Origin of the sequence: Halobacillus salinus, from assembly GCF_004684905.1 — a bacterium.
Classification (GTDB): Bacteria; Bacillota; Bacilli; order Bacillales; family Halobacillaceae; genus Halobacillus; species Halobacillus salinus.
In genome coordinates this window covers 111,821-227,163 of sequence record NZ_SRJC01000003.1, presented here as the reverse complement: position 1 = coordinate 227,163, position 115,343 = coordinate 111,821, and the positions used below count along the sequence as shown (strand labels likewise).

At 45.3% G+C, this 115,343-nt stretch carries 111 protein-coding genes, 1 tRNA gene and 1 other RNA gene (1 of these 113 cut by a window edge); 94 read left to right on the top strand and 19 right to left on the bottom strand.

All coding sequences use genetic code 11. From position 1 onward, the window contains the following. The 39 genes from E4663_RS13615 to E4663_RS13420 form a co-directional block, all read left to right on the top strand. Positions 1-1,097 carry the 3' portion of an ATP-dependent helicase ComFA gene (locus E4663_RS13615; protein WP_241657202.1) on the top strand. It extends 214 nt beyond the left edge of the window, so only the last 1,097 of its 1,311 coding nucleotides appear in the window; its start codon lies off the left edge, out of view; it ends in the stop codon at positions 1,095-1,097. Next, positions 1,097-1,741, top strand: a complete 645-nt coding sequence (locus tag E4663_RS13610) for a ComF family protein (RefSeq protein ID WP_135328015.1) — start codon at positions 1,097-1,099, stop codon at positions 1,739-1,741. The genes E4663_RS13615 and E4663_RS13610 overlap by 1 nt, the downstream gene beginning before the upstream one ends. A gap of 74 nt (positions 1,742-1,815) precedes the next feature. Beyond that, positions 1,816-2,241, top strand: coding sequence for a TIGR03826 family flagellar region protein (locus E4663_RS13605; RefSeq protein WP_135328014.1), 426 nt, complete (start codon positions 1,816-1,818; stop codon positions 2,239-2,241). Between the two features lie 75 nt (positions 2,242-2,316). Next, positions 2,317-2,577, top strand: coding sequence for a flagellar biosynthesis anti-sigma factor FlgM (gene flgM / locus E4663_RS13600; RefSeq protein ID WP_079478166.1), 261 nt, complete (start codon positions 2,317-2,319; stop codon positions 2,575-2,577). A gap of 126 nt (positions 2,578-2,703) precedes the next feature. Continuing rightward, positions 2,704-3,192, top strand: a complete 489-nt coding sequence (locus E4663_RS13595) for a flagellar protein FlgN (RefSeq protein ID WP_135328013.1) — start codon at positions 2,704-2,706, stop codon at positions 3,190-3,192. 18 nt (positions 3,193-3,210) lie between these two features. After that, positions 3,211-5,424, top strand: coding sequence for a flagellar hook-associated protein FlgK (gene flgK / locus E4663_RS20190; protein WP_241657201.1), 2,214 nt, complete (start codon positions 3,211-3,213; stop codon positions 5,422-5,424). Between the two features lie 10 nt (positions 5,425-5,434). Next, positions 5,435-6,328 carry a flagellar hook-associated protein FlgL gene (gene flgL / locus E4663_RS13575; protein ID WP_135328012.1) on the top strand — a complete coding sequence of 298 codons (894 nt, stop codon included), beginning with the start codon at positions 5,435-5,437 and terminating at the stop codon, positions 6,326-6,328. Between the two features lie 45 nt (positions 6,329-6,373). After that, complete coding sequence (locus E4663_RS13570; protein ID WP_135328011.1) at positions 6,374-6,925, top strand: DUF6470 family protein; 552 nt, start codon at positions 6,374-6,376, stop codon at positions 6,923-6,925. 17 nt (positions 6,926-6,942) lie between these two features. Then, positions 6,943-7,398, top strand: a complete 456-nt coding sequence (fliW, locus tag E4663_RS13565; RefSeq protein WP_135328010.1) for a flagellar assembly protein FliW — start codon at positions 6,943-6,945, stop codon at positions 7,396-7,398. Then, on the top strand, positions 7,385-7,612 hold the full coding sequence (gene csrA / locus E4663_RS13560; RefSeq protein WP_135328009.1) for a carbon storage regulator CsrA: 228 nt from the start codon (positions 7,385-7,387) through the stop codon (positions 7,610-7,612). Before fliW ends, csrA begins: the two co-directional genes overlap by 14 nt. Positions 7,613-7,743: 131 nt before the next feature. Further along, a complete protein-coding gene (locus E4663_RS13555) occupies positions 7,744-8,982 on the top strand; it encodes a flagellin N-terminal helical domain-containing protein (RefSeq protein WP_135328008.1) in 1,239 nt (412 codons plus the stop codon). A 367-nt stretch (positions 8,983-9,349) separates the two neighbouring features. Further along, on the top strand, positions 9,350-9,520 hold the full coding sequence (locus E4663_RS13550; RefSeq protein ID WP_135328007.1) for a carbon storage regulator: 171 nt from the start codon (positions 9,350-9,352) through the stop codon (positions 9,518-9,520). A gap of 203 nt (positions 9,521-9,723) precedes the next feature. Further along, the gene (locus tag E4663_RS13545; RefSeq protein ID WP_135328006.1) at positions 9,724-11,091 is read left to right on the top strand and encodes a flagellin N-terminal helical domain-containing protein; all 1,368 of its coding nucleotides are present in this window, start codon (positions 9,724-9,726) and stop codon (positions 11,089-11,091) included. A gap of 118 nt (positions 11,092-11,209) precedes the next feature. Continuing rightward, complete coding sequence (gene flaG / locus E4663_RS13540) at positions 11,210-11,566, top strand: flagellar protein FlaG (protein WP_241657200.1); 357 nt, start codon at positions 11,210-11,212, stop codon at positions 11,564-11,566. A gap of 17 nt (positions 11,567-11,583) precedes the next feature. Next, positions 11,584-13,125 (top strand): flagellar hook-associated protein 2, encoded by a 1,542-nt coding sequence (locus E4663_RS13535; protein WP_135328005.1) that lies wholly within the window; start codon positions 11,584-11,586, stop codon positions 13,123-13,125. Between the two features lie 14 nt (positions 13,126-13,139). Beyond that, positions 13,140-13,529 carry a flagellar export chaperone FliS gene (fliS, locus tag E4663_RS13530; protein ID WP_135328004.1) on the top strand — a complete coding sequence of 130 codons (390 nt, stop codon included), beginning with the start codon at positions 13,140-13,142 and terminating at the stop codon, positions 13,527-13,529. Next, positions 13,529-13,873 carry a flagellar protein FliT gene (gene fliT / locus E4663_RS13525; protein WP_135328003.1) on the top strand — a complete coding sequence of 115 codons (345 nt, stop codon included), beginning with the start codon at positions 13,529-13,531 and terminating at the stop codon, positions 13,871-13,873. Before fliS ends, fliT begins: the two co-directional genes overlap by 1 nt. 13 nt (positions 13,874-13,886) lie before the next feature. Further along, positions 13,887-14,270: a DUF8042 domain-containing protein gene (locus tag E4663_RS13520; RefSeq protein ID WP_135328002.1), complete on the top strand. Its 384-nt coding sequence runs from the start codon at positions 13,887-13,889 to the stop codon at positions 14,268-14,270. A gap of 245 nt (positions 14,271-14,515) precedes the next feature. Further along, positions 14,516-15,073, top strand: a complete 558-nt coding sequence (gene hpf, locus E4663_RS13515) for a ribosome hibernation-promoting factor, HPF/YfiA family (RefSeq protein ID WP_079478182.1) — start codon at positions 14,516-14,518, stop codon at positions 15,071-15,073. 202 nt (positions 15,074-15,275) lie between these two features. Next, a complete protein-coding gene (locus E4663_RS13510; RefSeq protein WP_135328001.1) occupies positions 15,276-15,464 on the top strand; it encodes a hypothetical protein in 189 nt (62 codons plus the stop codon). Positions 15,465-15,576: 112 nt separating this feature from the next. Then, a complete protein-coding gene (gene secA / locus E4663_RS13505) occupies positions 15,577-18,090 on the top strand; it encodes a preprotein translocase subunit SecA (RefSeq protein ID WP_135328000.1) in 2,514 nt (837 codons plus the stop codon). A gap of 69 nt (positions 18,091-18,159) precedes the next feature. Continuing rightward, positions 18,160-19,264 (top strand): peptide chain release factor 2 gene (prfB, locus tag E4663_RS13500; protein ID WP_135327999.1). Its coding sequence is split into 2 segments (ribosomal slippage): positions 18,160-18,231 and positions 18,233-19,264, totalling 1,104 coding nucleotides; the frame shifts between segments, so codons are not numbered across the junction. A gap of 229 nt (positions 19,265-19,493) precedes the next feature. Further along, on the top strand, positions 19,494-20,378 hold the full coding sequence (gene galU / locus E4663_RS13495; protein WP_135327998.1) for a UTP--glucose-1-phosphate uridylyltransferase GalU: 885 nt from the start codon (positions 19,494-19,496) through the stop codon (positions 20,376-20,378). A gap of 206 nt (positions 20,379-20,584) precedes the next feature. Continuing rightward, positions 20,585-21,424 (top strand): YitT family protein, encoded by an 840-nt coding sequence (locus tag E4663_RS13490; RefSeq protein ID WP_421803826.1) that lies wholly within the window; start codon positions 20,585-20,587, stop codon positions 21,422-21,424. A 42-nt stretch (positions 21,425-21,466) separates the two neighbouring features. Next, the gene (locus tag E4663_RS13485; protein WP_135327996.1) at positions 21,467-21,901 is read left to right on the top strand and encodes a c-type cytochrome; all 435 of its coding nucleotides are present in this window, start codon (positions 21,467-21,469) and stop codon (positions 21,899-21,901) included. A gap of 151 nt (positions 21,902-22,052) precedes the next feature. Continuing rightward, complete coding sequence (ftsE, locus tag E4663_RS13480) at positions 22,053-22,739, top strand: cell division ATP-binding protein FtsE (protein ID WP_135327995.1); 687 nt, start codon at positions 22,053-22,055, stop codon at positions 22,737-22,739. Positions 22,740-22,979: 240 nt separating this feature from the next. Then, a complete protein-coding gene (locus E4663_RS13475; protein WP_135327994.1) occupies positions 22,980-24,482 on the top strand; it encodes a S41 family peptidase in 1,503 nt (500 codons plus the stop codon). Positions 24,483-24,561: 79 nt separating this feature from the next. Beyond that, a complete protein-coding gene (locus E4663_RS13470; RefSeq protein ID WP_135327993.1) occupies positions 24,562-25,740 on the top strand; it encodes a PDZ domain-containing protein in 1,179 nt (392 codons plus the stop codon). A gap of 132 nt (positions 25,741-25,872) precedes the next feature. After that, on the top strand, positions 25,873-26,904 hold the full coding sequence (locus E4663_RS13465) for a GNAT family N-acetyltransferase (RefSeq protein ID WP_135327992.1): 1,032 nt from the start codon (positions 25,873-25,875) through the stop codon (positions 26,902-26,904). A 217-nt stretch (positions 26,905-27,121) separates the two neighbouring features. Continuing rightward, a complete protein-coding gene (locus tag E4663_RS13460; RefSeq protein WP_135327991.1) occupies positions 27,122-28,513 on the top strand; it encodes a DUF2254 domain-containing protein in 1,392 nt (463 codons plus the stop codon). A gap of 263 nt (positions 28,514-28,776) precedes the next feature. Then, positions 28,777-29,364, top strand: coding sequence for a hypothetical protein (locus E4663_RS13455; RefSeq protein WP_135327990.1), 588 nt, complete (start codon positions 28,777-28,779; stop codon positions 29,362-29,364). Positions 29,365-29,387: 23 nt separating this feature from the next. Further along, positions 29,388-29,729 (top strand): hypothetical protein, encoded by a 342-nt coding sequence (locus E4663_RS13450; protein ID WP_135327989.1) that lies wholly within the window; start codon positions 29,388-29,390, stop codon positions 29,727-29,729. Between the two features lie 13 nt (positions 29,730-29,742). Beyond that, positions 29,743-30,246, top strand: coding sequence for a GNAT family N-acetyltransferase (locus tag E4663_RS13445; RefSeq protein WP_135327988.1), 504 nt, complete (start codon positions 29,743-29,745; stop codon positions 30,244-30,246). 118 nt (positions 30,247-30,364) lie between these two features. Continuing rightward, entirely contained in the window at positions 30,365-30,766 is a 402-nt protein-coding gene (locus tag E4663_RS13440; RefSeq protein WP_135327987.1) for an ion channel, read from the top strand. A gap of 134 nt (positions 30,767-30,900) precedes the next feature. Further along, entirely contained in the window at positions 30,901-32,832 is a 1,932-nt protein-coding gene (fbp, locus tag E4663_RS13435; protein ID WP_135327986.1) for a fructose-1,6-bisphosphatase, read from the top strand. Positions 32,833-32,912: 80 nt separating this feature from the next. Beyond that, positions 32,913-33,566, top strand: a complete 654-nt coding sequence (locus tag E4663_RS13430; protein ID WP_193554850.1) for a methanogen output domain 1-containing protein — start codon at positions 32,913-32,915, stop codon at positions 33,564-33,566. A 75-nt stretch (positions 33,567-33,641) separates the two neighbouring features. Beyond that, positions 33,642-33,818, top strand: a complete 177-nt coding sequence (locus E4663_RS19810; protein ID WP_158290497.1) for a hypothetical protein — start codon at positions 33,642-33,644, stop codon at positions 33,816-33,818. A 262-nt stretch (positions 33,819-34,080) separates the two neighbouring features. Continuing rightward, positions 34,081-34,917 (top strand): ABC transporter ATP-binding protein, encoded by an 837-nt coding sequence (locus tag E4663_RS13425; RefSeq protein WP_079478196.1) that lies wholly within the window; start codon positions 34,081-34,083, stop codon positions 34,915-34,917. A 175-nt stretch (positions 34,918-35,092) separates the two neighbouring features. Continuing rightward, positions 35,093-37,186 carry a PAS domain S-box protein gene (locus E4663_RS13420; RefSeq protein ID WP_158290496.1) on the top strand — a complete coding sequence of 698 codons (2,094 nt, stop codon included), beginning with the start codon at positions 35,093-35,095 and terminating at the stop codon, positions 37,184-37,186. Between the two features lie 75 nt (positions 37,187-37,261). On the opposite strand, the gene E4663_RS13415 is transcribed toward E4663_RS13420, so the two are convergent. The 3 genes from E4663_RS13415 to E4663_RS13405 all read right to left on the bottom strand — a co-directional run bounded on the left by E4663_RS13415 (position 37,262) and on the right by E4663_RS13405 (position 40,203). Next, on the bottom strand, positions 37,262-38,833 hold the full coding sequence (locus E4663_RS13415; RefSeq protein WP_135327983.1) for an MFS transporter: 1,572 nt from the start codon (positions 38,831-38,833) through the stop codon (positions 37,262-37,264). Beyond that, on the bottom strand, positions 38,830-39,369 hold the full coding sequence (locus E4663_RS13410; RefSeq protein ID WP_135327982.1) for a PadR family transcriptional regulator: 540 nt from the start codon (positions 39,367-39,369) through the stop codon (positions 38,830-38,832). Before E4663_RS13410 ends, E4663_RS13415 begins: the two co-directional genes overlap by 4 nt. Positions 39,370-39,552: 183 nt before the next feature. Continuing rightward, a complete protein-coding gene (locus E4663_RS13405; RefSeq protein ID WP_158290495.1) occupies positions 39,553-40,203 on the bottom strand; it encodes a haloacid dehalogenase type II in 651 nt (216 codons plus the stop codon). Between the two features lie 79 nt (positions 40,204-40,282). On the opposite strand from E4663_RS13405, the gene E4663_RS13400 reads away from it, so the two are divergent. Further along, positions 40,283-40,849 (top strand): zinc dependent phospholipase C family protein, encoded by a 567-nt coding sequence (locus E4663_RS13400; RefSeq protein ID WP_176140557.1) that lies wholly within the window; start codon positions 40,283-40,285, stop codon positions 40,847-40,849. A 102-nt stretch (positions 40,850-40,951) separates the two neighbouring features. Then, complete coding sequence (locus tag E4663_RS13395) at positions 40,952-41,833, top strand: COX15/CtaA family protein (protein WP_079478200.1); 882 nt, start codon at positions 40,952-40,954, stop codon at positions 41,831-41,833. 575 nt (positions 41,834-42,408) lie between these two features. Here E4663_RS13395 and E4663_RS13390 read toward each other — a convergent pair. Continuing rightward, entirely contained in the window at positions 42,409-45,612 is a 3,204-nt protein-coding gene (locus E4663_RS13390) for a DEAD/DEAH box helicase (RefSeq protein WP_135327980.1), read from the bottom strand. 275 nt (positions 45,613-45,887) lie between these two features. Here E4663_RS13390 and E4663_RS13385 point away from each other — a divergent pair, with 275 nt between their 5' ends. From E4663_RS13385 to E4663_RS13210, 36 genes are all read left to right on the top strand, one after another. Next, on the top strand, positions 45,888-47,471 hold the full coding sequence (locus E4663_RS13385; protein WP_135327979.1) for a peptide chain release factor 3: 1,584 nt from the start codon (positions 45,888-45,890) through the stop codon (positions 47,469-47,471). 512 nt (positions 47,472-47,983) lie between these two features. Beyond that, positions 47,984-49,645 carry a diguanylate cyclase gene (locus tag E4663_RS13380; protein ID WP_079478203.1) on the top strand — a complete coding sequence of 554 codons (1,662 nt, stop codon included), beginning with the start codon at positions 47,984-47,986 and terminating at the stop codon, positions 49,643-49,645. After that, a complete protein-coding gene (locus tag E4663_RS13375; protein ID WP_135327978.1) occupies positions 49,623-49,982 on the top strand; it encodes a response regulator in 360 nt (119 codons plus the stop codon). The genes E4663_RS13380 and E4663_RS13375 overlap by 23 nt, the downstream gene beginning before the upstream one ends. Beyond that, entirely contained in the window at positions 49,979-53,209 is a 3,231-nt protein-coding gene (locus tag E4663_RS13370; protein ID WP_135327977.1) for an ATP-binding protein, read from the top strand. Before E4663_RS13375 ends, E4663_RS13370 begins: the two co-directional genes overlap by 4 nt. A gap of 163 nt (positions 53,210-53,372) precedes the next feature. Beyond that, positions 53,373-55,355: an excinuclease ABC subunit UvrB gene (gene uvrB / locus E4663_RS13365; protein ID WP_135327976.1), complete on the top strand. Its 1,983-nt coding sequence runs from the start codon at positions 53,373-53,375 to the stop codon at positions 55,353-55,355. A 7-nt stretch (positions 55,356-55,362) separates the two neighbouring features. After that, the gene (uvrA, locus tag E4663_RS13360; RefSeq protein WP_079478207.1) at positions 55,363-58,239 is read left to right on the top strand and encodes an excinuclease ABC subunit UvrA; all 2,877 of its coding nucleotides are present in this window, start codon (positions 55,363-55,365) and stop codon (positions 58,237-58,239) included. Positions 58,240-58,314: 75 nt separating this feature from the next. Beyond that, on the top strand, positions 58,315-58,686 hold the full coding sequence (locus E4663_RS13355) for a YojF family protein (protein WP_079478208.1): 372 nt from the start codon (positions 58,315-58,317) through the stop codon (positions 58,684-58,686). Further along, on the top strand, positions 58,679-59,335 hold the full coding sequence (gene bshB2 / locus E4663_RS13350; protein WP_079478209.1) for a bacillithiol biosynthesis deacetylase BshB2: 657 nt from the start codon (positions 58,679-58,681) through the stop codon (positions 59,333-59,335). The genes E4663_RS13355 and bshB2 overlap by 8 nt, the downstream gene beginning before the upstream one ends. Before the next feature lie 127 nt (positions 59,336-59,462). Then, complete coding sequence (locus E4663_RS13345; protein WP_135327975.1) at positions 59,463-60,491, top strand: DUF4097 family beta strand repeat-containing protein; 1,029 nt, start codon at positions 59,463-59,465, stop codon at positions 60,489-60,491. Between the two features lie 18 nt (positions 60,492-60,509). Beyond that, on the top strand, positions 60,510-60,854 hold the full coding sequence (locus E4663_RS13340; protein ID WP_079478211.1) for a phage holin family protein: 345 nt from the start codon (positions 60,510-60,512) through the stop codon (positions 60,852-60,854). Between the two features lie 352 nt (positions 60,855-61,206). Further along, positions 61,207-62,139: an HPr(Ser) kinase/phosphatase gene (gene hprK, locus E4663_RS13335; protein WP_079478213.1), complete on the top strand. Its 933-nt coding sequence runs from the start codon at positions 61,207-61,209 to the stop codon at positions 62,137-62,139. A gap of 15 nt (positions 62,140-62,154) precedes the next feature. Continuing rightward, positions 62,155-62,991: a prolipoprotein diacylglyceryl transferase gene (gene lgt, locus E4663_RS13330; protein ID WP_079478214.1), complete on the top strand. Its 837-nt coding sequence runs from the start codon at positions 62,155-62,157 to the stop codon at positions 62,989-62,991. A 14-nt stretch (positions 62,992-63,005) separates the two neighbouring features. After that, positions 63,006-63,959, top strand: a complete 954-nt coding sequence (locus tag E4663_RS13325) for a nucleoside recognition domain-containing protein (protein WP_135327974.1) — start codon at positions 63,006-63,008, stop codon at positions 63,957-63,959. Further along, complete coding sequence (gene ppaX / locus E4663_RS13320) at positions 63,934-64,572, top strand: pyrophosphatase PpaX (RefSeq protein ID WP_135327973.1); 639 nt, start codon at positions 63,934-63,936, stop codon at positions 64,570-64,572. Before E4663_RS13325 ends, ppaX begins: the two co-directional genes overlap by 26 nt. Positions 64,573-64,576: 4 nt before the next feature. Then, on the top strand, positions 64,577-65,107 hold the full coding sequence (locus E4663_RS13315; RefSeq protein ID WP_135327972.1) for an acyltransferase: 531 nt from the start codon (positions 64,577-64,579) through the stop codon (positions 65,105-65,107). Continuing rightward, positions 65,098-65,643: a glycerol-3-phosphate responsive antiterminator gene (locus tag E4663_RS13310; protein WP_135327971.1), complete on the top strand. Its 546-nt coding sequence runs from the start codon at positions 65,098-65,100 to the stop codon at positions 65,641-65,643. Before E4663_RS13315 ends, E4663_RS13310 begins: the two co-directional genes overlap by 10 nt. Positions 65,644-65,755: 112 nt before the next feature. Continuing rightward, on the top strand, positions 65,756-66,559 hold the full coding sequence (locus tag E4663_RS13305; RefSeq protein ID WP_135328123.1) for an MIP/aquaporin family protein: 804 nt from the start codon (positions 65,756-65,758) through the stop codon (positions 66,557-66,559). 10 nt (positions 66,560-66,569) lie between these two features. Then, positions 66,570-68,069, top strand: a complete 1,500-nt coding sequence (glpK, locus tag E4663_RS13300; RefSeq protein WP_079478220.1) for a glycerol kinase GlpK — start codon at positions 66,570-66,572, stop codon at positions 68,067-68,069. 215 nt (positions 68,070-68,284) lie between these two features. Continuing rightward, positions 68,285-69,952, top strand: a complete 1,668-nt coding sequence (locus E4663_RS13295; protein ID WP_135327970.1) for a glycerol-3-phosphate dehydrogenase/oxidase — start codon at positions 68,285-68,287, stop codon at positions 69,950-69,952. A 466-nt stretch (positions 69,953-70,418) separates the two neighbouring features. Beyond that, on the top strand, positions 70,419-71,240 hold the full coding sequence (locus E4663_RS13290; protein ID WP_135327969.1) for a hypothetical protein: 822 nt from the start codon (positions 70,419-70,421) through the stop codon (positions 71,238-71,240). Between the two features lie 74 nt (positions 71,241-71,314). Next, positions 71,315-72,970, top strand: a complete 1,656-nt coding sequence (locus E4663_RS13285) for an acyl-CoA dehydrogenase family protein (protein WP_135327968.1) — start codon at positions 71,315-71,317, stop codon at positions 72,968-72,970. A 162-nt stretch (positions 72,971-73,132) separates the two neighbouring features. Continuing rightward, positions 73,133-74,317 (top strand): ATP phosphoribosyltransferase regulatory subunit, encoded by a 1,185-nt coding sequence (locus E4663_RS13280; RefSeq protein WP_135327967.1) that lies wholly within the window; start codon positions 73,133-73,135, stop codon positions 74,315-74,317. Beyond that, positions 74,310-74,948: an ATP phosphoribosyltransferase gene (gene hisG, locus E4663_RS13275; RefSeq protein WP_135327966.1), complete on the top strand. Its 639-nt coding sequence runs from the start codon at positions 74,310-74,312 to the stop codon at positions 74,946-74,948. Before E4663_RS13280 ends, hisG begins: the two co-directional genes overlap by 8 nt. Next, the gene (gene hisD / locus E4663_RS13270; RefSeq protein WP_135327965.1) at positions 74,945-76,219 is read left to right on the top strand and encodes a histidinol dehydrogenase; all 1,275 of its coding nucleotides are present in this window, start codon (positions 74,945-74,947) and stop codon (positions 76,217-76,219) included. Before hisG ends, hisD begins: the two co-directional genes overlap by 4 nt. Beyond that, entirely contained in the window at positions 76,216-76,809 is a 594-nt protein-coding gene (hisB, locus tag E4663_RS13265) for an imidazoleglycerol-phosphate dehydratase HisB (protein ID WP_135327964.1), read from the top strand. The genes hisD and hisB overlap by 4 nt, the downstream gene beginning before the upstream one ends. Before the next feature lies 1 nt (position 76,810). After that, complete coding sequence (hisH, locus tag E4663_RS13260) at positions 76,811-77,440, top strand: imidazole glycerol phosphate synthase subunit HisH (RefSeq protein WP_135327963.1); 630 nt, start codon at positions 76,811-76,813, stop codon at positions 77,438-77,440. Between the two features lie 13 nt (positions 77,441-77,453). After that, the gene (hisA, locus tag E4663_RS13255) at positions 77,454-78,185 is read left to right on the top strand and encodes a 1-(5-phosphoribosyl)-5-[(5-phosphoribosylamino)methylideneamino]imidazole-4-carboxamide isomerase (protein ID WP_135327962.1); all 732 of its coding nucleotides are present in this window, start codon (positions 77,454-77,456) and stop codon (positions 78,183-78,185) included. After that, positions 78,185-78,943, top strand: coding sequence for an imidazole glycerol phosphate synthase subunit HisF (gene hisF, locus E4663_RS13250; RefSeq protein WP_135327961.1), 759 nt, complete (start codon positions 78,185-78,187; stop codon positions 78,941-78,943). The genes hisA and hisF overlap by 1 nt, the downstream gene beginning before the upstream one ends. Next, positions 78,940-79,563, top strand: a complete 624-nt coding sequence (gene hisIE / locus E4663_RS13245) for a bifunctional phosphoribosyl-AMP cyclohydrolase/phosphoribosyl-ATP diphosphatase HisIE (protein ID WP_135327960.1) — start codon at positions 78,940-78,942, stop codon at positions 79,561-79,563. The genes hisF and hisIE overlap by 4 nt, the downstream gene beginning before the upstream one ends. Before the next feature lie 245 nt (positions 79,564-79,808). Beyond that, positions 79,809-80,822 (top strand): tetratricopeptide repeat protein, encoded by a 1,014-nt coding sequence (locus E4663_RS13240; protein ID WP_079478232.1) that lies wholly within the window; start codon positions 79,809-79,811, stop codon positions 80,820-80,822. A 95-nt stretch (positions 80,823-80,917) separates the two neighbouring features. Continuing rightward, entirely contained in the window at positions 80,918-81,871 is a 954-nt protein-coding gene (gene trxB / locus E4663_RS13235; RefSeq protein ID WP_079478233.1) for a thioredoxin-disulfide reductase, read from the top strand. A 253-nt stretch (positions 81,872-82,124) separates the two neighbouring features. Next, positions 82,125-82,586: an 8-oxo-dGTP diphosphatase gene (locus tag E4663_RS13230; protein WP_079478234.1), complete on the top strand. Its 462-nt coding sequence runs from the start codon at positions 82,125-82,127 to the stop codon at positions 82,584-82,586. Between the two features lie 21 nt (positions 82,587-82,607). Continuing rightward, the gene (gene rapZ, locus E4663_RS13225) at positions 82,608-83,492 is read left to right on the top strand and encodes an RNase adapter RapZ (RefSeq protein ID WP_079478235.1); all 885 of its coding nucleotides are present in this window, start codon (positions 82,608-82,610) and stop codon (positions 83,490-83,492) included. Positions 83,493-83,495: 3 nt separating this feature from the next. Beyond that, a complete protein-coding gene (locus E4663_RS13220) occupies positions 83,496-84,449 on the top strand; it encodes a gluconeogenesis factor YvcK family protein (RefSeq protein ID WP_079478236.1) in 954 nt (317 codons plus the stop codon). A gap of 34 nt (positions 84,450-84,483) precedes the next feature. Then, positions 84,484-85,440, top strand: a complete 957-nt coding sequence (whiA, locus tag E4663_RS13215; protein WP_079478237.1) for a DNA-binding protein WhiA — start codon at positions 84,484-84,486, stop codon at positions 85,438-85,440. A gap of 129 nt (positions 85,441-85,569) precedes the next feature. Continuing rightward, entirely contained in the window at positions 85,570-85,821 is a 252-nt protein-coding gene (locus E4663_RS13210; protein ID WP_079478238.1) for an HPr family phosphocarrier protein, read from the top strand. Between the two features lie 144 nt (positions 85,822-85,965). On the opposite strand, the gene clpP is transcribed toward E4663_RS13210, so the two are convergent. Further along, complete coding sequence (clpP, locus tag E4663_RS13205) at positions 85,966-86,556, bottom strand: ATP-dependent Clp endopeptidase proteolytic subunit ClpP (protein ID WP_079478239.1); 591 nt, start codon at positions 86,554-86,556, stop codon at positions 85,966-85,968. 220 nt (positions 86,557-86,776) lie between these two features. Between clpP and E4663_RS13200 the strand changes: the two genes are divergently transcribed. The 11 genes from E4663_RS13200 (at position 86,777) to E4663_RS13150 (ending at position 96,059) form a co-directional block, all read left to right on the top strand. Further along, positions 86,777-86,852 (top strand) — tRNA-Arg (locus E4663_RS13200). Between the two features lie 254 nt (positions 86,853-87,106). After that, a complete protein-coding gene (locus E4663_RS13195) occupies positions 87,107-87,331 on the top strand; it encodes a hypothetical protein (protein ID WP_079478240.1) in 225 nt (74 codons plus the stop codon). Positions 87,332-87,386: 55 nt separating this feature from the next. After that, complete coding sequence (locus E4663_RS13190; RefSeq protein WP_079478241.1) at positions 87,387-87,620, top strand: glutaredoxin family protein; 234 nt, start codon at positions 87,387-87,389, stop codon at positions 87,618-87,620. A 150-nt stretch (positions 87,621-87,770) separates the two neighbouring features. Then, complete coding sequence (locus E4663_RS13185; protein WP_079478242.1) at positions 87,771-88,799, top strand: sugar-binding transcriptional regulator; 1,029 nt, start codon at positions 87,771-87,773, stop codon at positions 88,797-88,799. A 36-nt stretch (positions 88,800-88,835) separates the two neighbouring features. Continuing rightward, entirely contained in the window at positions 88,836-89,843 is a 1,008-nt protein-coding gene (gene gap / locus E4663_RS13180; RefSeq protein WP_079478243.1) for a type I glyceraldehyde-3-phosphate dehydrogenase, read from the top strand. Positions 89,844-90,003: 160 nt separating this feature from the next. Beyond that, positions 90,004-91,185, top strand: a complete 1,182-nt coding sequence (locus E4663_RS13175; protein WP_079478476.1) for a phosphoglycerate kinase — start codon at positions 90,004-90,006, stop codon at positions 91,183-91,185. 19 nt (positions 91,186-91,204) lie between these two features. Continuing rightward, entirely contained in the window at positions 91,205-91,966 is a 762-nt protein-coding gene (gene tpiA / locus E4663_RS13170) for a triose-phosphate isomerase (RefSeq protein ID WP_079478244.1), read from the top strand. Continuing rightward, positions 91,959-93,494 carry a 2,3-bisphosphoglycerate-independent phosphoglycerate mutase gene (gene gpmI, locus E4663_RS13165; protein WP_135327959.1) on the top strand — a complete coding sequence of 512 codons (1,536 nt, stop codon included), beginning with the start codon at positions 91,959-91,961 and terminating at the stop codon, positions 93,492-93,494. The genes tpiA and gpmI overlap by 8 nt, the downstream gene beginning before the upstream one ends. Before the next feature lie 13 nt (positions 93,495-93,507). Further along, the gene (gene eno / locus E4663_RS13160) at positions 93,508-94,794 is read left to right on the top strand and encodes a phosphopyruvate hydratase (RefSeq protein WP_079478246.1); all 1,287 of its coding nucleotides are present in this window, start codon (positions 93,508-93,510) and stop codon (positions 94,792-94,794) included. A 92-nt stretch (positions 94,795-94,886) separates the two neighbouring features. Next, positions 94,887-95,471, top strand: a complete 585-nt coding sequence (locus E4663_RS13155; RefSeq protein WP_135327958.1) for a YdcF family protein — start codon at positions 94,887-94,889, stop codon at positions 95,469-95,471. 9 nt (positions 95,472-95,480) lie between these two features. Beyond that, a complete protein-coding gene (locus E4663_RS13150; RefSeq protein WP_135327957.1) occupies positions 95,481-96,059 on the top strand; it encodes a nitroreductase family protein in 579 nt (192 codons plus the stop codon). Positions 96,060-96,114: 55 nt separating this feature from the next. On the opposite strand, the gene ytzI is transcribed toward E4663_RS13150, so the two are convergent. From ytzI to E4663_RS13115, 7 genes are all read right to left on the bottom strand, one after another. Next, on the bottom strand, positions 96,115-96,279 hold the full coding sequence (gene ytzI / locus E4663_RS13145; RefSeq protein ID WP_079478249.1) for a YtzI protein: 165 nt from the start codon (positions 96,277-96,279) through the stop codon (positions 96,115-96,117). 73 nt (positions 96,280-96,352) lie between these two features. Continuing rightward, positions 96,353-98,068: a phosphoenolpyruvate--protein phosphotransferase gene (gene ptsP, locus E4663_RS13140; protein ID WP_135327956.1), complete on the bottom strand. Its 1,716-nt coding sequence runs from the start codon at positions 98,066-98,068 to the stop codon at positions 96,353-96,355. A gap of 4 nt (positions 98,069-98,072) precedes the next feature. Further along, on the bottom strand, positions 98,073-98,339 hold the full coding sequence (locus tag E4663_RS13135) for a phosphocarrier protein HPr (RefSeq protein ID WP_079478251.1): 267 nt from the start codon (positions 98,337-98,339) through the stop codon (positions 98,073-98,075). Positions 98,340-98,395: 56 nt separating this feature from the next. Then, positions 98,396-100,297 (bottom strand): PTS fructose transporter subunit IIABC, encoded by a 1,902-nt coding sequence (locus E4663_RS13130; protein ID WP_135327955.1) that lies wholly within the window; start codon positions 100,295-100,297, stop codon positions 98,396-98,398. Further along, positions 100,294-101,220: a 1-phosphofructokinase gene (gene pfkB / locus E4663_RS13125; RefSeq protein WP_079478253.1), complete on the bottom strand. Its 927-nt coding sequence runs from the start codon at positions 101,218-101,220 to the stop codon at positions 100,294-100,296. Before pfkB ends, E4663_RS13130 begins: the two co-directional genes overlap by 4 nt. Continuing rightward, positions 101,217-101,966 (bottom strand): DeoR/GlpR family DNA-binding transcription regulator, encoded by a 750-nt coding sequence (locus E4663_RS13120; protein WP_079478254.1) that lies wholly within the window; start codon positions 101,964-101,966, stop codon positions 101,217-101,219. Before E4663_RS13120 ends, pfkB begins: the two co-directional genes overlap by 4 nt. Before the next feature lie 148 nt (positions 101,967-102,114). Further along, positions 102,115-102,609, bottom strand: a complete 495-nt coding sequence (locus E4663_RS13115) for a hypothetical protein (protein ID WP_135327954.1) — start codon at positions 102,607-102,609, stop codon at positions 102,115-102,117. 136 nt (positions 102,610-102,745) lie between these two features. Here E4663_RS13115 and secG point away from each other — a divergent pair, with 136 nt between their 5' ends. The 3 genes from secG (at position 102,746) to rnr (ending at position 106,237) form a co-directional block, all read left to right on the top strand. Next, positions 102,746-102,979, top strand: a complete 234-nt coding sequence (secG, locus tag E4663_RS13110) for a preprotein translocase subunit SecG (RefSeq protein WP_079478256.1) — start codon at positions 102,746-102,748, stop codon at positions 102,977-102,979. A gap of 182 nt (positions 102,980-103,161) precedes the next feature. Continuing rightward, the gene (locus E4663_RS13105; protein ID WP_135327953.1) at positions 103,162-103,905 is read left to right on the top strand and encodes an alpha/beta hydrolase; all 744 of its coding nucleotides are present in this window, start codon (positions 103,162-103,164) and stop codon (positions 103,903-103,905) included. Positions 103,906-103,939: 34 nt separating this feature from the next. Then, entirely contained in the window at positions 103,940-106,237 is a 2,298-nt protein-coding gene (gene rnr, locus E4663_RS13100; RefSeq protein ID WP_135327952.1) for a ribonuclease R, read from the top strand. A 49-nt stretch (positions 106,238-106,286) separates the two neighbouring features. Here rnr and E4663_RS13095 read toward each other — a convergent pair whose 3' ends face one another. Both E4663_RS13095 and E4663_RS13090 read right to left on the bottom strand, forming a co-directional pair. Next, positions 106,287-106,706 carry a Thoeris anti-defense Tad2 family protein gene (locus E4663_RS13095; RefSeq protein ID WP_158290494.1) on the bottom strand — a complete coding sequence of 140 codons (420 nt, stop codon included), beginning with the start codon at positions 106,704-106,706 and terminating at the stop codon, positions 106,287-106,289. Between the two features lie 190 nt (positions 106,707-106,896). Then, entirely contained in the window at positions 106,897-107,763 is an 867-nt protein-coding gene (locus E4663_RS13090) for a GNAT family N-acetyltransferase (protein WP_135327950.1), read from the bottom strand. 160 nt (positions 107,764-107,923) lie between these two features. Here E4663_RS13090 and smpB point away from each other — a divergent pair, with 160 nt between their 5' ends. Together smpB and ssrA are read left to right on the top strand one after the other, a co-directional pair. Beyond that, complete coding sequence (gene smpB / locus E4663_RS13085; RefSeq protein WP_079478261.1) at positions 107,924-108,388, top strand: SsrA-binding protein SmpB; 465 nt, start codon at positions 107,924-107,926, stop codon at positions 108,386-108,388. A gap of 90 nt (positions 108,389-108,478) precedes the next feature. Further along, positions 108,479-108,842, top strand: a transfer-messenger RNA (tmRNA) gene (gene ssrA, locus E4663_RS13080). Between the two features lie 83 nt (positions 108,843-108,925). On the opposite strand, the gene E4663_RS13075 is transcribed toward ssrA, so the two are convergent. Together E4663_RS13075 and E4663_RS13070 are read right to left on the bottom strand one after the other, a co-directional pair. After that, entirely contained in the window at positions 108,926-110,614 is a 1,689-nt protein-coding gene (locus E4663_RS13075) for an HD domain-containing phosphohydrolase (RefSeq protein ID WP_158290493.1), read from the bottom strand. A 107-nt stretch (positions 110,615-110,721) separates the two neighbouring features. Further along, positions 110,722-111,669 carry an arginine deiminase family protein gene (locus tag E4663_RS13070; RefSeq protein WP_135327948.1) on the bottom strand — a complete coding sequence of 316 codons (948 nt, stop codon included), beginning with the start codon at positions 111,667-111,669 and terminating at the stop codon, positions 110,722-110,724. Between the two features lie 92 nt (positions 111,670-111,761). Here E4663_RS13070 and E4663_RS13065 point away from each other — a divergent pair, with 92 nt between their 5' ends. Then, positions 111,762-113,051, top strand: a complete 1,290-nt coding sequence (locus tag E4663_RS13065) for an amino acid permease (protein ID WP_135327947.1) — start codon at positions 111,762-111,764, stop codon at positions 113,049-113,051. On the opposite strand, the gene E4663_RS13060 is transcribed toward E4663_RS13065, so the two are convergent. From E4663_RS13060 to E4663_RS13050, 3 genes are all read right to left on the bottom strand, one after another. Then, positions 113,045-113,788 carry a YqcI/YcgG family protein gene (locus tag E4663_RS13060; RefSeq protein WP_135327946.1) on the bottom strand — a complete coding sequence of 248 codons (744 nt, stop codon included), beginning with the start codon at positions 113,786-113,788 and terminating at the stop codon, positions 113,045-113,047. The two genes, E4663_RS13065 and E4663_RS13060, sit on opposite strands and share 7 nt — an antisense overlap. 65 nt (positions 113,789-113,853) lie before the next feature. Further along, entirely contained in the window at positions 113,854-114,483 is a 630-nt protein-coding gene (locus tag E4663_RS13055; protein WP_135327945.1) for a LysE family transporter, read from the bottom strand. Positions 114,484-114,615: 132 nt separating this feature from the next. After that, entirely contained in the window at positions 114,616-115,248 is a 633-nt protein-coding gene (locus E4663_RS13050; RefSeq protein ID WP_135327944.1) for a spore coat protein, read from the bottom strand. Positions 115,249-115,343 lie beyond the last annotated feature (95 nt).

Below are 115,343 nucleotides of genomic sequence, written 5' to 3'. Positions count from 1 at the left end.
TGGAATGCGAGCCTCTTTATCAAGGAAGTACTTCTTTCAAGTGGCCAAGCTTTGAGCAACCTTTGCAATGGAAAGGGGAGCTGACGCCTTGGCAGCAAACAGGCGCGGATGCGATAAAGGACGTAGTCATCAGCGGTGGGGAAGTGTTGATATGGGCCGTCTGCGGAGCTGGTAAGACGGAAATGTTGTTCCCAGGCATAGAAGCTGCTCTGCAACATGGGAAGCGGATTTGTCTCGCTACGCCTCGTGCCGATGTGGTCCGCGAGCTGTTGCCTCGTTTGCGGTCTGCCTTTCCTGACGTGCCGATCCAAGGCTTGTATGGAGGCAGTCCGGACCGCGAAGCCGACGCAAGCTTCATCATCGCTACCACTCACCAACTTCTTCGTTTTTCTAAAGCGTTCGATGTCATGATTATTGATGAAATCGATGCTTTTCCTTTTCACCATGATGACTCCTTGAAGTTTGCAGCACAGCGTGCCAAAAAAGACAATGCCTCGTCTATTTACTTAACAGCGACTCCGAGGAAGTGGGAGAAGTGGCGTGTCCGGACGAAGAAACTTCCCGCTGTATTTATACCGAAAAGGTTTCACGGTCATCCCCTTCCTGAGCCTAAACTTCAACTGATTCCTTCCCTTCCAAGAAACTTAAAACGAAAGCAACTGCCAGCCTCCGTCTTATCCAAAATACTCGATCAACAGAATTCGGAACGCCAGCTGATGGTCTTTCTGCCTTCGGTCGCGATGACGGAATGGGTATTAGAGCTGTTGAGAGAGGAGGGGTTAGCCGGACAGTGCGTTTTCGCCGAGGATTCAGATCGCGTTGATAAGGTACAGGCGTTCCGTGACAAGAAGTTCCGACTGATGTTGACGACGACGATTTTGGAACGAGGCGTAACGTTTCCGTCGGTTGATGTGTTTGTAATCGATGCGGGTCATGTGGTCTTCGATGAAGCGGCGCTCGTGCAGATTGCCGGTAGGGCTGGTCGCAGTCCGGATGATCCTGACGGTGATGTGCGGTTTTTCCACGGTGGGAAAACGAATGCGATGTTGGATGCGGTCGAAGCCATCTCTCGGATGAACAAGCTCGGGAAGCGCTGATGAGATGTTATATTTGCTTCAATGAAATCATCCCTACGATTACGTGGGTCAATGTGTTCAAACCACCTGAGCAGCAGAGGTGCTGTGCAGATTGTTTGGCACAATTCGAGCCTGTTACGCCGACTTGTCCGAAATGCGGACGCGGGGACAGTGACGGGATTTGTTTTGACTGCGAGCGTTGGGGTATGGGACAAGAAGACCCGCTTAAGAAGAATGTGGCTTCGTTCTCTTATAATGCTTTCGCGAAGGATTGGGTAGCGAAGTGGAAGTATCGGGGCGATTATGAACTGCTTTTTTCTCTGCAAGGCAAGCTGGATGTGCCGGTGGGCTATGCGATGGTACCTATTCCGCTGAGTGAAGAACGACTGAAGGAGCGAGGGTTCAATCAGTCCGAAGCGATTATTCACATGTTGGGTAAACAGCCGGTTTCTTTACTTGGGCGCCAGGGAACGACCAAGCAGTCGAAGAAGCAGCGTCAGGAACGGGTTGACTCGGAAAATCCCTTTCAGCTGTTAGATCCGATTAATCAGCCGGTTCTACTGGTAGATGATATTTACACAACGGGGACGACCCTCCGTCATGCCGCGTCTTTATTGAAAGAAGGCGGGTGTCCGGAAGTCTATTCGTACACACTTTTCCGATAAATTCTTCTGAAGGGCTTTGGCTTCTATTAGTTTAGCCGATATAATAGAAAAAGAGGTTTATAGGAGGCGACGACATGGGGGAAGTAGCGAATTGTCCGCGATGTAACGCAATCTTTATGAAAGGTGCCGCAACCGTTTGTCCGGAATGTCAGAAGCAAGAAGAGAAAGACTTCCAGACGGTGTATGTATTTTTGAGAAAGAAACAGAACCGCACAGCGAACGTGAAGGAGATCGAATACCACACAGGTGTCGAGGAGAAGCTGATCCGTAAGTTTGTGGCAGAGAAGCGGCTGCACCCGGCCCAATTCCCTAACTTGATGTACCACTGTGATCGCTGCGGAGCAGGGATTCAAGAAGGTAGATTGTGTGATAGTTGTACAGAAGAGATCGAAGGCGGTCTCGAGAAGGTCGAGCGCGATAAAGAGTTCGAAAAGAGGAAAGAAGACCTAGAGAGATTGAAGAGTAATAAAACCTATTACTCCGTACGAAATAATCGATAAGTTGCATTTAATATCTTCTGGTTACCACCGATATAAACGGTAAATCAGGAAACGTAAAGAAGCGAGGTGAACGCTGTGAGAATTCATGGACCTAATCAGACGAATTTCAACCCATATAATAAATCCATCAACAAGCAGACGGACATGAAGCAGCAGGGAAACCGACAAGATAAATTAGAAATTTCAGATGAGGCGAAGAAAATGCATGGAAGCGAACAACCGAATCCAGCTCGCCAAAAACGCATCAACCAGATCAAGCAGGATATCGAATCTGGTACCTATCAAGTAGATCCGAAAGTGACAGCGAAGAAAATGATCGATTTTTGGACGAAGTAATAAAGAAGCAAGGCCATACCCGTATGGCTTTGCTTTTGCATGTCGTAAGTCATTCGATGGAGTGGAATCCTCCACTGTAACGACTGACTTATGACAACCCAAGATTTTAACTAAAGGAGAATCGGTGTGACCGTTAAACCTATTGTACATACGATGACGCAAATGAAGCAGCTGCACGAAAGTCTTTTGGCCTTGTCACAAAAGAAAACCGACGCCTTGAAGTCTAATGATACGACCGGACTGCAGAAGTTGTTAACGACAGAAAGAAAGCACGTGCAGGCAATCGATAAGTTGGAAAAAGCTCGGATGGACGCTGTGAACCAGTGGTACGAAGCAAGAGGGTTATCCTATACGGAACCGACCATTTCGGAAATGCTCGAGCACATGGAAGGAAGCGAGCAAGAAGCACTCCAAGCCGCTTATAATGAATTGATTATCGTCCTTGCCGATTTGAAGCAGCAAGAACAACTGAACGCAGAGCTGACAAAGCAATCTCTTCAGTTCGTCAATTTGTCACTAGACATGCTCCAGCCTTCCTTGGACAACGTGAACTATGGAGGCAACGAAGAGCAATCAACGCAACCGAAGCGATCGGTATTTGATTCGAAAGCGTAATAGTAAAGGAGAGAAATCATGGTTTCTACTTTCAACGGATTAGAAATAGCCAAACGCGGACTGTTCACCCAACAATCCGCTCTCTATACAACCGGCCATAACATTTCCAATGCTAACACCGAAGGTTACACAAGGCAGCGGGTGAACTTTGAACAGACCGCTCCTTTCCCACCTGCATCAAGAAACCGTCCTGAGATTCCTGGGCAAGTTGGTAGTGGGGTGCAAGCGGGATCGGTCGAGCGTGTTAGGGAATCGTTCTTGGACATCCAGTTCCGGAATGAGAATAAAAAGACGGGGTACTACGAGTCGATGTCCAAAGCATTGACGAAGATGGAAGAAATCATGAACGAACCGTCAGACCAAGGGTTGTCTAAGACGATGGACCGATTCTGGCAGTCGCTTCAGGATATGTCGGTGAACCCGGAGGATGCAGGAGCGAGATCGGTTGTAAGGCAGCGTGGGGTTGCAGTTGCGGAAACTTTTAATTATCTGTCTACTTCCATTCAAGGACTTCGTAACGATACTAAAAATGAGATTAACGTAGTGTCGAAAGAGATTAACAGCCTGGCAAACCAGATTAATAGTTTGAATAAACAAATTGGGGAAGTAGAACCGCACGGCATGCTACCGAATGACCTGTACGATGAACGAGACCGGCTTGTTGATCAACTCTCTAGTCTAGTGGACATTAAGGTAACTAAGGAAAAGAGCTCTTCTTCCTCATTAGATGTTGCAGAGGGAATTTACAACATCGAGGTTGTAGGAAATGATCAAAAGTCCTTATTTGTTAATAACAATGGGAACAGTGTTGCTTTAGTTGATGGTGAGAACCTTACATACAATGAACTGCAAATCAATTACGATGGTGCGGATCAATCCGCAAAGACTATTAAACTAGGAAGAGGAGAGGTTATTGAGGGGGAAGATAGTGAAGAAGATTTCCTATCTACTGTTCAGGCAAGTGCTTTCTCTTCCACTGGAAAATTAAGAGGGTTAGTTGACGCGTACGGTTATGACAATGGTGAAATTCCAAAGAGTGGAGTAGTTGGTGTGTATCCAGGTATGTTAGAAGAATTGGATAACATGGCTTTCGCTTTTGCAAGTGAATTCAACAAAGTTCATGAAGATGGGAACAGCTTAAGTGAAATTGACAGCTCTCCTTCTGATATTCCTTTCTTTGCTGATCGCTCAAAGGAAACTCAAAGCGCTTTGCCTAAGCGAGCGGACGTGGTGTTTGTGCTTGATAACAGTGGCAGCATGAACGGTAGTCAAGACGCGATTGCTGCAAAGTTAGAAGAATTTGCTCAAAGCATTCAAGGTGAGGGTGTCGACAATGTCCGTTTCGGGCTAACCAGCTATGATGGTGGTAGTACAACATATGCTTTGGATGGAGACAATTGGTCAGAAGATTTTAGTATTATCAAAGAAGAAATTGAAAATTTGAATGCTACGGGCGGAGGAACAGAGAATCTGATGGGGGCACTATCAACTGTTTCTGGTTCTTATGACTTTTCACAAGCAGGAGATGGTGGAGGGTTCAAGCATGTAGTATTCGTTACTGATGAAGATGCAGACGATGAAGCTGCATTAGCAAATCTGATCAATAATGATTTAAAGCCTAATGGAGTAAAAGTACATGGTGTTTTTAATACGGAATATACAGATGTTGCTGAACTTAACCAGCTTGTAAGTGAGACAGGTGGACAGAAGGTAAATCTAAGGGATTCAGATTGGCAGAGTCAACTGCAAATTATCGGTTCCTCTATAGGGCAGACAGTTGTCCAGTCAGATGATGGAGCGATAGAGAGAAAAGGGTTCGCAAGTAGAATCAAAGTTGCACAGGATATTCTTGATAGCGTCAGTAATATTGCAGCGTCAACCACGAATGGAAAAGGAAATGGTCAGAACGCTCTTGATTTATCAGAAGTAGGTAATAGCTCGCTTAACTATGACCCTGAAGGCGGATTGTCTGATTTTAATAGTTATTACCAAGGGGTAATTGGTGAGATGGCTGTTGATACGCAAGAAGCCAATCGAATGGTGAATAACACAAATATCTTAAAGCAATCAGTCGTCGAGCAAAGACAATCGATTAGTGCTGTATCGCTTGATGAAGAGATGACCAATATGATCAAGTTTCAACATGCTTATAATGCAGCCGCTAGGAACATGACAGTCGTCGATGAGATGATTGATCGGATCATCAATCAAATGGGGCGAGTAGGGAGGTAAGTAATCGCTAATGAGAGTTACACAAGGAATGTTATCGAACAATATGCTTCGTAATTTAAGTAATAGTTATGCAAACATGGGAAAATATCAGGAGCAGTTAACAACTGGTAAGAAAATTAGTCGCCCCTCACAAGACCCAGTTGTCGCGATGAAAGGCATCAACTATCGTAGTCAATTGACAAGGACCCAACAGTTCCAACGAAACATCAATGAAGTAAACAATTGGATGGATAACAGCGATGCTTCCTTAGATAAGGCCACAAAGGCGTTGCAGCGAATCCGTGAATTGACTGTCCAAGCAAGTAATGACACGTATGAAGGCAGTCAAAGAGAAAACATTGCCAAAGAGATAAGGCAGTTAAAAGAACACATCGGTACGATTGCCAATACGAAAGTGAACGATAAATATATTTTCAATGGTGCGAACACGACTGAACAGCCTGTCGACTTGGAAACGTTCACGGTCAACCAGAGCGATACGCCTGTAAATATTGAAGTGTCGGAGGGTGTCCAATTAAAAGCGAATGTTACTCCCTCCAATGTATTCGGCGAAGAAGTATTCACATCGATTGAGAACTTCGCTTCATCTCTCGAAGATGCTTCTGTAATGGGAGACTCGGTTCCACAAGAAGAGTTGAGTGACTTTGTTAAGGCGTTTGACGGTCACATTAATGATATTATCAACGAGCGGGCAGACCTTGGTTCAAGAATGAACCGTGTTGAGCTGGTGACAGATCGTTTATCTAGTCAGGAAGTATCGATGACGAAAATGATGTCAGAGAACGAAGATGCGGATATTGAGAAGGTCATTACGGACTTGAAAGCACAGGAGAGTATTCATAGAGCGGCGTTGGGGGTTGGTTCTCGAATAATCCAACCGACGTTGATGGACTTTTTAAGATAAGCGGCCTTACTAGGTCGCTTATTATCTTATAAAGAGGTGAAACTGATGACGATTCCTCAATTACAGGTTCGGACGCAACCAGCCAAATTGAACTTAGAGAGTGTCGCGGTGAAACACGAGTATAAACAGTTCAAAGCGGATCAATCGATTGAGCAGCCGCAAGCGGATCTTTCGTTATCTCAACGTCCGGGAAAACTGACGATTGATCAGTCGAGTGCGTGGAGTAACCTGCACTTAAAATCCATTTTCGAACGAACGCGTGATATTGCTGACTTTGCGGAGCAAACGTGGCTAGAGGGAATCGGAAAGGCAGCTCAAGAAGGCGATGAATTGATGCGGATCGAGAATAAAAGTAATGCGATCGCAAATATTGCAGGAAGATACACAGGATTTGAGCATACCTACGTTCCAGGCAATACGCCAGTGCATGACTTGGTGAACATTTCTTATCAGGCCAATGAAGCGGATATAGATGTGAAGCGGAACGAACCAATAATTGATACGACACCTGTTTATCCGAAGTTCCAGTATCAAAAAGGCGCTGTTAATGTGACAATGGGACAAATGCCATCGATCAGCATTGATTGGAAAGTATAAGGAGGATATATGAAACCATGCAGATCAGCACTAAGTATTTCGGTTCGATCGAAGTAGACGAGAAAGAACTCATTCAATTTAAACATGGCTTACCTGGATTTGGGGACTACCGCTCCTTCGTTCATTTGCCACTAGAAGAAGCACCGCTCTATTCGGTTTTACAATCTGTAGATGAACACGGATTAGCGTTTGTCGTGGTTAATCCATATGTTTTCTATAAAGATTACGAGTTTGTAATTGATGAACAGACAAAGAAAGAACTCGACTTACAGTCACCGGAGGAGGTCGACTTGTATTGCGTCATGACATTACAAGACCCATTCGACCGTTCGACAATGAACCTTCAGGCGCCGATTATTGTCAATAAAACGAATCACCGAGCGAAGCAAATGATTCTAAACGATCCTAAGTACCATACCAAGCATTCCCTGCAGCTCCATAAGGAAGAAGGTGGCACGCATGCTCATCCTTAATCGGAAAGCAGATGAATCGATTCAGATCGGAGAAGATATCGAAATCAAGGTTCTGTCTATTGAAGGAAACCAAGTTCGGTTGGGGGTGGATGCACCGAGTAACATCGATGTACACCGTAAGGAAATCTACATATCTATACAAGAAGAGAATAAAGAGGCTGCCTCGATGAATGAAGGGTTGCTAGATTTATTAAAAAACAGCAAAAAAAGCTAAACTATTGAAGAGAGTCGTCCGATTATAAAGGTGTAACGCCAAACCTTTAAGTCGGCCGACTTTTTCTTTGGCATAAATTCACTAACCCCCACAAGGATGTGCGGGTCAAAATCAGGGAGGATTATTTAATTATGCGTATTAATCACAACATTGCTGCGTTAAATACTTATCGTCAGCTTGGACAAGCGAACAATTCTCAACAAAATTCAATGGAAAAACTATCTTCAGGTCTTCGTATTAACAAGGCTGGAGATGACGCAGCTGGGCTTGCGATTTCCGAAAAAATGAGAGGGCAGATCCGTGGTTTAGACCAAGCATCTCGTAACTCTCAGGATGGTATTTCCATGATTCAAACTGCTGAAGGTGCTTTGAACGAAACTCATTCTATTTTACAGCGTATGAGAGAACTATCTGTTCAATCAGCAAACGATACAAACACTAATGAAGATCGTGCAAACATTCAAGACGAAATCAACCAGTTGGGTGAAGAAGTACAGCGTATTTCTGAGCAAACTGAATTCAACAGCAAAAAACTTATCAATGGTGACATGAGCGCCGCAACTACTGCTCAAGCACACGAAGTTACAAATACAATGGAATCAAGTATGGCCGATGCTACTACACTTGATAGTGTAGTAGATGCTGATGGTAACAATGTCGGGATTGCTAATGGAGATACAATTACAGCAACCTGGTCTGTGAATGGTTCACAAAAAACAGCAACAGTAGATGTAACGGATATTTCTAGTGATGCACTTAGTGATATAACTGGAGCAATTGCTGGTGATGGAAGTGTTACTTCTGCAGCAACAACAGCTGGAGAAATGGTAGTAACTTCTGCTAACACTGGCTCCAACGCTACAATCAATGGACTTTCTATTGAAGTAACAAGTTCAACCGGTGTTCGTAAGGAAGCAGCTTCAAACGCCCTTTCCGGATTCTCAACTACTGCAGAAGGTTTAGATACAACTTCTGATGGTTCAGCTGACTTCCAAATCGGTGCTAATGCTGGGCAATCTCTAAACTTAGCTCTAAATGACATGAGTGCAGATCGCCTAGGCGTTCGTAACCTTCAAATTGGAAGTAAGAGTGAGGCTGATACGGCTATTAATGTATTGGATGAAGCAATTAAGACAGTTTCTTCTGAGCGTTCTAAACTCGGTGCGAACCAGAATCGCCTAGAACATACAATCAACAACTTGAGCACATCATCTGAAAACCTAACAGCGGCGGAATCTCGTATCAGAGATGTCGACATGGCAAAAGAAATGATGAACCAAACGAAGTCTTCTATTCTCTCTCAAGCTTCTCAAGCAATGCTTGCGAAAGCGAACCAACAGCCACAGGGAGTACTTCAACTTCTACGTTAATTATAGTAAAGACCTACCAACTATTTGGTGGGTCTTTTTTGTTATTTATATGTTGAATTAAACAGATAAGGGTAATTGAATACTTATATTCTTACTTTTCTATGAAAATGACTATTTTTGTATAAATTATTATGGAAAAAAATAAAAAAATCGGTTAACATATCTAACAGTCATCCGATATAAAGAGTAAGATGAAACACGATTTACATTATAGTAATGATTGAAGACAAAAACACTTATTCAAGGATGAATGAGTACATAAAGAGATCTACTCAAGGATGAGTTAAAAACCTAGATAGTTATTTAGGTTTATTAACTCATCCTTATTTCGTATTAAGTTAGGATAAAGAATAAAGGGGTTGCTTAAATGTTAGTGTTAGGAAGAAAGCCAGGCGAATATGTCATGCTTGATGATGACATTATGGTGAAAGTAGTAAAAAGCGAAGATGGTCACCTTCGTTTAGCGATAGAGGCGCCGAAAGAAGTTAAAATTACTCGGGGTGAACTCTATGAAGAGCAAAATAAAAAAGCCCAATAACTGAATAACTTACATAAACTCATGGACGAGTTTGGAATAGAGAAGCATGGATGGCTGTATCCATTTCTCTACACCAAACTCGTCTTTTTTTATTTTTGTTTGTTTCTGCTCAGATAACAAGGGCCCGTTGTCTGTTGTGGATCAATATATATGGGGTGAAAAAGGATGTTCACCCACCAACAATTCTAGGGAGGAATTAAGAAATGAGAATTAATCACAATATTGCTGCGCTGAATACTTATCGTCAGTTAGGGCAAGCGAATAACATGCAGTCTAAGTCCATGGAGAAGCTTTCTTCTGGTCTTCGTATCAACCGCGCCGGGGATGACGCTGCTGGTCTCGCGATTTCGGAGAAAATGCGTGGGCAAATTCGAGGGTTGGACCAAGCTCAGCGTAATGCACAGGATGGAATTTCGATGATACAAACAGCTGAGGGAGCGTTAAACGAAACACATTCTATTCTTCAGAGAATGAGAGAACTGGGAGTACAAGCTTCCAACGATACGAATACGGGTGACGATCGGAAAGAGATTCAAAAAGAGATGAACCAATTAACCGAAGAAATAAATAGAATTGGAAATACCACAGAATTTAATACAAAGAGCTTAATCAATGGGGATTTAGCGGAGGGGTCCTCTTCTTCCGTAGAGGATGTATCCTTCGATTTCTCATCTATCGGTATGGGAGATGGTGGTTCTACCGTTCTATCAATTGGTGGAGAGGACTATACAATAGAATACGATAATACAACAGACAACGCAGATGATGGCACTAGCGATTCTTTTGATACAGGTACTAAAACTGTAACATTGGCAACGAACACTACTGATCCGTCAAATCTAGGAAAACGCATAAGTGACCAATTAATTAGCATGCGAGGTGAAGATACTTCTTTATCAATTTCAGAATTTGATTTTGATCAAACAAGTACTACTGGAGAAGTTTTAAGAATTGATGCATCTGCTAATGGTCTTTATGATGGAGTTGCAGGAAAAGATTCAATTCAATTTAAGAGCGGAACTTCTCCGGCAATAGCAACGAACACAACTGGAGCAGACGGTTCTGGAGGTGCAACATTCCAAATAGGAGCAAACTCGGATCAACAGTTTACAGCCGCTATTGAAGACATGAGGTCAGTAGCTCTTGGTATTTCAAGTACAACAGCAAGCGGTGATGCAGATAGCGGTCTTAATACAGATAGAGATGCAGTTTTTGCTTCCGGTACTGAAAATCAAATTACAGGCGACGTTACTTCTGGTACAGAATATGCTTTAGACGTTTCGACTGCAGATAAAGCTAGTGATGCAGTGTCGGTAATTGATAATGCAATTAAAACAGTATCTCAAGAAAGGTCTAAAATAGGCGCATCGCAAAATAGGTTGGAACACACAATAAATAACCTAGGAACTTCTGCAGAAAACCTAACAGCAGCTGAATCACGTATAAGAGATGTTGATATGGCTGCTGAAATGATGAAGCAGACGAAATCCTCCATTCTGTCCCAAGCTTCACAAGCAATGCTTGCAAAAGCAAATCAACAGCCACAAGGAGTATTACAACTTCTTCGTTAATTAATAAAAAGGATCCCGTCCAGGGATCCTTTTTTAATGATATATGTAACATGTAAACTCAAGATACCTAAACAACTACCGATAATAAAAGTATCAAAGTTATAGGGAGTTGCTGAAGGTGGATGTACAGAACAAGTTTATCCAAACCCAGTTGCTGCAGAGAACAACCCAACAACTTAGTACACATACACCTGTTCAGTCAGAAGCTAAAAATCAAAGTGATGACACTAACCCTCTTACTCAAGCTGAAGAAAAGGAAAAGGTAAAGGAAGTAACAGATAGCATGAACGAATTTTTAAAACCTGTTCACACAACTTTGAAATTCCAATTTCATGATAAGCTAGAAGAATACTATGTCTCAATTATTGATGAAGAAACAGATGAGGTTATTCGAGAAATTCCTCCTAGAAAAATGCTCGATTTGTATGCTTCAATAGCTGAATCGTTAGGTATAATTGTCGATCATAAAATTTGAAGTAAGAAGGTGAGAAAATGAGTGATATGCGTATAGGGGGCTTAGCCTCTGGTATGGATATTGACAAGCTCGTCAGCGATCTGATGAGAGCGGAACGTCAACCTATGAATAAGATGGAACAGGACAAACAATGGCTTGAATGGAAGAGAGACTCCTATCGAGACGTCAATAAACAATTAGCGGAACTTGATGATATGGCTTTCGAAATGAAACTTGAAAGGTCCTACAATTCCAAAAATACATCATCTTCTGACCCGGCTGTTTCTGCAACAGCAACAGCTAGTGCCGGAAATGGTACTTATACTCTTGATGTAAAAGAAGTAGCAACAGCTGCTTATAATTATAGTGAAAATACCATTACGAAATCTGGAGATACGTTTGATCCGGATGCAGCATTAAGCAGTCAACAAGGAAAATTCAAGAATGGGATTAACCTAACAGAAACCTTTTCGTTAACGACTTACAATCAAGATGGGTCGAAAAACCAGCAATTTTTTGAGGTCCAAGGTGATAAGTCACTTAACGAGATTTTGAAAGAAATAAGCGAATCCGACCTAGGCATTAGAGCTTTCTATGATAAGAGTGCCGATAAAGTCATGATGGAGCGCACGGAAACAGGGAACTTTAATCAAGATGACACAGAGTTCTTAGGCGCAGAGATTGGTTTTGATGGTTCCAACAATTTCATTACATCCACATTAGACATCAAGAACGGTGATAATTCCTCAGGTAGCTGGAAGTTGAATGAAAAAGGTGGTTCAGATGCAAAGTTTACTTACAACAATGGCTTAAATATTACCTCCCATTCTAATAGCTATACTCTCAATGGAGTTAACTTTGAGTTTAATGACGTAACGGACGGTAACATAACTGTCGATGTATCTAATAATGTTGATGAAGCTATTGACAATATTGTAGAGTTTGTAGATAAGTACAATGAGGTTATTGAGAGTTTAGGAGATAAGACTGACGAAAAGAGATATAGAGACTTTCCACCTCTTACTGAGAAGCAGAGAGAAGATATGGAAGAAAGAGAAATTGAGCTTTGGGAAGAAAAAGCAAAAAGCGGTATGCTAAAAAGTGATTCTACAATTGAATCTGCTCTGAATAGTCTGCGAAGAGATTGGTACACACCAGTAGAGAATAGTGGAAAGTATTCTTCTATGTCTGAAATTGGAATAAGTACGACTTCTAACTATCTTGATGGAGGGAAGCTAATCATTGACCCAGATGAGCTTCGAGCCGCATTGAATGAAGATGCCGATTCGGTACATGATCTGTTTGCCGGTACGGATGCTAACCCTGGGGTGGCTCGTAGGATGGAGGAGAGCATTCAAACAGCTGTAACCTCTATTGAGAAAAAGGCGGGTAAATCCACTACTGTAGATAATAACTTTATGTTAGGTCGTCGGATAGAAGATTTGGATAAAGAAATGGATGATTTCCAAAATCGTTTGAATATGATTGAAGACCGCTACTGGAGCGAGTTCGGAGCAATGGAAAAAGCCATTTCCCAAATGAACCAACAATCTGCATACATCATGCAGAACTTCGGATAAAGGAGAGTGGACCCATGTCCATCCAAGCTTATCAAAATAATTCAGTCGAAACCGCCTCACCAGGCGAATTGACACTAATGCTTTACAACGGCTGCATCAAATTCATCAAAGCGAGCCGTAAAGCGATGGAGAACAACGAAATCGAGAAAAAGAATACGAATATCCAAAAGGCGCAGAACATTATCCAGGAACTGATGGTGACGATGAACCAAGATTACGCCATCAGCCAGGAGATTCTGCCGCTGTATGATTATATGAATCGTCGTTTGATCGAAGCGAATACAAAGAACGACGTCGAGATCCTGGATGAAGTGCAAGGGCTTGTAACAGAGTTCCGCGATACGTGGAAGCAAGTAATTCTGCAGACGCGCAAAGCACAGCAGGCGCAAGGTGGCAGTGCATAGTGGCAACGTGGCAGCAATTTTTACACATCACGAAGAAACTGGATGATCTTGTTCATTCTCATACAGAAAAGCGGGCAGAGATTGTGAGCAAGCTGGAACATTTACTTAATCAAAGACAAGTCATGATGCACGAACTCAAGCAGCCGACGGAGGAAGAGAAGCCGCTCCTCGAAGAAGTGAAGAAGCGCGATCTCAAGATCAATCAGAAGCTTGAGTTTCTTTTCCATGACTTGAAGCGCGATATGCGTAATAATAAGAAACAGAAAGCGAGCAAGAAGCAGTATACGAATCCTTATCAAAACGTGTCCAGTTATGATGGGATGTTCTTAGACTCTAAAAAGTAGGATTGGTGATTTTTTGACAGAACTAACCGCGGATATGCATCATATGCTGACTCAGTACGACGAGCTCTTGAACACGGTGAGTGAAGGGCTTGGGTACTTGGAGAAAAATATTACAGAAGAGGCGCCGCCGGAAGCGCAGCGTGTGTTCGAGGACATGTTGCTTGCGCTTGAGCAGATCAGTGTGAGCCATGAACAGATGATGGTCATTTTCGAAGAGGATCCGAAGCTTCGGACGATGGTCGAAGATTTCCACGACGTCGTGAAGCTGTTGCAAGGCTGGTTCTCACTTGGTTCCAATCAGGAGAAACAGCAGCTGATCACAGAGAAAGTGCTTCCTGCCTATGAAGCGTGGAGAACACGCATGCAGGCGTATGTGAAGCCTCATATCGCTCATTAAAAAAGTACCTGAAGGGGTGCTTTTTTTGTGTGAAGATAGCTGGAATAGGGGTATAATAGAAGTAGGGCAGGATATGTTGGTTTTCTACATAGTCCGTGCCCTTCATACGCTCGGGTCCTGCACAAACCACCATATTCCAACAATTACCGACACAAAAATGACAAAATATTTAGAAAGTTTGTGCAGGAATCGCTCGTGGTATGATAGAATATATATCACATAAGGATGAAAGGAGGACACTTCTTATGCTACAGTACACCATTCGCGGTGAGAACTTAGAAGTGACAGATTCTATTAAAGAATACGTGGAGAAAAAGGTAGGTAAACTGGAACGCTACTTTGATACTCCACCTTCTTCTGAGGTACATGTTAACTTAAGTGTCTATAATGATGAGCAGACGATCGAGGTCACCATCCCAATGAAGAACCTGCTTCTTCGTGCGGAGGAACACAACGCCGATCTATACGCTGCCATTGACCTTGTGGTTGATAAATTGGAACGTCAGATTCGTAAGCATAAGACGAAAGTGAATCGCAAGTTCCGTCAAGAAGGTGCTCCAAAGTATGTATTTGCCGAGTTGGAGCGTGAAGCTCAACAGGCGGTTGAAACCGAAGACAGTGATTTCGATGTCGAAATCGTAAAAACGAAACGCTTTGACCTGAAACCGATGGATAGTGAAGAAGCGGCATTGCAGATGGATATGCTAGGCCACAACTTCTTCGTATTCACAAACGCGAATACGGACGAAACGAACATTGTTTACAAACGTCGTGACGGCCGTTATGGTTTAATCGAAACTTGATAGAATAAGGATGCCACCTCTACTTCGGTAGAGGTGGTTTTTTGATGTGAAAAAACGAAATGTAAGTCTACTGCATTCCAAAATTCATTTTTCTCCTAGCGAAGCTTCGATTTCTGATGTTCTCATAGTATGAAAAGCCAAGTTTAGCGTTTTGCCTCTTTTTGACGATTCATGGTACAAAAGAGGAGAAGGAGGCGATTATATGAAAGAAAACTGTCAAGATTGCCAATACGTGTATGAACGGCTGAAACAGCAGGAAGAGACGATTGCACAGCTCGTACAGATCATTGCGACGACCAATCAGAAAGTGATCGATTTACATAAGCGGCAGATGGGTGTCGAACATCAGATTATCCGCGAACAGCCCCAGCTATTTATGACTTCAAGATAACCCCCACATTCCACCAGTTTCAATTGCGAGAGCACTTCTCTTAGTGTTATGATAAGTAATGGATTAACCAGCATTCATCCGTGATTTTGAAATCAACAGAGGAGATGTTTCGATGCTTGGAACGTTAAAGAAAATATTTGGCGACGGTAACTCTCGTCAGCTAAAACGATTGGAAAAAATGGCAGAAGACATCGATGGGCTTGAATCAGAATATGAGAAGCTCTCAGACGATGAACTGCGCAATAAAACGGAAGAATTCAAAGAACGCTATCAAAATGGCGAAGACTTAGATAAAATGCTGCCCGAAGCTTTCGCGGTTGTACGTGAAGGCTCTAAGCGTGTGCTTGGCATGCGCCCGTTCAAAGTGCAGCTACTTGGTGCAATTGCCCTGCATGAGGGTAACATTGCCGAGATGAAAACAGGTGAAGGTAAAACCCTTGCCTCTACTATGCCGGCATACTTGAATGCCATCACAGGAAAAGGTGTCCACATCATCACCGTCAACGACTACTTGGCTAGCCGTGACGCAACAGAGATGGGAGAGCTATACCAATTCCTTGGCCTGACAGTCGGTTTGAACTCCAACGGTATGTCGAAGGATGAGAAGCGTGAAGCGTACAATGCAGATATCACGTACGGTACGAACAACGAATTCGGTTTCGACTACCTGCGTGACAACATGGTGTTATATAAAGAGCAGATGGTACAACGTCCGCTCCACTATGCCATCATTGACGAGGTCGACTCGATCTTGATCGATGAAGCACGTACGCCGCTTATCATTTCCGGTACGGCTTCGAAGTCCGCGGATCTCTATCAATCCGCAAACGCGTTTGTCCGCCTTCTGGAAAATGAAGAGGACTATACGTACGATGAGAAGACGAAGAACGTCCAGCTTACAGAAGAAGGAATCAACAAGGCAGAGCGATTCTTCAAAATCGAGAACTTGTTCGATCTTTCCAACGTATCGCTGATCCACCACATCAACCAGGGCTTGAAGGCTCATACGTCGATGCACCGTGATACGGATTACGTAGTGGAAGATGGAGAAGTAGTCATCGTCGACCAGTTCACAGGTCGTTTGATGAAAGGGCGTCGCTATAGTGATGGACTACACCAGGCTATCGAAGCGAAAGAAGGCTTGGAGATCCAGAACGAAAGCATGACGCTTGCTTCAATCACGTTCCAGAACTTGTTCCGTATGTACGAGAAGCTGTCTGGTATGACAGGTACAGCGAAGACCGAGGAAGAAGAATTCCTCAATATCTATAACATGCGCGTTGTCGTTATTCCGACGAACCGTGACATCGTCCGTGACGACAAGGCTGACCTTGTCTACAAGACGATGGACGGTAAGTTCCGTGCGGTAGTCGAGGACATCAAAGAACGCCACGACAAAGGGCAGCCTGTGCTTGTCGGTACGGTAGCGGTTGAAACGTCTGAAATCATTTCACGCTACTTGAACAAAGCCGGCGTGCCGCATAACGTCTTGAACGCGAAGAACCACTTCCGCGAGGCGGAAATCATCGAGAACGCGGGTCAAAAAGGCTCTGTCACGATTGCGACCAACATGGCCGGTCGTGGTACCGACATCAAACTCGGCGATGGCGTCAAGGAAGTCGGTGGACTTGCGGTCATCGGTACCGAGCGTCACGAATCCCGTCGTATCGATAACCAGCTCCGTGGTCGTTCCGGACGTCAAGGTGACCCTGGTATGTCTCAATTTTATCTGGCGACAGAGGACGAATTGATGCGCCGCTTCGCTTCTGACAACATCCGTAGCATGATGGATCGGCTCGGCATGGATGACTCGCAGCCGATTGAAAGTAAAATGATCTCTCGTGCTGTTGAGTCGGCCCAGAAGCGTGTAGAAGGTAACAACTTCGATGCGCGTAAGACGATTCTTTCCTATGACGATGTACTTCGTCAGCAGCGTGAGGTTATCTACAAGCAGCGTTATGACGTGCTGACGTCTGAGAATCTTCGTGAAATCATTGAACAGATGATCGAGCGTGCCGTTCAGACGACGGTTGAAGCCCACACGGCTGAAGAAGAGGACGAGAACTGGGATCTTAAAGCGATCGTCGACTACGTGCGCGCGAACCTTTTACAAGAAGGAGACGTCACGGAAGCTGACCTGAAGGGTAAAGACCCTGAAGAGATGCAAGAGCTAATCTTGGGTAAAGTTAAGGCGCGTTACGACGAGAAGGAAGAAGAATTGACTCCAGAGCAAATGCGTGAATTCGAGAAAGTCATCCTGCTTCGTACGGTCGACCAGAAGTGGATGGATCACATCGACCAGATGGACCAGCTGCGTCAGGGTATCCACCTGCGTGCTTATGGTCAGAACGATCCGCTTCGTGAGTACAACTTCGAAGGCTTCCGCATGTTCGAGCAGATGATTGCGAACATCGATGAGGAAGTAGCTCGCTACGTCATGAAAGCACAGATCCGCAACAACCTGCAGCGTCAAGAAGTCGCGCAAGGTGCGAAGGCTGTGTCCGGCGGCAGCGAGAGCAAAGAAGAGAAGAAGAAATCCCCTTACGTGAAGAAGGATAACGTCGGTCGTAATGATCCATGTCCTTGCGGAAGCGGGAAGAAATATAAAAACTGTCACGGCAAATAAGGTGTTAAGACACTCTCATCTAGAGAGTGTCTTCCCTTGTGTATAGAACAATAATTAGGAGTGATCGATATGGATATGGCAGAAATTCGCCATGAACTCGACAATACAGCTAATCGTTTAGCGGACTTCAGGGGGTCTCTTTGACGTAGATGTCAAGAAGACTCGTATCGCTGAACTTGAAGAAGAGATGACAATGCCAGGTTTCTGGGATGACCAGCAGACCGCGCAGAAAGTCATCGACGAAGTGAACGCACTGAAAGGGCTTGTGCACACACTTGAAGAGCACGAAGAGACGCACGAGAACTTGGAAGTGTCTTATGAGCTCGTTAAAGAAGAAGACGATGAAGAGCTTCGCGAAGAGCTCGTCGAACAAGTCGGAGAGCTTCGTAAAGCCTTGAACCAATATGAACTCAACATACTGCTAAGCGAACCGTACGACAAGAACAATGCGATTCTTGAACTGCACCCTGGTGCCGGCGGAACGGAATCCCAGGACTGGGCGAGCATGCTGCTACGTATGTACACGCGCTGGGCTGAGGGCAAAGGTTTCAAAGTCGAAACGATGGACTACCTGCCAGGTGATGAAGCCGGCGTGAAGAGCGTGACGCTTTTGATCAAGGGTCACAATGCTTACGGTTACTTAAAAGCGGAAAAAGGCGTACACCGCCTCGTCCGTATCTCGCCGTTCGACTCATCAGGCCGTCGTCACACGTCTTTCGTATCGTGTGAAGTAATGCCGGAATTCAACGACGAAATCGAAATCGATGTTCGTTCTGAAGACTTGAAGATCGACACGTACCGCTCCAGTGGTGCCGGTGGACAACACGTCAACACGACCGACTCCGCTGTACGTATTACGCACGTACCGACGAACACGGTCGTGACGTGTCAGTCTGAGCGTTCTCAGATTAAGAACCGCGAACAAGCGATGAAGATGTTGAAGTCGAAGTTGTATCAGCTCGAGATCGAGCGCCAGCAACAGCAACTTGACGACATCCGTGGCGAACAGAAGGAAATCGGCTGGGGTAGCCAGATCCGCTCCTACGTGTTCCACCCGTACTCCATGGTCAAAGACCACCGTACGAATACGGAAATCGGAAATACGCAAGCCGTCATGGACGGAGAGCTCGATCGATTCATCGATGCGTACCTTCGTTCTCAGATGGATGTTTAATAGGAACCGCCATACAACGCGTATGGCGGTTTTTCTTTTGGTACAACTTTTTATGAAGTTGGTACAATTCGGACCTAACTTGGTACAAACTACGGAAGACTTGGTACAAAAACCGCTCTACTTGGTACATATCAGCGAAAACTTGGTACATTCACGCCAACCTGTCGCTTTTCTCGGATTTTTGCTAATATATAATTAGTTACATAATTTCCAAAAGGCGGTGGATGCGTTGAAGAAAGTGAAAAAGGCGATTATTCCGGCAGCAGGACTTGGAACCCGTTTCCTCCCTGCCACAAAAGCCATGCCGAAAGAAATGCTCCCGATCGTCGATAAGCCGACGATCCAATATATCGTAGAAGAGGCGATTGCGTCCGGGATCGAGGACATCATCATCGTGACAGGTAAAGGAAAGCGTGCAATCGAGGACCACTTCGACCATGCGTTTGAACTAGAGGACAACCTTTATAAGAAAGGGAAATTCGAGCTGCTTGATCAGGTGAAAGAATCCGCGCAGGTCGACATTCACTATATCCGTCAAAAAGAACCACGCGGGCTTGGACATGCCGTCTGGTGCGCTCGTAAGTTCATCGGCAACGAACCGTTTGCTGTTCTGCTCGGCGACGATATCGTTCGTTCCGATGAGCCGTGCTTGAAGCAGCTGATCGATCAGTACGATGAAACGGAGTCTTCTGTCATCGGAGTGAAGCAAGTACCAGAAGAGGAGACGGACCGCTACGGAATCATAGCGCCGAAGAACCAATCGGGACGCCGCTATGAAGTCGAGCAGTTTGTCGAGAAGCCGCCGGTAGAAGAAGCGCCGTCGAACCTTGCGATCATTGGCCGCTACGTTTTCACACCGGAGATCATGGATCTGCTCGGCACGCAGGATATCGGTGCCGGCGGGGAAATCCAACTGACAGATGCGATTGAACGGTTGAACAGAACGCAGCCAGTATTCGGATATGAGTTCGAAGGAGAGCGTTATGACGTCGGCGACCAGCTCGGGTTCATCAAAACGACGATTGCGCTCGCACTGGAGCGTGACTCGATGCGCTCTGAGGTGCTCGGGTTGATGGATGAAATGATACAGGATGCGAAGAAGAAGCAGTGGTAATCTACCACTGCTTTTTTACGTCCTATGAATGCATACGTAACAGTATTTGACACAAGCTATGCTAAAGGGCGTTCTTTAGCTCATTAATGCGTTATTTCACTCTTATTTACACAATCAGCCCCTAGTGTTATACTCCTATCGGTTTACTAACAGTGTAGGGAGAGAGCACCATGATGATGATGGCAAAAAAATATCGGAGAGAACCGATGCCACCGCTGCTCAGACATGCGATCGAGTATGCGCTGGTTATTTTAGGTTCTTTTTTCGTAGCGTTAGCATTTAATGTATTTTTATTACCGAATAACATAGCATCCGGCGGAGTGGCCGGAATCAGTACGATCACAAAAGGGGTGTTCGGATGGGAGCCTGGAATCGTGCAGTGGATCCTCAACATTCCTTTGTTTATCACAGGGGTTGTCATCCTCGGGAAGAACTTCGGCTTCAAGTCGCTCGTCGGTACGTTGGTGCTGCCGCTCTTCGTCTTGCTGACGAGCAACCTCGAACCTGCGACACCGGACCCTCTACTTGGGGCGATCTTCGGTGGTATGGGTGTCGGGCTTGGTCTCGGAATCGTGTTCCGTGGACGAGCTTCCACAGGTGGCATCGACCTTGCAGCACAGGTCGTCCATAAGTTCACGCATTTGCCGCTCGGCATTTGTGTCGCGATGCTCGACGGGATGATCGTGTTGACGTCCGCACTTGTCTTCTCGGTTGAAGAAGGCCTGTATGCGTTGATCGGATTGTTCGCAACGAGCCGGACAATTGATATCGTCCAAGTCGGATTGAACACGTCGAAAAACGTGATGATCGTGACCGATGAGATCGATGAAGTGCGCGAGGCGATTTTCAAAGAAATCGACCGCGGTGTGACGGTGCTGAATGGTTCTGGTGGCTATACCGATCAAGAAAGACGGATCGTAATGTGCGTCGTCCAGCAGAATGAATTCACAAAATTGTCTCAAACAGTGAAAAGAGTTGACCCAGGGGCATTCGTCGTCGCGATGAATGCGACAGAGGTACTTGGCGAGGGTTTTAAGACTAGTTGATTGGGTATAATACCTCTATAATATCCTCTGGGGGGTAGTGAAATGAAGAAATGGTTAACGTCCGTGTTTTTCGTACTTATTCTCGTCTTGGGTGCCTGCGGAGGCGGCGGTAACGAGGAAGAGCCGTCCGATGGTGGAACCACTGATGAGAACACAGAACAAGACTCTGGTGACAGCATGGATGAAGGCACAGATGAAGGAATGGAAGAAGGTTCTGAAGACAGTTCAGGAGAAGAAGGCGGCGACATGGTCGATGCAGAAGCTGCTGAATCTGTATTCCAGAATAACTGTGCAAGCTGTCACGGTGGCGACCTTGGCGGTGGCGTAGGTCCTTCTTTACAAGAAGTAGGATCGAAGTATTCTGCTGATGAAATCGTCGATATCATTAAGAATGGTAAAGGACAGATGCCGAAACAAGGTGCTGTATCTGACGATGACGCTCAACTAGTCGCAAGCTGGTTGGAAACAATGAAATAATCGAAAATGAGGTAGTCCAGCTTACATAAGCTGGACTTTTTTAATGTCGAATTAATCGAACTGTAATATTTTTTGTCTAAAAAAGGCGACTCGTCAATGTTATAATAAAGATGTTTGCATATTAACTATTAAACGATAAGGTGAGATATACATGATTGATATGAAAGGTGTCTACAAGACGTATCCGAATGGCGTCACCGCTTTGAACGGGTTGGATGTTGCGATCAACCAAGGGGAATTCGTTTACATCGTCGGGCCAAGTGGTGCTGGTAAATCGACATTCACGAAGCTGATCTACCGCGAAGAGAAGCCGACGAAAGGAACCGTGAACGTTGTCGATACGGATCTTGCGACGATTAAAGAACGCATGGTGCCGAAGCTTCGCCGCCAGATCGGTGTCGTTTATCAGGATTTCCGTCTACTTCCGACGCTTACGGTTTATGAAAATGTTGCATTCGCTTTGGAAGTGATCGAGGAAGACCCGAAGAATATCCGACGCCGCGTCATGGACGTACTCGACCAGGTCCGTTTGAAAAATAAAGCGCGCTTCTTACCAGATGAGTTATCCGGCGGGGAGCAGCAACGTGTCTCGATTGCGCGTGCGATCGTCAACCATCCGAAAATTCTGATCGCCGATGAGCCGACCGGAAACTTGGACCCGGATACATCATGGGAGATCATGCACATTTTAGAAGAGATCAATGAGCTAGGTACTACGGTATTGATGGCGACACACAGCCAGGAAATCGTCAACACGATCCGTAAGCGAGTGATTGCGATCGAGGATGGCATGGTAGTACGTGATGAATCTCGCGGGGAATATGGATACGAACATTAATAGAGAAGAAGGCTGCCTTATATGATGAGGCAGTCTATTTTTTGTGTGGATGATTCCAAAGTTCTATATCCAATTAGTGGATGAAACAATCCCTCTGTTATACGGTTATACGTGTTAAGATAGGGAGAGAGAAGTTGTATGGTAGAATGTTTGAGAATCTGTTGTCATACATTTACGGTGGAGGCGCTTTTTTGCTAGTATAGAGGCAATGAGGAAATTCAAATTAGAAGGGTGAATGCGATGAATATAAAACCGCGTTATATGGCGTTATTATTGGCGCTTGCGGTCCTATTAGGGGCAGGAGGCTCTTACATAGGCATCGAGTATTTTGCTAATGCGACAGGCAATTCCAATACCGACCAGCTGGCAACAGCCAACCCGGACGGTGAGAACTTCGGCAGCTTGACCGAAGAAGAGCAAAAGCAGTTTATTCAAGACATGACAGGCGACGCCGATTTAAAGAAGGTAGAGCAAGCTTATAGTTTAATCAAAGATAATTACGTTCAAAAAGTAGAGAAGAACCAATTGGTAGAAGGCGCGATCCAGGGGATGCTGGATACGCTCGAAGACCCATACAGTGTTTATATGGACAAGGAAACGATGAAACAATTCAATCAGACCATCGAATCTTCCTTCCAAGGTATCGGAGCGGAAGTGAGCATGGTCAATGATAAAGTGACAATCGTCGCTCCAATCAAAGGTTCGCCTGCGGAAGAAGCTGGTCTGAAACCGAACGATCAGATTTTGAAAGTGGACGGGGATAGCGTAGAAGGTCTCGACCTATATGAAGCGGTCCTTAAGATCCGCGGGGAAAAAGGAACGGAAGTCACCCTTCAAGTGAGCCGTCCTGGCGTAAGTGAACCGCTATCGATTGATATCGTCCGTGATGATATCCCGCTCGAGACGGTCTATACGGATACGAAAGAAGTGAACGGCAAGACAGCTGGCGTCATCGAAATTACATCCTTCTCAGAAAAGACGGCGGATGAATTCAAGGAAGCGTTGTCGAAGCTTGAGAACGACGGCATGGATGGACTGATCATTGACGTACGAGGCAACCCAGGCGGATTGTTCACAGACGTCCAAGAGATCCTGAAAGAGTTCATTCCTGATGACAAGCCGATTGTTCAAGTAGAAGACCGCAACGGAGAGAAATCCCGTTACTTCTCAAGCATCAAGGAGAAGAAGGATTATCCGATTACGGTGTTGATGGACGAAGGAAGTGCCTCCGCTTCTGAAATCCTTGCCGCTACGATGAACGAAGCAGGCGGTTACGACCTAGTAGGGACGAAGAGCTTCGGAAAAGGAACGGTCCAACAGGCGATGCCGATGGGCGATGGCAGTACGATCAAGCTGACGCTCTACAAATGGTTGACCCCGGACGGCAACTGGATTCATGAAAAAGGAATCGAGCCGACGGTGGAAGTAAAGCAGCCGGAGTACTTCTATACGAACCCTGTCGATATTGAAGAATCCCTTCAGTTCAACGATAACGGGGACAAAGTGAAGAACGTACAGAAAATGCTAGACGGCCTTGGATACGATCCTGGCCGTACAGATGGATTCTATAGTGAAGAAACGGTTTCTGCTGTAGAAGCCTTCCAAAAAGAAGCTGGTCTTGATGTGACTGGAGAAGTTGATGAGAAGACTGGTGGGAAGCTTGAGGAGCTGATCATCGAAGAGGTCCGCTCGGAAGAGAATGATAAACAGATGGAGAAAGCTGTAGAGGTTCTCTTTCAATAGGCAGGAATTCGAAAAGGAATGACGAAATAAAATCCGTAGTCGTGGACTGCGGATTTTTTTCTGAGAGGAGTTAACAACGTTGGACGTTTGGATGTTAGAACTGTTGAAAGGAATAGGGCGTGCGTTCATGCAGCCCTATTTATACATAGCGATCATCGTGGGATGGATACTTGCGAACAAACGAATTAAGAAAGAACGCCAAGACTTCGGGACAAGAGTATTTCCGATCTTTTCAGAAATGAAAGGGACGTGGGGGGTGGCACTTGGCGCGGGTCTGGTGATATCGATTATTTTTCTGGCACTAGGATTAGTGGTCCCGTTGCCGTTTCTTTTCTTGGTTAGTGCCGTTTTTCTATTAGTAAGCTTACCGATGAAGTTTACATGGTACTCGGCTGCTTATACGCTTGGTCTCGCATATATCCTTATGCTCGTGCTTCCGTTTGTGCCGGATGCCCCGGATTGGTTAGCGGCACTGGAAGAGACTCCGCTTCTATCAATCACCGCGATACTGGCGGCTCTCTTGTTAGTAGAAGCGATCCTGCTATTGAAAACGACGCCGAAAGAGACGTTCCCTGAGAGGGAAAAAGGTAAGCGCGGCCTTTCGATTGGTCAGCATCGTGCCCGTAAAATAGCAGTCGTGCCTTTTCTTGCGTTATTCCCTGCTGGGGACATCACCTCTTTCGCGGAGTGGTGGCCGCTCCTTTCCATCGGAGGAGAATCATATGGCTTGATATTGATTCCATTCCTGACAGGGTTTGAATGGGTCGCGAGGGGACAGGCACCTGAAATCGCGACTAAGACGGTGGGAAGGCACATTTTCTTGCTGGCTGTGGTAGTGCTTGCTTTGACGATTGGTAGTTACTTTCTTCCTATTCTCTCGTTTGCGGCGATTGCCGTTGGTTTGCTTGGACGAGAGTGGATTACGATCCGTCACCGCATTCGGGAAGATCAGTCTCCATTTTTCTACCCTCATCCGAGAGGCGTACACATTCTCGGAATCATTCCCGGAAGCCCGGCAGATCAAATGGGGCTTGTGCCAGGTGAAGTCATCGAACGCGTGAATCAAGTTCCAGTCCGGACAGAAAGCCAGTTCTACGAAGCGCTTCAGATCAATGGCGCGTTCAACAAGCTGGAAGTCCGGGATCAGTGGGGCGAGAACCGTTACGTGCAGCGGGCGATGTATGAAGGGGAGCACTTTGAACTTGGTGTGCTGTTTGTGGAGCCTCCGACGCACGAGGAGTCGGTCGGATTTTTCTAATTAAGAAGTTTGATAATAATTCAGCTTAAATCCTTTAATGATTTCTAATTGTCTCAGTTCCTTTTGGGCATTAATTTAAAAGACAATAGGTTCTGGAACGAAGAAGATATTTTAGATAGTGAGAGGTTTCCTATGATAAGAGAGTATCAGGAAAATGATGAGAAAAGAATAAATGGACTTTTTGAAGAAGTTTTTGGGAAAGAAAGATCGATTGAGGAATGGAATTGGAAATTTCATCAATACTTGGTTGAAAAACAAAACATTCTACTCTTTGAAGAAGATAATAAAATATTAGGGCATTTAGCTTCTTTACCTTTGATTACAAAATATTTCGAGGAAGAACTTCTAGTTGGAGAACGAGTGGATGCAATGGTTTCTCCCAAAGCCCGTGGGAAGAATATATATAAGAAACTAGTGACTAGTATGGTGGATACTTGTGCAGAGAAGGACATTAAACTTCTATATGGGTATCCGGCACCGAAAGCGAAAGAAATATTCATTCGTTATACCGGTGCTCAAGAAATCGCTAAAGTCCCTGAGTTAGTTTATATTAATAATCTTCCAAGGGTTATGGCTTACTACTTTCCCTCACTTAGCAATCTAGTGAGCAATCTTCCTAGAGAAAAAAAGAGGCACAGGTCTGCATACAAAAACACTGAATATGAAATAGAAGAACAGTTTGAAGCCAGTAAAGAGTTTGATGAATTGTGGAAGGTTGCCAATCCTTCTTATGACATTTTAATGAAGCGTGATGCACAATTTCTCGAATGGCGTTATTTCAAACACCCTACAAAAAAGTATCGTGTGTTTTCCTTGAAAAATACTTCAGGGAAGATGGTAGGTTATGTAGTTATTCACCTTTCTAAAGAAAAGCTAAAGAAGGGTGAATTGACTTTAGGAAGGCTTGTCGATATCTTCGCAGTGGATGATAAGCGTGTGTATGCTCAACTCATACAAATTGCTTTGGATGAATTGGGCACGGCTGACTTAATCACCACTTGGTCTCTAAAACATTTAACTGTCTATGAAGCATTAAAGCAAAAACGTTTTTTCACAATGAAGCGAAGTATGCCGTTAGTAGCAAAAGACTTAACCTCTAAGTTAGATAAGGTGTACGATATACGCCACTGGTACATTACTCCAGGAGATGTGGATTCATTCTAACGATCCTGGTATAGGTTTCCGTTCATTATGACGAAGCATATCTATTAAAGTGCTTTGATTACAAGCCGTATTCGCTTCTGAAAGAAGAGGGTACGGCTTTTTGTTTTCGAAAAATAGAATCCCCACAAGGTATTTTTTCTTATTTTTTCACAAAGCGATTCGTTTCTTTTTTCAAAGGGTAGGATTAAGGAAAGATAATGAATAGATTGGTGATCATATGGGATTCTTTCAGATAATAAAGAGATATTTCAAGATGTCTAGAAGAAGGCGGAAAAGTGAGCTGAAATCAACGCTCTGGTTCATGCCTTTCTGGTACATCGTCGGGGCTGTTGCCTTATCAATTTTCACCTTTTACTTGGATTATGGGGTGAATGTCAGCTTATACTTGCCTGCAGCGATCGGGTTCAGTGGCCAAACCTTGCAGGTGCTGTTAAGTGCGCTCGTCGGCGGGGTGCTGACGCTGAGCGCATTTACGATCAACTCCCTTCTCGTTGCGTTGACGACGTTCAGCGGACAGTTTTCTTCCAAGATGCTCGTCAACTTTGTTAGTGACCGGGCGACTCAGCATGTACTCGGGATCTTCAACGGTAGTTTCATCTATGTGCTGTTGAACTTCTTCTATGTCACACATGAGGAAGAGGAATATGTAGTTGCGACCCCTGTCTTGTCGATCTTGACGGCTGTGGTTGCGGCGATTACGTTCATTTATTTTATCAACCATACGGCTACTTGGATGCAGGTCCATAACATCAGCTTCAATATGAATACCAAATCGAAGTCGGTTCAGGCTGCTTTGGAAAAGGAGTTAAGGCCGTACCATTTGGAAAAGGAAGTCGATACAGATTCGCTGCCTCCTGAAGAGGATGGCAAGGTGATTAAAAGTTTAGAATCCGGTTACCTCCAAGTAGCTGATTTCTCAAGGTTGGTCAAGCAAGCGAGGAAAGATGATGCACTTCTCCGGTTCTATGTCCGGATCGGCGAATTCGTCGTCGAAGGCACACCGCTTTTGACATATTGGGAGTCAGGCGAGCCTCTTCCTATCGATCGTTACTTCAAGTCGATCGAGGTCGGGGTGAAGCAAACAGAAATTCAGGACTTGGAATACGGTTTGATCAAGCTTGCCGAAGTAGCCATTAAGGCGCTAGGTCACAACGATCCTCTGACGGTCACAAACACGATCCACCAAATTACGGATCTGTTGAAAAGTATCGGCCAATCCACGAACTTCTCTCCTTACCTCTTCGATGAGGAACAAGAGCTGCGGATCATTTTGAATCAAAAAGACTTCCGCTATTATCTTCATAAAGGTTTCGCTTCGATCCGAGAATACTCGGGTCAGAACTCGACGGTTATGACGGAACTGATTACGATGGTTTCCTTGTTGAGTAAAACGATGGACGAAGAGGTACACAAAGACTTGTGGGAGTTTGCCCGTCAGACGATACTAGGATTCGATAAAAATAGTCTCTATGAAAATGACTGCTTGTACATTTTAGAGCAATTATCCGAGCTTGCTAATAATACAGGATACCAGAAAGATTACCTGTTCCTGCTTGAGTATATGTTGGAGCGAGTCAGTTCGAAAGGCGCCTTTGAGAGGCGTTCATGATTGCTAGAGGGAAAAGTCAGCATACGATGTTGGCTTTTCTTTTATAGGGAAGATGGAACGTATTGGGGTAGTGATTCGTATAGAAAGGAACAACACACTGAGGAGGCGAAGCTATGGGGTTCTGGGTTTCCTTATTGGTAGGATTCCTAACGATTGTTGGATGGTTGAGCATTTCCTACTTTCAGTCGAAGGGCGAAGAATATGAAGATAAGTTCGGTGGGAAGGGACGTTAACCTTCCAGGTAAAAAGGGAGTGGTGATAGGATGCTGAACGTTCAACCGAATCTAGAGGTGAAGTTGGACACGATTTTGAAGAGCCAAAGCCCCCGGTACTCTGTCCGGGCTGAGGGGAAATTAGTAGCGATGGTGGAAGAGGTAGCGGATACAGCGACTAATGATTGGAAGAACCAGCTGCTAAACACCGTACGGTTACATACAGTCAGTAGTAAGAAATTCCAAGTGACGACGCCGAAATCGAAAGTGATTGCGACAATTGAAAAGGCCAGGGGATTCAGCGAGAATTTCGACGTGTTCATTGCTGGAAATCAGGTAGCGACACTGGAGCAAGTCTTTCACGTAAGATCGCAGACAGTCACCGCCTTGTCTCCGGAAGGGGAGATTCTACTTACCGCAGAAGGAAGAAACGGTGCTTCTGATTTTAAGATTCAGCAAGAAGATGATCGAACGATATCCAGCATCAGCAAGCGGTCGATTCCGAATCCTTCCGTGAAAGAGGCGCTTGTTGCAGGGGAAATCTACCACGTACGTCACCATGAAGAGGTGACGGAGCTTGAGCAATTGATCATTCTGGCGATGACAGTGATGACAGTTGAACAATTACATAATGCGTAACCATTGCCATGAGGGGGAGACAGATGAAGAACATTGTCGTCCTGATTGTTATGTTGGTTTCGGTTGCAGGGTGCAATCAGAGTCCTTCTGAATTTGAGGATGAAGAGCCTATCAAGAATTCTGAGGAGCCAGACTATACTGGTGTTTATGTTGAAGATATCCAAGAAGATAGGCTGATCGTCCAGCCTCTTGCTACAGATCCGGAAGCATCTTATCCTGTCTATGAAATCTATGTGGATGAACATACGGAATTAGTAGGAGAGGCAGCTCGTTTAGACGAAATAGAAGTAGAGGACGAAGTTGAAATTTGGGTGCATGATAAGGGCGCCGAAAAGGAAATAGCCGAGAAAATTTTCGTCCAGTAAGGGGTGTAGTCAAATGATTAACATCAGAGTAGCAGAGGATAGAGACGAGTCTTTCCTTCGACAGATGTTGTATGAAGCAATCCATATCCCGGAAGATAAACCGCCGCAAGAGGAGTTGTTGAATGCGCCTCATCTAAGAAGGTATAACAAGGACTGGGGAAGAAGTGGGGACTTTGCTTTGGTTGCTTATACAGACGAGAAGCCGGCTGGAGCTGCGTGGTACCGTCTTTTTCCTGAAGACGAGAAAGGGTATGGATTTGTCGATGAACGGACGCCAGAGATTGGAATCGCGTTAACTTCTGAGGTCCGAGGGAAAGGGATTGGGAAACGATTGTTAAGTGAATTGATCCGATCGGCTTCGGATTTCGGCTATCCCGCATTATCCTTGAGCGTCGATCCGAAGAATGAACGAGCGGTCCAACTGTATCAGAGGATAGGTTTTAAGAGGATAGATAATGTTTCCGGTTCTTATACCATGGTGTATAGAATCGATAATGGCGACTCAGTAGAATACTGAGTCGTCTTTTTTTGTGAAATAAAAGGGGGACAAGGTCCCTGTCCCCGTTTACCCAGGCTATCTTTCGGTTAAATATAGAAAATGGTACTTTTGACATGGTGATTGGAGAGGGAGAATTATGGTTACAGTGTTGATTATGATTACGGTTTTGTTAATTGCGTCGAGTCTTTATTATTTCTTTCAAAATAAAACGTTTCAGCAGTCGTATTTCAATGTAGGACTATTTGTGAAGTTGTTTATGGTGATGACGGTGGTGTTGCTCGGTTTCTCGTTGGTCTATTATCTACTTTCGCTGCGTGGAGTGGTACTTGTTCAGTCGCTGTCTTCCATGAAGGCGATCGAGCCTACTGCTTTAAACCTGCTGTACTTCAGCAGTGAAACGATTCTGTCGGTCGGTTACGGGGACATGCTACCGGTAGGTCCCGCGCGGTTCTTTGCGATGATCGAATCGATGGTGGGGATTCTGTTGCCGACAGCATATTTCGCCCGCACGTTCAGTGAAGCGCGGAAAAGAGAGTGAGCGAATGTTACTAATTCTGGAAAAGTCTCAAATCTTATCTATAGAAACCCTAAAAATGTTACTATCATAGTAATATAAACGTTTCTTCATCTTAATTGTCATTTTAGATCGGATTCGAAAGGGGATACATAGTCGTGAATAAAAAATACTTAGATTTAGTAGCTCAAAAATATGATAGTGAAGAGAAAGTGATTACGGAGATTATCAACCTTGAAGCGATTCTGAACTTACCGAAAGGAACCGAGCATTTCGTGAGTGACCTTCACGGAGAGTATCAAGCCTTTCAGCATGTATTGAGAAACGGTTCAGGAAGAGTGAAAGAGAAGATCCGTGATTTGTTCAACGGCAGTATTTACGAGAGGGAAATAGACGAACTAGCGACGCTTGTATATTATCCGGAGGAAAAGTTGAAGTTGATCAAGAGCCGCTTCGACAATGTACAGGATTTGGGCGATTGGTACAAGGTGACAATCGAACGGATGATCAAGCTGGTCTCGTATGCTTCCTCCAAATACACTCGTTCCAAATTGCGTAAGGCACTGCCTGAGCAGTTCGCCTACGTGATCGAAGAGCTTTTGTACAAAACAGAAGACGCCGCCAATAAGGAAGAATATTATACGAAAATCGTTCAGCAGATCATTTCACTTAATCAAGCGGACAAGCTGATTTCTGGTCTTGCTTATAGTACGCAGCGTCTCGTCGTGGATCACCTCCATGTCGTCGGCGATATTTATGATCGTGGACCGGAACCGGACAAAATCATGGAAGCTTTGATCAACTATCACTCTGTCGATATCCAGTGGGGGAATCACGACGCTTTGTGGATCGGTGCCTTTGCTGGGTCCAAGGTCTGTCTAGCGAACATCATCCGCATTTGTGCCCGCTATGACAACTTGGATATCATCGAAGACGTTTATGGCATCAACCTTCGTCCTCTATTGAATCTGGCCGAGAAATACTATCAGGATAACCCAGCCTTCCAACCGAAAGTACATTCGGACAAAAAGACATCTGAACGGGAACGATTGCAAATTACAAAAATCCATCAGGCGATTGCGATGATCCAATTCAAGTTAGAGAGCCCGATCATCAAGCGACGTCCGAATTTCAATATGTCAGAGAGACTCCTACTTGAACAAGTTGACTTCGACAATCAAGAGATTACGCTTCAAGGGGGAACGTACCCGCTTGAAAACACGTGCTTTGCGACAGTCGATCCAGAACAGCCGGACCGGTTATTGGAAGAAGAGCAGCAAGTGATCGATAAGCTGTTATTCTCTATTCAGCACTCGGAGAAGCTTGCCCGTCATATGAAGTTCCTTATGAAGAAGGGTAGTCTCTATCTGAAATATAACGGGAACCTGTTGATCCACGGCTGTATTCCCCTTAATGAAAACGAAGAGATGGAAGAAATGGAAATCGAGGGTGAAACATACGGTGGTCGTGACTTGCTTGATATCTTCGAACATTACTTGCGCCACGCTTTTTCCCATCCGGAGGAGACGGATGATCTTGCGACCGACATGGTCTGGTATTTATGGACAGGTGAATACTCTTCCTTGTTCGGGAAACGCGCAATGACAACGTTCGAACGCTATTTCATCGAAGACAAATCGACGCACAAAGAAGTGAAGAATCCGTATTACTACGTTCGTGAAAACGAAGCAACGTGCCGCGAAATACTGAAAGAATTCGATCTCGATCCGGACCAAGGTCATATCATCAATGGTCATACACCGGTTAAGGAAATCGAAGGGGAAACACCGATCAAAGCCAACGGAAAGATGATCGTCATCGACGGAGGATTCTCGAAAGCCTATCAGTCGAAAACGGGGATTGCTGGCTATACATTACTCTATAATTCTTACGGCATGCAGCTTGTCGCCCATACACACTTCCATTCAAGGAAAGATGTCCTCGAGAATGGGACGGATGTGTTATCTGTGAAACGATTGGTGGATAAGGAGCTTGAAAGGAAGACAGTTCGGGAAACGAATGTAGGAAGAGAATTGTATGAAGAGCTGTCTATTCTCAATCAATTAAGGGAATATAGGTATATGAATTGAGAATAATGTCGCACGCTTTTGATAGAATAGTTTCCTCGATTCTCTTATAATAAATTTAAAAATGAGAGGGGGTAATTAGATTGAGAGGAACGGCATTGTCAGGGACGATCTTTTTGTCTAAGCTAATTACTCAGTACGCTCATTTACACGAACGTACCGTCGGACCAAAAGCAGGCGAGTATATCCGTCAGATCGGAATACGGACAGGAGAGTGGCTGGAATCCTTTTATGATGGCAAGGGAAGCGGTTGGACGCCTGATCAGTACGCTCACGTCATCGTTGATTTGAAGAATTCTATCGGTGGACATTTTGAAATCTCTGAGGTGCACGAGGACCGGGTGATCGTGAAAGCATCTGCCTGTCCTTTCGGTGAAATCGTCAAAGATTCCCCTCACCTTTGTAACATGACATCAAGCGTCTTCGGAGGGATTGCTTCTAGAAGGTTGGGGTACGGTAAAGTGTCGCTTAGAAAGCGGATCGCCCTTGGAGATGAAGGGTGTGAAGTGGCCATTTACTTCCGTCCCACAGACGAAGAGGACGGTAAAGTATATGAGAACATTCCGATCACACCAGAGCATGGAGACCCTTTCGACTGGGAAGAAGAAACCATCCGTGGCTTGAATGAAGAGTTGCGTAAGAGTGATAACATGGTGATGGAACTGTTAGATGAGCTGGAACGCCTCCAGACCGAAGTGGACGAACTGAAAGGTAGTCACCACTCAGATAAACAGTAGATTCGACTTAGAATAAAAAGTGTCCTAAAGGGAATAGCATTAGTGTAAGTCAATAAATTCCCAGGAGGGATCTTTATGGTTTGGCTGCTATTCACCATTCTCTTGACGTTGATCGTCTTTTCGATTTATTTCGAACGCCATGGTAGAAGAGAGGCAGAAGCTACAGCGACCGTAAAAGACCACAAGCAGTTGGAGCAGGAATTTATGTCACGTGGAGCAGGCAACGAATCAGTCAAACATGAACATTTTTAGAACATAAAGGTGAAAAACCTCCTTGCGCGGGAGGTTTTTTATTGTGGGGAAATAGGGCAATAGCAGGCTTTATTGTACATACTTTTTTAAAAGTTCGCATATCTTCCTCGTATGCGATCATTCGTCACGGCACATGGACTGATGAAAATGATTCTCAAATTCATTGACAGACAGCGTCCGAGCCCATAAACTTATTAATATGGACATAAATAGAACGTTTAGATATAACGTGATGCGCTAGATATAAAGGAGAGGTCAAGAAATGGATACATTGCTTGCAAATGACCTGACACTAGGCTATGGCGATTCAATCATAATCGATTCACTAGATATAACAATTCCAAAAGGCAAAGTCACCGTACTTATCGGTGGAAACGGTTGCGGTAAATCGACGCTGCTACGTTCGATGGCGCGCCTCTTGAAACCGAAATCTGGAGAAGTTGTGCTCGACAGCCAAGACATCTCTAAGATGAAGACGAAAGATGTTGCGAAGAAAATGGCTATCCTTCCGCAAAGCCCGACCACACCAGAGGGCTTGACGGTTCAGCAACTTGTGAAGCAAGGTCGCTATCCGTACCAAGGGTTGACGAAACGTTGGTCGAATGAGGACGAGAATGCTGTCATGAAGGCGTTGGAAGACACGAATCTAGTTGAATTAAAGGATCGTGCTGTCGATTCTTTATCCGGTGGTCAACGACAGCGTGCCTGGATTGCTATGACGCTTGCACAGGATACGGATACGCTGCTTCTGGATGAGCCGACGACGTACTTGGATATGACGCACCAAATCGAGATTCTGGATTTATTATTCGATCTGAACCAAGATCATGGGAGAACCGTGGTCATGGTGCTGCACGATATAAACTTGGCTTGTCGTTATGCCGACCACTTGATTGCTGTCAAAGATAAGACGGTTTACGATCAAGGGAAGCCTGAAGAAGTCATTACATGTGACTTGATGCAACATGTATTTGATATGACCTGTGACGTAAGAGAGGACCCACTATTCGGAACGCCGATGTGTATCCCTCACGGTAAAGGGCGTTGCTTGATCAAACAGGCCCAAGCGGAAGCAAGGGCTGCTCAACAAACCGTATAATAGACTAAAGAGCAATGCGAGGCTGATTCGCATTGCTTTTTTTTATACACAAAATTCCACGAATTCAAGATAATGAGTAGTGTGGAATGGGAGTTAGAATGTTATGATAAGTAGGGATTGTATTTACATTTGTTAAGGTTCACGAAGAGATTCTGATTAGACGAGGGGTTGCATGATGGATCGCGTGAAAGAGTTTTTTGAAAAAGGAATGTTCGATTCTTCGGAGTACTTATTGCCGCTTGTGGATATGCTCATGGATGGAATCTCTGATTATATATTTTTGATGGAAGTCGTCGCTCCTAGACGTTTTAAATATGCACTAGTCAACCAGTCTGCCAAAACGAGCCACCCGATGACAGGTGTTCAATGGGAAGGTGCATACATAGAAGACCTGCTCTCAGAGGATAAAGCCGGATCTTTGATTGATCGGTATCAACAGGTAGTGGAACGGGAATGTCCTCTTACTTATGAAGATGAGATGGATTTGGATGATACCTTGTTCTGTGGACACACGTCGCTCACACCGCTCAAAAACCAAGATGGCCTCGTTACATATATTTTAGGCATTACCCGTGATATCACAGAAGCGGTTCAGAGAGAGCGTGATTTGAACCGAGTCAATGCAGTGTACCGCTCGTTGATGGAAAATACGGCAGATGCGATTCTGATCATCGATCGTAACCGCAATATCATGGAGTCGAATTCTGCACTTAAAGAATTGTATGGATTTTCGAAAGAGGACTTGAGCCTGCGTCCATTTCCTTTTGTTCCCGACGATAGGCACGAGGAAGCAGATCGACTCATTTCAGATGCCCTTGAAGACAAAGGGGTTTCCGGTTTCCAAACGAAAAGAAAACGAAAAGATGGAAGCCTGATTGATGTTTCGATGACCGTATCGCCCATCCATAATGCACAAGGGGACACGATTGGCATCAGCTCTATCATTCGTGATATATCTGTCGTCAAAGAGGACGAGCGTAAGTTGGAAGCAAGTAGGGCGCGGTACCAATCTTTGTTTGAACATAACCCGCACCCGATTCTGACGCTTAATCTAGATGGCACCGTCCAGTATGCGAACCCGGCCAGCCTGCGCATGATGAAAACGTCGTTGGCAGAGTTATCCGGGTCGAGTTTACTTGACTGGCTTCCTCGGGATAAAGCGGTTTGGATGGAGGAAAACGGACTGAGGACTGAATCGATGGAGGATGTCTGTTTCCAAACGGCCCTGCGTGTAGGTGGCGAGCAGCGCATCGCAAAAGTGTATCTCGTTCCAATCGTTAATCAGACGGAGCGGGTAGGGCTTTATGCAATATTGGATGATATAACGGAGAAAGAGCGTGCCGTAGAGGCTCTCAGGCAAAGTGAAGCCAAGTTCCGGTTAATTGCGGATAACTCGAACGATCTCATTTCCGTATTTTCCCCTTATGGAAAGCTTGTATATGCTTCGCCATCGATTATCAATTTCTTAGGCTTCGACCCTTCTAAACTGGGAGAAGAGGAACTGAAAGACGTGCTTACAATCGAGGATGCGAAGAAAGTGGCGTCCGCTTTCAAACAATGCCAGGTTGATGGCCGCTCCTTTACCGTGAAGCTGAAATTGAAGCGTGATTCTGGTGAATTGGTCTGGTTCGAGTGCAAGGGCACGCCGGTCCTTTCCGAAGAGTACGAAGTGAACCGGATCGTCATCGTCGCCCGTGATATATCGGAACAAAAGAAGTACGAAGCGAAGCTGAAGCGGATTGCTTTTTATGACTATTTGACAGGCTTACCGAACCGCCGCCTATTTGAAGACCGATTAAATCAAGCCATTCTGGATGCGGACCGCAGGCAAAAGCAGTTTGCCTTGCTTTATTTGGACGGTGACGGATTCAAGCGGATCAACGATGAATACGGACACGATATGGGTGATGATTTCCTGAAGCTTGTAGGCGACAGGATGAAGGATTGTCTCCGCGACAGTGATTCGATCGGGCGGATCGGTGGTGATGAGTTTGCTATCTTGCTGAGAGACGTTGATAGTGAACAGAAGACACGCGAAATTGCGCAGCGCATATTAAACAAACTGCGCCGCCCCTATGATTTGAACGGTCTCCATATTCAGTCCTCCTTCTCAATCGGGGTATCCTTTTACCCTGATAACGCGAAGAGTCTGGATGATTTGTTCCGAACAGCGGACAGAGCGCTTTATAGCGGAAAACGAAAAGGGAAAGACCAAGTTTCCTTGTATGATGATTTATTTAAAGACGTAAAAGGTGAAAGTTCTGATTAAAAAGAGTCGTGTTGGAAGTTAACCTCCCAACACGACCCTTTTTTTATCCTTGTTCGAGAATATTATGGTTGAAACTTAATCATGTTTAAAGTCTTTAGAGCGAATGAGCAGGAAGCTCAAGACCGCTCCTAAAGATAAGATAATCCCGGAAGCGATGAACACGTGGTCTAGGCTATTGACGAAGGCTGTTCTTGCTATACTTTGAATCTCTGAAAAACCGGGCATATTCTGATAGCCTTCTGCATTAGCGCCACTTAGTCCTTGGCTCCCCGCAATCGGTCCTGCGGCAGCGATGCCATCGATAATATCGCCTTTGGCTTGATCTGGAACACTACTAAGATCCATTATTTTACTTTCGATTGTATGGACATATTGATTCGATAACAGTGCTCCGAGAAAAGCGGTTCCGAAAGCGATACCTATTTGTCTCGATACATTGTTAACTCCGGATGCCATTCCTACGATACGGTTTGGTACTGTATCGACAGCTGTTGTGGAGATCGGAGGATTGACGATTCCATTTCCAATTCCGGCAACAAGAAATGCTGGAATCAGAGCCACCCATGTAGTTGTTTCACTAGAAACGACGGTCATCATGAAGACAGAGATTGCTAACAGGCTAAGCGCCGGTCCAATTAATAGCTTTGTTCCGATTTTGCTTGTCAGTATGCCAGAGACAGGTCCAAGGAAAAGTGCAAATCCACTAATTGTAACGAAACGCACACCTGTTTCCAGTGCCGAGTATCCGTAGTAATTTTGTAAAAGCAACGTGAGGTAGAAGAATAAGGCGTACACTCCAGAACTTAATGAAAATGCCGCTATACATGCACCTGTGTAGCTCCAGTTCTTAAAGATTCTTGGATTGACCATCGGCACTTCGAGTTTCAACTCGACGATAACGAAGACGATGAAGCTGACTAGCGAACCTCCGAGGAGAGCCAAGATTCTTGGTGAGCTCCAGTCCAGTTCAGGCTGGTTAACTTCGATCAACCCGAAGACGAGACAGAATACAGCAGCGGTAATCAGCAACAGTCCCCACACGTCTATCGATTTCGAAGTCTGTTCATCTTTCGATTCCTTAATAAAATAAAAGGCCATAACGAGTGCGACCAATCCAATTGGTACGTTGATCAGGAAAATCGATTCCCAATTGATTTTTTCAACAAGTAAGCCACCTACTAACGGACCTATCGCTGTTGCAAGACCACTGACACTGCCCCAAACACCGAAAGCGATGCCCCGATCTTTCCCAAAGAACGTAGTAGATATGATTGCCATCGATAGAGACATCATGGCTGATGCGCCCAGTCCTTGAATTCCTCTGGAAATGTTCAAAAACGTGATGCTAGGAGCAATTGCACATAGGAGTGATCCTAATGTGAAGACGATCAGTCCTATCATAAAGAGTCTCTTTCTCCCAAATAAATCTCCTAATCTTGCAACTGTAATTAAAGCTACTGCAAAGATTAAAGTGTAGGCATTCAATACCCACTCAAGTTCACTGAAGCCGGTATTGAATTCTTCCTGAATAGTCGGTAGTGCAACGTTTACAATCGTCACATCAAGTAAAGCCATAAACAGTCCGAAACAGACCGCCACTAAAGCAAACCACCGTTTTGGTGATGGGTTTCCTGGAACTTGATTCATATCTGATCCCTCTCTTCCTTTTCTTCTTTCACCCAATTCAACTGCACTTCTATTTTTGCTTTGCGGAGTTGTAAAACACGCAGGATACTCGCCTTCTCGGTAGTCGAAATCTGCTCTTGATCCTCCACATTACGAGAGTTATGTAGGAGGTAGTCGAGCAGGTAATGTAAATATTCTTCGTATTGATGAAGCACCTTGACCTGCATTTGTTCAGAAACATGATGGAAGTTACTCAGTTTTATATCGAATAAGTCCTCGGTTGTCTGGTCATAGGGCATTTTCTCCTCCATCAATTCAACAAAACGCTCTTTCCCTTTCGACGTGATGTGAAGGTTTTTCTTGGGACGCCCGCGGCCCCCTTCTTCCTGGATATGCTGTTCTATAAGCTCTTCCTTTGTCATCCTTTGAATGAGCGGGTACAACACTCCCCAGCTGATTTTTCGGTTCGGTCCTACCACCTTATCTAAAACATGCTGCAGCAAATAGCCGTGCATGGGCTTATCCATCAGTTCGCCTAAAATAAATAATTCGTACATAAAATCCTCCTTTTTATATCTTCAAGATATAATTTAATGCTGTATCATTATATATCGAAAAGATATAAAGGGCAATTTATATTGTTTCAATATGGAAAAAATCGAGAGGAGGCATATTAAATTACAAACAAAAAAGCCAGCCAAGTGGCTGACTTCATACTGCGGAAGGCGTTCAATTGATTATTATTTAGGAATGTCCGTTAAATCGTTGAGGATGTGTGTCGGTTCCATCCCGAGTTCAGGCCACTTTTGTTCCTTTCGGTTGACCCAGGCCGTGTGGAAGCCGTACGATGCTGCTCCCGTAATGTCCCAAGGATTGCTTGAGAAGAAGAGGATCTCTTCTTTTTCTAACCCTAACTGTTCTTGCGCATAGTGGTACGCATCAGGGTGCGGTTTGTAGACTTTCGGTGCGTCGGCACTCAATAATCCGAACGTATCCGTAAGGTCATTGTGCTCAAGTAATGGCTCGAGCATCGCGTTTGTCCCGTTTGAAAAAATGGTCAGCGTACGATCGGGGAATCGTTGCTTTAGGGAGTTTACCTCTTCATACGGCGTCAATTGCTCATACTCCCGCATAAGGTCTGCCACCATATCAGGCTTAGCGTTCACACCACTATAGAGTAAGGCATCTTTCAGCGCCCACTCGGTGATTTCGCTGAACGGTCGGTAAGCATCGATCAGTTGACGCACGAGGAAGTAATGCACTTGCCGTGACCGCCACTCCTTGCTGATTTCGTCCCCCTGGTCGGGAAAGAATTCATGTATTTTTTCCATGACGGAATGCACATCGAAGAGCGTTCCGTACGCATCAAAAACGTATGCTTTATATGTCATAATACAGCCTCCTTCTGAAAAGAATAGTTTCCCTTTTTTAAATTGGGATAAACAATAGGAGAGAAAGTGAGGGGTGAGCATGAATACGCTGCATCATGGTTATTGGACGTTTTTTGCTACGAGAAAACAGAAATATGTAGGTTGGTTCATCTTTGGCAGTATTCTGCCTGATATCATTTATTATGTCATGTTCTTATATTTGGCGGTGGAGAGGAACGCCCTTCAAGTGCTGGACGACCCGAACCCGCTCCGGTCGCTATTCTACATGTCCTTCGACCTGTTCGATTACCCAGTTGTCATCATTCTTCGGCAAGTGGGGCATTCTTTATTTGTATGGGGAATGTTTTTCCTGATCATTTTTGTTTGGAAAGGAAGAGGGCTATCGAAGTGGACGGCGCTTGCCTATGGCTGGCTCGGCCACGTCGTGATTGATATCCTGACTCATGCGAACGATGCCGTCCCTATGTTCTATCCGATCAGTGCCTACACATTCCACAGCCCAATATCGTATTGGGATGACGATCACTACGCAGGAATCTTCAACCTGATCAACACGACACTGATCCTCTTGTCCTTGCTTTACCTATTCTTGAGATGGTCTTATAAAAAATGGAAAAAGAAGCGTCCGTTCACAAAAAGTTCATGACATCACAGGTCTTACTCGTTCTCTAACCTTTGTGATTCGTGATATGATTTACTATGTACTACTTCTGTTTAAAAAGATTTTATATAGAGAAAGGGTAAGAAGATGAAGAAATTCTCCATTCTTACAACGGCTGTTACATTCCTTGCTCTCATTCTCGGTAATCTGGTCGTCGCGACTGATTCCGGAGATGCATGTGGAACGTCCTGGCCGTTTTGTAACGGTAATGTTATCCCTGATTTTACAAACTATCATGTTCTTATTGAATATTCCCACCGGTTAATGGTCCCATTACTCATCATGTTGACGGGGATCAACGCAATCGGAGCTTTGTACAAGCATAGAAAGCGCCGCTCTGTATTTACTCTGGCGATTCTGAGTCTCGTCGTACTGGTCCTTCAGTCCTTGATCGGAGGATTCAACGTACTACTTGGTACACCGCCAGGATTCACAACATTCGATGTGACATTCAGTCAGTTGCTGCTCATCATTCTCGTCTTGTTGAGTTACAGCCTGCACGCAGAGAGTGTGGAGCTGTCTAGAACAAGCAGAGAGTCGATTTCGATGAGCTACCGGGCATTCATGCTCGGATTCGGCGTTTATGTAGCCCAAGTCATTCTTGGAGCATTCTTCAAACACAGTCGCGCTAGTAATGTCCTGCTCGATGTGCCGGCGATCGAATACTTGATTACGAGCGAATACTTAGCCAAAATCATCTATTCCTTGCACTGGGTGGCGACATTCGTGGTTATAGTAGCCGCGATTTGGTTTGTGATTTATGCGACACGATTCAAGTATCACGTCACGCTATCCTGGCTATACTTGATCTCGCTTCTGCTGAATGCGGTAGTCGGATTCGTTATTGTCGTGACGGGAAACCTTGTGGAAGCTTCTTCGATCCACATGTTGCTGTCGACGGTGACGATGACGATCGGTGCGAGTATTCTTGGTGGTTATTGGTTCAAATTGAGGCGGAAGCCCGCTTAAAGGGAACAGGCTGGAATCTGTATGGATTCCAGCCTGTTTTTTTGTATGGGGGCTCTAGGTGCTAGGGGAAGAGAGAGGGCGTCTAACTTCCTTTTTGGGAGACTGAGGCTGTTGAAAGGGAAGGTAGAGGCTCTCTAGGTGCCAAAAGGGTGGATGGAGTTAGATGAAAGGGAAGAGAGCGCTCTTCTAACTGCCCGTTTGGAGGGATGGGGCTGTTGAAAAGGAAGCTAGAGCTCGTCTAGGTGACAAAATGGAAGGTGAAGCTTCATGAAAAGGAAGAGAGCCTGCCTAGCTGACCATTTGGAAGGCGCAAGATGATAAAAGGGAAGCTAGATACTGTCTAAGTGACAAAAAGAGTGGTGGAAGTGCGTGAAAAGGAAGCAAGAAGCTGTCTAGCTGCCAAACTGCTCGTTGAAACACCCAAAAAGGTAAGCTAGAGCCATTCTATCTGCCCTTATAAACATTGAATCATCATGAAATGGCAGCTAGGAGACCAACCCTCCCAAACCGTCATACATAACAAAAAGACCGGCCGATAGAATCCCATCTATCGGCCGGTTTCCTTTTTAAAAACATCATTCAAATAGATTGCGGATCTCTTCCTCACTCAGCGACGTAATCATCGATTCACCAGGCTTAATAACTTGGTCGACGAGGTCGCGCTTTTTCTGTTGAAGTTGATAAATCCGTTCTTCGATAGTACCTTGCGAAATCATCCGGATGACTTGGACGACGCGCTCCTGTCCGATCCGGTGGGCACGGCCGGCTGCTTGTTCTTCGATGGCCGGGTTCCACCATAGGTCGTATAGGATGACGGTGTCGGCGCCGGTCAAGTTCAGGCCGGTTCCGCCAGCTTTCAAGGAGATGAAGAAGGCGTCTTTTTCTCCTTCGTTGAATCGTTCAACCATGTTCATGCGCTGCTCGGACTTGGTGCTGCCGTCTAGATAGAAGGCGTCCAGTCCTGCTTTCGATAGCTCATCGTGAAGCATGGTAAGCATGCTGGAGAACTGGGAGAAGATAAGCAGGCGGTGCCCGCTGTCTTTCAACTCTTGTGCCAGTTCTTTCAGCTGCTCGAGTTTGCCGGATTGTCCTTCATAATTCTCAAGGAACAAGGCCGGGTGGCAACAGATTTGGCGGAGGCGTGTCAGCCCAGCAAGGATCTCGAGCTTGCCTCGCTGAACACCTTTCGTTGCGATTGTTTCCTCGATGTCGTTTTGAATGCGCTCGAGGTAAGCTAGATACACTTCTTTCTGTTCGCGAGTAAGCTCGGAATATTGGACTGTATCGATCTTATCCGGCAGCTCATCAAGCACTTCCGTTTTCATACGGCGCAGGATGAACGGACGAGTCATGCGTGCGACTTTTTCCGGCTTCATTTGCAGGAACTTTTTCTTGCTTGTGTAGAAGCCTGGCATGAGCGTGCGGAAGATCGACCAAAGTTCTGTTAACGAGTTCTCGATTGGTGTACCACTCAAGGCAAAGCGGTGCTTCGCGCGAATCGTGCGGACGGCTGACGCTGTCTTGGTTGTTTCGTTCTTGATGGCTTGAGACTCATCAAGTACCATCGCGTGGAACTTCATGTCCTTGTAAAAATCAGCATCTTGACGGATGAGTGGGTAGGACGTGATGCAGATGTCCGCTTTCTTTGCTCCATCAATCGCTTCCTGTCTCGTTGTAGGGTCACCTGAAACGACTTCTACAGACAAACCTGGAGCGAACTTCTCGACTTCTTTTTTCCAATTATAGATAAGCGATGCAGGCGTCACGATCAGGGCTGGGTGCTCCATAACACCGGTTTCCTTTTCATAGAGTAAAAAGGAGATCGTCTGAAGCGTCTTACCGAGTCCCATGTCGTCCGCTAGAATGCCGCCTAATCCGTAAGTCGCGAGCGTCTTCATCCACCGGAATCCGGTCAGCTGGTACGGACGGAGATCTGCCTCGAGTCCTTCTGGTGGTTGGACATCGAGTGTCTGCGGATTCTTCAACCGTTCGACGAGTTGAGAAAAGCGCTCATCGCGCTCTTTTTCCTCTGGATGAAGAACATTGTCCACTTGTAAACTTCTCGCTTGGGAAACTTGAATGCCGTTGTGGTCGACGTCTTTAGCGGATAAGTCGAGCTCATCGGCAAGGCGTTGGAACCGTTCGAATGATTCTGTCGTCAGCGACAACAAGGCGCCATCTGAAAGTCGGTAGTATTTCCGTCTCTCAATAGCGGCACGAAGGGCTTCGGTAATATCATCTTCTCTGATTCCGTCAATGGTGAAGCTGATATCTAGCCAGCTTCCGTCACTCTCCATCTGAATCGATGGCTGCAGCTCTTGGTTCGATTGTTCCAGTAAAGAACGTACAGACGAGGAAAGGAAGACCTCGGCCTTCTCTTTCAACTTCGGTAAAAATTCATACAGAAACGCTTCGAGTTCTTCTTCGTCTTCGATATAGACCATGTCGCCGTCGAACTTGAACTCTGCCGCTTCGATGATCTGCATGATCTCCTGCTCGGTCTGACTGTCGCGGCGGATGATCGTTTGGGTCTGGTTTTCCTCAGCTTTGAACGGATCCATTTCCACGTCGCCATAACGGAACTTCACGCGGATCGTAAGCGTCCAGCTTTGGAAGTCCAAGTACACTTCCGCTTTCAAGTCCTCTTGCACGATTTTCTCAGAAGCGGAGCGGTCGAGCTGGACATCTGCGATGCGCTCGAGCTCAGGGAGGACGTGGGACACGATGCCTTCCATATCGAAATGACTGATGGAATGGTTTCCATTCGAATTATAAGGAAGCAGGCTGTACAATGTGCCGAGTACGTCCTCCTTATCTGGATCGATTTGATAGAAGGTAGCGTCTTTATACAGTAAATGATAGTCGGAAAAATACTCGAAGTTCTTCAAGTTGTTCATATGCATATGGAACAAACCGCGCTCTTCTGAAATATAAAAGGAGAAGTCGGGCGTTTCGGTTTCATAAGACAGCACGCCTGCATTCTCGCCGCGTTCAACGACGTGTGCCTCTTTTTCAGCTAAGAGTGGCAGCAGTTGCTGAGCGAGAAGTGGAGAAAGCATCAGGCGCTTCTTATCCGAATGCGTCCATTGCTGGTCGTAAAAATGTTCCTGCTCAAACGCATCATGCAAAAGCTTCATGATTTGCTGGTCCTGTTCATCCAATGTGTGATCGGATGGGTCATACGTGAACTTTTTCGTGATGCGGTAGGCCTGCTTTTTCTGCATATATTCGAGTAGTTCGCGAATATCCTTGATAACGTACAGGTAGCTTTCGCCCATTTTCAGTTCGACACTCAGGCTTTTTTGCCCGAGCAGCGACTGGACGTGCAGCTGGTATTGGATCGTGAGCGGCTTCTTCAAATCGTCGGACTGGCGCAGTTCTCTGCGCTCTCGGAACGTTTCGTACAAACGCATAGCGAATAAGCGGTCGTGGTTGGACGTTTTCTGACGGTCGCGGATGCTTCGTTCAGCGAGCTTCGGCGACAGTTCCTCCAACGCTTTCTCCCGAATCGCGATCAATACAGCGGCGATGTGCTTACACGTGTAGTACGAATGGTAAGCGGGGCATTCACAGGTGGCTTCGACATCGTCGTCTTCAAAAAAGAAAACACGAACTTCATAGTCGTGTGTCCCTGCCACGACAGCACGCCATGAACGGATCGCGCTGTTGTGTGACAATCCATATACATTGCCTCTGTCGAAATATTCCTTACCTCTTGTGTAGAAAGAGGCGCCGGTTATCTTTTTTATATCTTGTGGTTGTAATAAGTATGTCTGCATCGTAAGCATCCTTACTTGAATTTTTTAAAAGATCATCTATCCATTATAACTCAACTTATCATGGAGGAAAATGCCTTTTGGCTAGGTCCATGGATGGTTTCGTTGTTGATTTTAGAGGGCGGGTATGCTATTTTTCAAAGTAGATATAAATCCGCTTGCCATAGGGGAGCGGTTTTTTTGTGAGTACAAATCAGCACTAATCATCAAAGGTGAATCAAGTCGGGCTTGCTACGTCCGTGAGTGCGCTCCGCCTTTGTTCTGGAAGGAATTTGATAATGACGATACATGATGAAATGAAAAAACGCCGGACATTTGCTATTATTTCCCACCCCGATGCGGGTAAAACAACGATGACGGAAAAAATGCTCCTACTCGGAAACTTGATCCGCTCCGCCGGAACAGTTAAAGGGAAGAAATCAGGAAAATTCGCCACTTCCGACTGGATGGAGATCGAGAAGCAGCGTGGAATCTCCGTTACATCCAGTGTAATGAACTTTCCTTATAAAGATTACCAAGTCAACATTCTCGATACACCTGGACACGAAGATTTCAGTGAAGATACGTACCGTACACTGACAGCCGTGGACAGTGTTGTCATGGTCATCGATGGAACGAAGGGTATCGAGGCGCAGACCCTTAAGTTGTTCAAAGTTTGTAAAATGCGCGGTATTCCTATTTTCACTTTCATTAACAAAATGGACCGTGAAGGACGCGAGCCGTTTGAATTAATGGAAGAAATCGAAGAGACGTTGAATATTGAAACATACCCGATGACATGGCCAGCAGGAATGGGTAAACGTTTCTTAGGCGTATTCGATCGTAACAACGAAGAATTCGTCCGTTTCACTGGTAATGAAGAAGAGACGTACATCCCATATGACGAGTTGGACCAACATCCTGACTTGACGGAACAGGCAACGTATCAGGAAGCCAAAGACGAGATGGCCTTGCTGGATGAGGCAGGAGACGAGTTCGATATGGAAAAAGTGTTGAAAGGCGACCAGACACCTGTCTTCTTCGGTAGTGCGTTGGCGCCGTTCGGTGTCGAAACGTTCTTCAACTCGTTCATCGATATGGCACCAGAGCCAGCTCCAAGAAAATCGACAGAAGGCATTGTATCTCCGGATAATGAAGAGTTCTCTGGCTTCATTTTCAAGATCCAAGCGAATATGAACCCGCAGCACCGTGACCGTATCGCATTCGTGCGTATTTGCTCCGGTAAATTCGAGCGTGGCATGAATGTGACACTATCGCGGACAGGAAAGACCTTTAAGCTCGCTCAGTCTACCCAATTCGTTGCTTCCTCACGCGGAACCGTCGAAGAAGGTTATGCTGGGGATATTATCGGAATCTATGACCCGAACGTCTACCGGATCGGCGATACGATTGTAACGGGCAAGTCGAAATACGAATACGACGAATTGCCACAGTTCCCGCCAGAACTATTCAAGAAGGTAACGGCGAAGAACGTCATGAAGTCGAAGCAGTTCCGAAAAGGGTTGGAGCAGCTCGTTCAAGAAGGAGCGATCCAGCTGTTCAAGCGCTATCGTTTTGAAGATTATATCATCGGCGCGGTCGGTGAACTGCAGTACGAAGTATTCGAATACCGCATGAAGAATGAATATAACGTGGATGTCGAACTTACTCCGATGGGAGAACGTATTCCTCGTTGGTTGAGAGAAGACCAAGTCGATGAGTCGCTGTTTGATGAGCGGAATATGTTAGCGCAAGACAGGGAAGGCAATCCGCTTGTGCTGTTCAAGAATGATTTCTCGCTTCGTTGGTTCGAAGATAAACATCCGGATATTGAATTGACCGACTTGTTTGAAGTGAATCAGTATAATCAAGCTTTTGAATAAGCAGGAAACCACTACGTTTGAGCGTAGTGGTTTTTCTTTTGCGGTTGATGAGCAATTCGTGGGGTGGAAAATAGCTCGCTTTCCGCGGCGGACGCCGAGCCTCCTCAGGCTTTGCCTTCCGGGGTCTCGCCGTTGTCCGTGCATCCCGCAGGAGTCGACCTATTTTCCACCCCACTAAGAAGGTTGAGTGGAACAGAATCCAGGGATAGTAACTGGTTTCTATGGCAACTGGTATAATCGCGATTTTGTAGTAAGTATATGCTTCTTGTAGATGACTAAGTTGAGTTTACTGTGAAGAGGCTTGTACAAACAAATCCTATCCAGAAAAACGATTTTTAAAGTACAGCCCACTAAATCAAGCGAAGTATGTTGCCGGAGCGGTGCAAATTCGCTGGTTCTATTCCTAAGGAAAAATAAACATCTTACCTATTTTTTCTAATATTAATTATTCGAATCATGCATTTTTTAGTATAATAGAACTAATAGTTTCAACATGGTATAGGAGTGAAAGCGTGCAGGCATTCGAGAAGTATCAACAATTATTTTTGAAAAATCTATCGAGTCGATTAGCACAGTGGCATGATGAATCATCTGTCACAGAAAAAGAGATTTATAAGCTATTACATACAATCAAAGGTACCGGAGCTTCGATCGGATTGGAGCGTTTGGCTGAAGCGGCGGAGAGCGTGCGGAAGGCGTTGGATCCGGAATCGGAGCGAAAGTGGCAGGAGCATGAATGGGCGGAGCTGTTTCAGCCTATTTTTTTGCATGTCGATTTTACGGAGCATGACTTCCACCCGATTTCTCCTAGTGAAACGGAAGCGCGGGCAGCGTCATTACCAGATCAACCGACAATCCTGATTCTGGAGGACGATCTGGAATTTCTGCATTACTTTAGAGAGACGATGGAGGGGTATGGATATAACGTCCTGATGGCGACCACGGAAGATCGGGCATTGAAGACGTTTTATGATGAGAAGCCTGACCTCCTGATCGTGGATTATTATCTACAAGGTAAGAATGGCCTTGAGATCATCAAAGAAATCGGGTCTCAGACGAACAGCACGTTAACGCCTGTTATGGTCATTAGTGCCGACCATTCGAAAGAACTTGCGATGCGGGTGTATGAAACGACGGCGCTTGATTTTTTCACAAAACCGCTTGATTTCGATTTATTAAACACGATCATCAGAAACCGTTTAGTGCATGTTCATTCTTTAAGAAAACAGATCACTACCGATAAATTAACCAAGGCTTATAACCGCAGTTATTTATATGAGCTATTGGATAAGAAGAAGCAGACGTTCAAGAGAGATCGAGTTCCTTTCTGCTTAGTAGTGCTTGATTTGGATAATTTCAAACGGGTGAACGATACGTACGGTCATATCGTAGGAGATCAGGTATTGAAGAAACTGTCCGAAGTGCTCAGGACCCAGACGAGGGCGGAAGACGTTGTTGTCCGTTACGGTGGGGAAGAATTCATCATCGTCATGCCTGAGATCAATCAATTGGATGCCCAGAAGCGGATCCACGATGTTCTCAAGTTTTTCAAAGAGGTGGTTCATCATGCCTCAGGAGAAACATTCCGCTTAAGCTTTACTGCCGGAGTGGCCGAGATGGACGAAGGAATCAAGAAGATGGAGGATCTCATCGTACAAGCAGACACGGCCCTTTATAAAGGGAAACAGTCTGGTAAAGGCATCGTCGTCAACTACCAGGAAGGGTTGGAAATGATTCAGATGGTCCAAGAAAGCAAGAGTTTACATATTTCTATCGTCGATGATGATGCGGTGATCCGCAATATGCTCGAAGATCGACTATCAGAACTAACTTTCTACGATGCTCCGACCGAAGTGTGGACATATGAAACGGGAGAAGATTTCTTGCGTGAATCCCCTTCAGACAGCTATAAGCATGTCGTACTATTAGACGGGATTTTACCGGAGAAGGATGGGCTTGATGTACTGAAGGATTTCCGTGAGTATGATCAGGATTCGATTGTGATGATGCTGACGGCAAGGCAGAGAGGAGACGACATCATTCAAGCGCTCGACTTGGGAGCGGATGATTACATGACCAAACCTTTCAGTATGGATGAGTTGGTCGCTAGAATCAGAAGAATCGTCAGTCGTCATAAAGGAGGAAAAAGTCATGAAACGAATATTAGTCGCTGATGATGAGGAAGTGCTTCGCATGCTCATCACCGATACATTAGAAGATGAAGGATATGAAGTGATCGAAGCAAGTGACGGAGCAGAAGCGTTATCGATTATGGGACAAGAGTCGCTTGATCTTGTCATATTGGATTATATGATGCCGGAGTACACAGGGATAGAAGTCGCTTCTCAACTGAGTGAGGAGTGGAAACAGCAGACTCCTCTTGTCATGTTGACGGCCAAAACACAGGATTCGGATATCCAGCAATCAAAGGATGTCGGCATTCGTTATTTTATGGCAAAGCCCTTCAGTCCGCTTGAGTTGATTCAGATGGTAGAGGAAATCTTGACATGATCGAGTATTTCCAAAGGTCGATCAGAAGAAAGTTTTTATTGGCCATGATTACGGTCGTGGTCATTACGTGTGTGGCGACTTCTGTCCTTTTCTTCGTTCAATACACGAATAAAACGCAGCAGCAAAATGAATCTCAGCAGCTGACACAGAAGATGAATATACTTGAAAACATTACAGATACATACGAGTCGATGGTGTTTCGTGTCAGGGGCTATGTCGCTTTTTCCAACGAGGATGAACTACAGCAGGCTAGGCAGGACCGTCTTCGATTATTGTCGCAGATTGAGGAAGCGAAGCAGCTGTCTTTGAGCGCAGAAGAGTATCAGTTGATCCATACGCTCGGACAGTTTGTAAGGACATATTGGGAGGACCGGTTCCCTCCGGTACAGCAGCTGGTAGAAACAGAGAATTACGAAGCGATACATGAAGCGGGATTGAATAATACAACGCTTGAGGTCAACAACTTGATCAGCCAGCTCCATACTATTTCAGAAGAAGCCCAGTCTCATATAAACGAAGAAAGTAATGAATTTCTTACTCGTGTAGAGCGGATTTCTTACTTGATGTTCGGGCTGTTAGTAGTCGTGATTGCTATACTTTCACTCGCCTTCCGAAATTTGAGCAGAGGGGTCGGGCAGCCGTTGACGGAACTTGCAGAAGCATCAGAAGCGATTGCTGCGGGCCACTATCATGAACTCCCATCCTCTAAAAGGCAGGATGAGATCGGAAAACTGACTCGCTCCTTCCGTCATATGACCGAACAAATCACGGAAAGAGAAGAGAATCAATCCGCTCAAAATGAAGAGCTGGTCGCTCAACAAGAGATGTTGGAGGCGTACGTGAATGATTTGAGGAACAAGGACTTAGCGCTGAACGCTTCGTCTATGGTAGCTCGCCTCGACAAAGGCGGGTGGATTGAATCTAGTAATAGTCTGTTAGCGGACGCATCGATGTACAGGGAAAGAGAGTTGGAAGGGCGTCATTTCCTTAGTTTAATAGAGGGACAGGAGGGACAACGCAATACAGATATTCAAAAAGCTTTCCACGGACTCGAACACGGTCGGGTGTGGAAAGGAGAATTGACGTGTGTGCGGAAAGACGGAGAACACTTCTATGCGGACACGGCGATTGTTCCGAATATCAATGAGCAAGGTGATATTGAACAATATATTGTCATTCAACAGGATATCACCGAGCGCAGGAAGACTTCTGAACAATTAAAGCAAGCTCTAACAGAAACAGAGGCAGCAAAGAGTACGGTCGAGAAGATGAATACGCTGAACCAAGACCTGTCCGCTACTATGGACACCCGTCAATTACTTGATGTCGTCATCCATCGTCTATCTCACCTCTACCCATTCGACTACGGCATGTTTCTCCTTCTTGATTCCGGAGAAGCTGCGACAGTTGGAATGGGGGAATGGAATCGGAATGAATATTCGAGGGAAGCTTTTGCCCATGTGATTGATCGTATACATCACAACGAGACGTATTTCTTAAGAGAACGAGAAGTAGGTGGGGAAGAGCAAGGGTACTTATTGGACAATACCCCTGCTTATGATCTTCATGTTCCTTTGTATGATTCAAAGAACACTTTGATTGCGCTATTAGCAGTCACAAGAGTAGGGAAAGAGTATGACAGACAAGAGATAGATGAAATGTTTTCTATTTTGCAGAGAGTGTCCTTATATATTGAGAGGATCGACTCCTATGAACAAACGGAAATCAATCGCCAGTTGAACCAAGACATCATCGACAATATCAATGAAGGTATTCTATTCGTAGATGATGAGGGGGGCATTGCTCAGTACAATCAGAACTGGCTGCGTTTCTTGAATTTAGCTCATTATCAACATGAGTCTCTCGTTGACTTCACGATCCATCAATGGTTGCAGAAAGTTTGCCACCATATCGTCGATTGCGAAAGGTTCGTATCCTTCTTCAAAGGGATGGTCTTCTCTGAATCCATCCCATCCAATACCCACCGCTTCGAAGTAGACCTGGGGAAAGAAAAGCGGGTAGTCGAATTGTATGGGGAGCCGATTTATCACCATGAAGATAAAGAAGGTACGTTATTCGTATTCCGTGATATAACGAGTGAGTACGAAGTAAATGAAATGAAAACGAACTTAGTCAGCACGGTCAGCCACGAACTTAGGACCCCGCTCGCTAGTGTGCTCGGGTACACAGAGTTGATGATCCACCGTGATTTACCAGAAGAGCGTCAGAAGAAATATTTGAACACGATTCACCGTGAGGCGAAGAGACTGACGAACTTGATCAATGACTTCCTGGATTTGCAGCGGATGGAAACCGGAAGGGAAACCTTCAAGAAAGAGCGGGTGGACTTGGCGGAAGTGGTGCAGGAAGTCACGGACAACTTGCAAGTGAGCAACCCGGATCATGCCATTCGGTTATGCGATCAAACTTCCAACGCGCTTGTCCATGCAGATCGTGGCAAGATGACTCAGCTATTCACCAACCTGATCGGCAACGCAGTCAAATTTTCTCCAGATGGAGGAGAAGTAGTGGTGGCGATGAATCAAGATGAAGAACAATTGGTCTTGCACATTTCTGATGAAGGAATCGGAATCCCAGAGCACGAACTTCCGAAACTCTTCACGAAGTTTCACCGGATCGATAACTCCAGTCAGAGAAAAATTGGCGGAACGGGGCTCGGGCTTGCAATCAGTAAAGAGATTGTGGAATCGCATCAAGGCAGAATTACTGTCCACTCAGAGCCAGGTGTCGGTAGTGTGTTCTCTGTTATCCTCCCACTCTATGAACCGAGAAAAGGAGATACAAAAAAATCGGACCACTTACCTCAAGTAGTCCTAATCGAGGATGACCGGACGCTTTCCAACCTGATTGAAGATGAACTGGAAGACGTCGCGATCAAGGTTTCCCAGTATAATGAAGGGGCATCTGTTCTGCAGTCCCTTCCTGATATGAAACCGGATGCGTTTATCGTTGATTTGACGCTTGCGGACCAAGTGAGTGGATGGGATATTATCGAGGCTATTAAAAAACAGAATCATTTGAAGGATGTTCCGATTTTCATTTCCAGTGCTTTAAGTGAATCTGAACGTGCGACGGATCTCGAAGTGGAGGGCTATCTCGTGAAACCCTATCCTCTGAAGAAATTGTCCACCGTCATCCTGCAGACGATTTTCCATAATAAGAAAAACGGTCAGATATTAATTGCTGACACCGATCTAACTAGTTAATATACCCACGAACTACCTTGTGTGAATGTAGACATAAGGTGGTTCGTTTTTGTTTCATGAAAAAATTTTACATATCCAAAACCGAATGTTTGTTCGTAGAAGGTTAGAATGGTAGTATAGTGTGGTAAACTATTGATGAAAAGTCTGAACGGAGGTTTTCGTCGTGGATCATAAATTCGAATTAGTCTCTCAATACTCGCCTCAAGGCGATCAGCCGAAAGCCATCAAAGAACTCGTCGATGGAATTAATCGAGGGGAAAAACACCAAACCTTGCTTGGCGCAACAGGTACAGGTAAGACCTTTACGATGTCCAATGTCATCCAGGAAGTAAACAAACCGACATTGATCATTGCTCATAACAAGACGCTTGCAGGACAACTTTATAGTGAATTCAAAGAATTCTTCCCTAACAATTCCGTTGAGTATTTTGTTAGTTATTATGATTACTATCAGCCTGAAGCTTATGTGCCTTCATCGGATACCTTCATTGAAAAGGATGCCAGTATCAACGATGAAATCGATAAATTGAGGCACTCTGCTACATCTGCCTTATTCGAACGGAACGACGTCATCATTGTAGCCAGTGTATCCTGCATTTACGGTTTAGGTTCACCGGAAGAATACCGCAGTCAAGTGTTGTCTATCCGCATGGGTATGGAAAAGGATCGTGATCAGTTGCTTCGTGATCTCGTCGATATCCAGTATGCGCGTAATGATATCGACTTCCAGCGCGGAACATTCCGTGTTCGTGGTGACTCTGTGGAAATTATCCCGGCTTCTCGTGAAGAGCATGCCATGCGTGTAGAATTCTTCGGTGACGAAATAGACAGGATACGTGAGATTGATGTACTGACAGGGGAAGTAGTCGGAGACCGGGAACACGTAGCGATTTTCCCTGCTTCCCACTTCGTAACCCGAGAAGAAAAACTGAAAAAAGCGATTGAAAATATTGAGAAAGAAAAAGAAGAACGTGTCGCAGAGCTTCGTGAGAATGACAAACTTCTGGAAGCGCAGCGATTAGAACAGCGTACAAACTATGATTTAGAAATGATGAGGGAAATGGGCTTCTGTTCAGGAATCGAGAATTATTCCAGACACCTGACTTTCCGCGAAGCCGGAGCGACACCTTATACGCTTCTGGACTATTTTCCTGATGATTTCTTAATTATGATCGACGAATCGCACGTGACACTGCCTCAGATCAGAGGAATGTATAACGGAGACCGAGCGAGGAAGCAAGTACTTGTCGATCACGGATTCCGTCTTCCTTCTGCCATGGACAACCGGCCACTGCAGTTCCCGGAATTCGAAGAACATATCAATCAGATCACATATGTATCAGCAACACCAGGTCCATATGAAATCGAACATACACCGGAGATGACCGAGCAGATCATCCGGCCGACGGGGCTGCTTGATCCAGAAATCGACGTGCGTCCGATTCACGGCCAGATCGATGACCTGATTGGCGAAATAAACAAACGCAAAGAGAAAAATGAACGTATCCTTGTGACGACGCTAACGAAGAAAATGTCGGAAGACCTTACCGATTATCTGAAGGACTTGGGTATCAAGGTCGCCTACTTGCATTCGGAAATCAAAACGCTTGAGCGTATCGAGATCATCCGAGATCTCCGAGTCGGGAAATATGATGTATTGATTGGAATCAACTTGTTACGGGAAGGACTGGATATACCGGAAGTATCCTTAGTCACGATTTTGGATGCAGACAAAGAAGGGTTCCTGCGTTCGGACCGTTCGCTGATCCAGACGATTGGACGTGCCGCTCGTAACGAGAACGGACGCGTCATCATGTATGCCGATAAGATGACGAAATCGATGCAATTTGCAATAGATGAAACGTACCGCAGGCGTGAAGCTCAAATCGCCTATAACGAAGAACATGGCATCACACCGAAGACTATCAAGAAAGAAGTGCGTGATGTCATTAAAGCGACAGCGGTATCAGAGGGCGAAGAATCCTATGAAACAGAAGGCAAACGCCCATCAGAGATGACGAAGAAAGAACGTCAGGAAGTAATCGACAACCTAGAAACCGAGATGAAGCAGGCTGCAAAAGACCTCGACTTCGAGCGTGCAGCAGAACTGCGTGATGCATTACTTGAGCTGAAAGCGGAGGGATGATGGTACTATGGCCAGTAAATATATCAGTATTAGAGGCGCACGTGCCCACAATCTGAAAAATGTTGATATCGATATTCCCAAAAATAAACTTGTTGTCATGACGGGACTTTCCGGATCCGGAAAGTCCTCCTTGGCATTCGATACGATTTATGCGGAAGGGCAGAGGCGTTATGTGGAATCGCTGAGTGCATATGCCCGTCAGTTCTTAGGGCAGATGGACAAGCCGGATGTGGATGCGATCGAAGGGCTGTCCCCGGCAATTTCAATTGACCAGAAAACAACGAGTCGTAACCCAAGGTCGACTGTCGGGACCGTGACAGAGATTTACGATTACCTGCGACTTCTTTTCGCAAGAATCGGCCGACCGACGTGCCCGAAGCACGGAGTTGAAATCAGTTCTCAAACCGTTCAGCAAATGGTGGACCGCGTCATGGAATATCCAGAGCGGACAAAACTGCAGATTCTCGCTCCGGTCGTTTCAGGACGAAAAGGAGAGCACGTGAAAGTCTTCCAACAGCTGCAGAAAGAGGGCTACATTCGTCTAAGAGTCGACGGAGAAATGCGCGAAATTTCCGAGGAAATAAAACTCGATAAAAATAAAAAACACTCGATTGAAGTCGTCGTCGACCGTATCGTTGTCAAAGACAGCGTCGAAGGCAGGTTGTCAGACTCGCTGGAAACAGCTCTTAATTTAGGCGGTGGTCACACGATTGTAGATGTCATCGGGGAAGAAGAGTTGATGTTCAGTGAGCACCACGCTTGCCCGATTTGTGGCTTCTCTGTAAGTGAATTGGAGCCCCGCATGTTCTCCTTCAACAGCCCATACGGAGCATGTAGCCGTTGTGATGGTCTAGGCACACAGCTTGAGGTGGATATCGATTTAGTCATACCAGACTGGTCGAGAACACTTCGAGACCACGCGATAGCACCATGGGAACCGCAAAGTTCTCAGTACTATCCTTCTTTATTGAAGAGCGTTGCCGATCACTACGGCATCGATATGGATACTCCTGTCAATGAACTTCCCGAAGAACAGATGGAGCGGGTGTTGTATGGCAGTGGAGATGAGAAAATCTATTTCCGCTATGAGAATGACTTCGGAAAGGTACGGGAGAACGAGATTTTCTTCGAAGGGGTCATCCCGAACATCTCTCGCCGCTACCACGAAACAAGCTCAGATTATATTCGCGAACAGATGGAAAAGTATATGGCACAGAAACCTTGCCCGAAATGTAAAGGGAATCGTCTGAATGAAGAAGCACTTGCTGTCTTGATCAATGGAAAGCATATCGGACAAACGACGGATTATTCGGTTACAGAGGCGAAGGAGTTCTTTGAAGGCGTCGACCTTACAGAGAAAGAAAAAGCGATCGCGCACATGATTTTGAAGGAGATCTGTGAGCGCCTATCGTTCTTGGCGAACGTGGGACTAGACTATCTTACATTATCGCGTTCTGCAGGTACGCTCTCTGGTGGGGAAGCCCAGCGTATACGTTTGGCAACGCAGATCGGTTCTGCTTTAACCGGTGTACTTTACGTGCTGGATGAACCGTCCATCGGTCTTCACCAGCGAGACAATGACCGTCTGATCGATACATTGAAAAACATGCGCGACCTCGATAATACGTTGATTGTTGTCGAGCACGACGAAGACACGATGCTTGCTGCAGACTACCTTATCGATATCGGACCGGGAGCTGGAGCTCATGGAGGTCAAATCGTAACGCAGGGAACACCGAAGCAAGTCATGAAGAGCGGAAAGTCTTTAACCGGCCAGTACTTGTCTGGTAAGAAGTTCATCCCTCTTCCGGCAGAACGTCGCAAGCCAGATGGCCGCTACTTGGAAATCAAGAAAGCGGAAGAGAACAACCTGAAAAAAGTAAATGCAGACATTCCATTAGGAGTATTCACAGCGGTGACAGGCGTTTCCGGTTCAGGGAAAAGTACACTGATCAATGAAATTTTGTATAAATCTCTTTCTATGAAATTGCATAACGGGAAGCAGAAGCCTGGTAAACACAAAGCGGTGGAAGGCATAAATCAGCTTGAAAAAGTCATCGACATCGACCAGTCTCCGATCGGTCGAACGCCTCGTTCCAACCCAGCGACTTATACCGGTGTGTTTGATAACATCCGTGACGTATTTGCTCAAACGAACGAAGCGAAGATCCGTGGCTATAAGAAGGGACGTTTCAGTTTCAACGTAAAAGGCGGACGTTGTGAAGCATGTCGTGGAGATGGAATCATCAAAATCGAGATGCACTTCCTACCAGATGTGTATGTACCTTGTGAAGTATGTAATGGCAAACGTTACAACCGAGAAACGTTGGAAGTGAAATATAAAAATAAGAGTATCTCCGATGTGCTACAGATGACGATTGAAGAAGCGCTAGATTTCTTCGCCAATATCCCGAAAATCAAACGGAAGCTGCAAACCGTTGCTGATGTAGGGCTTGAGTACATCAAACTCGGACAGCCGGCGACGACACTGTCAGGCGGAGAGGCGCAGCGCGTTAAGCTTGCGAGTGAACTTCATCGCCGTTCGAACGGGAAGTCCTTCTACATCTTGGATGAGCCGACGACTGGACTGCATGTCGACGATATATCCCGTCTTCTCAAAGTCTTGCAGCGCCTAGTGGATAACGGGGATTCCGTATTGATCATCGAGCACAACCTCGATGTCATCAAAGAAGCGGACCATATTATCGACCTCGGGCCTGAAGGGGGAGAAAAAGGCGGTCAAATCATCGCAAGTGGCACTCCTGAACAAGTGGCCGAGCAGTCGGGCTCTTATACCGGGAAGTACTTGAAGCCGGTATTGGAACGTGACCGAAAGCGGATGGAAGACAAGCTGAATACGAAAGAAAAGGTGTCGAGTAAGTAAATGCTTTGACACCTCTCCCAGCATTCCGTAATGTTTACGTTGAAGCCAACATGGTACAAAGGGGGAAGTAAAGTAATGGAAACAATCGAACAACAATCCGTTCAAAATAAAATTAATGAACTTGCTAACAAAGAAGTATATATTCACCTTGAAACAACGAATGGTGCTTATGCCAGTCACTTTGATGAAGCTGCTTACAACGTAGGGGCGTTCATCCGCAACGCAAAAGTCCGTTATCAACACGGGAAAATCATCAGTACTGGTGGGTCGTACCGAGTAGGGCTGAAGCTTGATATCGGTTGGGTTTATGCAGAAGGTGTCACCGATTATGAAATCGATGAAAAGAACCGTCTTCTTATGGCGGGGCACGACCGCGAAGGGCGATTGATGGTTGCTTTAGAGATCAGTGAAACACCATTCTCAAGCGAGGCTGATCTGGATGAGTAAAGAGCACGTAGTCGTCATTTTCCCTCATCCAGATGATGAATCATTTGGTGCTTCGGGGACGATTTCAGAATTCAGAAGCAAAGGGGTACCTGTGACGTACCTTTGCGGAACACTTGGTGAAATGGGAAGGAACATGGGGAATCCTCCTTTTGCCAACCGTGAAACACTTGCGCAGTTCAGACGTAAAGAGCTGAAGGAAGCTGCGAGAGAATTAGATATCGATGTCGAGTATCTTGGCTACCGTGATAAAACACTCGAATTCGAACAGCGTGAACAAATAGCGAACCATCTCAAAGAGCGGATCGAAGCGCTTGAAGCGAGTGTCATCATCACTCACTATCCCGGCTATGCGGTCCACCCCGACCATGATGCATTAGGTGCAGCCGTAGTAGAAGCAGTTCGGCTGATGAAGCCAGATGAGCGTCCTGAAATTTGGATGCATGCCATTTCCAATGATCATGAAGCGGATTTAGGCAAACCGGATATCGTACATGATATCTCGCCTTACTGGGACCGGAAACTCGCTGCGATCAAGGCGCACTTATCACAAGCTGACGGCATGATGAGTCTGATCAAGAGCCAAGACCAGCAGTCTGAGCAGCTCCAACGGTTGAAGACGGAGCGCTTTTACAAATATAATTTTTCTTAACCCAAAGTAGTTCAGTGGAAGGGCCGTAGCTCATATCCTTTCATTGAACTACTTTTTTAATGTCTAAGGCTGTTTTTTCTTAAATGACAAAGGGAATGCTTGTACATAGGAGAAGGAGGAGGAAGCAATGGACCAAGAACGCATGAAGATATTGAAAATGATAGAAGAAGGGATTATAACCGCAGAAGAAGGAGCGGAATTGTTAAAGGCGAATTCGGAAGCGCAATCCCACACCAAAACATCCTCAACATACGGACTCCGTAACTTTTTTGATGACGCAGTCGAAAAAATCAAAAACGTCGACCTGGATTTCAAGTTCGGCGAATTCGTAGAGTTTGATGAACAGATAAGTTTAGACGCTGGTGAGTTGAAAGACATGGATCTGTGGATAGCCAATGGTTCTATGAAAGTGCGATCAACAGAAAAAGACTACGTCTATGCCAACTACCATGTGAAAGTCTATCAAGTTCAAACGGAAAAAGAAGCGAGAGACCGGTTCCGAGATGACGGGCAGTTCACGTTAGAGTCAGGGCTACTACGTGTCGCAAGTCCTTCGAAACAGGTGAAAGTTGACGTAGAACTCTTCGTTCCAGATCAGTCCTATGAATTCATCAAGGCTCAGCTTACGAATGGTCATTTCGATCTTTCCTCGATGCGAAGCGACCACCTCCAAGTCAAAACGTCAAATGGCAAAGTCCAACTGGACGATATTCGTGGGGAAAGCTGCAAGGTGGAAACGGGGCATGGGGCCGTCTCCCTTCTGAAAGCTGATTTCGAAACATGTAAAGTAGAGACCGTGCACGGGGAAATTACCATCGAAGGTTCTATTGGAAAGAGTGAAGCGAACGCCATCAGCGGTTTAGTGACCGTTCGACATATCGGTGACCGTGCTTATCAAGGTACTTACAAAACATCCACCGGACAGGTGCAAGTGACGGTTCCGAAGAATAAACGACTTTCCGGAATACTCCGTTCTCACTTAGGGCAAATCAATTGCCGTGTACCAGACAAGACGATTATAAGAAGAAGAGATGAATTCATGAATAAAGTCATCGAGTTCGAAGCGAATACCGAGCTTTCGTCCCGCTTCAGTTTGGAAGCGGAAGCGAAAACGGGAGCCGTGACCGTACAAACAGGTGAAAAACATTTTGATTAAGGAAGTAGGTGCATCAGGATGAAAAGTTGGTTTTTACACATAATCGTAAACGCGGTTGCCATTATTGCAGTTGGAGCACTGTTAGATGGTGTCAGTATTTCAGGAGTTGGAGGCGCGTTGCTTGCAGCTTTTATTCTCTCTATATTGAACGCCATTGTCCGCCCGATTCTCGTTGTGCTGACATTGCCGATCACGATTCTCTCTTTAGGGCTGTTCTTGTTCGTCATTAATGCGATCACTTTAGGACTGACGGATTGGCTGCTTGGAAGCACGTTTGAAATGGCTGGTTTCGGAATTGCAATTGTTGCTGCAATCATCATTTCCCTTATCAACTTAGTGTTGAACAGCTTTATCAAAGATTAGTAATTTCTATCTGCCCTTTTGCGAAGAGATTATAAATATAATGGCAGCTAGGGAGTCGCTCTCTGCCTTTTCTCGAATGGTTTCCCTTCATCAGGGCAGAGAGAGCCTTGCTCTTGGCCATTTCACTGGCGCGTCTCGTCCAAAAGGGCAGCTAAACGACCTCTCTCTGCCATTTTGAGTAGGGATGTACGTGAAAAAGGAAGATATAATTGATTACCCAAGGTCGAGTAAACATTGTTTATTCGACCTTTTTTGCATTCCAGAAGATTTTTGAATTTTACAAGCGAGTTCGATTTGGAAAATGTGCTACAATAGGGGCTAGTGATTGACGAATATCAAGGAGGCAAACAGGATGAGTAAGGTCCGAACGGAAGATTTACTTGAACAATTCGCATTAGAACTAGTAGCTGGTGAGGATGGTATTCACCGTGAAATACATACAAGTGATATTTCAAGACCAGGTGTAGAAATGACCGGTTACTTCAAGTTTTACCCGAAGGAGCGCTTGCAGCTGCTTGGGAAAACGGAGATGTCTTATTTCAATGAGCTTGGGAAGGAAGATCGGGAAGATCGCGCGGCTAAGTTGTGTACAGATGTGACGCCGGGCATTGTGATTACCCGTGGCATGGATATTCCTACTGAATTGCGGGAAGCAGCAAGAGATGCCGGTGTGCCGTTGATGTTGTCGCCTTATAAGACGACGCGCGTCATCAGCCGTCTGACGAACTTTTTAGAGACGAAATTCGCACCTTTCACAGCGATTCACGGTGTACTTGTCGATATATACGGTATCGGTGTGTTGATCACCGGTCAAAGTGGCGTCGGTAAGAGTGAAACGGCGCTTGAACTTGTGAAGCGTGGTCACCGTCTCGTAGCGGATGACAGTGTTGAAATCCGCCAAGAGGATTATGATACATTGATCGGGAACAGCCCGCCTTTAATCGAGCACTTGCTTGAGATTCGTGGACTAGGGATCATCAATGTGATGACGCTGTTCGGTGCTGGAGCGGTTCGTAGTTATAAACGGATTACGCTTGTCATCAACCTTGAACTGTGGGAGAAAAACAAGCAGTATGACCGCTTAGGACTTGAAGAAGAAACGATGAAGATCATGGATGTAGATGTTCCTCAAGCTACGATTCCAGTACGACCAGGACGTAACCTAGCTGTCATCATCGAAGTGGCGGCGATGAACTTCCGTCTGAAGCGTATGGGAGTAAATGCTGCAGAAGAATTCTCAGAACGACTAACGAAAGTGATCGATCAAGATCAACAGAACACGTAAAGGAGGGACAAATCGATGTCCTGTTCAACGGAAGCCTTAGACCGGGTATTCCTACAGTTAGGTCCCATATCTATCTATTGGTATGGACTGATCATTGCGACTGGTGCTTTTCTCGGGTTGCTGATTGCAACGAAGGAAACGGAAAGACTCGGGCTGAAAAAGGATTATATGATAGATATCGTAGTTTACGCGATTCCTGCTGCAATCATTTGCGCACGCTTGTACTACGTCATTTTCGAGTGGGATCGTTACATTGGAGAAGGTCCATGGTGGGATGTGTTTGCTGTATGGCAAGGAGGTATCGCCATTCATGGTGCCTTGATCGGATCCGTATTGACGGCCTACATTTATACAAAAGTCCGCAACATCTCCTTCTGGCAGATCGCCGATATCGCGGCGCCAAGTATCATTCTTGGTCAAGCCATCGGACGCTGGGGGAACTTCATGAACCAGGAAGCGCATGGTGGTCCTGTTTCGGAAGCATTCTATAACAACTACATGCAATACTTACCGGAATTCATCAACCGACAAATGTGTATCGGTGGGACGATGTACCATCCGACCTTCCTATATGAATCGGTGTGGAACATCTTAGGATTTGTACTATTGCTAGTATTGCGTCACAAGTTCAATCCTCGTCGAGGCGATGTATTCTTAAGCTATGTCATCTGGTATTCTGTCGGACGCTTCTTCATTGAAGGCATGCGTACAGACAGCCTGTACTTGTTCGGTGAAATCCGTACAGCGCAGTTCATTTCAATCATACTCGTCGTACTGTCATTAGCTGTGATGTACTATCGTCGTAAGGCAGGATATGCGGATCGTTACTATAACGGGAAGAAAGTGAAATAGAGGAGAATATCATCATGAAAGGGATCATACTAAGAGGAGGGAAGAAGGGACTTGATTTGACATGGACGTTAGGGAAAGTGATCTTCCCTGTCACACTGATCGTGACGATCCTTCAATTCACCCCTTTTCTATCTTTTGTAATGGAATGGTTGGAACCTGTGATGAGCTGGATCGGTCTTTCCGGTGAAGCTACCGTTCCGCTCGTTATCGGGAATTTTCTCAACTTATATGCCGGGATTGCAGCCATTCTCACGTTCGACTTTACCGTCAAAGAGGTATTTATTTTGGCCATCATGATGTCGTTCTCCCACAACTTGTTGATTGAATCGACCGTCGCGAAACGGGTGGGAGTGAGTTGGTGGTTTGTAGCTGGAGTGCGATTGACTCTCGCCTTAGTTTCGGCGTTTCTTATTAATTTGTTCTGGAAAGGCGGTAATGAAATTGCCCAATACGGGTTTGCACCAGAGAAGGTCGCAAATCCAAACGGGTGGTTCGATATCATTACACATGCCCTTCAGACAGCACTTATGGCGGTCATCCAACTCGCTCTGATTGTCATACCATTGATGATCGTAATGCAATATCTTCGTGAAAAAGGCTGGTTGGACCTTTTCTCTAAGTGGGTGGCACCGGCGACGAGGTTCCTCGGAATGGAGCGGAACACATCGATGACGTTGGTAGCTGGTCTCACGATCGGCTTAGCGTATGGTGCCGGTCTCATGATCCAGGCTGTAGAAGAGGACGGAGTATCGAGAAAAGATATGTACTTGGCGATTCTCTTTCTCGTTTCCTGCCACGCAGTCGTGGAAGATACACTGATTTTCATTCCGCTTGGCATACCTGTTTGGCCATTGTTAGCGATCCGTTTGGTGACGGCCATCGTCTTAACTGCCACTGTCGGATTCATATGGAACAAATTTCAACATAGAAAGGAAGTCACCAATGAGCATTCGTACCATTCTCTTTGATTTAGACGGAACATTAATTGATACAAACGAATTAATCATCGCTTCATTTCAACATACAATCGAGCAGTATAGCGATCGAGATTACACGCGCGAAGAGATTCTCGACTTTATCGGGCCTCCGCTTAAAGAGAGTTTGAGCAAGATCAACAAAGACCATGTGGAAGAAATGGTGGAGACCTACCGGAAGCATAATGTCGAACACCATAACGAGTATGTCAAAGCGTATGATGGTGTGGTGGATACCATTCGTCAGTTGAAGTCTGATGGTTACAAGCTTGGAATCGTCACGACGAAGATGCGCCACACGGTCAATATGGGACTTGAATGGACCGATTTGGACGGGATGTTTGAAACAGTTGTCACGTTAGATGATGTCACTCATGCAAAACCTCATCCTGAACCGATCCAGACGGCCCTTTCTTTGTTGGACTCGACACCTGAAGAGGCGATGATGGTGGGAGATAACACTCATGATATCGAAGCAGGAGAAAACGCGGGAACAGAAACCGCTGGCGTTGCTTGGACGGTGAAAGGCCGAGAAGTGCTGGAGCGTCTGCAACCGGATTATATGCTTGAGCACATGAGCGATCTTCTCAAAATCACAGGGAGATGAGACCATGAGAAATACGGAGCGTTATCCCGTCAAAGGGGCCAATTCGCTCTGGCACATTTATAAGACTGTGCCTTTTGTGAAAGTGATGAAGAACTTCCTTGTCATCCAACTTGCCCGCTATACTCCTTTTTTGAAAATGAAAAATTGGATGTACCGTACGTTTTTGCGGATGAAGGTCGGGGACCAAACGGCATTCGCCTTGATGGTCATGCTCGATATTATGTTCCCGGAACGCATTCAGGTGGGGCGCAACACAGTAATCGGATACAATACCACGATCCTCGCCCACGAGTACTTGATCAAAGAATACCGATTAGGGGATGTCTCGATCGGGGATGAAGTGATGATCGGTGCGAACACGACGATTCTGCCTGGTGTGAACATCGGGGATGGTGCCATTGTTTCTGCTGGAACGCTTGTTCATAAAGACGTTCCTCCTGGCGTTTTTGCTGGTGGGAATCCGATGAAGATCATCTACACGAAAGAGGAGATGGAACAGCGGTCTAAACAAGAGGAGGGCGATGTATGGAGCTGAACCAAACCATATTACCTGCTGTCAAATCAGTGAAAGACTTTGAAACGCTTCTTGATAGAGATACAGAATATATCATCCTTCTAGAAAGCCGTTTAGGTCTGATTCGGAAGTTAGTGAAAGTCGGGCAGAAGGCAGGAAAGAAAGTATGGATCCATATCGACCTGGTTCAAGGGCTTAAGGCCGATGAGTACGGGATGGAATATATCGGTCAGGAAGTGAAGCCGGACGGTATCATTTCGACTCGAGCCCATGTGATCAAGCGCGCGAAGAAACACCAAATCCTATCTATTCAACGTCTTTTTCTAATCGACAGCCAAGCCGTAGAACACAACGTGAGCATTATTCAGAAGACCCAACCGGACTTTGTGGAAGTTTTGCCAGGCGTATTGCCGGGTATGATAACTGAGATTAAGGATCGAGTTGGCGTCCCTGTCATTGCAGGTGGCTTAGTCAGAAAACCAGAAGAGGTGTCTCAGGCACTAGATTCCGGGGCTTCTGCCATTACCACTTCACGTTCAGAATTATGGCCATTCTAAAGCCGATGCTACATACACGGTTTTCGTGAAGGGAAGCAGAAGCCACACAGCTTAAGACTGTGTGGCTTTTTTCGTACTACTCGATCCGGATAGGAAAGGGGTTCCTCACCACATGAGTGAGTTCATGGGGGAATTAATAGGTACGATGATCTTGATCATCCTCGGTGGAGGCGTTATCGCCGGGGCGAACTTGAAAAATACGAAGGCAGAGGGAAGCTGGGTATTGATCACGATTGCCTGGGGACTTGCTGTTGCAATGGGGGTCTATGCGGTTAAAGGTGTGACAGGTGCTCATATCAACCCGGCTGTTACACTCGGCCTTGCTACAGTCGGTGACTTCCCATGGGCTGATGTACCATTGTATATCACTGCTCAAATGATTGGAGCGTTCGTCGGTGCAACAATCGTCTACTTTCATTATCTACCTCACTGGAAAGACACAGAGGATCAATTGGCAATCAAATCGATTTTCTGTACAGATCCAGCCATCCGAAGCCCGGTTTCAAACCTTGTCAGCGAAATGATCGGCACGTTCGTTCTAGTTATGGGCATACTGTTTATCGGGGCGAATGAGTTTACGGAAGGACTCAATCCATTGATTGTCGGCTTATTGATCGTCGCGATCGGGATGTCACTCGGTTCTACTACAGGTTATGCTATCAACCCTGCTCGGGATCTTGGACCGAGAATAGCTCATGCTGTTCTGCCTATTCCGGGAAAAGGGGGATCTGACTGGGGTTATTCTTGGATTCCTGTATTAGGTCCTGCTATCGGAGGCATTTACGGTGGGCTGTTTTATCAAGCTATATTTGAAGCAAGCCCGAATGTCTGGTTCTGGCTAGGAACAATTGTTGTTCTTGCCATACTATTGTCTTCATTGCGAAAAGAGCTTAGAAAAGCAAGTATACCAACATAAAGGAGTGGAAATGATGGGAAAATACATTCTATCGATTGACCAAGGAACGACGAGTTCAAGAGCGATTTTGTTTGATCATGACGGTGAGATTATAGAAACAGGACAAAAAGAATTCGAACAATACTTTCCTAAACCAGGCTGGGTCGAACACGATGCCAATGAGATTTGGACTTCTGTTCTAGCTTGTATTGCAGATGTGCTGAGAAAAGCGGATGTAGAAGCCAAACAAGTGGACGGAATCGGGATAACGAACCAGCGCGAGACGACAGTCGTATGGGACCGTAATACCGGAAAGCCGATTTACAAAGCGATCGTATGGCAATCCCGCCAAACGCAATCTATTTGTAATGAACTGAAGGAGCAAGGACTTGAGGATACCTTCCGCGATAAAACGGGCTTATTACTGGATCCGTATTTCGCCGGAACAAAGGTGAAATGGATTCTCGACAATGTAGATGGAGCTCGTGAAAAAGCGGAAAACGGCGACTTGATGTTCGGTACGATCGATACTTGGCTGATTTACAAATTGTCTGGTAAACAAGCACATGTAACGGACTATTCCAATGCTTCCCGTACCTTGATGTATAACATTTTCGATCTGAAATGGGACGATGAGCTGTTAGATCACCTTGGCGTGCCTAAGAGTATGCTTCCAGAAGTGAAACCGTCGTCGGAAGTGTATGCGCATACAGTCGACTACCACTTCTTCGGTCAGGAAGTACCGATTGCAGGAATCGCTGGAGATCAGCAGGCGGCATTGTTCGGACAAGCCTGCTTTGAAAAAGGAATGGCGAAGAACACATATGGCACCGGTGGCTTCATGCTGATGAATACAGGTGAGGAAGCCGTTAAGTCTGATAACGGGCTGCTGACAACGATTGCCTGGGGAATAGACGGCAAAGTGGAGTATGCGCTGGAAGGAAGTATCTTTGTGTCAGGTTCCGCGATCCAATGGCTTCGCGATGGACTGGAAATGATTCAAAGTGCACCAGAGAGTGAAGAAATAGCAGGAGAAGTGACGACTACAGATGGCGTGTACGTCGTACCAGCTTTCGTTGGTCTTGGAACTCCTTATTGGGACAGCGAAGCACGAGGAGCAGTATTCGGCATCACTAGAGGCACGAAAAAGGCACACTTCGTCCGTGCGACATTGGAGTCCCTCGCTTACCAAACGAAAGATGTTGTCGATTCTATGGTCGAGGATTCCGGTATCGAGCTGAAGACACTGAGGGTCGACGGTGGTGCTGTGAAGAACAACTTGCTGATGCAATTCCAAAGTGACCTGCTCGATGTAACGGTAGAAAGACCACAAGTAAACGAGACAACGGCATTAGGTGCAGCTTATTTAGCCGGTCTTGCGGTCGGATTCTGGGAAGACAGAGAAGCGATCAGCAATCAATGGATGCTGGAAAGAGAATTTGAACCGGTTATGAATGAAGAAAAGAGCAAAGACTTATATAAAGGCTGGCAGAAAGCCGTTGAAGCCGCTAGAGTGTTTAAGCTCTCCTAACCTTTTGACATTCAACCAAAGAGTGATATAATGAACTCAAGTTAATATTTGGTCGGAGATAAGGAGAGACTGCGAACCTTTATGCTTTCACGCATGAAGTGTATCGTAGTCTCTTTTTTTTATTTCTCCATGAAAAAACATTTGGGCACATACTTGTGCGGAATAATGGGAATAAACGTATTAGACCATCGGAAATTACGAAGGAGAGATATAAGATGAAACAATTTTCTAGCTACGATCGCAAACAACATTTTGAAAAGCTCACTCAAGAAGAGTGGGACGTGTTGGTAATCGGTGGAGGTATCACTGGTTCCGGTATTGCATTGGATGCAGCGAGCCGAGGAATGAAGACGGCAGTTGTGGAAATGCAGGATTACGCAGCTGGTACATCTAGTCGTTCCACCAAGCTTGTTCACGGTGGACTGCGTTACTTGAAACAATTCGAAGTGAAAATGGTAGCAGAAGTAGGGAAAGAGCGTGAAATCGTATATGAGAACGGTCCTCACGTTACAACACCTGAATGGATGATGCTTCCGTTCCACGAAGGCGGTAACTTCGGCCCTCTTTCTACAAACGTCGGTTTGCGCGTCTATGACTATCTGGCTGGTGTCAAGAAATCAGAAAGAAGAACGATGTTTTCTCCAGAAGAGGCAATTGAGCGTGAACCGCTTGTGAAGCGTGACGGCTTGAAAGGTGCCGGTTTCTATGTGGAGTATAAGACTGATGATGCGCGCCTTACTCTAGACGTTATGAAAAAGGCAGTAGAATACGGTGCTCTATCCACTAACTATGCAAAAGTGGTCGACTTCATCTACAACGACCACGGTAAATTGGTCGGTGCAAAAGTAGAAGACACCGTATCTGGTGAACAGTATCATGTGAAAGCGAAGAAAATTGTCAACGCCGGCGGACCATGGGTAGACGATTTAAGAGAAATCGACGGATCCAAAAAAGGTAAGACACTTCAACTGACAAAAGGTGTTCACCTTGTATTCGACCAAAGTGTGTTCCCGCTTAAACAGGCTATCTATTTCGACAGTCCAGACGGCCGTATGATCTTCGCTATCCCGCGTGATGGCAAGACGTATGTCGGTACAACGGATACGAAATACGAAAGTGAAATCGCACACCCTACAATGACGGAAGAAGACCGCGACTATATCCTTGGTGCGATTCATATGATGTTCCCAACTGTCGAAGTGACAGCTGACGAGGTGGAATCCAGCTGGGCTGGCGTCCGTCCATTGATCCATGAAGAAGGAAAAGACCCTTCTGAAATCTCAAGAAAAGACGAGATTTTCGTATCTGATTCCGGCCTTATCTCCATGGCAGGCGGTAAGCTGACAGGTTACCGCAAAATGTCCCAGCATGCAGTGAATTTAGTGCGAGATCAAATCATGGAAGAGTACGGTATTCGTTATTCTGACTCAGAAACGAAGAACATGCCGATCTCTGGCGGGGAAGTAGGCGGATCGAAAGGATTCGAGAAATTCAAACTTGAACGCGTTCAGATCGGAACAGCGATGGGAATGGATGAAGCTAAGGCTACTCAACTCGTGCAACTTTATGGTGCGAACGTCGATAAAGTGTTCGATATCTATAAGAACCGTCAAGACGACGCGAAGGAAGCTGGCATCGATCCGGTAGTATTCGCTCAGCTCGTTTACGGACTTGAGCATGAACTTACGTATAAGCCGGTAGATTTCTTCATCCGTCGTACAGCTGCACTATTCTTCAATATCCAGTACGTTCGTGATCACAAAGAAGCAGTCATCGATTATATGGCGAAAGAATTGAACTATAGTGATGAGCAAAAGCGTGAGTACACGGAAGAATTAGAAAGACTGATGAAGGAAGCAGTGAATCCAATCGAATACGTTTAATTCGGTAAAAGGACCCTCTAGTTAAGAGGGTCCTTTTCTTGTTGACTGAATTTCCCTGTCGGTTCTTCATTGTAGAGAGTTCCGGTGTTGGAGAAACGACTCGCTTTCCACGGGCGTCCGCTGAGCCTCCTCTCTCCCTTTCGGTCGTTGCGGGGTCTCAGACTGTACTACTATCCCGTAGGAGTCTCATCGTTTCTCCAACCCCTTCACTATAAAAAGTATGAACCTCTTATACTCCCAGATACTATTGTTTGACCTTTAGAAAGAGCTGCAAAAACATTTTACTCCTCTCTGCAATAGAGGAGTAGGCTTGGAAAAAGGAAGATCACAGAATCAATCTTTGTGTAAAGTTCTACATTTTTGAAGACTTTCTAGAATAAGAGGTCTTTTTTATTTTTTGGTGTTGGTAAAATTTGAAACATCTTTCGTGTAGTGTACGTATAGAGAGTAGGAGGTGAGAGGGAAGATGGAAAGTGTTCAAGCGATGAAACAGGATGATGGAAAGAAGCAAGTGATTACGGGGATTTGTTTGATATTGGGTTCGGCAATTTTTCTTACTGCCATGATTATGAAGTTTTCCATCCATTCCATTTTCGATTTTATATTCTTTGTCACGCTGGCTGGAACGGGAATGTCTTTGATAGGGGCAGGGTACTCGGACTGGCTGAAGGGGAAGGGCCCGGTTGAGCTGGGAGTCGACCAAGAGAGTGGGTTTATAGAATCATTACCACGCAAGATGTACTTGCAGATGAAGACGACAAGCGAATTTGAAGCGGATTTATATGATTTTTCTGAGCAGAGCTATTCTCATGTTTCTGAACAGTTGAACGCTTCACACAAAGTATTAACGAAGCTGAGCCAATGGACTTCGAACAGTGCGTTACGTCCGGCCCATTTCACGGTGTACGACCAATCGGAGAAGCCGGTCTATTTAATCGAGAAAAAAGGTGGCTTTGGGTGGAGGAGCTATGTGAAGCGTGCGTCAGGTGAATATGTTGCCTATACGACACGTACAAAAAATAGGACGACTGGACAAACGATTTATAAATACATCGAACACAGTCAAGAGAAGTGGGTGGCAGAAGGCGATCACTTCATTGGTCATATGACACTGAAGGACGCAGACGGCAACGCTTGGGCTGTCATGAAGCGAGGGGCCATTAATACAGAGGTGCCAGAGTCATTTCAAAGTAAACCTGGCTCTTTAATGGAGTGGAACCGGAACGAACAGGTGCCACACTCGCTGCTCGCATTTATGTTTATCATTCAGTTTCATGACTCGATGTAATGGATAGATTCGATGATTTCCTGTAGAATGTAAGTTAGAATTTTCTAACATATTCACTTATAAGGAGTGGAGAAATGAATTTTTTCTCTCATGATACGAACCTGCAGGCGTTGTTGAAGGAGAAGCTCACTCCAAGATTTTGGGCATGGGCAGGTCATGAGTTAGAGGAGTTCGGGGGCTTATGTGCAACGGACATTGATGAACGGGCGGCTCACACAGACCGTGAGGGACAGCCGAAATTGATCAAGTATGACCGGATGGGGGAAGATATTTCTCATGTCTGGCTGAATGAAGGGTACAAGAAGACGGTCGCAGATACCTATCAAAGAGGGATTGTCGGCTATATACATAAAGACATTCCCACACTTGGTGAACGAGGGAATTATGTGTACTCCTTTGCGCAAGGTTATCTTCTCTCACAAGCAGAGCCGGGATTCTACTGCCCGGTGACGTTGACGATGGCTACCGCTTACTTGATCGATCATTACGCTGACGAGGCACTAAGGGATAACTATTTACCTCACGTCCTTTCCACAGGAGATGTGGAGTTGTATGAAGGGGCTACCTTTCTAACAGAACGTCAGGGAGGGTCAGATGTCGGAGCGAACGAGGTCACCGCAGTTCGTGAAGGCGATCATTATCGTATATTTGGAGAAAAATATTTCGCGAGTAATGCCGGAGCATGTGGTGTCGCGATGGTACTTGCGAGAATGGAAGAGGCAGCACCTGGAACAAAGGGGCTCAGTCTATTCCTAGTTCCTTGGCGTCAGGAAAATCAGTCGTTGAACGGAATACGTATCCGTAGACTGAAGGATAAGTTGGGAGTACGTGCGGTTCCGTCTGCTGAAGTGGAATTCGACGGTGCCAAGGCATTTTTGGTAGGGGAACCTGATCAGGGGTTCTATTACATGATGGAAGCTTTGAACTTATCAAGAATATGTAATGCCGTCGCCTCAATAGGCATCATGCGCAGAGCCTTTTCCGAAGCATTAGACTATGCAAGAGGCCGTGAAGCGTTTGGGAAGCCTCTCATTGATTACCCGATGATCAAAGAGACTCTAGTTCATATGAAGGTCAAGCAGGAGCTTGAAACGCGTGCAGTATTTGAAGTGGTCGAACAATTCGATTCGCTGACGAAGGCAGAGCAACACCGTCAGTCGAATGAGTTTATGCTGTTACGCTTACAAATTGCTCTGATCAAAAAAGAAACCGCTGAACAAGCTGTCCATTTCACGCACGAAGCAATCGAGATGCACGGTGGTAACGGGTATATCGAAGACTTCGTGACTCCTCGCTTATTGAGGGATGCCCAGGTGCTTACCGTCTGGGAAGGTACGGCGAACATATTAGGGTTAGAAGTGCTACGGTTGTTGAACAAATCAAAGGCACATCATAGTTTTTTTGAAGACCTTCGGAGGAGGATCTCTCAAGCATCTGTACTAGAAGAGGAGAAGCGGTTGGTGCATCAGTCGCTTGAAGAAGCAGAAGCATGGGTCGAATCCATTTTGCAGCAACCTTCTGGGGCGCAGACCTATTACAGTAAGAAGATAGCGGAACGACTCGTGCTATTATTCGAAGCCTCTGTTGCTTTAGAGAAAGCTTCAGAAAGCTTGGAGGAGGAACAGAAAGCCCGGTTATATATCCAGCATCACTATGGTAATGATAAGGTCCAAGAGGTTCCACTTGTTCTTCAATTGGCTGATGATTTGTTGGGGGTTTCGGTGAAGTGAAGATAGCAGTTAGCGGCCTCTTTCTAAGAAAGGAGAGCCGCTTTTTTATGCTGTTTTTGAGAATGAAAAGAAGGGAAACATAGAAAAGAATGACGATTGACGGCATAACTTTATTTTGTTAGCATATTAGCAAGCTAAAGGATTAACGGGAGGTCGATGGGAATGGCGAAACGATTGATGTTCGAAAAACCATTAGGAATGCGCGATACGCTTCCTTTTTTCTATAATCAGAAACAAAAGGCGAGGCAGCGGTTGTCCGATTCGATTCTGTCCTACGGGTATTCGTTTATGGACACGCCTTTGATGGAATACCACGAAACGGTCGGGAAAGTGAGTGCGACACTTGATCAACAGTTGTTCAAGCTGTTGGATCAGCAAGGGCATACGCTCGTTCTTCGTCCAGATATGACGGCACCGATTGCTCGAGTTGCCGCTTCGCAATTGAAGCAGTCTGAATTTCCGCTGCGGCTCGCTTACGGAGGTCCTGTCTTTCGCGCGCAGCAAGCAGAAGGAGGTAAGCCTGCTCAATTTGAACAAGTCGGAACGGAATTGATCGGAGACCATTCCTCCTACGGCGATGCAGAAGTCATCGCATTGCTCGTCGAATCATTACAGGATGCGGGTCTTGAGAACTTCGTCATCACCATCGGCCATATCGGTTTTGTGAAGGCATTTTTCAGTGATGTGTTAGGCGAAGACGAAGAAACGACGGAAACGTTATTACAGTACTTATATCGCAAAAATTATGTTGGATACCGGGAAGCGGTGAAAACTCTACCGGTCTCAGAAGATAAGAAGCAAGCTCTATTGCAGCTGTTGACGCTGCGAGGAGGAGAAGAGATCTTCGGCTCGAGTCGTTCGCTTGCCCGCAATCAAACGTGTATGCAGGCTGTGAACGAATTGAAGCAGCTCTTCCGACTTCTGAAAGACTACGGTGTGGAACAATTCGTACAGTTCGACTTGAACTTGATCAGCCACATGGATTATTACACCGGCATCCTCTTCGAAGGCTATGCGCCAAATATTGGAGCTCTGTTATGTAATGGTGGGCGTTACGATGCGCTACTACCTTCTTTCCAATTGAACGCATCAGCTACCGGGTTCGCCATTCATCTGGAACGACTTGTCGAAGCGTTAAGTGAACAAGCGGATGAAGATGATCGTATCGGCATCATTGTAGACGATGATACGTACACGAACGGGATTCAGAAAGCCAAAGAGTGGAGGCTTCAAGGGCACTCTGTCTTGTTACAGCACCGTGATCAAATCCCGGATGTTTCAGCTTTTAAAGACCAACTATCTAAAACCATCGACTTAACAGCGGAAGGAGGAGCGGATGATGAGTGAACGATTGACCATTGCCATGCCCAAAGGACGGATTTATGAAGAAGCAGCTGAGTTAATGCAGAAAGCAGGTTACGAACTCGGTGCAGATCTTGATGAATCTCGCAAGCTGATTTTGGATTTTCCTGAGCAGAACATACGCGTCATGATGGCAAAGCCGATGGACGTTGTCACATATGTGGAGTACGGTGCAGCAGATATCGGAATAGCAGGAAAAGATGTGTTGCTCGAACAGGACCGCGATGTATATGAAGTGCTCGATTTGAAGATCAGCCCTTGTTATGTAGCGGTTGCTGGACTGCCAGATCAACCGCTAAGTCGTATCGCTCCGAAGATCGCGACTAAATATCCGAAGGTCGCTTCCGACTACTTCAGGGAGCAAGGGGAACAGATTGAAATTATCCCGCTTAACGGATCGATTGAGCTTGCACCACTGATCGGTCTTGCCGACCGGATTGTAGATATTGTATCCAGTGGTCGTACGTTGAAAGAAAACGGACTGGTCGAATACGAAAAAATCGAGGATATCACATCACGCTTGATTGTGAACCCAGTAAGTTATCGTGTGAAGAGCACAGAAATCGAAGAGATGGTGTCGAAATTAAGTGAAGTGATGGAGGAGGTCAACGCATGAAAATCATAAATAAAGCGGATCGTCCTTCACTAAGGCGTAGTGTGGATCAAGGAACAGTAGAACAACGTAAATCCGTTCAGTCTATCATTCAGGAAGTGAAAGAGAACGGGGATGAAGCAGTTCGTAGGTTTACGGAACAGTTCGACGGGGTTCTCCTTGAAAGCCCTAGGGTGACGAAAGAGGAGTTTGATGAAGCTTACGATTCGATGGATGGAGAATTCATTACAATCTTGGAAGAAGCAGCGGCAAACATCCGCAGTTTCCACGAAAAACAGCTACCGACTTCTTGGTTTGATACCTCATCGGATGGAACGATGCTAGGACAGAAGATTACGCCGATTGATGCAGCGGGTGTGTATGTGCCCGGAGGAACGGCAGCATATCCCTCTTCGGTGTTCATGAATATCATTCCGGCCCAAGTTGCAGGTGTCGAGCGGATCGTTATGGTCACTCCCCCAGGGGAAGACGGGAAAGTCCCGGCTGGAGTTCTTGTATCGGCAAGGATTCTCGGTGTCTCGGATGTTTTTAAAATCGGCGGAGCCCAAGCCGTAGCTGCTCTTGCTTATGGTACAGAAAGCATCTCTCCTGTCGATAAAATCACGGGTCCTGGGAACGTATATGTAGCGCTTGCGAAGCGGGAAGTGTTCGGGGATGTGGATATCGATATGATTGCCGGACCAAGTGAAATTGCGGTGTTGGCTGATGACACAGCACGTCCGCGAGAAATCGCAAGTGACCTTTTATCCCAAGCGGAACACGATGCGCGTTCATCAAGTGTGCTTGTTACGACAAGCGAGCATCTTGCCGAACAGGTTCAAGAGGAAGTGGAATCCCAGCTTCAACAGCTGCCGCGCGAACGAATCGCAAGGCAGAGTGTGGAAGATTACGGAATGATTCTGTTGTGCGATACGTGGCAAGAAGCCATTGATGCAATCAATGAAATTGCGCCAGAACACTTGGAAGTCATCTGTGAAGGTCCATTTCAAAGCTTGGCGAAGATCAAGCATGCAGGTGCGATTTTCTTAGGTCCTTACAGTAGTGAGCCGGTTGGGGACTACTTCGCAGGCCCTAACCATGTCCTTCCGACGAATGGAACAGCCCGGTTCTCGAGCCCGTTGAATGTAGATGATTTCTTGAAAAAATCAAGCGTGATTTCCTATAGCGGAGAAGCGCTTCAACAAAACGTGGATAAGATTGCCCGGTTTGCCAGGTTAGAAGGCTTAGAAGGTCACGCAAGAGCAGTCGAATCACGTAAGGAGCGATGGACATGACGAAAGAACGTAAAGCAGAACTGAAAAGGAAAACAAGAGAAACCGATATTGAGCTCGCTTTCTCCGTTGATGGGCAAGGCAAAGCAGATTTGGATGTACAAACCCCATTCTTAAGCCACATGCTCGAGCTGTTTACAAAGCATGGCTTATTCGATCTCACTTTAAAAGGACACGGTGATGTCGAAGTGGATGATCACCACTTGACCGAAGATATCGGGATTGTCCTCGGCCAGGCTTTTCGTGAAGCAATCGGAGATAAATACGGAATGAAGCGATATGGGGCGATGACGCTTCCGATGGATGAAACGCTCGTGACAGTAGCGGTAGACTTAAGCGACAGGCCGCACCTGGAGTGGCGGGCAGAGTTGCCTAAAGACCGCGTCGGAACGTTCGATACGGAGAATGTCCATGAGTTTTTCTGGAAGTTTGCGCTTGAGGCACGGATGAATTTACATATCGTTCTGCATCATGGCCACAACACACACCACATTATCGAAGCGATGTTTAAGGCGCTTGCTCGTGCCTTGGACGAAGCTACACAGATCGACCCACGCGTCCAAGGGGTGCCGAGTACGAAGGGGAGTTTATAACATGATTGGAATCATCGATTATGGCATGGGGAATTTATTCAGCGTCTCTAAAGCACTCGAACGTCTGGAAGTAACGTATAAGTTAGGAGATCGACCGAGTGATCTGGAAGGGTGTGATGGATACATCCTCCCAGGTGTAGGAGCATTTCCGGATGCGATGCGTGCACTAGACGAACACGGCTTGATTCCTTTCATCAAACAAAAAGTAGCAGAAGGTATCCCCCTTTACGGGATCTGTCTCGGTATGCAGCTATTATTTGAGTCGTCCGAAGAAGGCGGGGAAACCGAAGGGCTCGGATTGTTCCCGGGTCGGATCGTCCGTTTCCCTGGAGTCGATAACCAAGGCCGCTCTTACAAAGTGCCGCATATGGGATGGAACCAATTGAACATAAAACAACAAGCTCAGCCTCTTCTTCAAGGAGTGGGAGAGGACTACGTTTATTTCGTCCACTCGTTTGTTGCCAAGACTGAAGAGGAGCGTATTCTGTACGCAACGGCAGACTATCATTTGGACGTACCGGCGATTGTCGGACAGGATAACGTGGTCGCAAGCCAGTTCCACCCTGAGAAAAGTGGAGAACCTGGTATGCAGCTGCTCGAGAATTTTTGCAAAGTAATGGTCAAACAGTGAGGAGCCGATAATCATGTCTTTTACGATTTATCCAGCGATTGATATGTTAGGCGGAAAATGTGTCCGTCTGGAACAAGGTGATTTTGAAAAGGAAACGGTCTACGGTGAGAACCCGTTTGAAGTGGCGAAAGGGTTTGCGGAAGCAGGCGCCTCTTGGATTCATATGGTCGACCTCGATGGTGCTAAGCAAGGAGCGAAACAGAACGCAGAGCACGTGCTACGAGTAGCGCAGGAGCTTGAGTGCCAAGTCCAAATCGGCGGAGGGATTCGTACGGAGGAGGATGTCCGCTTTTATTTGGATCAAGGAGTGGATCGTGTCATCATCGGTTCGCTAGCGGTCCGAGACCCGGAGCGAACGAAATCTCTACTAGCAAAATACGGGGAGAAGATTGCGATCGGACTCGATGCACGTGATGGTTATGTTTCTACAGAAGGGTGGCTGGAATCCTCTACAGTAACAGCGGTCGACCTTGGTAAGGAGCTTGCAGATGCCGGTGCATCTACATTTATTTATACTGATATTGCGAAGGATGGGATGCTCGAGGGCCCTAACGTGAAAGAGATTGTCCGGTTAGCGGAACAAACGAAGGTCAACGTCATCGCCTCCGGAGGAATTCAAGGTTTGGAGGATTTGCATGAGTTGAAGAAATACCAGACAGAGCATGTCATCGGCTCAATCGTTGGGAAAGCCTTATATGCTAATCGCTTCACCTTGAAAGAAGCGCTCGAATTGGAGGAATCGTAATGTTATCGAAACGGATCATTCCTTGTTTAGACGTAAAAGAAGGACGTGTGGTCAAAGGCATTCAGTTTGTAGAAATAAGGGATGCAGGAGACCCTGTAGAACTTGCGAAAATCTATGATGAGCAAGGGGCAGACGAGCTCGTCTTTCTGGATATCTCTGCAACGCACGAAGGGAACAAAACGATGATCGATGTCGTCCGTAAGGTCGCTTCTGAATTGGCGATTCCTTTTACTGTTGGTGGAGGCATCCGTACTTTAGAAGACATGAAGGTGACGCTTCGGAACGGTGCCGATAAGGTTTCCCTCAACTCGGCAGCCGTGAACAGACCAGAGCTTATTACAGAAGGAGCAGATTACTTCGGAAGTCAATGTATCGTAGTAGCCATCGATGCAAGGTACGATGAAGAAAAAGGGACATGGGTCGTCTATACGCACGGGGGCCGCAAACCTACAGAGTGGACAGTCGTAGAATGGGCGCAGGAAGCACAGCGACTAGGTGCTGGAGAGATCCTGCTTACGTCCATGAACCAAGACGGGGAGAAAACGGGGTTCGATCTACCGCTGCTCGAAGCAGTGCAAGAAGTCGTGTCTGTTCCGGTCATCGCTTCTGGAGGAGCGGGATCGAGTGAACATTTCTATGACGTCTTTACGAAGGTAGATGCAGATGCTGCCCTAGCCGCTTCCATCTTCCATTATAAAGAGACATCCGTTGAGAACGTGAAAAACTATTTGAAAGAGAAGGGAGTTGTTGTTCGATGAACATAGAATCGATTCAATTTGATGAAAAAGGTCTCGTTCCTGCTATCGTGCAGGACGCTCGTTCCAAAGCAGTGCTGACCTTAGCGTATATGAACGAAGAGTCTTTGCGACAGACTTTGGATAAAAGGGAGACGGTATTCTACAGCCGCTCCAGACAAGAGCTTTGGCACAAAGGGGAAACTTCCGGCAATACTCAGAAAGTGACCGATATCCACTATGATTGTGATCAAGATGCTCTCTTAGTTCAAGTCATTCCGCAAGGTCCAGCCTGCCACAAAGGGGACTACAGTTGCTTCTCTCATTCCTTACTAGAAGGTGGACAAGAACCGAAAGATCATCGTTATGCGATTCTCGATGAACTACAGGAGGTTCTGTCCGAAAGGAAGGCGACGCTGCCGGAAGGGTCCTATACTTCTACGCTTTTCCAAGAAGGTGTCGACCGGATTGCGAAGAAAATTGGAGAAGAAGCTGGGGAAGTCATTATCGCCGCGAAAAATGACGATCCAGAAGAAATGGCGCTCGAGTCGGCAGATTTGCTATTCCACTTACTCCTCCTCCTGACAGACCGCCAAGTGCCGCTAGATGACGTGCTTGCTGTATTGGAAAAACGTCATTCCTGAGTCTACCGTTTGTCTAGAGTATCGCCTGGCGATACTCTTTATTTTTGCGCAACTTTGAATCGGTATAGACGAGAGTGGGCGGGTTAGTCAAATATCTACAATAAACTTTATCTTTCGTCAAAGCCTTAGGGCAAGTTTTCCTTTAAAATGTCGTCACGTAATAATTAATTTTTCCTATTTTATCAAGGTTTTTTATGTTATACTCCTTTATTAGTGAGATTTGTAACGGAATTAGGGGGACCGTCATGACGACATCATTAGACAGCCCGAACCAACAATCGAACATCATACCTTTCGTGCCGACCGGTCATTTTTACTTCACCCGTGGAATCCAAGCTTTCAAGAAGCGCCGTTTTGATTCCGCAGTCAAGTGGCTGAAGAAAGCAGTAGAAGTAGATCCCGATGAGCCTTTGTATGCTTGTCAGTTATCCGTGATCTACACAGAGCTCGGGTCGTATCACGCTGCTAACCAGGTTTTATCTGATGTCTTAACGAAGTTCGGCGATGATTATATTGATTGTTATTATTTAATGGCTAACAACTATGCCCATCTTGGCCTTTTGAACGATGCAAAAAAATACGCTCAAATCTATCTCGATCACCAAGAGGATGGAGAGTTTCATGAAGCTGCAGAACAGCTCATCAGCATGCTCGATTCTCTTGATGAAGGGGAAGACGCGGAAGATGAGTGGGCCTTTGACGACGAGGATGACCTTTTGATCTATCAAGAAACGTCTTTCTACCACCTTGAACACGAAGAGTGGGAAGAAGCTTTGGCCGTGTTGCAAGAAATGATGCAGATGTTCCCAGACTTTCTTCTGACGAAGCATAAGTATGCTTATGCTTTGTTTATGTATGGGAAAGAACAGGAAGCGATTGAGTATGAGCAGGCTTCTCTAGAACAAGATCCTGCTAATATTCACTCCCATGTGAACTTAGCTACCTTTTACCTGGAACAGGAGCGCGAAGAGTCTGCAATGCCACACATTGATCGCCTGCGCAATGTATTTCCGATGCATGATCAGCAAAAGCTATCTGTAGCGGAAACATTAGCTAGAGCAGGACACTACACAGAAGCTGTAGAACGGTTCCGGATGCTGAAAGGCAATCAGGTAACCAAAAGACGTGTTTATTATAAATGGTACAGTATTGCTTCTTACCATACGGGGAACCCGTCAAAAGCCTTAAACTTATGGGAACAAGGGGTCCAAAGTTTTCCGAAATTAGGCCGAGAAGGCGGACCTTGGAATATCAAATAAATTATAATAAGCACATTTATGGACGGTTTTGGATTGATTTACTATTATAATTACAGAAACATTTAGTGAACTGGATTCACAAGGAGTGATAAACGATGACAGAAGATCGTATTTATGACGTGATTATCGCAGGTGCAGGTCCTGCAGGTATGACTGCTGCTGTTTATACGTCTCGTGCGAACCTTGATACACTCATGCTTGAGCGTGGTGTGCCAGGTGGGCAGATGGCGAATACAGAAGACGTAGAGAACTATCCTGGATTTGAAAGCATCCTAGGTCCTGACCTTTCTAATAAAATGTTTGAACATGCCAAGAAATTTGGTGCGGAGTATGCTTATGGAGACATCAAAGAAGTCACAGATGGCAAAGAATATAAGACGGTCCGTGCTGGTAATAAAGAATACAAGGCTCGTGCAGTCATCATTACGACTGGAGCACAGTATAAAGAACTTGGCGTACCTGGCGAGAAAGAACTAGGTGGCCGTGGCGTATCTTACTGTGCTGTATGTGACGGAGCTTTCTTCCGTGATAAAGAGCTTGTTGTAGTAGGCGGCGGAGATTCTGCTGTTGAAGAAGGTGTGTATCTAACACGCTTTGCAAGCAAAGTGACAATCGTTCACCGTCGTGACGAGCTTCGTGCTCAGAAGATCCTTCAAGACCGTGCCTTCGATAATGATAAGATTGATTTCATTTGGGACACTGTCGTGAAGTCGATCAATGACAAAGACGGTAAAGTCGGAAGTGTAACCCTTTATAACAATAAAACAGATGAAGAGTACGACTTTGACACAAACGGTACGTTCATCTATATCGGTATGATTCCATTGAGTACTCCATTCGAAAGCCTTGGTATCACAAATGAGCAAGGTTATATCGAAACGGATGAAAACATGGAAACGAAAGTACCAGGCGTCTTCGCTGCAGGAGATATCCGCGAGAAAGAATTGCGTCAGATCGTAACTGCAACTGGGGACGGAAGTATTGCTGCTCAGTCTGCTCAGCATTATATTGAGAATCTAATCGAAGAATTAAAAGCGGTCGAAAAGTAATTCGTTTTTAACGCTGTTGTAACACACATGAAACAAAGTTTCGTTATAATGGTGTTGATTAATTGACCCCCTTTTAATTGATAGATCTCTACTTGAGCACAGGTGCCGAAACCTGTGCTTTTTTTTGTGTAGATCTACTACGGAACGATTGGGAATTCCATCTAACGAATTCAGTCATATTATTGTAGCCCCTTGCATATTCATTGTATAATGGAGTGAGGTGCCCTCTAGACAAAAAATGAGGTGACAACGATTGCAACGTGTAGCAAATTGTATTTTAAAAGTTGATGATAAAGTTTTATTATTGAAGAAACCGAGACGTGGTTGGTATGTAGCTCCTGGAGGCAAAATGGAGGCCGGCGAAAACGTCAAAGATTCTGTAGTACGGGAATTCAAAGAAGAGACAGGCTTGAGCATTCAAAATCCGGAACTTAGAGGTTCTTTCACCTTCATTATGAGAGAAGACGAGAAAACGGTACAAGAATGGATGATGTTCACCTTCTATACGACAAGCTTCTCCGGCACTCTTCTGGATGAAAGTGAAGAGGGCGAACTGGAATGGGTACCGGTTGACGAAGTGTTGGATAAACCGATGGCAGAGGGAGATCGGTTTATTTTTGACCACCTTTTAAACAGTGATGGACAGTTGTATGGAACGTTCGTCTATACGACGGATTTCACTCTGATCGACCAAGATTTAAATCCATCCAATTGACCAAACGGGGAGCGATCGATGATGTCTGAAACAAATTCGAATACACAGTTAGTCATTATTACAGGAATGAGTGGGGCAGGTAAAACAGTCGCTGTGCAAAGCTTTGAAGATCTCGGCTTTTTCTGTGTCGATAACCTTCCACCAGCTTTGCTACCTAAATTTCTGGAACTGATGAAGGACTCTCGTAACAATATCGAGAATGTTGCGCTTGTGATGGACTTGCGTGGCCGCGAATTCTTTGATTCACTGTTTGATTCTCTCGATAAGCTCGGGAAAGAAAACTGGATTCAAGAGCACATCCTTTTCCTTGATGCAGAAGATCAGTCGCTTGTATCGCGCTATAAGGAGACAAGACGTTCTCATCCACTTGCTAAAGACGGACTTCCTCTTGAGGGAATCCGGAAGGAACGAAAAATGTTGGACGAGCTCCGCGGTCGCGCCCAGGCGATCATCAATACGACAACATTGAAACCGAAGCAGTTACGCGAACAAATCATTGAGCGCTACCGTGAACAAGAACAACAGGTGTTTTCTGTACAAGTTGTGTCATTTGGATTTAAATACGGTGTACCGATTGATGCGGATCTAATGTTTGACGTGAGATTCTTACCGAACCCCCACTATGTCGAGCACATGAGGCCACTAACGGGGCTTAATACAGAAGTTTCGTCTTACGTGTTCAAATGGACAGACACTCAGAAGTTTCTCGAAAAGCTGAAAGACCTTCTGGAGTTCATGCTTCCTCAATACAAGAGGGAAGGCAAGAGCCAGCTTGTTATCGCGATTGGATGTACAGGAGGCCAACACCGTTCTGTAGCTCTTGCTGAGTATTTGTCCAATCATTTTTCAGGTGATTTTTATACACACGTAACACATAGGGACATCGATAAAAGAAAGGGATTGTAATGGATGGGGAATACAACTGAACCACGTGTCGTTGTCATTGGCGGCGGCACCGGGATGCCAGTATTATTGCGTGGCTTGAAGCACTTACCGATCCATTTATCAGCAATTGTGACGGTTGCAGATGATGGCGGGAGCTCTGGTCGATTACGGGACGAATTGAGGATCCCAGCACCTGGAGATATCCGTAATGTCGTCGCCGCACTGTCTGATGCTGAGCCTATGCTACTCGAACTGTTCCAACACCGATTCGCTGAAGGAAATGGATTGTCTGGCCACTCCATGGGAAACCTTCTACTAGCAGCCATGTCGTCCATGACCGGTGATTTTTATCGTGGAATCAAAGAAATTTCACACGTGCTGAACGTTCGGGGGTCGATCTACCCGATTGCGAACCACTCCATGAACCTTCATGCAGAGATGGAAGATGGTACGATCGTGACAGGAGAATCATCTATTCCGAAACAGAACAAAAAGATCAAGAGAGTATTTGTAAGTCCGACTCCTGTGCAACCTTTGCCAGAAGCCGTTGACGCAATCAAGTCAGCGGACTTGATCGTGATTTCCCCAGGCAGCCTTTATACGAGTATTTTACCGAATATCATTATACCGGAGATCGGTCAGGCTTTGCGGGAAACGAGCGCCAACGTCACTTATATTTGCAATGTCATGACACAAAACGGTGAGACATCAGGCTATACCGCTGCTGATCACCTGCAGGCGCTATTCGACCATATCGGCAATGACGTCATTCAGTCTGTTGTCGTGCACAATCAACCAATTGAACAGAAGTATAAAAATGCTTACGCTAAAGAACAAGCAGAGCCTGTCGTTTATGATATGGACCGATTGAGATCCATGGGGGTCCAAGTCATAGAAGAAGACATCGTCGATCACAGTCAGGCGATGCTCCGCCATGATACGACGAAACTCGCTCGGCTGCTTCACTCCATGCTTTAGCAGCTATGAAAAGACAAAAGGGGGGTGTACATCTATGTCCTTTGCATCAGAGATAAAGAAAGAATTAACGAACGTTGAGGCTGATACGTGCTGTATGGAATCTGAACTAGCCGCATTGATCCGTATGAATGGAACGTTTTCCTTATCAAACAGGGAATACATTCTGGATGTGCAAACCGAAAATGCAGCCATCGCCAGACGTATTTACATGCTTATCAAGAAACTTTACCCGTACCCTGTTGAGTTACTTGTCCGCAAAAAAATGCGCTTGAAAAAGAATAATGTCTATATCGTTCGGATGTCCGAACAAGCCAAGGTGGTACTTGAAGACCTTGAGATCTTAAAGGGCCCATTATCCATCAATCCGAACATTCCAGAGAAGTATCAGCAAGAAACCTGCTGTAAACGAGCCTATTTACGTGGTGCGTTCCTTGCAGGCGGATCGGTAAACAACCCGGAGACTTCTTCTTACCACTTGGAGATTTATTCTTCTGATAAGGAACACAACGATGCGTTGTGTACGCTTATGAATGAATTCGGTCTCCATGCTAGAACTCTCGAACGTAAGAAAGGGTTCATCACGTATTTGAAGGAAGCGGATAAAATTACGGAACTGATCAGTAATATAGGAGCTCACCAAGCGTTGTTCAAATTCGAGGATGTACGGATTGTCCGTGACATGCGTAATTCCGTCAACCGGCTTGTCAACTGTGAAACCGCGAATTTGAATAAGACGATCGGAGCGGCTTTTCGTCAAGTGGAGAACATCAAATTTATTAGTCGTACAGTCGGCTTAGAGGCCCTTCCAGATAAGCTGAGGGAGATAGCTTCCCTTAGGTTGCAGCATCAGGATGTCTCGCTGAAAGAACTAGGCGAATATGTATCAGGAGCAACCATCAGTAAATCTGGAATCAATCACAGATTACGTAAAATTGATGAATTTGCTGACAAAGTACGTAAAGGTGAAGTTACAGAAAACACTAGAAATTAATGTTCTAACATGTATATTCATGCTATAATGAATTCAATTCAACGCTTTCTTAATCGAAAGCGTTTTTTCTTAAAATTCATTGAATGCGCTTTCGGATAGGGAGTGCTGATACGGAAAGGAGAATGATAGGTGATAGAACGTTCGATTATCGTAGAATTAGAAACCGGGTTGCAAGCTAGACCAGCTGCCCAATTCGTTCAGCAAGCAAACAAATTTTCAGCGGATATTTTTATTGAAAAAGAACAAAAACGTGTCAATGCCAAGAGCATTATGGGGTTGATGAGTCTTGCAATCGGAACAGATGAGGAAATCAAATTGATTGCAGACGGAACGGATGAAGAAGAGGCGCTTCAGTTTTTGAGTGATTATGTAAAAAACTGAATCTATATATGTGAATAAATGAACGTACCGTATAGTCGGTTGTTCTCAAACAATAGCAACCGCTGCCTCGCAGCGGTTTTCTCATGGGATCAGCCGAAAAGGCAAAAGAAAAAACCGCTGCAAGGCAGCGGTTCATCATTGTGCTTATTTATCCGTGTTCTTCTCCATGACTTTGTCGATCAGGCCGTATTCAACAGCTTCATGTGCAGACATGAAATTGTCACGGTCTGTGTCACGCTCGATTACTTCGATCGGTTGACCAGTACGTTCTGAAAGAATCTGATTCAGTTTCTCGCGCATCTGGATGATACGCTTAGCGTGAATTTCAATATCAGAAGCCTGACCTTGTGTACCTCCAAGAGGTTGGTGGATCATAACTTCACTGTTCGGCAGGGCAAAACGTTTGCCTTTCGTACCAGCGTTAAGTAGGAATGCTCCCATAGATGCTGCCATACCTGTGCAGATAGTAGAAACATCTGGCTTAATGAATTGCATTGTATCGAAGATGGCCATTCCTGCTGTGATAGAACCACCTGGTGAGTTGATGTACAAGGAAATGTCTTTCTCCGGATCGTCAGCAGCTAAGAAAAGAAGCTGTGCGACAACGGAGTTTGCAATGTTGTCATCAATCGGACTGCCGAGCATGATGATACGGTCTTTAAGTAGGCGGGAGTAAATATCATAGGCGCGCTCTCCGCGGTTCGTCTGTTCAATTACTGTAGGAACTAAGTTCATAGTTTTTCCTCCTTATCATCAATTGTTATGATGGAATACATTCATCATACAATTATGGTCAGAAAAGGTCAAACAAAAACGGTCGACCCTTTCTTTCATTTTTCCTTATACCATCTTTCCCTTATTTATTTTCGATAAACGTCTCGTTTTGAATTTTTCATTGAAGATCCTATTGCGTTTTTTTGGGGGATTCCGTATAATATGTTGTGCATGTCACTTTGCGCCCGTAGCTCAGTTGGATAGAGCGGTAGATTCCGGTTCTACGTCTGTCGGAGGTTCGAATCCTCTCGGGCGCGCTAAATTAATGGAAAGGCACCCTAACTTGGGTGCCTTTTCTTTTACTTCTTAAAATTATTCTAATATAATGAAAAGTAGGCGTTTCGGTACGATCTTTGCATGTATTACCTCTTATAAATTGAGGAATTACAAAAAGAATCTCCATAAAGTGGTGAAATATTCCGAATATATTGTTACTTGCGAGAAATGTTTATGATATAATGAAGCAAGATGTCTTGTACTTTTCGCTTCTTATGAAAGAAAAGGGGTAATTATGACGAACCTAATCCGATACAAAATGTTGTCGACCGAACAGGTTTCTGAAGACAGAAGGATTCATGTGTTCGATATGCAAGAGCAGCAAAAGCTTTCTTTCAACTATGAATCGTTGAAGCGAACACCGAAAGACTATGCCGGTGAAGAATTAGCAGATTTTCTACAGAAAAGAAAACTCAAGATTGATAACGGTTTCTATGATAATAAAGGGCATGCATCCTGAAGCGTGCTCTTTTTTTGTGTACAATAATACGGAATGGAACTGAAGGAGGGGTTATGTGAATCACGTGACTATATTTTTGAAGAATAATTGTCCACTTTGTGATGAAGTGAAAAGTCTGCTCGATCTATTTATGAAGGATTACGCAATAGTCATGGAAGAAATCGATATCGAGAAGGATGAAAAACTGCTTGAAAAATACTTTCTTGAGGTTCCAGTGATCCGGATTAATGGAGAAGAACTGGATTATCGGTCGATTGATTACTTCTCTATAGAAAACCGTTTACATTAAAAAACAGTAGCATTTGACTTGCGCCGCTTAACCCTCACTGTTAATATTAAAGCTGAAAAAGATATTTTTTTGCTCCAAGCGGGACAGAATATGACTAGCTGGGACATAATCATCCCGGGTAGTTGAAATTCAAATGGAGGAGCTTTTCTCATGCGAGCTTTCATCGACCTACAAAAAAAGTTATTCCCTGATGTGCTAGACGTTATGCAAAGACGTTATCAGCTGCTGTATCACATTTCGATCATGCAGCCAGTCGGACGCAGAGCACTAGCGGAAAATATTGAACTAGCTGAGCGGACGGTCCGCAGTGAAGTTGATTTCCTCAACAAACAAGGAGCCGTCGACGTTACATCAAGAGGCATGCATTTGACCTATGAAGGGCAAAACATACTAGAGCAGTTAGCTGAGTTCATTAAAGAAGTGACAGGGATTAAGGTTTTAGAACAACAATTAAAGGATACATTAAACTTAGACTATGTCGTTGTTGTTCCAGGAGATAGTGATGAACTCCATTGGGTTAAGCAGGAAATGGGACGAGCATGTGTCCAATACTTGAAACAGCATATCTTACCGGATCAGGCCATTGCCATTACAGGCGGAACCACGATGGCAGCCGTCGCCGAGATGATGAGCCCTTTTTCAAACGCTGAACAATGTCTGTTTGTGCCTGCACGTGGCGGACTAGGCGAACGGGTAGAGAATCAGGCGAATACGATTTGTGCCGAAATGGCCAAAAAAGCCCGTGGCGATTACCGTCTATTATATGTACCCGATCCACTCAGTGAAGAATCCTACCAGACGATCATTGAAGAGCCTTCTATCAAAGAAGTGCTCGACATCATTCGCAGCGCCGAAACAGTCATCCATGGTGTCGGAGATGCTATGACGATGGCGGAGCGCCGCAAAACGTCTCAAGAACAGCTTGATGTCATTAAGAATCAAAATGCTGTCGGCGAAGCCTTCGGTTATTATTTTAACCGGGAAGGCGAAGTGGTTCATAAAGTGAGGACGGTAGGACTACAGCTGGAAGATTTGAAGCATGCCAACCATGTCATTGCCGTAGCGGGTGGGAAGTCGAAGGCAGAAGCCATCACTTCTTACTTTCAACCAGGGCAAAGCAATGTCTTAATCACCGATGAAGGTGCAGCACAAGAGTTAATAAAGGGAATTTCCCTTTAAATATATTAAGCCATTCACTCAAGGAGGAATTTTAGCATGACAGTAAGAATTGGAATTAACGGTTTCGGACGTATCGGACGTAATGTGTTCCGTGCTGCTCTGAAAAATGACGAAGTAGAAGTTGTAGCGGTTAACGACCTTACAGACGCAAATATGCTTGCACACCTACTACAATATGACTCTGTACACGGTACTCTTGATGAAGAAGTAACAACAAACGGAGACAACTTGATCGTAGGCGGAAAAGAAATCAAAGTACTTTCTGAAAAAGATCCTGCACAACTAGGCTGGGGAGACCTTGGCGTAGAAATCGTTGTAGAATCTACAGGTCGCTTCACACAACGTGACGATGCGAAGAAACACTTGGATGCAGGCGCTAAGAAAGTTGTTATCTCTGCACCAGCTAAACAAGAAGATCTTACTGTCGTTATGGGTGTTAACGAAGACCAATACGACAAAGATTCTCACCACGTAATCTCTAACGCATCTTGCACAACGAACTGTCTTTCACCTTACGCTAAGGTACTTAACGACAAGTTCGGTCTTAAGCGCGGTATGATGACTACAGTTCACTCTTACACGAACGACCAACAAATCCTTGACCTTCCACACAAGGACTACCGTCGTGCGCGTGCAGCTGCACAAAACATCATCCCAACAACAACTGGTGCTGCACAAGCAGTAGCGAAAGTTCTTCCAGAGCTTGATGGTAAGCTTTCTGGTATGGCTATGCGTGTACCAACAGCAAACGTATCAATCGTTGACCTAGTTGCTGAACTTGATCAAGATGTTACAGCTGAAGAAGTGAACGAAGCACTTCGCGAAGCTGCTGAAGGCGAGCTTAAAGGTATCCTAGGATACAGCGACGAGCCACTTGTATCTACTGACTACAATGGCGATACTCGTTCTTCCATCATCGATGGTCTTTCTACTCTTGCTCTTGAGAAGAACATGGTTAAGATCGTTTCTTGGTATGACAACGAAACTGGTTACTCCAACCGTTGTGTAGACCTTGCTGTTTACCTTAAAAACCAAGGCTTGTAAGAAATAGCTACCAATAATATAAGAAACATGAAGTAAAGGAGGAGGTCTCATGTCCTCCTCCTTTATCCATGTTTTCCGCAATCCTGTGTTTCTTAAGAACGCCTATGTGGAAACGTACATAGGGGCAGGAATTCCTGAACAAATTAAGGAGGTTGCATCCATGAATAAAAAGACAATTCGTGATGTAGAGGTACAAGGGAAAACCGTTTTTTGTCGTGTAGACTTCAACGTCCCAATGAGCGGTGAAGAAGTAACAGATGACACGAGAATTAAAGCAGCCCTACCAACAATTCAACATTTGACTGGTAACGGAGCAAAAGTGATTTTGGCGAGCCACCTGGGCCGTCCTAAAGGGGAAGTTGTCGAAGAGCTACGCCTTGATCCTGTTGCAAACCGTTTAAGTGACCTTCTTGGCCAAACCGTTACGAAGACGGACCAAGTACATGGTTCTGAAGTAGACAAAGCGATTTCTGAAATGGAGAATGGCGATGTTCTACTTATCGAAAACGTTCGTTTCCACCCTGGTGAAGAGAAGAACGATGCAGATCTTGCTAAAGCATTCGCTGATATGGCTGATATGTACGTCAATGATGCTTTCGGTGCTGCACACCGTGCCCATGCATCAACAGCTGGTGTAGCAGAGCATCTTCCTGCTGTAGCCGGGTTCTTGATGGAGAAAGAAATCAATGTACTAAGCAAAGCCCTTAAAGATCCGGAACGCCCGTTCACTGCTATTATCGGTGGAGCGAAAGTTAAGGATAAAATCGGTGTCATTGATAACTTGATCGATAAAGTGGATCACTTGATCATCGGTGGTGGACTTGCTTACACATTCGTAAAAGCACAAGGCCATGAAATCGGTAAATCTTTACTAGAAGAAGACAAGATCGACTTGGCGAAAGAATATATGAAAAAAGCAGAAGACAAAGGCGTGAACTTCCACATGCCGGAAGACGTCATTGTAGCCGATGACTTCTCTGATTCTGCTAATACGCAAGAAGTTGCGATTGACAGCATCCCAGCAGATTGGGAAGCACTTGATATCGGACCGAAAACGCGTGAGAAATACGCACAAATCATCAAGGATTCTAAACTTGTAATCTGGAATGGTCCTATGGGCGTATTTGAGCTTGAGACATTTGCAAACGGAACGAAAGCCGTCGCAAATGCACTATCTGAAACCGAAGGATATACTGTGATCGGTGGAGGGGACTCCGCTGCAGCTGTCGAGAAATTCGGCTACGCAGAAGACATGGATCACGTATCTACAGGTGGAGGTGCTTCACTTGAATTCATGGAAGGTAAAGAACTTCCTGGTGTAGCACTATTGAACGACAAATAAAAAGGAGAGGTGATGAACAATGCGTAAACAAGTAATCGCAGGTAACTGGAAAATGAACAAAAATCATCGTGAAGCAGAAGACTTCATCCAAACAGCTAAAAATGAAGTGCCATCTTCTGATCAAGTGGAATCGGTTATTTGTGCACCGTTCCCGTTTCTACAGAAGCTTGTAGAAGAAACAAAAGGAACTTCGTTGAAAATCGGTGCTCAGAACATGCACTTTGAAGAGAGCGGTGCGTTCACTGGTGAAGTGAGCCCTGTAATGCTGAAAGAGCTTGGCGTTGAGTATGTTGTTCTTGGCCACTCCGAGCGTCGTGAAATCTTCAAAGAGACTGATGAAGAAGTGAACAAGAAAGTCCATGCTGCATTCAAACATGGTTTGACTCCAATCGTTTGTGTAGGTGAATCGCTAGAGCAGCGTGAAGCAAACGAAACGATGACAGTCGTTGAGAACCAAGTGAAAAAAGCGTTTGAAGGCTTAACTGACGAGCAGAGCCAGCAAGTAATCATCGCTTATGAGCCGATCTGGGCGATTGGTACAGGCCGTACGGCTACAGCAGAGCAAGCGAATGAAGTATGCTCTCATATCCGTAAAGCCGTAGCTGACTTTGTTAGTGCTGGAGTAGCGGAAGCTGTACGTATTCAATACGGTGGCTCTGTGAAACCTGCTAACGTAGAAGAGATCGTTGGTCAATCTGACATTGACGGCGCTCTTGTCGGTGGTGCAAGTCTTGAAGCGGATTCTTTCTTAAAACTAGTGGAGGCAGGTAAGCATGAGTAATCAAAACTTAGCTGCACTCATCATCCTTGATGGGTTCGCATTGCGCGATGAAGAGAAAGGGAACGCTGTGAAGCAGGCGAATACGCCGAACTTCGACCGTTACTGGAACCAATTTCCTCACTCCCAGCTTCAAGCTTGTGGAGAGGCTGTCGGACTTCCAGAGGGCCAAATGGGTAACTCGGAAGTAGGGCACTTGAACATTGGTGCAGGTCGTGTCGTTTACCAAAGCTTGACTCGTATCAACCTTTCTGTCCGTGAAGGAGACTTCTTTGAGAACGAAACGTTATTGAACGCAGTCAAAGAAGCGAAAAACAATAATAAAGCACTTCATGTTTTCGGTCTATTATCTGATGGTGGTATTCACAGTCACATTAATCATATGTTTGCCACATTGGAACTAGCGAAAAAAGAAGGACTTGAGGATGTATATATCCACGCCTTCCTAGATGGACGTGACGTTGGCCAACAGTCAGCAAAGACGTACATCAAACAAACGCAAGAGAAAGTGGAAGAGCTTGGTGTAGGTAAGCTAGCTACCTTATCCGGCCGCTTTTATGCGATGGACCGTGACAATCGTTGGGAACGTGTCAAGAAGGCATACGATGCGATTGCACATGGTGAAGGTGTGAAGTACGAAGATCCGATCAAAGCCATCGACGATTCTTACGCTGAGGAAGTGTATGATGAGTTTGTTGAGCCGGTCGTATTGACAGACGACTCCGGTGAGCCGGTCGGTACAGTCAATGATGAGGATTCCGTTATCTTCTTCAACTTCCGTCCAGACCGTGCCATCCAAATGTCTAAAACATTCGCCAATGACGACTTTAATGAATTCGACTTAGGAGATGCTCCTAAGAACCTTCATTTCGTCGGCATGACGCAATACAGTGATGCAGTAAATGCAAGGATTGCTTTCCCACCAAACGACTTGAAGAACACAGTCGGAGAGGTGCTTTCCGATGAAGGAATGAAGCAGCTTCGCATTGCAGAAACTGAAAAGTATCCACACGTTACCTTCTTCATGAGTGGTGGCCGTGAGGATGAATTCGATGGGGAAGAGCGCATCCTGATCGATTCTCCTAAAGTGTCCACTTATGATCAAAAGCCCGAAATGAGTGCTTATGAAGTGACAGATGCTCTTCTAGATGAGCTGGATGCAGATAAACACAATGCGATTATCCTGAACTTCGCTAACCCTGACATGGTCGGTCACTCCGGTATGTTAGAGCCTACGGTCAAAGCGATCGAAGCGGTGGACGAATGCTTAGGAAAAATCGTTGATAAGATTCTAGAAAAAGGCGGCAATGCCATCATTACTGCTGATCACGGAAACTCTGATGAAGTGATCACAGAAGATGGAGATGCGATGACCGCTCACACGACTAATCCAGTTCCCGTTATCGTAACGAAAGAAGGATTAGAGCTACGTGATGGAGGAATCCTTGGAGATCTATCTCCAACATTGCTCGAATTACTAGACGTGAAACAACCGGAAGAAATGACAGGACAGTCATTAATCAAAAAATAAGGGAGAGATATTAATGCCATATATTACTGACGTTTACGCACGTGAAGTCCTTGACTCTCGTGGTAACCCAACAGTTGAAGTTGAAGTTTATACAGAATCTGGAGCATTCGGTACAGCACTTGTACCAAGTGGTGCTTCTACAGGTGAATACGAAGCGGTTGAGCTTCGTGACGGCGACAAAGAACGTTACCTTGGAAAAGGTGTTCAAAACGCTGTAGATAACGTAAATGAAAAAATCGCTCCAAACCTTCTAGGAATGGACGTAACACAGCAAGTAATCATCGACCAAATGATGAGAGAACTTGATGGTACTGAAAACAAAGGTAACCTAGGTGCCAATGCTATCCTTGGTGTATCCATGGCCGTTGCTCACGCAGCAGCAGACGTTGTTGGACAACCACTTTACAAATACCTTGGTGGATTCACAGCAGCGACACTTCCAACACCAATGATGAACATCCTAAACGGTGGAGAGCACGCTGACAACAACGTGGACATTCAAGAATTCATGATCATGCCTGTTGGTGCTCCGACATTCAAAGAAGCACTTCGTATGGGTGCTGAGATCTTCCACTCTCTTAAGAAAGTACTTGGAAACAAAGGCTACAACACTGGTGTAGGTGATGAAGGTGGATTCGCTCCTGACCTTGGTTCAAACGAAGAAGCTCTATCTACAATCATCGAAGCAATCGAAGCAGCTGGTTATAAGCCAGATGAAGAAGTGAAGCTTGCGATGGACGTTGCCTCTTCTGAAATCTATGAAGACGGCAAGTACAACCTTAAAGGTGAAGGCGTAGTCCGTACTTCTGAAGAAATGGTTGACTGGTACGAAGAGCTTGTTAACAAGTACCCAATCATCTCTATTGAAGATGGTCTTGACGAAAACGACTGGGAAGGTACGAAACTTCTTACAGACCGTATCGGCGACCGTGTTCAGCTTGTTGGTGACGACCTATTCGTTACAAACACAGAGAAACTATCCCGCGCAATCGAGCAAGGCGTAGGAAACTCTATCTTGATCAAAGTTAACCAAATCGGTACGCTTACGGAAACATTCGAAGCGATCGAAATGGCGAAGCGCGCTGGTTACACAGCCGTTATCTCTCACCGTTCTGGTGAAACAGAAGACGCTACAATCGCGGACATCGCTGTAGCGACAAACTCTGGTCAAATCAAGACAGGTGCTCCTTCCCGTACAGACCGTGTAGCGAAGTACAACCAGCTTCTTCGTATCGAAGATCAGCTGCTTGGTACAGCGACATACGCTGGCGAGAAAGCATTCTACAACTTGAACAAATAATTCGAAATCTGAGCCTCTCTGATTATTCAGGGAGGCTTTTTTCTATGGTATGATATGGAGTAGAGTTGAGAACAACAGGAGAGAAACTATAGATGAAATCATTGGTTCGACTTATCATTTTGGTAGGCTTTGTCTATGCGTTTTATACTGGGTATAGCATATGGACGTATGGAAATGGCGAAGCTGTACCGGAAGCGGATGCGGCAATTGTATTAGGAGCAGCGCAGTGGAACGGACATCCAAGCCCTGTATTCGAAGGGCGGCTGAAACAAGGGATTGAACTTTATAAAGAGGATATGGTGGACTACCTTGTTTTCACTGGTGGAGCTAGTGAGAATGCCGTATCCTCAGAAGCGAATGTAGGAATGAAATACGCTATTGATAATGGGGTACCTAAAGACGATATCTTAATTGAGGACAAGTCACTCGTAACAAGGGACAACGTCATCAATGCAAAAGAGATTGCAGATGACAGAGGGATTGAATCCTATTTACTTGTAAGTGATCAATTCCATTTGAAGCGAGCAGTGTACCTCGCCAAAAGCCAAGGGATGAGCGTTGAGGGCGTGCCGACGGATTATTCGGCCTATGAGTCTCTAGAGACGAAAATCCCTTTCTTCCTACGCGAATGGGCTGTATTGATGGGACAGCAAGTAACAGATGTTTTTTCTAATTGAGGTGGAATAATGGATCTAGTGCATGCTATTACGAATCGCCGTTCCATACACGAGTTCACAGAGGACGAAGTGCCAAAGGATGTATTGCGGGAGATTTTCTCAAAGGCAGCCTGGGCACCTACTCACCGGATGAAAGAGCCTTGGTTGTTGAATATCTATCAAGGTGAGGGAATAGAACCGTATGTTTCTGCTGTATTATCCAGCTATGAGCGACAGGGATTCTTCGATAATTATAACGAGGAGAAGCAGGAGCGAATGAAAGAGGGCATCAGACAGTTCCTAAAAAACATTCCTCATCATGCTCTGGTTTATATGGAGCGTGATTCCGATCTGATCAAATATGAAGAAGATTATGCGTCTGTCTGTGCCTTTATTCAAAATGCACAGCTCCTATCATGGGAGCGTGGCATTGGAGTTTTGTGGACAACGAGCCCTTATCTTCATGACCCTCAATTTGCAGAGGATATTGGAATAGGTCCTGATACTTATAAGTTGGTTGCAGTTTTACAAATGGGGTATCCGAACCGTGTACCTAAAGCTAAACCAAGAACACCAATCGAAGAGAAAATGACTTTTATTCAAAGTTAGTATTAACAAAAGAAAGAGCCGTGCGTAACGCACGGCTCTTTTCCTATTAGTAAACCTATTTCAACTCATGTTTAGTTTCAACGTCTTGTTCGTGTGCATCTTCCGGTAACGGATCGACCTTGTGTTTATAATCGTATCCTTTCGAAACCGCTGCACCGAACATAGCGGCAATTCCGAGCACAATGGCGACACATACAATCATGATCAGTGTGAACGTCATAAGAACACTTCACTTTCTTGAAAGTATTTCTCCTCACACCATTTATTGTGCCACAATCGTAAAAGGATTACTACTAGGCTTGTGTTTTTTCTTTTACGAATTCTACTACTTCTTCGGAAGTTCCCATAGCTAGGATCTCTTCTTTATATGAAGCCATCTCTTTCTTAGAAAGGTCACGGATCTGCGTACGTGCTGGCAAGATAGAAGTGGCGCTCATGCTGAATTCATCGAGTCCAAGTCCAAGAAGGATAGGGATTGCGATTTCATCTCCTGCCATTTCACCACACATTCCTGCCCATTTACCTTCTGCATGAGCAGCTTCAATGACGTTGTTGATCAAGTTCAGGATAGCTGGGCTGTACGGTTGGTACAAGTATGAAACGCGCTCGTTCATACGGTCAGCAGCCATAGTGTACTGGATCAAGTCGTTCGTACCGATACTGAAGAAGTCGACTTCTTTAGCGAATTGACGGGCGATTACAGCTGTTGCTGGAATTTCCACCATCATACCGACTTCGATATCACCGGATACTTCTTGGCCTTCGCTTACTAGGTTCTCACGCTCTTCATCTAGAATTGCTTTTGCCTGACGGAATTCCTCCAGAGTAGCAATCATTGGGAACATGATCTTCAAGTTGCCGTGTACGCTTGCACGTAGTAGGGCTCGAAGTTGTACGCGGAAGATATCGTCACGCTCTAGGCATAGACGAATTGCACGGTAGCCTAGGAATGGGTTCATCTCATCCGGAAGGTCCAGATAATCCAATTCCTTATCGCCACCGATGTCGAGAGTACGAACAACAACAGGCTTATCACCCATCTGCTTCAGAACAGAAGAGTATGCATCGTACTGTTCTTCTTCTGTCGGAAGCTGGCTTTTACCCATGTACAAGAATTCTGTACGGTATAGGCCGACACCTTCGCCACCGTTGTTCAATACACCTTCTACGTCATCCGGTGTACCGATGTTGGCTACAAGCTCAACGTGTTCGCCTTCAGAAGTTACAGTAGGCTCGTCTTTAAGCTTTGCCCATTCTTTCTTCTGCTCTTCGAACTGAGCTTGTTTTTCTTTGTATTCGTTGATTTGTTCCTCTGTTGGGTTCACAATCACGTCACCGCTGATTCCGTCCACAATGATCATGGAATCCTTCTCAGCTTGGGAAGTGATATTTTTCGTTCCGACCACAGCAGGGATCTCAAGGGAACGAGCCATGATAGCGGAGTGAGAGGTACGTCCACCGATATCTGTCGTAAACCCTTTAACGAACTGCTTGTTCAACTGAGCAGTGTCAGAAGGTGTAAGGTCGTCTGCTACAATTACGACTTCTTCCTGGATCAACGCTGGATCTGGGAACGTGACTTGTAGTAGGTGAGCCATTACACGCTTTGTCACATCTTGGATGTCTGCTGCACGTTCGCGCATGTATTCATTGTCCATGTTTTTGAACATGTTGATGAACATATTCGCTGTCTCGTCAAGAGCCGCTTCAGCATTTACATTCTCCGATTTGATCTTATCTTCGATCGGTTGAATAAGTTCAGGGTCACTCAGTACAAGTAAGTGGGCAGAGAAGATCTCTGCATGCTCATCACCTAGAGATTTCTTCGTATGTTCCTTGATTTTCTCAAGTTCAGACTTAGAAGTGTCCAAAGCTTCATGCAGGCGCTTCACTTCTTCTTCTGGTTGTTGGATGTCTTGTTTGCTGAAAGAAAGATCTGGCGCCTCCAGCGGATAAACTTTCGCAATCGCGATTCCGCTGGAAGCTGCAATACCTTGAAGGTGTGTCATTCGATTATTCCCCCAGGCCTTCGTTCTTCATAGTAGTAGACATGTGATCGATCGCTTCTTGCTCATCGTCACCTTCTGCTGTAATTTTAATCTCTGCGCCTGCTGGGATGCCTAGACTCATGATTCCCATGATGGATTTCAAGTTTACAGCTTTCTCCTTGTAGTGAAGGTTGATATCAGACTGATACTTTCCTGCGTTTTGTACAAGGACAGTCGCTGGACGTGCGTGCACGCCATCAGATGAAGTAATAGTAAATGTTTGTTCTTTCATTGTATATTCCTCCTTAAAAAAGTACTTATTTTGAGAGATACCCTAACTTTCTTATTTTAAGCCTTTCTAAGGTCTTTTTTCAAGAATCCTACAACAATTGCGCTAAGAATTGTTCCGGCAAGAATTGCCACAATATATAGAAGGATCTGAGTAATGCCACCTTCGATCAGCGGAATGATGATTGCGCCGCCGTGAGGGGCTGGTAGGCTGATGCCGAACAGCATGACGAGCATACCTGTAAATGCACTACCTGCAACCATAGATGGAATGACACGAACAGGGTCTGCCGCTGCGAATGGGATCGCACCTTCTGTAATGAAGAAAGCCCCAAGCGGCAATGCTGCTTTACCAGTTTCTCTCTCTTGTGCTGTGAATTTGTTTCTGAAAATAAGAGATGCAAGACCTAATGCTAGTGGCGGCACCATACCGCCTGCCATGGCAGCTGCAATAAACGTATAGTTCCCTGCATCAAGAGCCGCGATACCGAATGTGTAGGCCGCTTTGTTGACAGGACCACCCATATCAACTGCCATCATACCTCCGACAATCAGTCCGAGAAGGGCAAGGTTCGAACCGCTCATGTTCTCTAAGAATGAAAACAATCCACTGTAAATGCTAGTCAACGGTGCGTTGATTAAGAGCATGATCATACCTGTTGCAAAAATCGATAGTACCGGATAGAAGAGTACAGTCTTTAATCCGTCTAAAACTGCTGGTAATCCTTCAAGAGCCTTCTTGATCAATAGTGTCAAATAACCGGCAAGGAAACCTGCAATCAAACCGCCTAAGAAACCGGAGCCATTACCGCCACTTGCTTCAGAGGTTTGGGTAACAGCAATCAAACCACCGATCATACCAGGAGCGAAGCCAGGCTTATCGGCAATACTGGATGCAATGAAACCAGCTAGTACAGGAACAAGTAAGAAGAATGCATTTCCACCACCGATAATGCTTAGCATTTCCGCAAAGCGGTTATAATCTGCATTATCAGGGTTTGCAGAGTTAATTCCCCAGAAGAAGGAGATCGCAATCAGGATACCGCCGCCAACGACGAATGGAAGCATGTTGGATACACCATTCATCAAGTGTTTATAGAAACCGGAACGTTGGTTCTTGTCGCTTGATTCAGAAGAGGAAGACTTTCCGCCACCTTCATAGATCGGTGCATCTTTCTTAGTAGCTCTCGTAATCAGGGCTTCCGGCTCATGAATAGCTTTCGCAACTGGAACTTCAATGACCGGCTTGCCTTGGAACGGACTCATATCAACATTGACATCTGCAGCAATGATAATAGCGTCTGCCTCTCTAATATCCTCATCTGTCAAACGGTTCTTCACACCACTTGAACCGTTCGTTTGTACTTTGATTGGTACGTTCATTTCTTTAGCCGTCGCTTTCAATTTGTCTGCTGCCATGAATGTGTGTGCAATTCCGGTCGGGCAAGCAGTGACTGCAAGAATTTTTCCAGCGCTCGATGTTTCTTGTTCTTCTTCGCCTTCTTCCTCTGCTTCTTTCGCGTTGATCGCTTCGATTACATCCGCTTCTGTTTTAGCAGATTCGAGCTTCTCACGGAAGGATGTGTCCATTAGGAAAGAAGAAAGACGGGATAGCGTTTCTAAGTGTGTGTTATTCGCACCTTCAGAAGCAGCAATCATGAAGAACAAATTCGTCGGCTGACCGTCTAAAGATTCGTAATCCAACCCTTCAGAAGAGCGACCGAATGCAATGGCAGGGTCTTTAACGGCGTTCGTTTTCGCGTGTGGAATCGCAATTCCTTCGCCGATTCCCGTTGTACTTTGGTCTTCTCTCGCTTGGATAGCTTCTTTGAATCCATCGCGATCGCTTAATTTGCCAGCAGAATCTAACTTTCCTACAAGTTCATCAATCGCTTCTGGTTTAGAGCTTGCGGTCATGTTCAACAAAATCGTTTCTTTTGTCAACAAATCCGTAATTCTCATTTTGTTTCCTCCTTAATAGTAGAGATTTCTATATCATTTAATAATTGCTCAACATCTTCTTTGTTGCACAAATCATCTTGGAACGCTGTGGCGCTGCCAGAGGCAACCGCTTGGCGGAAAGCTTCTTCCACCGGTTTTGCTTGGCTGATCGCTGCGGTGAAGCCTGCGACCATCGAATCTCCAGCTCCTACAGAGTTTTTCACTGTTCCTTTAGGGACTTCGGCGAATAGCTGTTGGTCTTCCCCGATATACACAGCACCCTCTCCACCCATCGAGACGATGACGTGAGATACTCCTTGGTCGAACAACTTTCTACCATAATAAGCAGCTTGTTCTTTGGTTTCCACTTCAGCATTAAACAAGTCAGCTAGTTCGTGATGATTGGGTTTAATAAGGAAGAGGGAAGAACCGATCAGTTGCTGCAGAGCTTTACCGGAAGTATCGGCAACTAATTTCGTTCCTTGCTTCTGACAGATTTCCGCAATCTCGACGTAGAAGTCATCGGGTAGGGAAGATGGGACGCTTCCTGCGATGACGAGCGTATCGTCATCTGTCATCTCTTTCACTTGTTGGAGCAACTCTTGTTGCTTGGCTTCACTGATAAGAGGTCCTGGTCCGTTGATTTCTGTTTCATCAGAGCTCTTCAGCTTCACATTCACTCTCGTTTTTCCATCTGTTTCGATGAACTGGTTTTGAATGTGTTCTTGCTTGAGAGAATCCTTGATGAACGCTCCTGTGAAACCAGCGGTATAGCCGAGTGCGATTGTTTCTACGCCTAGCCTGGCCATTACTCTCGATACATTGATTCCCTTACCACCAGGATAGAAGAATGTTTGTTTCGCCCTGTTCAAGTCGCCTGACTTAAACTCATCGACATGCATGATGTAGTCGATGGAAGGGTTCAGTGTGCATGTGTAAATCATGTTGTCACAACCTTTACTATCGTTTTTTCCTTATATAGATCAACGTTCAAATCGTGTTGATTTGTAATGATTTCAGCTTCTTCGAGCTCAGCAAACTTTGAAAAAGCGACTTGTTCAAATTTAGTGTGATCAGCTAAGATATAGCGCTGTCTGGAGTGTTGGAGAACTGCTCGTTTGATAGCTGCTTCTTCCGGATCAGGTGTCGTATAACCGTCTTCCATATGGATGCCGTTAGTACCGACAAAACATTTATCGAATCGGTATTGATTCAATGTCTGCAAGGCACCTGTTCCGACAACTGCGCGTGTCCGGTGTTTCACCAGTCCACCGAGAACGTATGTCTTAATTTGGTGATCACTTAACAAATCTAGGTGATTCAAACCGTTGGTTACGACAATGATGTCCTTTTGCTGTAAGTGAGAGATCATTGCGTACGTAGTAGAACCTGCGTCAAGAAAAAGACAGTCTCCGTCTTTGACGAGAGAGGCAGCGTAAGAAGCGATTTTCTCCTTCTCCGATGCGTTCTTCGTTGATTTCTCTCCCATACTCGGCTCTTCACTAGCTGCCTGTAGCATGGAAGCACCGCCGTGAACCCTTTGAAGTAAACCTTTCTCTTCTAATTGGTCCAAGTCTCTTCGAATCGTCGATTCGGACGAGCCGGTTTCATCGACTAAGTCTTTGATTTTGACTGTATGATGCTTTTTGACAGATTGAAGGATTCGTTGTTGCCTTTCTGGAGTGAGCATCAGAGAGCCTCCTTTACTGTTTCTATGTACATCATACAAGAAAGCCTTTTCATTTTCAATCAAAAACAATCAAATTCATTCAAATTCGAGCAAGTTTTTATATTCGGAAAAATAAAAACAGCCACAGCATATGCTGTGGCTGGAAAGGTCAGGAAGGGATGGAAGTGTTGCTCCATTCTGTGTGGAACTGTCCTGATAATAAATGAAAGGTTTCAATTCGGTCTGGTGGAGATTGAAACATGTGATAGGAGCATTGTATCGCTGACTTGCAATAGTAGTTGATTGCCGTTTCATCTCGTTGTAAAACAAACTTCTTGAAGGTCCTTTGATTATCTTTTTCTTCAATAATGACGTTATTCAGCGTTAACTTGTTTTCTTTATCAAACGTCTCCCAATACTTACAGAACCATGAAAGGTCAGCACTCTGATCAAGCGCAGCATGAAGGAAGTGATCGATGATCTGAGCGAGCTGTAAAAAATAACATCCGTAGTCCGGAAAATGTGAGCGATCGATCTGTCGCTGTTTTCGTTCTATTAATTGAAGAATGCGTATAGTGGAACGTTCGTGTACGGGCCATTGATAGACGTGCTCCATAAGCTCATCAACGAACGTCTGCAATTCATGTTTCCAAGATGGATTCATATGTAATCACCTCATCAACATCATAATTGAAAATGATTATCAATGTCAATAGACGTGAGATTGTTGTTGATGAACATCCCCTTTTGTGCTACATTTAAACTAGTCATTTGTACGTCTTTAGGAGGTGTGGCACATCATGGAAACACTTGCAATTACTTTATTAGTGATCGATACAATTGCTCTTATCGTTCTTGTCTTGCTTCAATCAGGTAAAAGTGCCGGTCTTTCAGGAGCTATTTCTGGTGGAGCGGAGCAATTGTTTGGGAAACAAAAAGCACGCGGAATAGATGCCGTATTGCATAAAGCGACGATTATCACAGGTGTCCTTTTCTTCGTATTGGCTTTCTTGTCCGCTTATATCCTAGGTTAATATAGGAAAGCAAACCGCGCTTATTGAACAAGCGCGGTTTTTCTATATGCAGACATTCTTCCATTTTAATGCAAGATGTGCATTCATTTACGCTACCTGGATAGTGGGATATTATAGAAAGCGCGAGGAAGAAGAATGAAATATACAAATAAGGAAATAGATGAAGTAAGGAGAATCAAAATATGAAAATTAAACAACCGAAGCCCTTTACGTTTGAGGAAGGCGAACGTGCGGTATTATTACTACATGGATTTACAGGTCATTCAGCAGATGTGAGGATGCTTGGACGTTTCTTGCAGAAGCATGGCTATACATCTCATGCTCCTATTTACAGAGGACATGGACAAGAACTGGAAGCATTGATTGATGCACGGCCTGAACAGTGGTGGGAAGATGTGAGAGAAGCATTGAACCACCTGAAGGAACTGGGATACGAAAAGATTGCCGTTGCCGGCTTGTCCCTTGGTGGCGTGCTTGGCTTGAAACTTGCTTATTCCGAACCGTTGAAAGGAGTCATCACGATGTGTTCTCCGATGTTTTTCGATAACGAGAAGCAGCTTACCCAAGGGTTCGAATTCAAAGCAAGACAGTACAAGCAGTTGGAAGGGAAAGACCAAGAAACGATCGATCAAGAAGTAGAAGACATGTTAGAGAAGTCCGAACCGATGTTCCAAGAGCTCGGAAAGCTTATCGAGAGTGTACATGATGATGTGGACCAGATCTACACACCGACATTCGTAGTGCAAGCGGAACAGGATGACATGATCAACACGGAAAGTGCGAACTACATCTATGAACAAGTAGAAGCAGATCAAAAAGATATTAAATGGTACAAAAACTCAGGACATGTTATCACCATGGATAAGGAAAAGGAACAGCTGTACGAAGATGTGCTTGCCTTCCTGGAGTCCCTAGACTGGTCATAATACAGTGTCCCTATACCGAAGGAGGTATGGAGAAATGAATGAAGAGTTAAAGCAGCAGATATTAGACTATTTCAAAGAAACAGCATCGAAGCCATTATCCGTCCAAGAACTTGAAGATGAACTCCAACTGGAAGACGCCGGTGGTTTCCGAGAATTGATGAAGACGTTGAATGCTCTTGAAGAAGAAGGGGAATTAGTCCGGACAAGAAAGAACCGCTTCGGTCTCCCGGAGAAAATGAATTTGATTCGCGGTCGCATCCAAATGCACGCTAAAGGATTCGCTTTCTTGATACCAGATGAAGAAGACAAAGATGATGTCTACATTCACCATTCCGATTTGCATTCTGCCATGAACAACGACAAAGTCCTTGTCCGGATCGAGAAGCGTGATGATGAAGGGCAACGCCCGGAAGGTACCGTCATCCGTATCGTAGAACGTGCCACGACTCGCATCGTTGGTACGTACGAATCAAGTCGTAACTTTGGCTTCGTCATTGCAGATGACAAGCGGATTCCGAACGATATTTTCATTCCAAAAGGGCAAACGAACGGAGCAGTCGACGGGCATAAAGTCATTGTCGAAATTACGAAATTCCCAGAGGATAGAATGAGTGCAGAAGGGGAGATCACGGAAATACTTGGGCATAAGAACGACCCAGGTATTGATATTATCTCCATCATCCATAAACACGGTATCAAAGTGGAGTTTCCAGATGAAGTACTTGAGCAAGCGGCAGAAACCCCTGATCAAATTTCCGAGGACGAAATAAAGAACCGAAGAGACTTGCGTGATGAAACCATCGTTACCATCGATGGGGCGGATGCTAAAGACTTAGATGATGCCGTAACCGTTAAGAAATTGGAGAATGGCAACTTTAAGCTTGGTGTTCACATTGCCGATGTTACCTACTACGTAGGGGAAGGCTCTCCGATAGATCAGGAGGCAAGGGAACGAGCGACAAGTGTGTACTTAGTCGATCGAGTCATTCCGATGATTCCGCACCGTTTATCAAACGGGATATGTTCCTTGAATCCTCAAGTCGATCGTCTCACATTATCTTGTGAAATGGAGATTGACGCGAGTGGAGACGTCGTCGGTCATGAAATTTTCCAAAGTGTTATCAAAACGAATGAGCGGATGACATATAAGGACGTAAACAGCATTCTTGAAGACGATGATGAGGAATTGATCGAAAAATATAAAAGCCTCGTCCCAATGTTCCGTGATATGGCAGGACTTGCGAAGACACTTCGTGAAAAGCGAATGCGTCGCGGTGCGATTGACTTCGACTTTAAGGAAGCGGGCGTCGTAGTTGATGAGGAAGGGAAAGCAGTCGATGTACGCTTGCGTGAGCGTTCCGTCGCTGAACGCCTCATCGAAGAATTCATGCTTGCAGCGAACGAAACGATTGCAGAACACTTCCATTGGATGGAAGTGCCGTTCATCCACCGTGTCCACCAAGACCCGGACGAAGGCAAATTGCAGAACTTCTTCGAGTTTGTAGCGAATATGGGCTACGTCGTGAAAGGGACTGCGGATAATGTTCATCCACAAGCGTTACAGAAAGTCCTGGAGGAAGTGAAGGGTACACAAGAGGATATGATCATTTCGAAATTGATGCTTCGTTCGATGCAGCAGGCGAAGTATGATCCTCAAAGCCTGGGCCACTTCGGTCTGGCGACAGATTTCTATACCCACTTCACATCGCCGATCCGTCGTTATCCGGACTTGATCGTACACCGTCTCATCCGAACGTATTTAGTAGAAGAGAAGTTGGATCAAAAAACTCAGAAGCACTGGAAAGACCAGCTTCCTGAAATTGCTCGCCATTCATCTGAAATGGAGCGAGCAGCTGTTGATGCAGAGCGGGAAACAGACGATCTGAAGAAAGCAGAATACATGCAAGATAAAATCGGGGAAGAGTATGAGGGTGTAATCAGCTCTGTCACAAGCTTCGGTATGTTCGTCGAATTGCCGAATACCGTGGAAGGTCTGGTCCACGTTAGTACCCTGACAGATGATTATTATCAATTCCACGAAAAACAGTTCGCTATGATTGGGGAACGGACCGGTAACGTCTTCCGTATTGGGGATGAAGTGACCATCCGTGTCACAAACGTCAACTTGGACGAGCGTGTCGTAGATTTCGAAATCGATGGGATGAAGCCACGGAAGGAACGCCCTAAACGTCCAGAGCGACCGAAGAAAATCGATTCCAAATCACCGGATCGCAAAGTCCGTGACCGTAAGAAAAAGAAGAAACAAAAAGGTAATAAACCGTTTTACAAAAACAAAGGTGTCCCGAAAAAGGGACGTAAGAAGAAAAAGTAATGAAAAAAAGCGTAAGAGGGATGTCTCCCTCTTACGCTTTTTTATATCTTTATGCACTCACAGCGCTTCTCACTTGAGCGATATCTTGTTCATTCAAATGGGTGGCCGTTTGGTCCAAGTCGAACTCGACACAGCGTGCCCAAGTCGAAAGCTCCACTTCATCGATCTGGTGGTTGTTTTTCACAACCCCGTCTTCTTTGGAGCAGATCTGATAAGAAACGAACAGCTTGTCTTTTACAAGCTCCGCTTCATGAGCGACAGAAACGAACGTCCAACTGTCTTTAGCAGTTTCTACCCAGTCATCCGCGAGCGTGTCTTCCACATTCGGCTGATAGACATGTGGTTCGTTGTGGTCGAAAAACTGCATGCGTCCTCTATCGTCTTTGAAAATATAGCCTTGATTGTTCCATGATTTACGTGACAGTGCGTGTCCCTCATCTAGCAGGCGAGCTGCAAATAAAAAGTTCATTTCCATGTTCCTTTCTACGCATTTTAAATTATCCTTAGAGGATTTTAATGACGACGCCAAGCGATGTCAACGGTTGTCACAGAACCATCACAATGAAAAGGCTTTAACAATGTTAAGAGGGATTTTGGTTCAATAAAAGCCCCTCGAAATCTTCAAGAGGGGCTTCAGGTAGTTAGAATGTGTACGTGATTCAGGAGTGCTGCCAGTTTCCATATAAGATCCATGGTTCTTGTACATCATATGCGGACAAATCCGGGATATTCTTAAAGCCTTGAGCGGAAAAATCTATCCAGCAGCCTGCGTTATCAGGGTTTTGATTCCAGTGATCTTGTAACGTCTCAAAGAAGCCGGGTTGGTCGTAATGATCGTCCCAGAAATACTTCACATGCGAGTAATCGTATTTCTTCGTATCATTCCGTATGATGACAAACCGTTGTTGGTCAGGACTTAAGTAGAAGCTGGATTCCTCGAGGTAGTCGTCTGTGAATAAGGATTTGTCATAAGGGAAGGGATAATAACATTCATATGGGAACATATCGAGTGCATTGCTTTCCAAACTGTCCAACAAACGATATTTCTCATTCAAATCTTCCACTCGGTTCCATACGGGACCTTTTGTATGGCCGGAAAGTTTTTCAGGCTCTTTCAGCGTTAGGTAATGGATGACGGGTCCTTGCTCGATGCCGAGCTTTTGCAGTACTCGGCGGGCGGGGATATTTCCTAGGTGTGTATTCGCACCTACCCACTCGACATCCGGGACACGCTTCAAGTGATCTACGATTGGTTCAAGCAGTCTTGTAGCATTTCCTTTCTGCTGGAAGCGACGATCGCTCCGCAACCGGCCGAGCATGGCGAATTTATTCTGACCGAACAAGCTGTACCCTGCAACGGCAAGCATCTGTTCCTCTTGGAATAGACCAAATAGTTGATGACTGTCCGATTCGATCAACCGGTCAAATATGCGAACAACATAATCGTCTTCGATTCCTGTTTCCATTGCCATTAAGGCGGGAAGGTCATCTATAGTGAGCATCTTAACATGCGCAACTTGTTCCATCTTTATCGCTCTCCTCTTACTCGAACTTTCTAAAATTATAGTCTCATATATGGAAGAAAAAAGTCCATTCATAATGTTTGGAGGGAAAAGAGGGGATTCGTTGGAAATCAGGGGGACTTTTGATAAAATGAAGGGTACGCAATAGAGGAGGAAAGCCGTTATGCCAAGAGGAAATGGAAAAACAATCGCTCAAAATAAAAAAGCCAGACATGACTTTACGATTGAAGAGACGTTTGAAGCTGGTATCGTGCTTCAAGGTACGGAGATCAAGTCGATCCGTAATGGACGAATCAACTTGAAAGACAGCTTCGCACGCGTGAACAATGGGGAAGTCTTCCTTCACAATATGCATATCTCGCCGTATGAGCAAGGAAACATCTACAATCACGAACCGACAAGAGCAAGGAAGCTCTTACTGCATCGTAAAGAAATTAATCAATTGATCGGCCAAACCCAGCAAAAAGGCTATTCGCTCGTGCCGTTAAAGGTATATATCAAGAATGGCGTAGCGAAAGTACTGATCGGTCTTGGACGAGGCAAGAAGAAATACGATAAGCGTGAAGACCTGAAACGCAAGCAGCAGAATCGCGAAATCGACCGTGCTATCAAGGACAGCTTGAAGTAGACTTGATATTTATTGTGATTGTGCTATAATATTAATTGTCGCTTGAGGCGACAAACGCACAAGAGCTTGACGCTCTGTTTTAATCCTAACGGGGACGTTACGGATTCGACGGGGATAGGTCGAGCTCGGGTCGCAAGTCGAGGCGACGACTCGTAAAACGTCATTTGCCTAAATATAACTGGCGAATCTAACGAAAACCTAGCTGTAGCTGCGTAAGTAGTCTATAGCTGATCCTTCCTGGCATCGCCCATGTGCTAGATCGAAGGGTCCCAAACTGAAGTGGGCTACGCGTTCTTCCACCGCCTGAGGAAGGACGAAGAGACTAATCAGGCTAGCACCTCGGAAGCCTGTCGGTAGGTCGAAGAGGATGCGAAATATAATATATCGACTACGCTTGTAGAAGCCCGAGTGCCGATATCTCCGGACGTGGGTTCGACTCCCACCGTCTCCACCAATACATATATTGGTGGTTTTTTTATGGTCAAAAATCGTACCTAACATAAAGGACATGCCTATGAAAGGGCATGTCCTTTTGCATTAGGAAATGAACTGCAGGATCGATTTAGCTTGTGATGATACCAAATCGTAGTGCTCCCCAGTTAAGGAAGGCGATGAATTCTCGTGGCTGAATAAGGATACGTTCATAAAACTATTCACATCTTTCACCTGAGAGGACAACGCATGAATCGTCTGGGAGTGAGCAGGAGTTCCTGAGACAATCAAGTTCTTTACAGACGACTTTGATATGTACTGCAGAAAATCCTCCAGAGGCAGGTCAGTGTTCAAGTCCTCGACCTCTAATAACTCGAGCTTATAACCCGTGGAAACTAAGAGGTCTGCTAGAATTTGATTTCGTATATGCCCTTTCTCTCCTACGGTAATGAATACGACCGGCTCTTGTTCCATGATGGTGGCATTGGCGTATTCGTTGCTCTTGATACCCATGATCCTTCTTAACTTTGGCAGAGCGATGAGGAGTTCAGAGCGCTTGATCTGTTGTTGGCGATCTTTCTGCTCCATTTCATTCATCGCTTTTTCAAATAGTTGAATGAAAACATCCTCTATTTTGTATCCGTCTTCTAATTCGGAAATATACTCAAGCACTTTCTGGTCTTCTTCGTGAAGAAGAGAGTGGATGAATTTCCTCCAAACTTTTTGATAGCGTTCTTCTTTCCTTTCACGCCAGCTGATGATTCTTTCAATATAAACCGATTTGTCAGAGGGGAGCATGAAAGCTTTCCCATTTACATTTACTTTGCATATGGTCGGCAGTGATTCTAGCATTTCCACGACTTCCGCTTCTGAACCATCATTTAATTGTACGGTTGTTTTTGGTGGATAGATATTGAGCGTATCAATGAAATGATACAGCATCTTCTGATCATAATCTTCCTGCTCAGAGAGGAGGATCATCAGAGCCTTCGGAGCGCTGAAAGCTTTTCTGTAGGAGCGGTCCAATGTCAAAGCGGAATATACATCGATAACCCTAAGGAGACGTAACTCATCCGAGAAATAGTCATATGCCTCGTTGAGTTGGTCTGGATATCCCGTCCCCTTCAGTTTCTCATGGTGAGACCTCGCAAGCTCAACTTTTTCCTGTTCGTAATCTTTTTCTAGTAAGATGGCTTGGCCTTTTTTTGTGTGGTTTTGGATCATTTCATATTCGTATCCTGTAAGCTTTGTCTGTTTTTTTAAGATGTGATGGGGGATTTGCAGTTTGCCTATGTCATGCAGCAAACATCCGATGGCAAAGGCTTCTACATCTCCCTTCAGCACTTTCTTACCCGTGAAATAGCCAAGGATGAAGGCATCGATCGAATGTGTGAAGGTGTGTTCATCATGGTGATAAAGCTTCATCAACAACTTCTTGGTTTGAGGGTTCTGTAACACTCTAATGAACAGCTCTCGTGCCTCTGCTAATGTTTGAGAAGGGTTTAGAAGCTCTCCGTACCTCGTCTCTTTCACAAGCTTTACGATCTGTTGGTGAAATAGTTTATGAAGGAATTGCTGTTGCTTCTTTTCATTCTTTGTATCTTCCTCTACGGTGACTGTCTCGCTTTCTCCGCCGACGACTTGGATTCTATCTAACCCCCACTTTATAAACCGTTTAATATGGTTGTCCGAAATCTTTGTCCCTTTGGGAAGCACCAGAGTATCGTTTTTATAGATGTCTTCTGCAAGTATGTGCTCGGTTGTAAGTTCTTTTGGATGGTACGTGATACTCATCATGATCCCCCTTTTATTCGTCACTTTTCCTTATCTTATGACAAAAATTGGAGAGAATCTAGTTGGAAGGGTCAAAAAAATGTGGCATCGAGCAACATCGGATCTGATCAGGAAGATTCGCGGATCAAAGGTAGCGTCATGCACCGGATTCCCCCTCCGCCTTTCTCGAGTTCATCCACTTCCACTTCAATGACATTATGGTACTTTAGAACGTCATGGTGATGGAGCACACGCTTATTTCTCTTGGAACTTGCAAGAATCGTTTCCGGGTTCAAGTTCAGGAAATTGATATCAGGGAGCGTACTCTTGATGTCATTCGTCCAGACCGGCTCGATTCCATGTCGGTGCAGAAAATCTCCCAGCATGAAATACGCACCACCCGCTTGAGTCAGAACGCGGACAGGGAAGAACCGCATATAACTTTTGGCAAGAAAATGTCTTGGCCCGACCATATTAGCGTTCATATCTAGGTGCATCGTATCTGCTCTACGGGGTAGGTCGATTGCGGCGACTTCGGAGAAACCGGCAGCAAACATCTTCTCGCGGACCGCTTCGACGCTCTCCATACTGCTTCTCACGCCGACATTGATTAAAACAGCATCGCGATTCAACACGTACACATCCCCGAACTCTAGTGCTTTCCATTTCTCGTCTCGGATCATCTCAAATTGATTAGATGGAATCCACTGAGAAAGTAATTGGTGGGACAAAATGTACTCCGGCCGTCTCATGGAAGTAGCTGCTTCTCCACCGATGACGGTCTTTCCGCAAACGCCTGCTAAGTCTCTAGTGAATAGTCGGTTAATCAACTGGTCATGAAAAGGCTTGTCTTGTTCCGCGATATAGACAGAGTAATCGATCACCATCGCACCAGAATCCTTTATAGCTTCTACCATGGCTGCATGTTGATGTTCCGCCTTCTTATAGTCAAAAGGGCTTTCCCACTGGACATCGGTTGCAGTTTGTTGATCAGGCACGTCCAATGGCGCAGGGGAACAAACAAGTACCGCTTTCAATAAATCGTGTTCACTGTAACAGCTTGGATAAAGTTCCATTCGCATTCACTCCTTGTCCTTTTACTATCTCCTTAGCGACATCACATATTCTCGTGCTTTCTTCTAACAATAGAAGGAAAGGAGAGGTGGCGATGAATAAAGGACTGACGTGGTGGAAGCTATCGTTAATAGGAGTCGGATGCATGATCGGAACGGGGTACTTCCTAGGTTCGAGTCTTGCTGTCCAGCAAGCAGGAGCATCTGTGCTGTTTGTCTTTCTTGCTGCTGGGATTGTAACTTGGTTCGTGTATCAATCGTTAGCGAAAATGACAGCAGATCATCCGGAAAAAGGTTCATTTCGCACGTATTCCAAGCAGGCATTCGGGGACTGGGCAGGGTTCAGTAATGGTTGGGTGTACTGGTCGTCAGAGGTACTCATTATGGGGAGTCAGTTGACCGCCCTTGCCATCTTTGCCCGCTTTTGGTTTCCTCAAGTTCCCGTTTGGGTGTGTGCAGGGGTTTTTTCCGTGTTGGGGCTAGCCGTATTATATCTCGGTGTTCAAAAAGTAGAGGACTTGGAGAATGTGTTTGGTGTGATGAAAGCAGCGGCTATATTTATGTTCGTGCTTTTGGCAGGGGCCGCTTTGTTTGGAATGTTCGAAACGGAGGGAAGCGGGATTCAAGAGCAACCACTCGAATTCTTGCCAGAAGGGATTACAGGGGTAGGAGTCGCTCTGTTGTATGCCTTCTATGCATTCGGTGGGGTAGAGGTGATGGGGTTGATGGCAAGCGAGCTGAAAGACCCGAAAGAAGCAGAGAAATCAGGAAGGTTGATGCTGCTCCTTTTGACAACGCTCTATCTGCTTTCGTTTTATTTTGTTGTAAAGCTTGCTCCGCTAAATCAGATCGATACGGAGGAGAGCCCCTTCTTAACAGCACTAAAACCCCTCGATTGGAACTGGATCGCTCACGTGTTCAACAGCATTCTGATCATTGCAGGTTTTTCAACGATGGTCGCCTCTTTGTATGCCATTACGGTTATGCTGACTACGCTTGCAGAAGAGGGAGATGCTCCTAAGCTTTTCCGTAAAAAAGGGAAGGAGAGCATCCCGCTGCCTGCATTTTTATTAACAACAGCAACAGTAATCGGCTCTGTTGTACTTGCCTTACTACTTCCTGAAAATATTTTCACCTATATCACGACAGCTGCAGGGTTGATGTTGTTATACAATTGGATGTTCATTCTGATTACTTATCGTAAATTAATGCATGTCGGGGAGATGCGCCAATGGAAAGTATGGGGCGGGGTATTTGGCATCATGCTTGCTGTAATTGGTACATGTTTCAATCCTGCCAGTCGCACGGGATTGTGGGTAAGTTTTCTTTTTCTAGGGGTTATTGCGATCGCAACGGTTGTAAAACATAAAACAGCTCATCATTGATTCTGCTTCGTCATAGCTTTGAAAGGACATTGAAGGGGGATGTTGTTATCGTCGTGTAGGAAGTATTGTTGCCATTCCAAATTTCCATCTTGACCGTACCATTTCAGAGAAGGGTGTGCCGGTACTTGATCAAACGCTTCAAGGCGGTTGCGGATGGCTGCTTTCAATTTCCTCCCATATGTCGTTCCGTCATGGATATCTTCAAAAACCCATCTCGGTTGCAGAGCGATGAGAAAAGTCGGGAAGTGCCGGCTCTTCCTATTTAGATGGGTGGGAGTTGCGCAGAAGGCGAAGTATGGCTGGCCGTTGAAGCAGAACTCCCAGCCAGGGTCTGATGGATTTGTTGGGATATGCTCCGGCCATGGTTCTTCATCCATTTGGTGGACACGTGTGAGAAGTGTCCAAAATAGCTCTTCATACTCGCTGGTGGATATATCTTTAGGAATATGAGTTGTATCAAAGAAGATTACAATAGAAGCATAAGGTCCCGTCTCTCTCGAAATGTTGCCGTACTGGATTAACTGGCAGGCAAATTGTTCAGCTGCCTTAGGAGTGCGAGGGTCTCCAGCGAATCCGAAACGGAGCGAATCTTGTAAGAAACCTTGCACGCCTGGCACGCAAGGATACGGGTGTTCTCGGTCGGTCATCATCCGAGAGAAGTCGTCATAGACCGAACGCTTCCAAGGTTCCAGTGATTCTTTATCGGTTTCGATCATGGATTTGGACAGTAGTTTCATAAAGTTCTCCCTCCTGAAGGTGATTCACACCTTATCGTATGAATGGAAGAACTATAGGTGTATGTCTAAGCCAATAACAACTGGGCTGCCTGGAATCCGAAATATAGACCAAACAAGATGAGGATGAGTCCGGAAAGCACAGAGATGCTTTGGAGGACCTTTGGACGTACCACTCGCTTTGCACCAGATGACAGAGCCGCCATGCTCGCATCCCAAATTAATATTCCAACAAATATTCCGCTACTGTATAGAAGCAGCTGAAGGTTCTCATATTGTTGAGAGACTTGAGCAAGCATCGAGCCGTAAATACCTAGCCAAAAAAGGATGTTCAGGGGATTAGAAATAGCTAGCAGGAAACCAGAGAGCAGAGATCTATTAGGTGATTCTCTTCGTGTCAATTCGGATGAAGCGGGTGGGGGAGAGGACTTCAAAATGCTTTCCACCCCTGTGTAACATAGGACAAAAAAGCCGAATGACCAAAGAAACGTCTGTACGAGTGGAGTGTCCACCCAGTTCGCAATACCAAAAAATATCATTAACATGAATACCATATCAGCAAGCATGGCTCCGACACCGAGCAACCACGCATTCATAAAGCCAAACCGGATCCCCTTATCGATTTGCGCAGCGTTGATAGGTCCGACCGGAGCAGATAGTGAGATTCCCAACAGGATGTAAGTTAAAAATACGGACAAAGCACTCCCTCCTTTATCTCTTACTACTATATCGTGAATGGGACAAGGATATGAGGGGCGTTTTCTTAAGTTTTTTCACTATTTTGATAACGAAACCAAAAGCCAAAAGGAGCCATTAGGCTCCTTTTGGTGTTAGTGCATGTTAGTATTCGGGTTTCCTTGCACGGGTGCTTCTGCGTAGCTTTGAAGCATAGTGTTCATATCTTGGGCATTCAGTTGCGGCACTTGATAGTACCCATGTTTGTTTTGATACAAAAATGTCTCGTAACTCATTTCAATGAAGTTCGGAACACTATCAGCAATCACTCGGCGAAGGACTGGATTCGTCATCTCAAGGGACGTCATAGTCAAAAGAGACGCGAGTGATTTTGTCTGACCAAGCATGTATGCGGACAATCCTTGGTCCGATAAGTCATTGATTGACTGGTTCGGCTTTTTCGGCTGACCTGCTTTGACCCCATATACCGCATCGTTAGGCTGAGTCATTTGATATTGCTGTGTTGGAACTTGTGGATCTTGTCCTGTCGAAAAGCTGTGCACAACGCTGTTGTACGTTTGCTGTACGAATTCAGATTGGCGCTTTAAGATGTCTTTCAGCTCCGGATCCTGAATGTGTTGATCATACATTTGATACTGATCGAGCATGCTGATCATTCCGGCAATAACTTCGTGCGCATCAAAAAGTTCGTGTCCACCATGGTTTTGGTTCATCATCGGTTGCTGACCGGTTTGGTTTTGATTTACAGATTGTGGATTGTTTTGCATTATAGAACCTCCTCAAAGTTGTACTTCTTCAGCTTTCCCAGTAAAGGAAGTTTCATGTGGGTGTAAGCGTTCTAATTTCAGGGGTACATAACTTG

Coding starts and splice junctions, on each gene's coding strand:
- E4663_RS13605 (WP_135328014.1), top strand. CDS start 1,816: ATGGGGGAAGTAGCGAATTGTCCGCGATGTAACGCAATCTTTATGAAA.
- E4663_RS13375 (WP_135327978.1), top strand. CDS start 49,623: ATGAAACGAATATTAGTCGCTGATGATGAGGAAGTGCTTCGCATGCTC.
- hpf (WP_079478182.1), top strand. CDS start 14,516: ATGCTACAGTACACCATTCGCGGTGAGAACTTAGAAGTGACAGATTCT.
- E4663_RS13415 (WP_135327983.1), bottom strand. CDS start 38,833: ATGAATCAAGTTCCAGGAAACCCATCACCAAAACGGTGGTTTGCTTTA.
- E4663_RS13070 (WP_135327948.1), bottom strand. CDS start 111,669: ATGGAACTTTATCCAAGCTGTTACAGTGAACACGATTTATTGAAAGCG.
- E4663_RS13405 (WP_158290495.1), bottom strand. CDS start 40,203: ATGACATATAAAGCATACGTTTTTGATGCGTACGGAACGCTCTTCGAT.
- lgt (WP_079478214.1), top strand. CDS start 62,155: ATGTCCTGTTCAACGGAAGCCTTAGACCGGGTATTCCTACAGTTAGGT.
- hisIE (WP_135327960.1), top strand. CDS start 78,940: ATGAACATAGAATCGATTCAATTTGATGAAAAAGGTCTCGTTCCTGCT.
- gpmI (WP_135327959.1), top strand. CDS start 91,959: ATGAGTAATCAAAACTTAGCTGCACTCATCATCCTTGATGGGTTCGCA.
- smpB (WP_079478261.1), top strand. CDS start 107,924: ATGCCAAGAGGAAATGGAAAAACAATCGCTCAAAATAAAAAAGCCAGA.
- hisB (WP_135327964.1), top strand. CDS start 76,216: ATGACGAAAGAACGTAAAGCAGAACTGAAAAGGAAAACAAGAGAAACC.
- E4663_RS13440 (WP_135327987.1), top strand. CDS start 30,365: ATGGTTACAGTGTTGATTATGATTACGGTTTTGTTAATTGCGTCGAGT.
- uvrA (WP_079478207.1), top strand. CDS start 55,363: ATGGCCAGTAAATATATCAGTATTAGAGGCGCACGTGCCCACAATCTG.
- hisF (WP_135327961.1), top strand. CDS start 78,185: ATGTTATCGAAACGGATCATTCCTTGTTTAGACGTAAAAGAAGGACGT.
- E4663_RS13420 (WP_158290496.1), top strand. CDS start 35,093: ATGGATCGCGTGAAAGAGTTTTTTGAAAAAGGAATGTTCGATTCTTCG.
- E4663_RS13090 (WP_135327950.1), bottom strand. CDS start 107,763: ATGGAACAAGTTGCGCATGTTAAGATGCTCACTATAGATGACCTTCCC.
- E4663_RS13425 (WP_079478196.1), top strand. CDS start 34,081: ATGGATACATTGCTTGCAAATGACCTGACACTAGGCTATGGCGATTCA.
- E4663_RS13075 (WP_158290493.1), bottom strand. CDS start 110,614: ATGAGTATCACGTACCATCCAAAAGAACTTACAACCGAGCACATACTT.
- ftsE (WP_135327995.1), top strand. CDS start 22,053: ATGATTGATATGAAAGGTGTCTACAAGACGTATCCGAATGGCGTCACC.
- E4663_RS13135 (WP_079478251.1), bottom strand. CDS start 98,339: ATGAAAGAACAAACATTTACTATTACTTCATCTGATGGCGTGCACGCA.
- E4663_RS13485 (WP_135327996.1), top strand. CDS start 21,467: ATGAAGAAATGGTTAACGTCCGTGTTTTTCGTACTTATTCTCGTCTTG.
- E4663_RS13155 (WP_135327958.1), top strand. CDS start 94,887: ATGAAATCATTGGTTCGACTTATCATTTTGGTAGGCTTTGTCTATGCG.
- E4663_RS13095 (WP_158290494.1), bottom strand. CDS start 106,706: ATGAACTTTTTATTTGCAGCTCGCCTGCTAGATGAGGGACACGCACTG.
- ytzI (WP_079478249.1), bottom strand. CDS start 96,279: ATGACGTTCACACTGATCATGATTGTATGTGTCGCCATTGTGCTCGGA.
- E4663_RS13295 (WP_135327970.1), top strand. CDS start 68,285: ATGAAACAATTTTCTAGCTACGATCGCAAACAACATTTTGAAAAGCTC.
- E4663_RS13315 (WP_135327972.1), top strand. CDS start 64,577: ATGAGAAATACGGAGCGTTATCCCGTCAAAGGGGCCAATTCGCTCTGG.
- E4663_RS13175 (WP_079478476.1), top strand. CDS start 90,004: ATGAATAAAAAGACAATTCGTGATGTAGAGGTACAAGGGAAAACCGTT.
- E4663_RS13340 (WP_079478211.1), top strand. CDS start 60,510: ATGAAAAGTTGGTTTTTACACATAATCGTAAACGCGGTTGCCATTATT.
- E4663_RS13370 (WP_135327977.1), top strand. CDS start 49,979: ATGATCGAGTATTTCCAAAGGTCGATCAGAAGAAAGTTTTTATTGGCC.
- E4663_RS13280 (WP_135327967.1), top strand. CDS start 73,133: ATGGCGAAACGATTGATGTTCGAAAAACCATTAGGAATGCGCGATACG.
- E4663_RS13050 (WP_135327944.1), bottom strand. CDS start 115,248: ATGCAAAACAATCCACAATCTGTAAATCAAAACCAAACCGGTCAGCAA.
- E4663_RS13490 (WP_421803826.1), top strand. CDS start 20,585: ATGCCACCGCTGCTCAGACATGCGATCGAGTATGCGCTGGTTATTTTA.
- secG (WP_079478256.1), top strand. CDS start 102,746: ATGGAAACACTTGCAATTACTTTATTAGTGATCGATACAATTGCTCTT.
- E4663_RS13390 (WP_135327980.1), bottom strand. CDS start 45,612: ATGCAGACATACTTATTACAACCACAAGATATAAAAAAGATAACCGGC.
- hprK (WP_079478213.1), top strand. CDS start 61,207: ATGAGTAAGGTCCGAACGGAAGATTTACTTGAACAATTCGCATTAGAA.
- hisA (WP_135327962.1), top strand. CDS start 77,454: ATGTCTTTTACGATTTATCCAGCGATTGATATGTTAGGCGGAAAATGT.
- rapZ (WP_079478235.1), top strand. CDS start 82,608: ATGTCTGAAACAAATTCGAATACACAGTTAGTCATTATTACAGGAATG.
- E4663_RS13115 (WP_135327954.1), bottom strand. CDS start 102,609: ATGAATCCATCTTGGAAACATGAATTGCAGACGTTCGTTGATGAGCTT.
- bshB2 (WP_079478209.1), top strand. CDS start 58,679: ATGAGTAAAGAGCACGTAGTCGTCATTTTCCCTCATCCAGATGATGAA.
- E4663_RS13385 (WP_135327979.1), top strand. CDS start 45,888: ATGACGATACATGATGAAATGAAAAAACGCCGGACATTTGCTATTATT.
- glpK (WP_079478220.1), top strand. CDS start 66,570: ATGATGGGAAAATACATTCTATCGATTGACCAAGGAACGACGAGTTCA.
- E4663_RS13445 (WP_135327988.1), top strand. CDS start 29,743: ATGATTAACATCAGAGTAGCAGAGGATAGAGACGAGTCTTTCCTTCGA.
- E4663_RS13355 (WP_079478208.1), top strand. CDS start 58,315: ATGGAAACAATCGAACAACAATCCGTTCAAAATAAAATTAATGAACTT.
- flgL (WP_135328012.1), top strand. CDS start 5,435: ATGAGAGTTACACAAGGAATGTTATCGAACAATATGCTTCGTAATTTA.
- eno (WP_079478246.1), top strand. CDS start 93,508: ATGCCATATATTACTGACGTTTACGCACGTGAAGTCCTTGACTCTCGT.
- E4663_RS13285 (WP_135327968.1), top strand. CDS start 71,315: ATGAATTTTTTCTCTCATGATACGAACCTGCAGGCGTTGTTGAAGGAG.
- E4663_RS13105 (WP_135327953.1), top strand. CDS start 103,162: ATGAAAATTAAACAACCGAAGCCCTTTACGTTTGAGGAAGGCGAACGT.
- E4663_RS13450 (WP_135327989.1), top strand. CDS start 29,388: ATGAAGAACATTGTCGTCCTGATTGTTATGTTGGTTTCGGTTGCAGGG.
- trxB (WP_079478233.1), top strand. CDS start 80,918: ATGACAGAAGATCGTATTTATGACGTGATTATCGCAGGTGCAGGTCCT.
- E4663_RS13400 (WP_176140557.1), top strand. CDS start 40,283: ATGAATACGCTGCATCATGGTTATTGGACGTTTTTTGCTACGAGAAAA.
- hisH (WP_135327963.1), top strand. CDS start 76,811: ATGATTGGAATCATCGATTATGGCATGGGGAATTTATTCAGCGTCTCT.
- ppaX (WP_135327973.1), top strand. CDS start 63,934: ATGAGCATTCGTACCATTCTCTTTGATTTAGACGGAACATTAATTGAT.
- E4663_RS13195 (WP_079478240.1), top strand. CDS start 87,107: ATGACGAACCTAATCCGATACAAAATGTTGTCGACCGAACAGGTTTCT.
- rnr (WP_135327952.1), top strand. CDS start 103,940: ATGAATGAAGAGTTAAAGCAGCAGATATTAGACTATTTCAAAGAAACA.
- csrA (WP_135328009.1), top strand. CDS start 7,385: ATGCTCATCCTTAATCGGAAAGCAGATGAATCGATTCAGATCGGAGAA.
- E4663_RS13325 (WP_135327974.1), top strand. CDS start 63,006: ATGAAAGGGATCATACTAAGAGGAGGGAAGAAGGGACTTGATTTGACA.
- E4663_RS13395 (WP_079478200.1), top strand. CDS start 40,952: ATGAAGAAATTCTCCATTCTTACAACGGCTGTTACATTCCTTGCTCTC.
- E4663_RS13610 (WP_135328015.1), top strand. CDS start 1,097: ATGAGATGTTATATTTGCTTCAATGAAATCATCCCTACGATTACGTGG.
- whiA (WP_079478237.1), top strand. CDS start 84,484: ATGTCCTTTGCATCAGAGATAAAGAAAGAATTAACGAACGTTGAGGCT.
- E4663_RS13185 (WP_079478242.1), top strand. CDS start 87,771: ATGCGAGCTTTCATCGACCTACAAAAAAAGTTATTCCCTGATGTGCTA.
- tpiA (WP_079478244.1), top strand. CDS start 91,205: ATGCGTAAACAAGTAATCGCAGGTAACTGGAAAATGAACAAAAATCAT.
- hisG (WP_135327966.1), top strand. CDS start 74,310: ATGAGTGAACGATTGACCATTGCCATGCCCAAAGGACGGATTTATGAA.
- E4663_RS13220 (WP_079478236.1), top strand. CDS start 83,496: ATGGGGAATACAACTGAACCACGTGTCGTTGTCATTGGCGGCGGCACC.
- E4663_RS13410 (WP_135327982.1), bottom strand. CDS start 39,369: ATGTACGAATTATTTATTTTAGGCGAACTGATGGATAAGCCCATGCAC.
- E4663_RS13345 (WP_135327975.1), top strand. CDS start 59,463: ATGGACCAAGAACGCATGAAGATATTGAAAATGATAGAAGAAGGGATT.
- E4663_RS13065 (WP_135327947.1), top strand. CDS start 111,762: ATGAATAAAGGACTGACGTGGTGGAAGCTATCGTTAATAGGAGTCGGA.
- E4663_RS13310 (WP_135327971.1), top strand. CDS start 65,098: ATGGAGCTGAACCAAACCATATTACCTGCTGTCAAATCAGTGAAAGAC.
- E4663_RS13150 (WP_135327957.1), top strand. CDS start 95,481: ATGGATCTAGTGCATGCTATTACGAATCGCCGTTCCATACACGAGTTC.
- E4663_RS13545 (WP_135328006.1), top strand. CDS start 9,724: ATGAGAATTAATCACAATATTGCTGCGCTGAATACTTATCGTCAGTTA.
- E4663_RS13460 (WP_135327991.1), top strand. CDS start 27,122: ATGGGATTCTTTCAGATAATAAAGAGATATTTCAAGATGTCTAGAAGA.
- E4663_RS13305 (WP_135328123.1), top strand. CDS start 65,756: ATGAGTGAGTTCATGGGGGAATTAATAGGTACGATGATCTTGATCATC.
- fliS (WP_135328004.1), top strand. CDS start 13,140: ATGTCCATCCAAGCTTATCAAAATAATTCAGTCGAAACCGCCTCACCA.
- E4663_RS13240 (WP_079478232.1), top strand. CDS start 79,809: ATGACGACATCATTAGACAGCCCGAACCAACAATCGAACATCATACCT.
- E4663_RS19810 (WP_158290497.1), top strand. CDS start 33,642: ATGGTTTGGCTGCTATTCACCATTCTCTTGACGTTGATCGTCTTTTCG.
- E4663_RS13535 (WP_135328005.1), top strand. CDS start 11,584: ATGAGTGATATGCGTATAGGGGGCTTAGCCTCTGGTATGGATATTGAC.
- flgK (WP_241657201.1), top strand. CDS start 3,211: ATGGTTTCTACTTTCAACGGATTAGAAATAGCCAAACGCGGACTGTTC.
- gap (WP_079478243.1), top strand. CDS start 88,836: ATGACAGTAAGAATTGGAATTAACGGTTTCGGACGTATCGGACGTAAT.
- E4663_RS13455 (WP_135327990.1), top strand. CDS start 28,777: ATGCTGAACGTTCAACCGAATCTAGAGGTGAAGTTGGACACGATTTTG.
- E4663_RS13465 (WP_135327992.1), top strand. CDS start 25,873: ATGATAAGAGAGTATCAGGAAAATGATGAGAAAAGAATAAATGGACTT.
- ptsP (WP_135327956.1), bottom strand. CDS start 98,068: ATGACACACCTTCAAGGTATTGCAGCTTCCAGCGGAATCGCGATTGCG.
- E4663_RS13510 (WP_135328001.1), top strand. CDS start 15,276: ATGAAAGAAAACTGTCAAGATTGCCAATACGTGTATGAACGGCTGAAA.
- E4663_RS13060 (WP_135327946.1), bottom strand. CDS start 113,788: ATGAAACTACTGTCCAAATCCATGATCGAAACCGATAAAGAATCACTG.
- E4663_RS13550 (WP_135328007.1), top strand. CDS start 9,350: ATGTTAGTGTTAGGAAGAAAGCCAGGCGAATATGTCATGCTTGATGAT.
- E4663_RS13475 (WP_135327994.1), top strand. CDS start 22,980: ATGAATATAAAACCGCGTTATATGGCGTTATTATTGGCGCTTGCGGTC.
- E4663_RS13570 (WP_135328011.1), top strand. CDS start 6,374: ATGACGATTCCTCAATTACAGGTTCGGACGCAACCAGCCAAATTGAAC.
- E4663_RS13555 (WP_135328008.1), top strand. CDS start 7,744: ATGCGTATTAATCACAACATTGCTGCGTTAAATACTTATCGTCAGCTT.
- hisD (WP_135327965.1), top strand. CDS start 74,945: ATGAAAATCATAAATAAAGCGGATCGTCCTTCACTAAGGCGTAGTGTG.
- E4663_RS13130 (WP_135327955.1), bottom strand. CDS start 100,297: ATGAGAATTACGGATTTGTTGACAAAAGAAACGATTTTGTTGAACATG.
- secA (WP_135328000.1), top strand. CDS start 15,577: ATGCTTGGAACGTTAAAGAAAATATTTGGCGACGGTAACTCTCGTCAG.
- E4663_RS13290 (WP_135327969.1), top strand. CDS start 70,419: ATGGAAAGTGTTCAAGCGATGAAACAGGATGATGGAAAGAAGCAAGTG.
- fliW (WP_135328010.1), top strand. CDS start 6,943: ATGCAGATCAGCACTAAGTATTTCGGTTCGATCGAAGTAGACGAGAAA.
- pfkB (WP_079478253.1), bottom strand. CDS start 101,220: ATGATTTACACATGCACACTGAACCCTTCCATCGACTACATCATGCAT.
- clpP (WP_079478239.1), bottom strand. CDS start 86,556: ATGAACTTAGTTCCTACAGTAATTGAACAGACGAACCGCGGAGAGCGC.
- E4663_RS13120 (WP_079478254.1), bottom strand. CDS start 101,966: ATGCTCACTCCAGAAAGGCAACAACGAATCCTTCAATCTGTCAAAAAG.